The sequence below is a fragment of the Methanobrevibacter sp. genome (genome assembly GCF_030539875.1).
Taxonomy (GTDB): Archaea; Methanobacteriota; Methanobacteria; order Methanobacteriales; family Methanobacteriaceae; genus Methanocatella.
Genome location: NZ_JAUNXI010000004.1, coordinates 1 through 115,343 on the forward strand (window position 1 = coordinate 1; position 115,343 = coordinate 115,343).

Annotated in this window: 116 protein-coding genes, 1 tRNA gene, 1 rRNA gene and 1 pseudogene (1 of these 119 running past the window's edge); 88 read left to right on the forward strand and 31 right to left on the reverse strand. The window is 32.7% G+C overall.

What is annotated here, in order from left to right; genetic code table 11:
- Positions 1-114: 114 nt before the first annotated feature.
- The 3 genes from rrf to cgi121 all read left to right on the forward strand — a co-directional run bounded on the left by rrf (position 115) and on the right by cgi121 (position 2,287).
- Positions 115-232, forward strand: a 5S ribosomal RNA gene (gene rrf / locus Q4Q16_RS01990).
- A gap of 85 nt (positions 233-317) precedes the next feature.
- On the forward strand, positions 318-1,787 hold the full coding sequence (locus Q4Q16_RS01995; protein ID WP_303345837.1) for a (R)-citramalate synthase: 1,470 nt from the start codon (positions 318-320) through the stop codon (positions 1,785-1,787).
- 8 nt (positions 1,788-1,795) lie between these two features.
- Positions 1,796-2,287: a KEOPS complex subunit Cgi121 gene (cgi121, locus tag Q4Q16_RS02000; RefSeq protein WP_303345839.1), complete on the forward strand. Its 492-nt coding sequence runs from the start codon at positions 1,796-1,798 to the stop codon at positions 2,285-2,287.
- Here the strand turns inward: cgi121 and Q4Q16_RS02005 are convergent.
- From Q4Q16_RS02005 to Q4Q16_RS02025, 5 genes are read right to left on the reverse strand one after another with little or no spacing between them, the layout of a single operon-like run.
- Entirely contained in the window at positions 2,271-3,227 is a 957-nt protein-coding gene (locus tag Q4Q16_RS02005; RefSeq protein ID WP_303345841.1) for a DegT/DnrJ/EryC1/StrS family aminotransferase, read from the reverse strand. The genes cgi121 and Q4Q16_RS02005 overlap by 17 nt on opposite strands.
- 2 nt (positions 3,228-3,229) lie before the next feature.
- Entirely contained in the window at positions 3,230-4,402 is a 1,173-nt protein-coding gene (locus Q4Q16_RS02010; protein WP_303345843.1) for a hypothetical protein, read from the reverse strand.
- 53 nt (positions 4,403-4,455) lie between these two features.
- On the reverse strand, positions 4,456-5,382 hold the full coding sequence (gene guaA, locus Q4Q16_RS02015) for a glutamine-hydrolyzing GMP synthase (protein WP_303345844.1): 927 nt from the start codon (positions 5,380-5,382) through the stop codon (positions 4,456-4,458).
- A complete protein-coding gene (locus tag Q4Q16_RS02020; protein ID WP_303345846.1) occupies positions 5,382-5,639 on the reverse strand; it encodes a hypothetical protein in 258 nt (85 codons plus the stop codon). The genes guaA and Q4Q16_RS02020 overlap by 1 nt, the downstream gene beginning before the upstream one ends.
- On the reverse strand, positions 5,632-6,204 hold the full coding sequence (locus Q4Q16_RS02025; RefSeq protein WP_303345848.1) for a GMP synthase subunit A: 573 nt from the start codon (positions 6,202-6,204) through the stop codon (positions 5,632-5,634). Before Q4Q16_RS02025 ends, Q4Q16_RS02020 begins: the two co-directional genes overlap by 8 nt.
- A 1,290-nt stretch (positions 6,205-7,494) precedes the next feature.
- Here Q4Q16_RS02025 and Q4Q16_RS02030 point away from each other — a divergent pair.
- The gene (locus Q4Q16_RS02030; RefSeq protein ID WP_303345850.1) at positions 7,495-7,641 is read left to right on the forward strand and encodes a hypothetical protein; all 147 of its coding nucleotides are present in this window, start codon (positions 7,495-7,497) and stop codon (positions 7,639-7,641) included.
- Here Q4Q16_RS02030 and Q4Q16_RS02035 read toward each other — a convergent pair.
- Complete coding sequence (locus tag Q4Q16_RS02035) at positions 7,638-8,552, reverse strand: NAD(P)/FAD-dependent oxidoreductase (protein WP_303345852.1); 915 nt, start codon at positions 8,550-8,552, stop codon at positions 7,638-7,640. The two genes, Q4Q16_RS02030 and Q4Q16_RS02035, sit on opposite strands and share 4 nt — an antisense overlap.
- A gap of 464 nt (positions 8,553-9,016) precedes the next feature.
- Between Q4Q16_RS02035 and Q4Q16_RS02040 the strand changes: the two genes are divergently transcribed.
- The 3 genes from Q4Q16_RS02040 to Q4Q16_RS02050 all read left to right on the forward strand — a co-directional run bounded on the left by Q4Q16_RS02040 (position 9,017) and on the right by Q4Q16_RS02050 (position 13,463).
- The gene (locus tag Q4Q16_RS02040; RefSeq protein ID WP_303345854.1) at positions 9,017-12,178 is read left to right on the forward strand and encodes an ATP-dependent DNA helicase; all 3,162 of its coding nucleotides are present in this window, start codon (positions 9,017-9,019) and stop codon (positions 12,176-12,178) included.
- Between the two features lie 362 nt (positions 12,179-12,540).
- Entirely contained in the window at positions 12,541-13,017 is a 477-nt protein-coding gene (locus tag Q4Q16_RS02045; protein WP_303345857.1) for a hypothetical protein, read from the forward strand.
- An 8-nt stretch (positions 13,018-13,025) separates the two neighbouring features.
- Positions 13,026-13,463, forward strand: coding sequence for an SseB family protein (locus Q4Q16_RS02050; protein ID WP_303345858.1), 438 nt, complete (start codon positions 13,026-13,028; stop codon positions 13,461-13,463).
- Positions 13,464-13,868: 405 nt separating this feature from the next.
- Here Q4Q16_RS02050 and gatE read toward each other — a convergent pair whose 3' ends face one another.
- From gatE to Q4Q16_RS02085, 7 genes are read right to left on the reverse strand one after another with little or no spacing between them, the layout of a single operon-like run.
- Complete coding sequence (gene gatE / locus Q4Q16_RS02055) at positions 13,869-15,734, reverse strand: Glu-tRNA(Gln) amidotransferase subunit GatE (protein WP_303345859.1); 1,866 nt, start codon at positions 15,732-15,734, stop codon at positions 13,869-13,871.
- A 10-nt stretch (positions 15,735-15,744) separates the two neighbouring features.
- A complete protein-coding gene (gene gatD / locus Q4Q16_RS02060) occupies positions 15,745-17,055 on the reverse strand; it encodes a Glu-tRNA(Gln) amidotransferase subunit GatD (RefSeq protein ID WP_303345861.1) in 1,311 nt (436 codons plus the stop codon).
- Positions 17,056-17,064: 9 nt separating this feature from the next.
- Positions 17,065-18,510, reverse strand: a complete 1,446-nt coding sequence (locus Q4Q16_RS02065) for a 2-oxoacid:acceptor oxidoreductase family protein (RefSeq protein ID WP_303345862.1) — start codon at positions 18,508-18,510, stop codon at positions 17,065-17,067.
- 12 nt (positions 18,511-18,522) lie between these two features.
- Positions 18,523-19,638 (reverse strand): 3-methyl-2-oxobutanoate dehydrogenase subunit VorB, encoded by a 1,116-nt coding sequence (locus Q4Q16_RS02070; protein ID WP_303345864.1) that lies wholly within the window; start codon positions 19,636-19,638, stop codon positions 18,523-18,525.
- Complete coding sequence (locus tag Q4Q16_RS02075) at positions 19,639-19,929, reverse strand: 4Fe-4S dicluster domain-containing protein (protein ID WP_303345866.1); 291 nt, start codon at positions 19,927-19,929, stop codon at positions 19,639-19,641.
- Positions 19,930-19,937: 8 nt separating this feature from the next.
- Entirely contained in the window at positions 19,938-21,611 is a 1,674-nt protein-coding gene (locus tag Q4Q16_RS02080) for an AMP-binding protein (protein WP_303345868.1), read from the reverse strand.
- Between the two features lie 20 nt (positions 21,612-21,631).
- The gene (locus Q4Q16_RS02085; protein ID WP_303345870.1) at positions 21,632-22,192 is read right to left on the reverse strand and encodes a helix-turn-helix domain-containing protein; all 561 of its coding nucleotides are present in this window, start codon (positions 22,190-22,192) and stop codon (positions 21,632-21,634) included.
- Positions 22,193-22,409: 217 nt separating this feature from the next.
- On the opposite strand from Q4Q16_RS02085, the gene Q4Q16_RS02090 reads away from it, so the two are divergent.
- Complete coding sequence (locus tag Q4Q16_RS02090) at positions 22,410-22,781, forward strand: hypothetical protein (protein WP_303345872.1); 372 nt, start codon at positions 22,410-22,412, stop codon at positions 22,779-22,781.
- Between the two features lies 1 nt (position 22,782).
- On the opposite strand, the gene Q4Q16_RS02095 is transcribed toward Q4Q16_RS02090, so the two are convergent.
- On the reverse strand, positions 22,783-23,712 hold the full coding sequence (locus tag Q4Q16_RS02095; RefSeq protein WP_303345874.1) for an NAD-dependent epimerase/dehydratase family protein: 930 nt from the start codon (positions 23,710-23,712) through the stop codon (positions 22,783-22,785).
- Positions 23,713-23,826: 114 nt separating this feature from the next.
- Here Q4Q16_RS02095 and Q4Q16_RS02100 point away from each other — a divergent pair, with 114 nt between their 5' ends.
- From Q4Q16_RS02100 to Q4Q16_RS02250, 31 genes are all read left to right on the forward strand, one after another.
- The gene (locus Q4Q16_RS02100) at positions 23,827-24,216 is read left to right on the forward strand and encodes an energy-converting hydrogenase A subunit A EhaA (RefSeq protein ID WP_303345876.1); all 390 of its coding nucleotides are present in this window, start codon (positions 23,827-23,829) and stop codon (positions 24,214-24,216) included.
- Positions 24,209-24,706, forward strand: a complete 498-nt coding sequence (locus Q4Q16_RS02105; RefSeq protein WP_303345877.1) for a hypothetical protein — start codon at positions 24,209-24,211, stop codon at positions 24,704-24,706. The genes Q4Q16_RS02100 and Q4Q16_RS02105 overlap by 8 nt, the downstream gene beginning before the upstream one ends.
- 5 nt (positions 24,707-24,711) lie before the next feature.
- Positions 24,712-24,960: a DUF2109 domain-containing protein gene (locus tag Q4Q16_RS02110; protein WP_303345879.1), complete on the forward strand. Its 249-nt coding sequence runs from the start codon at positions 24,712-24,714 to the stop codon at positions 24,958-24,960.
- 7 nt (positions 24,961-24,967) lie between these two features.
- Positions 24,968-25,237 (forward strand): EhaD family protein, encoded by a 270-nt coding sequence (locus tag Q4Q16_RS02115; protein WP_303345880.1) that lies wholly within the window; start codon positions 24,968-24,970, stop codon positions 25,235-25,237.
- Positions 25,230-25,490, forward strand: a complete 261-nt coding sequence (locus Q4Q16_RS02120) for a DUF2107 family protein (RefSeq protein ID WP_303345882.1) — start codon at positions 25,230-25,232, stop codon at positions 25,488-25,490. The genes Q4Q16_RS02115 and Q4Q16_RS02120 overlap by 8 nt, the downstream gene beginning before the upstream one ends.
- Complete coding sequence (locus Q4Q16_RS02125) at positions 25,487-26,080, forward strand: EhaF family protein (protein WP_303345884.1); 594 nt, start codon at positions 25,487-25,489, stop codon at positions 26,078-26,080. Before Q4Q16_RS02120 ends, Q4Q16_RS02125 begins: the two co-directional genes overlap by 4 nt.
- Positions 26,080-26,775, forward strand: coding sequence for an EhaG family protein (locus tag Q4Q16_RS02130; RefSeq protein ID WP_303345885.1), 696 nt, complete (start codon positions 26,080-26,082; stop codon positions 26,773-26,775). Before Q4Q16_RS02125 ends, Q4Q16_RS02130 begins: the two co-directional genes overlap by 1 nt.
- A gap of 9 nt (positions 26,776-26,784) precedes the next feature.
- Positions 26,785-27,456: a hypothetical protein gene (locus Q4Q16_RS02135; protein WP_303345886.1), complete on the forward strand. Its 672-nt coding sequence runs from the start codon at positions 26,785-26,787 to the stop codon at positions 27,454-27,456.
- Between the two features lie 8 nt (positions 27,457-27,464).
- Entirely contained in the window at positions 27,465-27,680 is a 216-nt protein-coding gene (locus Q4Q16_RS02140; protein WP_303345888.1) for a DUF788 domain-containing protein, read from the forward strand.
- Positions 27,681-27,689: 9 nt separating this feature from the next.
- Positions 27,690-28,562 carry a respiratory chain complex I subunit 1 family protein gene (locus Q4Q16_RS02145; protein ID WP_303345889.1) on the forward strand — a complete coding sequence of 291 codons (873 nt, stop codon included), beginning with the start codon at positions 27,690-27,692 and terminating at the stop codon, positions 28,560-28,562.
- Positions 28,559-28,813, forward strand: a complete 255-nt coding sequence (locus Q4Q16_RS02150) for a hypothetical protein (protein WP_303345891.1) — start codon at positions 28,559-28,561, stop codon at positions 28,811-28,813. Before Q4Q16_RS02145 ends, Q4Q16_RS02150 begins: the two co-directional genes overlap by 4 nt.
- An 8-nt stretch (positions 28,814-28,821) precedes the next feature.
- The gene (locus tag Q4Q16_RS02155; RefSeq protein ID WP_303345893.1) at positions 28,822-29,127 is read left to right on the forward strand and encodes an energy-converting hydrogenase subunit EhaL family protein; all 306 of its coding nucleotides are present in this window, start codon (positions 28,822-28,824) and stop codon (positions 29,125-29,127) included.
- Positions 29,128-29,132: 5 nt separating this feature from the next.
- Complete coding sequence (locus Q4Q16_RS02160) at positions 29,133-29,525, forward strand: DUF1959 family protein (protein ID WP_303345894.1); 393 nt, start codon at positions 29,133-29,135, stop codon at positions 29,523-29,525.
- Positions 29,526-29,563: 38 nt separating this feature from the next.
- On the forward strand, positions 29,564-30,013 hold the full coding sequence (locus Q4Q16_RS02165) for an NADH-quinone oxidoreductase subunit B family protein (RefSeq protein ID WP_303345896.1): 450 nt from the start codon (positions 29,564-29,566) through the stop codon (positions 30,011-30,013).
- Positions 30,010-31,134 (forward strand): nickel-dependent hydrogenase large subunit, encoded by a 1,125-nt coding sequence (locus tag Q4Q16_RS02170; protein ID WP_303345898.1) that lies wholly within the window; start codon positions 30,010-30,012, stop codon positions 31,132-31,134. The genes Q4Q16_RS02165 and Q4Q16_RS02170 overlap by 4 nt, the downstream gene beginning before the upstream one ends.
- Positions 31,135-32,160: a 4Fe-4S binding protein gene (locus tag Q4Q16_RS02175; RefSeq protein ID WP_303345900.1), complete on the forward strand. Its 1,026-nt coding sequence runs from the start codon at positions 31,135-31,137 to the stop codon at positions 32,158-32,160.
- Positions 32,157-33,524 carry a 4Fe-4S binding protein gene (locus Q4Q16_RS02180; protein ID WP_368660204.1) on the forward strand — a complete coding sequence of 456 codons (1,368 nt, stop codon included), beginning with the start codon at positions 32,157-32,159 and terminating at the stop codon, positions 33,522-33,524. Before Q4Q16_RS02175 ends, Q4Q16_RS02180 begins: the two co-directional genes overlap by 4 nt.
- 4 nt (positions 33,525-33,528) lie before the next feature.
- The gene (locus Q4Q16_RS02185) at positions 33,529-34,575 is read left to right on the forward strand and encodes a hypothetical protein (RefSeq protein ID WP_303345903.1); all 1,047 of its coding nucleotides are present in this window, start codon (positions 33,529-33,531) and stop codon (positions 34,573-34,575) included.
- Between the two features lie 14 nt (positions 34,576-34,589).
- Positions 34,590-35,480, forward strand: coding sequence for a formylmethanofuran--tetrahydromethanopterin N-formyltransferase (locus Q4Q16_RS02190; protein WP_303345905.1), 891 nt, complete (start codon positions 34,590-34,592; stop codon positions 35,478-35,480).
- Between the two features lie 9 nt (positions 35,481-35,489).
- Complete coding sequence (locus Q4Q16_RS02195; RefSeq protein WP_303345906.1) at positions 35,490-36,422, forward strand: carbohydrate kinase family protein; 933 nt, start codon at positions 35,490-35,492, stop codon at positions 36,420-36,422.
- Between the two features lie 63 nt (positions 36,423-36,485).
- Entirely contained in the window at positions 36,486-37,313 is an 828-nt protein-coding gene (locus Q4Q16_RS02200) for a 4Fe-4S binding protein (RefSeq protein WP_303345908.1), read from the forward strand.
- A 15-nt stretch (positions 37,314-37,328) separates the two neighbouring features.
- Positions 37,329-37,964: an HPP family protein gene (locus Q4Q16_RS02205; RefSeq protein ID WP_303345910.1), complete on the forward strand. Its 636-nt coding sequence runs from the start codon at positions 37,329-37,331 to the stop codon at positions 37,962-37,964.
- Positions 37,965-38,204: 240 nt separating this feature from the next.
- Positions 38,205-38,846 carry a queuosine precursor transporter gene (locus tag Q4Q16_RS02210; protein WP_303345912.1) on the forward strand — a complete coding sequence of 214 codons (642 nt, stop codon included), beginning with the start codon at positions 38,205-38,207 and terminating at the stop codon, positions 38,844-38,846.
- A 356-nt stretch (positions 38,847-39,202) separates the two neighbouring features.
- A complete protein-coding gene (locus Q4Q16_RS02215) occupies positions 39,203-40,489 on the forward strand; it encodes a uracil-xanthine permease family protein (RefSeq protein ID WP_303345914.1) in 1,287 nt (428 codons plus the stop codon).
- The gene (upp, locus tag Q4Q16_RS02220) at positions 40,486-41,112 is read left to right on the forward strand and encodes a uracil phosphoribosyltransferase (RefSeq protein ID WP_303345916.1); all 627 of its coding nucleotides are present in this window, start codon (positions 40,486-40,488) and stop codon (positions 41,110-41,112) included. Before Q4Q16_RS02215 ends, upp begins: the two co-directional genes overlap by 4 nt.
- Positions 41,113-41,311: 199 nt before the next feature.
- Positions 41,312-41,638, forward strand: coding sequence for a hypothetical protein (locus tag Q4Q16_RS02225; protein ID WP_303345918.1), 327 nt, complete (start codon positions 41,312-41,314; stop codon positions 41,636-41,638).
- Positions 41,568-42,266, forward strand: coding sequence for a diacylglycerol/polyprenol kinase family protein (locus Q4Q16_RS02230; protein WP_303345920.1), 699 nt, complete (start codon positions 41,568-41,570; stop codon positions 42,264-42,266). Before Q4Q16_RS02225 ends, Q4Q16_RS02230 begins: the two co-directional genes overlap by 71 nt.
- Before the next feature lie 126 nt (positions 42,267-42,392).
- On the forward strand, positions 42,393-42,644 hold the full coding sequence (locus tag Q4Q16_RS02235; RefSeq protein WP_303345922.1) for a 2TM domain-containing protein: 252 nt from the start codon (positions 42,393-42,395) through the stop codon (positions 42,642-42,644).
- On the forward strand, positions 42,645-42,920 hold the full coding sequence (locus Q4Q16_RS02240; RefSeq protein ID WP_303345924.1) for a 2TM domain-containing protein: 276 nt from the start codon (positions 42,645-42,647) through the stop codon (positions 42,918-42,920).
- A 3-nt stretch (positions 42,921-42,923) separates the two neighbouring features.
- Positions 42,924-43,364 (forward strand): LytTR family DNA-binding domain-containing protein, encoded by a 441-nt coding sequence (locus Q4Q16_RS02245; RefSeq protein ID WP_303345925.1) that lies wholly within the window; start codon positions 42,924-42,926, stop codon positions 43,362-43,364.
- A gap of 9 nt (positions 43,365-43,373) precedes the next feature.
- Positions 43,374-43,796 (forward strand): DUF3021 domain-containing protein, encoded by a 423-nt coding sequence (locus tag Q4Q16_RS02250; RefSeq protein WP_303345927.1) that lies wholly within the window; start codon positions 43,374-43,376, stop codon positions 43,794-43,796.
- A gap of 10 nt (positions 43,797-43,806) precedes the next feature.
- Here Q4Q16_RS02250 and Q4Q16_RS02255 read toward each other — a convergent pair whose 3' ends face one another.
- A complete protein-coding gene (locus tag Q4Q16_RS02255; RefSeq protein WP_303345929.1) occupies positions 43,807-44,208 on the reverse strand; it encodes a DUF3795 domain-containing protein in 402 nt (133 codons plus the stop codon).
- 78 nt (positions 44,209-44,286) lie between these two features.
- On the opposite strand from Q4Q16_RS02255, the gene Q4Q16_RS02260 reads away from it, so the two are divergent.
- From Q4Q16_RS02260 to Q4Q16_RS02285, 6 genes are all read left to right on the forward strand, one after another.
- Complete coding sequence (locus tag Q4Q16_RS02260) at positions 44,287-45,030, forward strand: J domain-containing protein (RefSeq protein ID WP_303345931.1); 744 nt, start codon at positions 44,287-44,289, stop codon at positions 45,028-45,030.
- Positions 45,031-45,432, forward strand: coding sequence for an HIRAN domain-containing protein (locus Q4Q16_RS02265; protein ID WP_303345932.1), 402 nt, complete (start codon positions 45,031-45,033; stop codon positions 45,430-45,432).
- Between the two features lie 148 nt (positions 45,433-45,580).
- Positions 45,581-46,138, forward strand: coding sequence for a 50S ribosomal protein L15e (locus Q4Q16_RS02270; protein ID WP_303345934.1), 558 nt, complete (start codon positions 45,581-45,583; stop codon positions 46,136-46,138).
- Between the two features lie 27 nt (positions 46,139-46,165).
- On the forward strand, positions 46,166-46,588 hold the full coding sequence (locus tag Q4Q16_RS02275; protein WP_303345936.1) for an RNA-binding protein: 423 nt from the start codon (positions 46,166-46,168) through the stop codon (positions 46,586-46,588).
- Complete coding sequence (locus Q4Q16_RS02280; protein ID WP_303345938.1) at positions 46,589-46,978, forward strand: hypothetical protein; 390 nt, start codon at positions 46,589-46,591, stop codon at positions 46,976-46,978.
- 641 nt (positions 46,979-47,619) lie between these two features.
- A complete protein-coding gene (locus Q4Q16_RS02285; RefSeq protein WP_303345940.1) occupies positions 47,620-50,631 on the forward strand; it encodes a hypothetical protein in 3,012 nt (1,003 codons plus the stop codon).
- 597 nt (positions 50,632-51,228) lie between these two features.
- On the opposite strand, the gene Q4Q16_RS02290 is transcribed toward Q4Q16_RS02285, so the two are convergent.
- Both Q4Q16_RS02290 and Q4Q16_RS02295 read right to left on the reverse strand, forming a co-directional pair.
- Positions 51,229-52,269: a hypothetical protein gene (locus tag Q4Q16_RS02290; RefSeq protein ID WP_303345941.1), complete on the reverse strand. Its 1,041-nt coding sequence runs from the start codon at positions 52,267-52,269 to the stop codon at positions 51,229-51,231.
- 234 nt (positions 52,270-52,503) lie between these two features.
- Complete coding sequence (locus Q4Q16_RS02295; protein ID WP_303345942.1) at positions 52,504-52,959, reverse strand: zinc-ribbon domain-containing protein; 456 nt, start codon at positions 52,957-52,959, stop codon at positions 52,504-52,506.
- A 553-nt stretch (positions 52,960-53,512) separates the two neighbouring features.
- Between Q4Q16_RS02295 and Q4Q16_RS02300 the strand changes: the two genes are divergently transcribed.
- On the forward strand, positions 53,513-54,703 hold the full coding sequence (locus Q4Q16_RS02300) for an ATP-binding protein (RefSeq protein ID WP_303345944.1): 1,191 nt from the start codon (positions 53,513-53,515) through the stop codon (positions 54,701-54,703).
- A gap of 677 nt (positions 54,704-55,380) precedes the next feature.
- Here Q4Q16_RS02300 and Q4Q16_RS02305 read toward each other — a convergent pair.
- Positions 55,381-56,349 carry an arsenic resistance protein gene (locus tag Q4Q16_RS02305; protein WP_303345946.1) on the reverse strand — a complete coding sequence of 323 codons (969 nt, stop codon included), beginning with the start codon at positions 56,347-56,349 and terminating at the stop codon, positions 55,381-55,383.
- A gap of 301 nt (positions 56,350-56,650) precedes the next feature.
- Positions 56,651-57,145: a CDP-alcohol phosphatidyltransferase family protein gene (locus tag Q4Q16_RS02310; protein WP_303345948.1), complete on the reverse strand. Its 495-nt coding sequence runs from the start codon at positions 57,143-57,145 to the stop codon at positions 56,651-56,653.
- A gap of 704 nt (positions 57,146-57,849) precedes the next feature.
- Between Q4Q16_RS02310 and Q4Q16_RS02315 the strand changes: the two genes are divergently transcribed.
- Positions 57,850-58,848 carry a site-specific integrase gene (locus Q4Q16_RS02315; protein ID WP_303345949.1) on the forward strand — a complete coding sequence of 333 codons (999 nt, stop codon included), beginning with the start codon at positions 57,850-57,852 and terminating at the stop codon, positions 58,846-58,848.
- Positions 58,849-58,922: 74 nt separating this feature from the next.
- On the opposite strand, the gene Q4Q16_RS02320 is transcribed toward Q4Q16_RS02315, so the two are convergent.
- Complete coding sequence (locus Q4Q16_RS02320) at positions 58,923-60,374, reverse strand: ATP-binding protein (protein WP_303345952.1); 1,452 nt, start codon at positions 60,372-60,374, stop codon at positions 58,923-58,925.
- A gap of 340 nt (positions 60,375-60,714) precedes the next feature.
- Between Q4Q16_RS02320 and Q4Q16_RS02325 the strand changes: the two genes are divergently transcribed.
- From Q4Q16_RS02325 to Q4Q16_RS02335, 4 genes and pseudogenes are all read left to right on the forward strand, one after another.
- Complete coding sequence (locus Q4Q16_RS02325) at positions 60,715-61,818, forward strand: Ig-like domain repeat protein (RefSeq protein WP_303345954.1); 1,104 nt, start codon at positions 60,715-60,717, stop codon at positions 61,816-61,818.
- An 82-nt stretch (positions 61,819-61,900) separates the two neighbouring features.
- Entirely contained in the window at positions 61,901-62,206 is a 306-nt protein-coding gene (locus Q4Q16_RS02330; RefSeq protein ID WP_303345955.1) for an antitoxin VapB family protein, read from the forward strand.
- A gap of 157 nt (positions 62,207-62,363) precedes the next feature.
- Positions 62,364-62,468 (forward strand): annotated as a pseudogene (locus tag Q4Q16_RS09275) (type II toxin-antitoxin system RelE/ParE family toxin); the annotation flags it as partial.
- Between the two features lie 346 nt (positions 62,469-62,814).
- Positions 62,815-62,937, forward strand: coding sequence for a hypothetical protein (locus Q4Q16_RS02335; protein WP_303345958.1), 123 nt, complete (start codon positions 62,815-62,817; stop codon positions 62,935-62,937).
- A 150-nt stretch (positions 62,938-63,087) separates the two neighbouring features.
- Here the strand turns inward: Q4Q16_RS02335 and Q4Q16_RS02340 are convergent, their stop codons facing one another.
- Positions 63,088-65,013, reverse strand: coding sequence for a cation-translocating P-type ATPase (locus tag Q4Q16_RS02340; protein WP_303345960.1), 1,926 nt, complete (start codon positions 65,011-65,013; stop codon positions 63,088-63,090).
- 832 nt (positions 65,014-65,845) lie between these two features.
- Between Q4Q16_RS02340 and Q4Q16_RS02345 the strand changes: the two genes are divergently transcribed.
- Both Q4Q16_RS02345 and Q4Q16_RS02350 read left to right on the forward strand, forming a co-directional pair.
- Positions 65,846-67,048, forward strand: a complete 1,203-nt coding sequence (locus tag Q4Q16_RS02345; RefSeq protein ID WP_368660205.1) for an ATP-binding protein — start codon at positions 65,846-65,848, stop codon at positions 67,046-67,048.
- 172 nt (positions 67,049-67,220) lie between these two features.
- On the forward strand, positions 67,221-67,565 hold the full coding sequence (locus tag Q4Q16_RS02350; RefSeq protein WP_303345962.1) for a carboxymuconolactone decarboxylase family protein: 345 nt from the start codon (positions 67,221-67,223) through the stop codon (positions 67,563-67,565).
- A gap of 12 nt (positions 67,566-67,577) precedes the next feature.
- On the opposite strand, the gene Q4Q16_RS02355 is transcribed toward Q4Q16_RS02350, so the two are convergent.
- Positions 67,578-68,510 carry a CPBP family intramembrane glutamic endopeptidase gene (locus Q4Q16_RS02355; protein WP_303345963.1) on the reverse strand — a complete coding sequence of 311 codons (933 nt, stop codon included), beginning with the start codon at positions 68,508-68,510 and terminating at the stop codon, positions 67,578-67,580.
- A 133-nt stretch (positions 68,511-68,643) separates the two neighbouring features.
- On the opposite strand from Q4Q16_RS02355, the gene Q4Q16_RS02360 reads away from it, so the two are divergent.
- The 5 genes from Q4Q16_RS02360 (at position 68,644) to Q4Q16_RS02380 (ending at position 73,344) form a co-directional block, all read left to right on the forward strand.
- Positions 68,644-68,919, forward strand: a complete 276-nt coding sequence (locus Q4Q16_RS02360) for a 4Fe-4S dicluster domain-containing protein (protein ID WP_303345964.1) — start codon at positions 68,644-68,646, stop codon at positions 68,917-68,919.
- Positions 68,920-69,326: 407 nt separating this feature from the next.
- A complete protein-coding gene (locus tag Q4Q16_RS02365; protein ID WP_303345965.1) occupies positions 69,327-69,593 on the forward strand; it encodes a DUF6110 family protein in 267 nt (88 codons plus the stop codon).
- 23 nt (positions 69,594-69,616) lie between these two features.
- Positions 69,617-71,746 carry a heavy metal translocating P-type ATPase gene (locus Q4Q16_RS02370; protein WP_303345967.1) on the forward strand — a complete coding sequence of 710 codons (2,130 nt, stop codon included), beginning with the start codon at positions 69,617-69,619 and terminating at the stop codon, positions 71,744-71,746.
- An 86-nt stretch (positions 71,747-71,832) separates the two neighbouring features.
- Positions 71,833-72,582 carry an ABC transporter permease gene (locus Q4Q16_RS02375; RefSeq protein ID WP_303345968.1) on the forward strand — a complete coding sequence of 250 codons (750 nt, stop codon included), beginning with the start codon at positions 71,833-71,835 and terminating at the stop codon, positions 72,580-72,582.
- Between the two features lie 9 nt (positions 72,583-72,591).
- On the forward strand, positions 72,592-73,344 hold the full coding sequence (locus Q4Q16_RS02380; RefSeq protein ID WP_303345969.1) for an ABC transporter ATP-binding protein: 753 nt from the start codon (positions 72,592-72,594) through the stop codon (positions 73,342-73,344).
- A 3-nt stretch (positions 73,345-73,347) separates the two neighbouring features.
- Here Q4Q16_RS02380 and thiD read toward each other — a convergent pair whose 3' ends face one another.
- The 3 genes from thiD to proS are packed head-to-tail and all read right to left on the reverse strand — an operon-like array spanning position 73,348 to position 76,169.
- A complete protein-coding gene (gene thiD / locus Q4Q16_RS02385; RefSeq protein WP_303345971.1) occupies positions 73,348-74,082 on the reverse strand; it encodes a bifunctional hydroxymethylpyrimidine kinase/phosphomethylpyrimidine kinase in 735 nt (244 codons plus the stop codon).
- Entirely contained in the window at positions 74,083-74,757 is a 675-nt protein-coding gene (gene cofC / locus Q4Q16_RS02390; RefSeq protein WP_303345974.1) for a 2-phospho-L-lactate guanylyltransferase, read from the reverse strand.
- Between the two features lie 8 nt (positions 74,758-74,765).
- On the reverse strand, positions 74,766-76,169 hold the full coding sequence (gene proS / locus Q4Q16_RS02395) for a proline--tRNA ligase (protein WP_303345976.1): 1,404 nt from the start codon (positions 76,167-76,169) through the stop codon (positions 74,766-74,768).
- Between the two features lie 213 nt (positions 76,170-76,382).
- On the opposite strand from proS, the gene Q4Q16_RS02400 reads away from it, so the two are divergent.
- The 3 genes from Q4Q16_RS02400 to rpiA are packed head-to-tail and all read left to right on the forward strand — an operon-like array spanning position 76,383 to position 78,550.
- Positions 76,383-77,426: an NAD(P)-dependent glycerol-1-phosphate dehydrogenase gene (locus Q4Q16_RS02400; RefSeq protein ID WP_303345977.1), complete on the forward strand. Its 1,044-nt coding sequence runs from the start codon at positions 76,383-76,385 to the stop codon at positions 77,424-77,426.
- Complete coding sequence (locus tag Q4Q16_RS02405) at positions 77,427-77,864, forward strand: UPF0179 family protein (protein WP_303345978.1); 438 nt, start codon at positions 77,427-77,429, stop codon at positions 77,862-77,864. It abuts the gene before it with no gap.
- Positions 77,864-78,550, forward strand: coding sequence for a ribose-5-phosphate isomerase RpiA (gene rpiA / locus Q4Q16_RS02410; RefSeq protein ID WP_303345979.1), 687 nt, complete (start codon positions 77,864-77,866; stop codon positions 78,548-78,550). The genes Q4Q16_RS02405 and rpiA overlap by 1 nt, the downstream gene beginning before the upstream one ends.
- 155 nt (positions 78,551-78,705) lie before the next feature.
- Here the strand turns inward: rpiA and Q4Q16_RS02415 are convergent, their stop codons facing one another.
- On the reverse strand, positions 78,706-81,903 hold the full coding sequence (locus Q4Q16_RS02415) for a right-handed parallel beta-helix repeat-containing protein (RefSeq protein ID WP_303345981.1): 3,198 nt from the start codon (positions 81,901-81,903) through the stop codon (positions 78,706-78,708).
- 372 nt (positions 81,904-82,275) lie between these two features.
- Between Q4Q16_RS02415 and Q4Q16_RS02420 the strand changes: the two genes are divergently transcribed.
- Positions 82,276-84,033, forward strand: coding sequence for a right-handed parallel beta-helix repeat-containing protein (locus tag Q4Q16_RS02420; protein WP_303345982.1), 1,758 nt, complete (start codon positions 82,276-82,278; stop codon positions 84,031-84,033).
- A gap of 365 nt (positions 84,034-84,398) precedes the next feature.
- Here Q4Q16_RS02420 and Q4Q16_RS02425 read toward each other — a convergent pair whose 3' ends face one another.
- Positions 84,399-84,797, reverse strand: coding sequence for a DUF4405 domain-containing protein (locus Q4Q16_RS02425; protein ID WP_303345983.1), 399 nt, complete (start codon positions 84,795-84,797; stop codon positions 84,399-84,401).
- A 287-nt stretch (positions 84,798-85,084) separates the two neighbouring features.
- Here Q4Q16_RS02425 and Q4Q16_RS02430 point away from each other — a divergent pair, with 287 nt between their 5' ends.
- From Q4Q16_RS02430 to Q4Q16_RS02465, 8 genes are all read left to right on the forward strand, one after another.
- Positions 85,085-86,035 carry an AraC family transcriptional regulator gene (locus tag Q4Q16_RS02430; RefSeq protein WP_303345985.1) on the forward strand — a complete coding sequence of 317 codons (951 nt, stop codon included), beginning with the start codon at positions 85,085-85,087 and terminating at the stop codon, positions 86,033-86,035.
- Between the two features lie 220 nt (positions 86,036-86,255).
- Positions 86,256-88,046 (forward strand): ABC transporter ATP-binding protein, encoded by a 1,791-nt coding sequence (locus tag Q4Q16_RS02435; RefSeq protein WP_303345987.1) that lies wholly within the window; start codon positions 86,256-86,258, stop codon positions 88,044-88,046.
- Positions 88,047-89,792: an ABC transporter ATP-binding protein gene (locus Q4Q16_RS02440; protein WP_303345989.1), complete on the forward strand. Its 1,746-nt coding sequence runs from the start codon at positions 88,047-88,049 to the stop codon at positions 89,790-89,792.
- Between the two features lie 29 nt (positions 89,793-89,821).
- Positions 89,822-90,403: an MptD family putative ECF transporter S component gene (locus Q4Q16_RS02445; protein WP_303345991.1), complete on the forward strand. Its 582-nt coding sequence runs from the start codon at positions 89,822-89,824 to the stop codon at positions 90,401-90,403.
- Between the two features lie 8 nt (positions 90,404-90,411).
- Positions 90,412-91,131 carry an energy-coupling factor transporter transmembrane component T gene (locus Q4Q16_RS02450; protein ID WP_303345992.1) on the forward strand — a complete coding sequence of 240 codons (720 nt, stop codon included), beginning with the start codon at positions 90,412-90,414 and terminating at the stop codon, positions 91,129-91,131.
- Positions 91,124-92,572 (forward strand): ABC transporter ATP-binding protein, encoded by a 1,449-nt coding sequence (locus Q4Q16_RS02455; RefSeq protein ID WP_368660206.1) that lies wholly within the window; start codon positions 91,124-91,126, stop codon positions 92,570-92,572. The genes Q4Q16_RS02450 and Q4Q16_RS02455 overlap by 8 nt, the downstream gene beginning before the upstream one ends.
- A 52-nt stretch (positions 92,573-92,624) precedes the next feature.
- Positions 92,625-93,101, forward strand: coding sequence for an isoprenylcysteine carboxylmethyltransferase family protein (locus tag Q4Q16_RS02460; RefSeq protein ID WP_303345993.1), 477 nt, complete (start codon positions 92,625-92,627; stop codon positions 93,099-93,101).
- Complete coding sequence (locus tag Q4Q16_RS02465) at positions 93,101-93,796, forward strand: class I SAM-dependent methyltransferase (RefSeq protein WP_303345995.1); 696 nt, start codon at positions 93,101-93,103, stop codon at positions 93,794-93,796. Before Q4Q16_RS02460 ends, Q4Q16_RS02465 begins: the two co-directional genes overlap by 1 nt.
- 149 nt (positions 93,797-93,945) lie before the next feature.
- On the opposite strand, the gene pheT is transcribed toward Q4Q16_RS02465, so the two are convergent.
- Entirely contained in the window at positions 93,946-95,604 is a 1,659-nt protein-coding gene (gene pheT / locus Q4Q16_RS02470) for a phenylalanine--tRNA ligase subunit beta (protein ID WP_303345997.1), read from the reverse strand.
- A 22-nt stretch (positions 95,605-95,626) separates the two neighbouring features.
- Positions 95,627-95,983 (reverse strand): hypothetical protein, encoded by a 357-nt coding sequence (locus tag Q4Q16_RS02475; RefSeq protein WP_303345998.1) that lies wholly within the window; start codon positions 95,981-95,983, stop codon positions 95,627-95,629.
- 198 nt (positions 95,984-96,181) lie between these two features.
- Between Q4Q16_RS02475 and Q4Q16_RS02480 the strand changes: the two genes are divergently transcribed.
- Positions 96,182-98,893, forward strand: coding sequence for a valine--tRNA ligase (locus Q4Q16_RS02480; RefSeq protein ID WP_303346000.1), 2,712 nt, complete (start codon positions 96,182-96,184; stop codon positions 98,891-98,893).
- Positions 98,894-98,948: 55 nt separating this feature from the next.
- On the opposite strand, the gene Q4Q16_RS02485 is transcribed toward Q4Q16_RS02480, so the two are convergent.
- Positions 98,949-99,353: a PH domain-containing protein gene (locus tag Q4Q16_RS02485; RefSeq protein WP_303346002.1), complete on the reverse strand. Its 405-nt coding sequence runs from the start codon at positions 99,351-99,353 to the stop codon at positions 98,949-98,951.
- A 196-nt stretch (positions 99,354-99,549) separates the two neighbouring features.
- Between Q4Q16_RS02485 and aroA the strand changes: the two genes are divergently transcribed.
- The 15 genes from aroA to Q4Q16_RS02560 all read left to right on the forward strand — a co-directional run bounded on the left by aroA (position 99,550) and on the right by Q4Q16_RS02560 (position 113,587).
- A complete protein-coding gene (gene aroA, locus Q4Q16_RS02490; protein ID WP_303346004.1) occupies positions 99,550-100,869 on the forward strand; it encodes a 3-phosphoshikimate 1-carboxyvinyltransferase in 1,320 nt (439 codons plus the stop codon).
- Entirely contained in the window at positions 100,866-101,495 is a 630-nt protein-coding gene (gene nth, locus Q4Q16_RS02495; protein WP_303346006.1) for an endonuclease III, read from the forward strand. The genes aroA and nth overlap by 4 nt, the downstream gene beginning before the upstream one ends.
- A gap of 131 nt (positions 101,496-101,626) precedes the next feature.
- Entirely contained in the window at positions 101,627-102,574 is a 948-nt protein-coding gene (gene cysK / locus Q4Q16_RS02500; protein ID WP_303346007.1) for a cysteine synthase A, read from the forward strand.
- A 66-nt stretch (positions 102,575-102,640) separates the two neighbouring features.
- Positions 102,641-103,348 carry a serine O-acetyltransferase gene (gene cysE / locus Q4Q16_RS02505; RefSeq protein WP_303346008.1) on the forward strand — a complete coding sequence of 236 codons (708 nt, stop codon included), beginning with the start codon at positions 102,641-102,643 and terminating at the stop codon, positions 103,346-103,348.
- 12 nt (positions 103,349-103,360) lie between these two features.
- The gene (locus Q4Q16_RS02510) at positions 103,361-103,735 is read left to right on the forward strand and encodes a transcriptional regulator (protein ID WP_303346009.1); all 375 of its coding nucleotides are present in this window, start codon (positions 103,361-103,363) and stop codon (positions 103,733-103,735) included.
- Positions 103,736-103,807: 72 nt separating this feature from the next.
- Positions 103,808-103,879, forward strand: a tRNA-Cys gene (locus tag Q4Q16_RS02515).
- Between the two features lie 32 nt (positions 103,880-103,911).
- On the forward strand, positions 103,912-105,258 hold the full coding sequence (gene cysS / locus Q4Q16_RS02520; RefSeq protein WP_303346010.1) for a cysteine--tRNA ligase: 1,347 nt from the start codon (positions 103,912-103,914) through the stop codon (positions 105,256-105,258).
- A gap of 202 nt (positions 105,259-105,460) precedes the next feature.
- Positions 105,461-106,759, forward strand: a complete 1,299-nt coding sequence (locus Q4Q16_RS02525) for an O-acetylhomoserine aminocarboxypropyltransferase/cysteine synthase family protein (protein ID WP_303346012.1) — start codon at positions 105,461-105,463, stop codon at positions 106,757-106,759.
- A 43-nt stretch (positions 106,760-106,802) separates the two neighbouring features.
- On the forward strand, positions 106,803-108,011 hold the full coding sequence (locus tag Q4Q16_RS02530; RefSeq protein WP_303346013.1) for a cysteine desulfurase family protein: 1,209 nt from the start codon (positions 106,803-106,805) through the stop codon (positions 108,009-108,011).
- Between the two features lie 2 nt (positions 108,012-108,013).
- Positions 108,014-108,385, forward strand: a complete 372-nt coding sequence (gene nifU / locus Q4Q16_RS02535; protein ID WP_303346015.1) for a Fe-S cluster assembly scaffold protein NifU — start codon at positions 108,014-108,016, stop codon at positions 108,383-108,385.
- A gap of 59 nt (positions 108,386-108,444) precedes the next feature.
- Positions 108,445-108,819: a desulfoferrodoxin family protein gene (locus Q4Q16_RS02540; protein ID WP_303346016.1), complete on the forward strand. Its 375-nt coding sequence runs from the start codon at positions 108,445-108,447 to the stop codon at positions 108,817-108,819.
- A gap of 85 nt (positions 108,820-108,904) precedes the next feature.
- Positions 108,905-109,420, forward strand: coding sequence for a hypothetical protein (locus tag Q4Q16_RS02545; protein ID WP_303346018.1), 516 nt, complete (start codon positions 108,905-108,907; stop codon positions 109,418-109,420).
- A 15-nt stretch (positions 109,421-109,435) separates the two neighbouring features.
- A complete protein-coding gene (locus Q4Q16_RS02550) occupies positions 109,436-111,697 on the forward strand; it encodes a DHH family phosphoesterase (protein WP_303346020.1) in 2,262 nt (753 codons plus the stop codon).
- Positions 111,698-111,710: 13 nt separating this feature from the next.
- Entirely contained in the window at positions 111,711-112,601 is an 891-nt protein-coding gene (locus tag Q4Q16_RS02555; protein ID WP_303346022.1) for a zinc ribbon domain-containing protein, read from the forward strand.
- A gap of 8 nt (positions 112,602-112,609) precedes the next feature.
- Positions 112,610-113,587, forward strand: a complete 978-nt coding sequence (locus Q4Q16_RS02560; protein ID WP_303346024.1) for a zinc ribbon domain-containing protein — start codon at positions 112,610-112,612, stop codon at positions 113,585-113,587.
- Here Q4Q16_RS02560 and Q4Q16_RS02565 read toward each other — a convergent pair.
- The gene (locus Q4Q16_RS02565; protein WP_303346026.1) at positions 113,584-113,871 is read right to left on the reverse strand and encodes a transcriptional regulator; all 288 of its coding nucleotides are present in this window, start codon (positions 113,869-113,871) and stop codon (positions 113,584-113,586) included. The two genes, Q4Q16_RS02560 and Q4Q16_RS02565, sit on opposite strands and share 4 nt — an antisense overlap.
- A 144-nt stretch (positions 113,872-114,015) precedes the next feature.
- On the opposite strand from Q4Q16_RS02565, the gene Q4Q16_RS02570 reads away from it, so the two are divergent.
- Positions 114,016-114,627, forward strand: coding sequence for a zinc ribbon domain-containing protein (locus Q4Q16_RS02570; protein ID WP_303346027.1), 612 nt, complete (start codon positions 114,016-114,018; stop codon positions 114,625-114,627).
- A gap of 32 nt (positions 114,628-114,659) precedes the next feature.
- Positions 114,660-115,343, forward strand: partial view of a ribonuclease P protein component 3 gene (gene rnp3, locus Q4Q16_RS02575; protein ID WP_303346029.1) — the 5' portion only. The gene runs 27 nt beyond the window's last position; the window shows 684 of its 711 coding nt (coding positions 1-684); it begins with the start codon at positions 114,660-114,662; its stop codon lies off the right edge, out of view.

A 115,343-nucleotide genomic window follows, 5' to 3' on the forward strand; every position in this document is an offset into this window, starting at 1 on the left:
AATATATTATATTGGTTTAATATAATTTGGTTAGGTGTTAACAGTAAGGGTGAAAGTTGTTCGGTTTATTTTTTAAATTATTATTTTTTTCATACTCATGTGTAATATAATTGGTGTTGCGGTCATAGCATGGGGGTTATACCTGGTCTCGTTTCGATCCCAGTAGTGAAGTCCTTTTGTGTTTTGTTTGTGTACTATGGTTTTCTATGGGAATTTCATTTCGCTGCAAGCCTTCTATATTACAATTATTTACTTACTATTTTTGACAGTTTTTTTTATAGCCTTATACATCTATTGCATAATTTTTGGTGATTTTTTTGAATGTTAAAGTATTGGATACTACATTGCGTGATGGAGAACAAACTCCCGGGGTTTCTTTGACTCCTTTAGAGAAACTGAGAATTGCTACTAAGCTTGATGAAATTGGTGTTGATTATATTGAAGCAGGTTCTGCAATCACCTCTGAAGGTGAGCGGGAGTCTATTAAAGGAATTACAGAACAAAGTTTTCATGCTGAGATTTTAAGTTTTTCCAGACCTTTAACTATCGATATTGATTATTGTTTGGATTGTGATGTTGATGGGGTTAATTTGGTTGTTCCAACTTCTGATTTGCATATTTTTGATAAATTGAAATATACTCGTGAAAAGTTGCTTGAATTATCTAATAATGCTGTTGATTATTGTAAAGACCATGGTTTAATTGTTGAATTATCTGCTGAAGATGCATCAAGAAGTGATTTTGACTTTTTAAAATCTGTTTTTCAAAATGGTATTGATCATGGTGCTGACAGAATTTGCGTCTGTGATACTGTAGGTATATTAACACCAGATTCTTCTTTTGATTTATTCAATAAATTAAATGATTTTAATGTTCCAATAGCTGCTCATTGCCATAATGATTTTGGACTTGCAGTTGCCAATACTTTTGCCGCTTTGAAAGGCGGTGCAACTGAGTTCCATTCGACTATTAATGGTATAGGTGAGAGAGCTGGAAATACTTCTTTTGAAGAATGTGTTGTTGGTATAGATAGACTGTTACCTGATTTTTCAACCGATGTTAAAATCCATGAGATTTATGATATTTCCAAATTGGCTGCAAGGTTAACAGGAGTATATATTCAGCCCAATAAAGCGATCGTTGGTGAAAATGCTTTTGCCCATGAATCAGGCATTCATTCTGATGGAATTATTAAAAATTCTGCAACTTACGAGCCTATGACTCCAGAACTTGTCGGTCGAAAACGCAGATTTGTCATTGGTAAACATATGGGCACTCATGGTTTGGATAATAGGCTTAAGGAATTGGGTTTAAGCGTCAATAAGAATCAACTTCAACAAATCTGCAATGATATTAAAGTTTTGGCTGATAAGGGTAAAACTGTAACTGATGTTGATTTGCAGGTAATTGCTGATAATGTTTTAGAAATCAATCAGGAAGATAGGATTAAACTTGATGAGTTAACTATTGTTTCAGGAAATAAAGTCATGCCTACTGCATCTGTTAAAATCACGATTGATGATGATGAAGTTTTAAATGCAGGTGTTGGTTTGGGTCCTGTTGATGCCGCAATCAATGCTTTGAAAACATTGGATGTTTTCAGTGATGTCGATTTAATTGAATACCATGTTGATGCTATTACAGGAGGTACTGACGCTTTTATTGATGTAATTATTAAATTGCAAAAGGGTGACCGTGTAGTTTCTGCCAGAGGTACTGAGCCCGACATTATTAATGCTAGTGTAAAAGCATATATTGCAGGAGTCAATAGACTGTTGAGCAGTTAGGTGTTTGTATGTATATGGAAGATATTCAAATATTGGGTTTTAAAGGAACAATCGTTTCTGTTGAAGAAACACTTAGTTTAATTGATGGTATTAAAGAAGATGGTGAAATAATACAACTTCTGAATGCGGATTCTATCGTTTCTAAAAATCATATAATTCATGGTGTCAATCAGGCACAGCTTGCTTTTAGACGTGGTGAAAATTTGGCAAATGATTTGAGTGTTGAAATTGCACTTAGGTGTTCTGCTCAAAGACAGATTTCAAAGGCCTTCGGTATTTTAGGTCTAAAAGAAGGAGAAATGAATTTATGCGCTATTTTGATAAACAGCAAGGATTATGCATCTGAGCTGTCTGAAATTTTTACTCCCGATGAAAGCGTATTTGTTCCGGATGAGGAAAATCTATTAAAAATTTATAAAATTAGTGATGCCGAAGCAAAAAATATGCCTCTTGAAAGCATCATTATTGATAGGATTACAAAACTCACTGTAGATTACTGATTTCTATCTCTTCAATTATTTTATCTAAATGCTCTTTTTCAAGACAGGAATAATCAAGATTTTTAACTTCAATTGAAACGGCTTTCTGTTTCACTCGGTTATAGTTTGGGCAAGTAGTGATGAATCCCCTTTTATCTGTTGTTAATGATTTTTTCAGATTCCAACTTATGGACTTGGCATCATCATGTGGAATAATCACATTAACGCCTCTTTTATCTTGATGCAATGAGTTATTGATATGTTTTTTTAGATACTTTGTTGCATTTAATGTAAGTTCAAGTTTTTCTCCAACATTATCAAGTTCACTACATATACCACTACATATGATTTCACTTGCTTTGCTTAATTTCTGAGGGATGGGAGTTTCTTTAAAAACTTCCGGAATATTGTATGCTATAAATCCTCCACTTCCAGCATTTATTATCTTAGGAGATCCGGTTGAGCCAAGAATAATGTCTGAATATTTTGCAAGTTTATTTTCCAGGTCTCCAATTCCTGCTGAAGCGTCTTCAATAGTTAAAATACCATTGTTTTTACAGAATTTTGCAATGGATTTAGTGTTCTGTTCTGCACAATATCCTGCAAAACTAGTATAAATCAATGCAGAACCTTCCTCAACATCCAATTCTTCAATATGATCTGGATTAATAAGGCCAGAATCTGTTTTTAACGTGATGATATTTTTATTTAAAAATTTCCCAATCTGTTTAAATCCGTGCCATCCTCCCTGATCAGGAATAATAATGTCTCCTTTGACGGATGATAATGCGATAAATATGCTGTTGTTGCCGCTTGAGGTAATTTTAACTTCTTTACAGTTAGTTAATTTTTTTATCTTTTCAATACACATTTCCTCAAAGTCAGTGTCAGTCAATTTGCCTAATGCAACTTTTGACATGATTTTTCTTGTTTCTTGTGAAGGGGTTTTGAATTTAAACATAATTATTCACTTTTAAAGTACATATCCAATGTGGTCTGCTTTGTGTGAAGCATTTCATTTAATAATGTTCCCTGTTTTACATATCGGCTAATAGGTATTCTAAGTTTTGTACCTGCATATTTCAGGCATGCATCTAATGTTTCAAACTCTTGAAATGGGGTTTGCATGGCTTCTTTAATGTTTTCCCTTACATTGAAAACGCCTAATGGAACATATCCGTCGTAAGCTTCCCTTAAAATTATAAGTCCTGACTGTTTTTTGATTTCTTGCAGATAATCTAAAACTGCCATTTTAGCAGTATAGTAACATCCTCCAACAATGGAGTATTCTTTTTTACCCCCATTGGTTTCATAATCTGAAAATATTAATTCCTCGTTTTTCATTAATTTAATAAATGCTTCATACCACTCGTACTGCCATTCGGTTGGTGTTAATATAATTATATAGTAATTGTTTAGGGCACCAAATTCAAAAACTCTGTAAGTGTCCAGTATGTCGAATTTCCTAACAACTCTTAAAAATTCATCGGCAAGTGTTGAATCACAGGCTGTTATGGACCAACGGGTTGGAACAAGTCTTCTTTTATTTTTGGTTCCAATAGCACCAACAGAAAATGCTTTTTGCATTGCTGAGAACGGCACATCTTTGTCATGAAGGTTAACAATAGCTTGATTTGACTTTAAATCAGTATCATAAAAGGTTTTTTCAAGATGCTTATCCCATTTGACTGCGTCAATGTCGAATTTTTCAATAACTGCGCTGGGGCCGTGAGGCATACTATCTTCTGTAAGCATTGAACCGGTAGGTCTTCTGCCAAATGTTGCTTCACTGTCAATAGATTTAGATGCAAGGGATATGTCTTGAAGTTTTTCAATAAAAGGATTTTCCAAATCATCAATTTTAATTAATTGTTTTCCCCTTACAAGATTCATCCTATAGTTAATAATCTCCTCTTGTGTTTTATTTTGACCAATCCACTCTTCTGGAGTGTCCATTATGGATGTATCTCCCATTTGAGAACTCATCATCGGCCCGGCATAAACTTTAGGATAGGACCATCTTCCAATAAAAACGGAAGGGGGTGTCGTTCCTTCGAGATTTTTTCCGACTTTAACAGACTTCATTTGAATTTGCTCTGTTAATTTGGCAAGATAAGCATTCTTAGTTGTTTTCATTTTATCTTAAGTAAAAAAAGTTAAAAGAAAAATACTATTGATTAAAATAGTATTTAACAGAATTCGATGGTTGCAGGTGGTTTATCACTAACTGATAAAGCGACATGTGTAACTTCAGAAATTTCTGAAGTGATTCTTTTTGAAATAGTTTGGACAACATTCCAAGGAAGTTCAGCAACAGATGCAGTCATCGCATCAATTGAGTTAACTATTCTAACCACTACCAAGTATCCGAAGTCTCTTTGATCCCCTTTAACGCCGGTAACTTTAGTGTCAGTTAAAACAGCAAAGTATTGCCATACTTCTTTGTCAAGGCCTGCTGCTTCAACCTCATCACAAACGATTTTGTTTGCTTTTCTACAAATTTCAACATTGTCTCTTGTAAGCGCTCCAACAACACGCACTCCAAGACCCGGCCCTGGGAAAGGTTGTCTGTAAACTGTAGTTGTTGGCAAGTCGAGTTCATCCCCTATTTCCCTTACTTCGTCTTTGTATAAGTCGCGGATTGGTTCACATAGTTCCAATTCCATTCCACTTGGAAGAGCTAAGTTGTGGTGAGATTTGATTTCACCTTTGGTTTCAATCCAATCAGGAGCGATAGTTCCCTGTACTAAGAATTTAGCCCCGGATTTAATGGCTTCTCTTTCAAACACGTCGATAAATACCTTTCCTATGATTTTTCTTTTTTCTTCAGGGTCTTCAACGCCGGCAAGCGCATCCATAAATTCATCTGAAGCGTCAACAAATTTGAAATTTAACCTGTCTTTAAAAGTATTGGTTACTTGTTCAACTTCTCCTTCTCTTAAAAGACCGTGGTCTACAAAAACTGCAGTTAAATTATCGCCGATAGCTTCCTGAACAAGAACTGAACAAACTGAACTGTCCACTCCTCCGGACAATGCGATAATTGCTTTTTCATCACCAATCTGATCTTTAATCTTTTGAATGGATTCTTCAATAAATTCGTTTGGACTTAACATTATTCCTCATCCTCTTCCTCATAATCTTCAATAAACTGTTTGATTATAGCTTCTAGACCATTGTCATTTCCGGATTCAATGGCTTCAAAGATATCCTCATATTTAATGTATTTTTCTATTTTTACAGATTTTGCTCCTATTCCGGATATTTTAAATCCATATTCTTCATCACCAATTGGCAGATTTATGAACTGTTTTTTTAATCCCGGTTTAAATTCATTCGCTTTGTCTCTTAAATCATCAGCATTATCAATCATTGTTACACCTGTTTTTGCAAATTTCATAAAAATTATTAAAAATTACTTCTCCTTTTGGAGTATGATGTACTTCGGGGTGGAATTGGATTCCATATACATCTTTATCTTTATGTTTAAATGATTCAACATCACATAATTTAGAACTGGCTAAAATTTCAAATTCCTCTGGAATTGTTTTTACCTCATCTTTGTGGGATGACCAAACATCAATTTCAGGAGCCAGTCCTTTAAATAAGTTTTCATCATTATTAATATTTATTTTAACTTGAGCATAACTTTCAGTATCGGAAGTTGTAACTTCTCCTCCGTAAGCTTTAGCAATTAATTGATGGCCAAGGCAAATCCCTAAAATGGGAATGTCAAAATGTTTAATATATTCTTCACTTAAACCGGCACCTTCAATTGAAGGCCCTCCACCTAAAATCAATCCAATCGGATTTTCCGCTTTAATTTCTTCAATGGATAATTCATTTGAAACTAATTTGGCAGGAATTTTTAAGTATTGCAAGCTTCTAGCGATTCTATGATTATATTGGCCTTTATTGTTAACTACTAAAATTGTCATATTACACTCCATTAAAATATAATAATATTATTTTTAGTTTTTTTATTTATTATAGTTTATTAAAAATCGGAGCACTTTAAAAACTTGTGTGATTTTTTTTCTTTTTCATTATAATATTCAAATGACTTAGTTTTAGCAGGATTTTTTTTAAAATATGCTGTTCTATTGGGATCATCTTTTTGGAAAATATTTTCGATTTTATTGCTTGAGGGGTGAATAGGATTATTTTTCTATTGTATTGTTAATTTTTGGAAGTAAGAAATCGTAAATTTTGAATAAATCTGCTTGCAATGTTTTTTTTTCTCATGTTTAATTCATTTCCTAATTTGGTTTTCATGATTGTCACCATTATAAAATATTAACAGGAGGAATTGTTTTAGATTTAATTTGTAGATTTCATCAGTTGTTTTATGGTATGATGTTTTTTGATTTCGGTTCATATTTTTGATTTAAGTGTATTGATGTTTGACATGCAATATATTCATCGATTCTCAATATTCTTATTTTAAATCTTGCTATTTTCATATTTAAAGACAAAATCTTCTAAATAATCTTTTTCCCTTGCAAAATATGGTTGCAGCAACAGTCAATAAACAACATAAATACTTACCAATAATGTATAGGGCTCCAAAATCCAATTGGCACATTATATTCGGGGGTAATGTAATAATCATATGAAAGAAACAGAGAGGATATGCTGTTATTGCAATGATTGATTGAATAAATATTTTCCAATCAGAGTTCTCACCATACCCAAATTTGAGTAAAAATTTATTAATGTCCATATCATTCATTAATATTAAATTAATTTATTATTTATTTGATATTGTTATAGTTAATTGTTATGAATAATGTTACATTTTAATTCATCATCAGATAATTATATGCTTCTTCAACTGGGGCACTTTAAAAAAACTTGCGTGATTTTGGATATTCCAATAAACTGATTTTTGTATGGTTTTTTTTTAAAGTCCTATTGATTGCGGTGTTTTTTATGTGTTTTTGAAAATATCTTCGATGTTATTGTATGTGGCGGAATATTTTTATTATTCATGGCGCTGTTTAAGTTAAATAAACAATAAGCAGATTAAGTTCAATTTTAAACTCTGATTCTTTATCCGAATTTAATAATATAATTTTCCAGTGCTTTAAACAGGAAAGTTATATAATTTCAAATCCGAAATTATCCAAAACTCAAAGTGAAATCAGTTTAAAGGAGCATGGGGTATGTTTATTTTTCGATGAGTTCACTTAAAAGTTTATATATTAAATTAAATAAACCAATGTTACATGGAACTTAAAGATTTAGTATTTATAATCGTCGCTATTTTAATTGCTGTAGCGTTACTCAAAATATTTATTTGGCTATTGCCTGTTATTGTAGTATTAATCATTGCATTCTTTATTTATATCTTCTTAGACGAACGTTATAATTAATTTTGCATGTCTGTGAATGCTGAAGTTGCCGCAATTGCACCTTCACCACAGGCTACAACCCACTGCTTTAAACCAACACAAACATCACCAACTGCATATACAAAATCAGTATTGGTTTTTTGATTTTTATCAGTTATGATGTGTCCTGATTCATCTAAACTGACGCCTAACTGTTTTGCAAGTTTAGTGTGAGGAATATATCCAGCACTGATAAAAACTCCGTTAGTTGGAATCTCCCTTAATTCGCTAGTCTCAGTGTCTTTTAATATAATTGATTCAACAAGCATATCTCCTTTTATTTCTTCAACAGTTGCATTAAGGATAGTGTTTATATTTGCTTCTTTAATCTGGTTTTGCAAGTGTTTTTGAGCTCTAAATTCATTTCTTCTGTGAACAACAGTAACGTTGGCTCCAAGATTTTTAAGATACAACGCTTCTTGAAGAGCACTATTTCCCCCTCCGATCATGACAATGTCGCGTCCAGCAAAGAAAAATCCATCGCAAGTTGCACAATAGCTTACTCCTTTTCCTTTAAATTCTTCTTCTCCTTTTACATCTAAATGCCTATGTGAACTTCCAGTTGCAAGAATGATGCTTTTGGATTGGTAGGTGTCTTTATTTGTTTTAACTTCAAATCTCCATTCTTTATCTGTTTTTATAATTTCAAGCACTTCTTCCATTTCGTGCAATTCACAGTTCTTAATGGCCTGCGCTTTTATTTTGTCAATTAGTTCCAGGCCGGAAATATTGTCAAACCCCGGATAATTTTCCATTTCCGGAACTTCACGGCCTAATCCTCCGGCCAAATCTTTATCTATAATTAAATTCTTTGTTCCCTGACGGCCGGCATAAATTCCGGCAGTTAGACCACCAGGTCCTGCTCCGATAATTATAATGTCATATTGATTCATTTTAAAACCTCTAGATTTTATTTATTAAATTATATTAATTAAAATTATGTATGGTGTCGGAGGAATACATTGCTTTTTTTAATCTTTGTTTAAAATGTAATAATTTGGCTGTTAATTGCTTATAAAAAACATGAAACGAATGTTTGGAAAATTCACAGGTTATTTTTTAAAATCTAAACAGTCCTCATATTTTCATTTTCTCAATGACTTTTTTTATTTAAGTAGTTATTTTAATTAAAATTTTAGACTTCCATTACTGGACTGATTTTTTTCTTTATTTGCATGTTTTTCGCCAACTCTCAAAAATTAATTTCTGTTAACGGTTGATAATGCTTTAATTTAAAAATAAAGAAAATTTCACAAGAAAAAATTTATTTTTTGCAGACACTCTGCTAATACTTATTTAAATAAAATTTTTATTTGATTGCTAACAAAGTATTATTAATTAAAAATGGGGTTAAATTATGTCCATTGAGTTAAATGCTGAACAAAATACAATTGTTAGATATGATGGTGATAAATTTTTAAGTGTTCAGGCAGGACCTGGTTCTGGAAAAACACGCGTTATTGTTGAAAAAGTAAAGTATATGGTAAAGGAATTAGGCATTAAGCCGGAAACATTTTTGATAATTACCTTTTCTACAAAAGCCGCCGATGAACTAAAAGACAGGTTAATTGAAGGGGATATTCCTGCAAGTGATGTTCAAAAAATGCAAATCTCAACAATTCACTCATTCTGTTTGAAAATCCTTGAAAAGACAGGAACAGTAGGTTTGGATGTTGTTGCTGATGGGCAAAAATTATATCTGTTCATTAAAAAACATTTAAATGATCTCGGATTTGAAAAGGAATCTTATATTAGAGGATATGAGATTGACAATATAATTAGAAAATACGATGAATACGCTACTTTCAATGTTGATACTGAAGGTTTGGTGGAGTATCTTGAAGAATTTTTCCCTGTTGAATCTGAATTTGTTGAATTTGTCCATAACTACATGGAAGAAAATGATGGTGCATTTCCGATTGATGAGATAAAAGAAATAGATAAAGAAAATGGCAATAAGTTATTTAAAGAAGCATACACCAATGCAAAATACATTCAGATGGCCAAATCATTCCCGTTATACTTGGACTTATTAAAAAAAGAAAATGCAATTGATTATAATCAGATGCAGATTAAAGCCTTAGAAAAAATGAACGGAGGATACATGCCTGAATACACTAACGTTTTAATTGATGAGTTTCAAGACACAGACCCTGTTCAAATGGAAATATTCAAAAAATTTATAGAAAGCCCTAAAACCGATTCATTTACTGTAGTTGGAGATATTAACCAAAGTATTTATGGATTCAGAGGTTCTAATAAAAATTATTTCAAAGAATTAACTGAGTTATATCCTGATAAATTTTTAGAAGTCTGCTTATCGACTAATTATCGTTCGACTGAAGAAATTATAGATTTGTCACAGGATTTTATTTTGCCTCATTACGAATCTCAGGATGATTTAATGCCTGCCAAATGTGGCAGCGGCAAGTCCAATGATGTTTACTTTATGGTAAATGAAGATAAAAAAACCGAAGCGGAAAATATCCTGGAAGTTATTAAACATATAAATGCTGATGGGAGAATGAAATTATCTGATATTGGAATATTATTGCGTTCAGTAACAACATCTTCGACCTGTTTTAACACATTGGCGGAATTATTGGAGGAAAACGGCATTAACTATCATGTAAGTGGAACTGGAGATTTGGGAGATAATGAGGAGCTGAAATATATTTTAACTTTAATGTATCATTTAATTCAGGATGATGACCCGTACTATACCTTTGTGCCTCGTGATGCTGGGGACTGGTTAAATTTGAAAACATTAACAGGTGCAAATGGAAATAAAGTGCTGTTTGAACTGTCAGAGGATACGAAAGAAATTTTAAATAACTTACATAATCAATTTGAAAAAGATGTAATTGATATGGACAAAATAGTATGCTCTGAAAATGAGGGATGGGGAAATGGAATTAAAAAGTTCCATGGAATATTTACAAAACTTCTAAAACGTCAAAATGAAGTATTCAGCCGTGTTGAAAAGCCGGTGCTTTCTGATGAAAACTTAATTCGATATGGCATTACAAACAAAAGGGATTTGGATTTTTTCCATGATTTAAACGATTTGAAAAGAAGGGTCAATGCTGAAAAATATTATGATAGACCTACTGTTTCTGAAGTTTATCTGGAAATATTATGTTATATAACAGGTTATTTAACTCCAGATTTGGTGAATAATGATGAAGAAATTATTATTAACCTAGCAGCCCTCATACCTTCAATATCAATTTATGGTGAAGTAATGTATGATAGAAGCCTCAGGGGTGCATTCTGGTTTATCAAAAATTCGATTAAAAAAATCGATGCATATAAATCACAAGAAGATGCAGTGCAGATAATGACAGTTCATAAATCGAAAGGTCTGGAATTTCCAGTAGTAATTCTTGCATCATTGCGCGATAATGGTTTTCCTCATGAATTTAAAGGGTCAGATGAAGAATCGGTAACACACACTCCTGATGAATTTTTAGCATATCCGAGATATGACGGTGATGCTGAAACATCATATATTCAGGAAGAAGAACGGATAATATATGTTGCAAAAACAAGGGCGGAAGATGAATTGATACTGTCAAGTATTGTTAAAGAAAGTTTTGAAGGTGTTGAAAAGGCTTTAAATGAAAATACTCCTGATAATATTAAAGCCATCAATAAAGCTCCAAAACGTATTAATGATGTGCTTGATGGAAATTTACATTATTCAAAGCTAATTAATCCCGATGATATTGACATCAACATACTTGACCCCAAACATGAAGATGATGATGAGGAAATTGTTAATTTAAGTTTCACGGCACTTGAAAACTATAATGAATGTCCATTCAAATATAAATTGTCAAATAAATTAGGTTTTAAAGTAGCATATAAAAAGGAAATCGATGACGGAATATTCATACACTCTGCTTTAGAAATCATTAACAAAAAAATAAAAGCAAATAATAATCAATATGTCGGTGATGATGAAGTAAGCAGAACAGTTGAAATATTATTTGAAAGGGCTAATTTAAAGTTCAAGGAAGAACAGCCTGAAAAATATGCTCTAAAACTGGAAACTATCACAAAAGATGTGATTAGATACTATAATGAAGTCGGCAATGCACTTACAATAATCGATAGTGAATATCCGTTTTACATTAAAGGTGATAATTATTCCTTTTCAGGAATTGTTGATTTAATCTATGAAAAAGATGGTAAATTAGGAATAATTGATTATAAAAACACATCTCTTGTTGGAAAAGAATTTTTAGCAAAATACAGAAAACAGCTTCACTTTTATATAATGGCATTGCGTGATGAAAATAAAGAATTTGAAGGGCGTGAAATTGATGAAATTCAGATATATGCAATTAAATACAAAAAAGATGACAGATTATTCTCATTTGATATAGACGAGAAGTATATTGAAGAGCTAAAAGAAGAACTGAAAACAACTGCTAAAAAAATCAAGGACTGCAAATTCGAACCGAATTCTGATGATTGCACAGGTTGTCCTTATAGAATGATTTGTAAAAAGTGATTATTTCATGTTTTTCACCTGATATATCTGGATTTTTAGAAATTACCATCTTTGATAGAATACTAAGAAATCGATATTAATGTGTTAACATAAACATTTCATTAAGGTGAGTTCTATGGAATTTTTAAATGAAACAATGGATTTGTTGAATTCAGGAAAATTTCAAGAAGCAATAATCAATATTGAGGATTTTCTAGATAAAAACCCCCTCATATAAGAATATCAATTATTATCATTTTGCAAATCCTCTTGAAGAAACTTTATTTGATGTATATATTGGGAAAATTGAATCAGTTAAAACACTAAGACTGGATGAGCCGTTAGAAGAGATTTATACACTATATGCAATATCATATATGAATATGGGTAAATTGGATGAAGCAGAAAAGTATTTAAAAATTGCAAATCAGATTAATCCGGTATCCGCACCTATATTAATGAGATTATGTGAACTTTATCAAGAAAAACACGAAGAAGAAAAATTAAAAGATTTAACCTCAGATATTTTCAAATACACTTATGATGTTGAAATATTGACTTCTAATTATTTCAAGCTTGCAGATTATTTGTTTCATACAAATCAAAATATTGAGTTATATAATCATCTGCTTAATTTCTATCTTTTTTTAAGGTCTGGTGAAGAGGAAAAACCAGTAAAAGAGGATATTGAATATTTCAAAGAAAATGACATTCAAGTTGGATTTAATTTTGAAGTAATTCAAATACTAATCTATTTAATGGATGTCTACACCCAGCAAAACATGTTTAATGTGGTGGAATACTTTGAAAATATTTTTAAAGAAGTTGCGGAATTCCATGGTTATTTAAATCATTTATAGGTGGTAAAATGGAGAGAATTGACAATACTGATTTGGAAGAATTGATGAAACAAGACATAACGGCTGAAATGCAAATAATGTTTTTAGAAAAATTTAAAGAATCTCAATTGCTTATGCCGGTAACATTTAGCGAGAACATTTTTGAAGGAATTGAAGATGCTGAAGTAGGTGATGTAATCAAACCAGATGGTAGAGTTGGATTTGACATTAATTATTTAACTGACGGTGATGACAACAAGGCAGTGCCCTTATTTACAAGTTCTGAAATTATGGAGTCAGTTGGTGTTAGATGTTCGGTAATTGGAATATTTATGAGCGATTTAGCAGACATGTTAAAACAAACTGACAAATATGCGGTAATTTCAATTAATCCTTTTACAGAATTTGATTTAAATATGTCAGTAGAATCGTTTTTAATTCAATTTAAAAATGAAAATGATTTTTAAGTTTAAGATATAAACAATGATAAATTAGGCAATGTTCACATTTTAATATTGTTTTGAAAGCATTTTTTAATAAAGAGAGATATAGGTGTTTAACCACTACATTAAACACCTCGTGTTTTTTTTTTAAGGAAAATTATTTTTGGCAGATTAATTTTCCACGACTTGTGATAAATTAGAAAAAATTGTGAAAAATCTAATTTAACACCTAATTCCAATAATGGAGATTTCTTAAATATGGGGGTTGTATTTATATGTTTGACTAATAACATAAGAGAATTATTTAGGTTTACCTAAATTTCATCTCTATTAATTAGTTGGATCTCATACTATATAAATGTATCTATTTTTTTAGGTATGCCTAAATTTTTTAAATTTCCAAAAAAAGAGAAATTTAGGATAATGTTCCTAAATTAATTTTTGAATTTCCTCACGCAGGGTTTTGTTAACCATACTTCCGTCAGCTTTTCCTTTAAGTTGTTTCATACACATTCCCATTAAAGGACCCATAGCTCCCATCTGACGTTCTTTTACCATTCCTTCATTTTTAGCTACTACTTCAGAAATGATTTTAACAATATCTTCTTCGCTAAGCATGGTCAGGTTGTTTTCTTGAGCAATTTCAGCAACATCTGCATCAGGTGCTTTAATTGTTTCAACTGCAAGTTTACGTAAGCTGTCTTTTGCAATTTTACCTTCGCTAAGTAAAGTAAATATTTCTTTAAAGTGATCTAAGCCTAAAACAGTAATGTCATGACCTTCCCTTCTGATTTCACGTAAATCATATGCAAGAAGTGACGCTACAGATGTTGCATCCACATCAACATCAGTTAAAACAGCTTCAAAAATATCTGCTTCCTGCCTTTTAACAAGTTGTGTTGCCAGATCTTCACTTAAGCCATATTCTTCAATAATTCTTGTCTGTTTAACATCAGGCAATTCAGGTAAGTTATTTGCAATAGGATCTATTCTATCTTGGGTAATTTTAAATAATGGAATGTCTGTTTCAAGATACATTCTATTTGCAGTTGGAAGAGGTCGCATATATTCTGTATTGCCGTCTTCTAATGCTTTACGGGTTTCTTCAACCACTCCCTCAAGACCGAGTGCAGCTCTTCTTTTAACTTCTTCCAATGCAGATATTGCAATATCTTCGTCGTGCGCCACAATAATAAATCCATCATCTTCGCCGATATTTAAGAATTCCGCTACTTTATCTGTTTCCTCTTGTGAAATTCCATAAGCAGGCAATTCATCAGAGTGGAAAATACCTGACACTCCACGTTTTTTAGCATAACTTGCAATTTCAGTACCAAATCTTCTTCCCGGTTGTACTTCACAACCAATTAAACCCTTAAAACCTTTTAAAACAACAGCTTTAATGGTTTCAGCTGATTTTAAGATTTTGGATTCGGTGTCTTTAAATAATTCGTCTAAATCATGAATTTCATCCAATACTTCAGCGTTTCTTGAGGCAAGTTCTTTTTTAATATCAATTAAAACCAATTGCCTTTGGATTTCACGGTTTACAATTTCACCCATCAAATCCAAGTCCTGCACACCTTTAATTTCCACACGTGCACCTTCAGCAATAGAAATGTTTAAATCTTGTCTGATTGTTCCAAGACCTCTTTTAACGTTTGTGCTTCTTAATATCTGACCGAGCATATATGCAACTTCACGAACTTGATCAGGATGGTGCATTGAAGGGTCTGTTGTAACTTCAGCAAGAGGAATTCCTAATCTGTCTAATCTGAATTCTGTAAATCCGTCTTTGGTTTCAATTCTTCTTGCAGCATCTTCCTCAAGACCTAAACTTTCGATTACGACTTTTCCGTATGGGGTTTCCAGATATCCGTCAGTTGCAACCATACCGGTTCTTTGAAAACCTCCAGTGTTACTTCCATCAATAACCTGTTTTCTCATTGTATGGAATTCATCAACAATATGCATGTTCATCAAACATGCAATTGTAATACAAATGTCAAGTGCCTCTTCATTCAGGCTGTGAGGTGGTTCGTCATCGTTTTCAACAAGGCAGGTATGGTCTGCAAAGTTTTCGTATCTGAAGTTTAAACCCCTTAATGATTCTTGAAGTGCTGCTCTGTCGATTTCTCCAAGTTCTGATTGAGTAGGTCTTAATTTTCTTTCAATAAGTTCATCAAAATCATCGTCAACAAGTTCTGTTCTGCATTGACAGAATAATTTATGGGCGCTGTTTAGTTGTTGGTGAATTTCAAGTCCCATTTTTAATCCTAATTTTTCATAATCCATCTAAATCACCCTAGTTTAAAAAATCCTTAATTGAAGATTTTTCACTAAATTCACCAGCAATGTTTTTATGCATAATATCTTTTACTTCACTGTAGTTATCACTTTGACCCAATGCCCAGCATAATTTAACATAAGCTGTCTCAGGGGTCATATCAATGCCTGAAATTACACCGGCGTCAATAATATTTCTTCCGGTTGAGTAAACATTCATGTTCACCCTTCCGTAAAGACATTGTGAGGTCATAATAACAGGAATGTTTTCATCTCTTGCCCTTTTAAATGAGTCGATTAGGTCATTTGGAACATGTCCAAGACCTGTTCCTTCAATAACAAGGCCTTTATATCCATTATCAATATGATATTCAATGTAATCTTTAGAAATGCCTGGAAAACTTTTGATAAATCCAACCTTTTCTTCAATAGCAGTATTTAATTCTAGCTCATTATCTCCACGTTTGGTGTATGCATAGTCAGGATTGATGTCAATCTTTTCGTTTTCAATCTTAGCTATTGGCTGTGCGTTAATGCTTCTGAAAGTATCTCTTCTTGAAGTGTGCATTTTCCTAACCTTGGTTCCTTTATGCAGGTAAGTATACTTGTCATTTAAGCTTCCGTGCATACACACACAGACTTCTGCAAGGTCAGATTTGGCGGCAACAACAGAATCAATCAAATTAATGTTGGCATCGCTTGAAGGCCTGTCTGAACTTCTTTGAGCACCTGTAAGTATAATCGGCACAGGGGTTTTCAACATGAAACTTAATGCTGCTGCAGTATAGTGCATTGTGTCAGTACCATGGGCTATTACAACACCGTCTGAGCCGTTTGAAATATCATTGGCTATTTCTTCAGCTGCTTTTACCCAGTATTCAGGCTTCATATCCTCACTTAAAATATTATATAATGCTTTAACATTGTAGTTGGCATGATCTAATAATTCAGGATTGGCCTTTACCAAATCTGATGCGGTAAATGCAGGGTGCACAGCTCCAGTTCTATAGTCAATAACAGAAGATACTGTTCCTCCGGTTGAAACAATTGAAATATTTTTCTTATTTGGATCTGTTGGAATTTCACTTTCTCCAAATCCGATTTTTGGCTTTTCGCCTTTTTCAATTAATTCTGCAGTGGTATTTTCAATAGCAACTCCGATATTGTATCCGCTTGATAGCTTTAAAACCAGGTATCCGTCATCTGCATCCTCAGGCCTATCAAGTAAAATACCTGTATAGGAAATGTCTTCTTTGTTGACTTTGATTTTATCTCCTGTACTTAAACCATAGGTTTCTATAAATTTCTCAGCATTTTCTTTGTAAGTCATTAAATCACACTATGAATTGTTTTTTAACCATTCTGCCCCTGCTTTTAAAACATCAATGTTTACATCAATCACTTTTGGTTTGGATGAAAACATTTCATGGATGGCATTTTCGTAAGATTCACGTTTTAAAACATCAGTTAATTCAGTTAATGCACCAAGCAGTGCAGTGTTTGCAGTTCTTGCATTTCCATGCTCTTCTGCAATATCCACACAAGGCATTGCAATAACATTAATATCTCTGTCAGTTTCAAATTCACCTATTTTAGAATCGTAGAGTATTGTCCCTCCATTTTTCACATCCTGTGAGAACTGTTCTAAGGAAGGTTTGTTTAAAGCAATAAGGATGTCAATATCATCAACTACAGGTGTTCCAATAGTTTCATTGGAAATTACAACTGAACAATTGGATTTTCCACCTCTTTGTTCCGGTCCGTAACTAGGATACCATGAAACATGTTTTCCTTCAGCACAGGCAGCCTGAGCAATAGTAAGGCCCGCACTTAAAACCCCTTGACCTCCAAATCCAGAAACCTTAATGCTTGTAGGTGCAATTTCTTCATTATCAACATAACCTGACGCATCATCCCTATTAACATTGAATATTTTATCTAATGATTCGGTAGTGAAGTCACTATCTGGTCTTTGGACAGGATCTCTTTTATATAACTCATTTCTGAAGTTTTTAACAGGGAATTCTTTTTCCATTTGTTCTTCAATGAATTTTTGAGCACCTTTAACGTCCTGTTTTAAGTTGGTGGGACAAGGAGATAAAATTTCAACAAATGAATATCCTTTTCCTTCTTTTTGAACGGTTAATGCCTGTTTTATTGCAAATTTGGCAAGCCTAATTTTCAAAGGGTTTGCAAGAGACACTCTTTCAATAAATACTGGTGCTTTTAAAGTGTTGATTAATTCACACATATGGGTAGGGTGTCCTGCATAATTTGGATCTCTTCCAGTTTGACATGTAACTGTTTTTTCTCCGATTAAAGTTGTTGGAGCCATTTGTCCGCCTGTCATTCCATAAACTGTGTTGTTTACAAAGAACACTGCAATTTTTTCTCCTCTGTTTGCAGCTTGCAGGGTTTCATTTAAACCGATGGAAGCCAAATCTCCATCTCCCTGATAGCTCATAACAATAGCGTCATTTTCTGATCTTGAAATACCGGTAGCTACTGCTGGCGCTCTTCCGTGAGCAGTTTGGAAGTTTCCGCAGTTAAAGTAGAAGTATGCATACACTGAACATCCAACAGGAGAAATCATAACACATCTCTCTTGGATTCCAAGTTCATCCATACACTCTGCAATTAATTTATGTATTATTCCATGTCCACAACCGGCACAGTAGTGAGTTGATTCAATATTTGTTCCTTTTCTCGGATATTCTTCTAAAAGGGATTGTGGATTTCTACGTACTTTTAATTCATAATCTTTATTATTTTCTTCATTGCTCATTTTTCCACATCCTTAATCAATAATGTTTTGGCTGGCTTTCTCTTGACTTTTTTTAGACAAGTCCAAGTCTTCATCTTCAATGCCAGCTATTTCATAAATTTTAGCAAGAACCTGTTTTAATTCAATTAAGTTTCCACCCATTCTGCTTACAATGTGAGTTTTTTCTCTTTTAAGTGCTGCAAATTGCACATCCGCCAACAATTGACCATTACTCATTTCAACTGAGATAAATTCAACACCTTTGTTGGACAACTCTTTAATTCTTTCAGTTGGGAATGGGGATAATGTAATCGGTCTTAAAAGTCCGACTTTCACGCCTTTTTCACGACCTTTATCAACGGCAGACCTTGCGATTCTGCTGCTGATACCATATGACACTAAAACAATATCTGCGTCTTCAACTTGGTACTCTTCAAAAACAACTTCTTCAGCATTGATTTTCTCATATTTTTCCTGAAGGCTGTAGTTGAAATCTTCAAGTTCATCAAAATCATTAAAGATTGATGTAATGAGATTTTCCATAGTTTCTTTGTTTCCCCTGACTGCCCATGATTCATCAATTTCAGGATTAATGGCTTCGGTTGGGAATTCTAATGGTTCTGCCATCTGGCCTAAGGTACCGTCAGCCAAAACAACAACAGGGTTTCTCCATTTATCCGCAAGTTCAAATGCTTTCATTGTTAAATCACACATTTCCTGAACGCTGTTTGGAGCTAAAACTATGTTTTTATAGTTTCCATGACCTCCTCCTTTAACGATTTGATTGTAATCTCCTTGTTCTGGGCCGATATTTCCAAGTCCCGGTCCTGCTCTCATAATGTCTACAATAACTGCAGGCAATTCCGCACCTGCAAGAAATGTAAATCCCTCTTGCATTAAGCTAATGCCGGGTCCTGATGATGCGGTCATAACTCTGTGACCAGTTCCGGATGCTCCGTAAACCATATTGATTGATGCTTCTTCACTTTCAGCCTGAACAAATTTTCTTCCAACCATAGGGAAGTATTTTGATGCTTCGTGTAGGATTTCACTTGCAGGTGTAATTGGGTATCCAAAAAAGCAGTCGCAACCGGCATACATTGCACCAATAATAACTGCAGTATTTCCTTTTACCATTTGATTACTCATTTATTTACCTCCCTTTTGGCTAGCTACTTTGGATTTAATCATTTTTGCAATTGAGTTATTGGCAATATTTTTTATTTGATGCACCTCTAGGGCTAATGGTTCAGGACAGGTAAAATAACAGTCTTTGCATCCTGTACAACCATTTCCACTATAATAAGCAAATTGATATCCTGCATTATTCATATCTTCACTAAGCAATATTGCATTCTGAGGACATCCAATTATGCATCTCATACATCCTTTGCAAATCTCTTTATTAATAACGGGGTAAGATATTTCTTCGTCTATCATTATATCATCTAATTAAATTCTTTGTGATCTTTTTCTCTGATTTCAACTCTTCTTGTTTTACCGCTGATGGTTTCCGGAATTTCATCAACATATTCAACCATTCTAGGGTATTTATAAGGAGCTGTAACTTTTTTAACATGATTTTGAATGTCTTTTGTGAGTTTGTCTGATGGTTCAAATTCAGGCTGCAACACAATTGTCGCTTTAACGATTTGACCTCTTACTTCATCAGGATAAGCAGTAATTGCACAGTGCAAGACCGCTTCGTGGGATAGTACTGCACTTTCTACTTCATAGGGTCCAATACGGTAACCTGAAGATTTGATAATGTCATCATTTCTTCCGATAAAGTGAACGTATCCGTCTTCATCCACCCATGCAGTATCTCCGCAGTGGTAGTATCCTCCATAGCATTGAGCTGCCTGCTTTACAGGATCTTTATAGTATTCTTTGAATAATCCTGGTGTCGCTCCATCTGATATATCAAAACAGAGTTCTCCTTCTTCACCAATGTCAACAGGATTATTGTTTTCATCTAATAACTTTAAGTTGTAAAGTGGAGACGGTTTACCGATTGAACCGATTTTTGCATCCAACCAGATAAATGTTCCGATAGATAATGTTGTTTCAGTTTGTCCAAATCCTTCTTTAATTCTTAAACCTGAAATCTCATAGAATTTTTCAGATACTTCTGGAGGAAGTGGTTCGCCTGCTGTTGTAACATAACTTAAATTTGAAAAGTCATATCCCTTGATATTTTCTTTAATTAAGAATCTGTAAACAGTCGGAGGTGCACAGAAAGTATTTACTTTGTTTTCAATAATCTTTTCAAGCAATTTTATTCCGTTAAATCTTTCATAATCATAAATAAAGATTGAAGTTCCGGAAATCCATTGTCCGTAAATATTTCCCCATACCGCTTTGCCCCATCCTGTATCGGCTGCGCTGTGATGGATTCCGTCCTCTACAACGTTATGCCAGTATTTTGCAGTTGGAATGTGTCCTAAACAGTAAGTATGTCTATGTGAAACCATTTTAGGAAGTCCGCTAGTTCCTGATGTAAAGTAGATTAGGAATACTTCATCAGCCATAGGGTTTTCATCACCGATTGGTCTTTCATAAACAGGACTTTCCTTTGCAAGCTCTTTGTTAAAATTAATCCATCCTTCTCTGTCGGTTTCAATAACGAGTTTTTTTAATTCCCAGTTTAATTCTTTTTCAGCTTCTTCATAATCCGGAAGTAAAGAATCCTCTTCAACTGTAATAACTGCTTTTACTTCGGCCTGCTTTAATCTAAAATCGATATCATGAAGTTTTAACATGTGGGTTGCAGGAATGGCTACTGCGCCAAGCTTGTGCAATGCAACCATGCAGAACCACCATTCGTATCTGTTTTTTAAGGTAAGCATTACTTTGTCGCCTTTTTCAATGCCTATTTTTTTAAGTAAATTAACAGTCCTGTTGGAATATTCTTTCATATCCTTAAAAGTGAATGTGCGGTCTTCTCCATTGTCGTTAGTCCAGATTAAAGCAACTTTGTCCGGATCTATTTCGGCATATCTGTCGACCACATCAAATCCGAAGTTGAAATCTGGTTCAAATTTAAGCTTAAAATTTTTATAAAAGTCTTCATAAGAGTTAAAATCAACTCTTTCAACAAAATTTCTTATTAATGATGTCATTAAAATTACCTCTAATGTGATTATATGATTACTGCTAAAAATTTAGCGGGTTTATCGTTTAGCGCTACCATTGCATGTCTATGGGCTGAGTCGAAGAATATACAATCTCCTTCGTTGAGTATTATCTCATTATTGTGGATGTATATTTTTAATGTACCTTCAAGGACGTAGTTAAATTCTTGTCCTGGGTGTGAGTTAAGTGAAGGGATAGGGTTTTCTTCAGGATCCACAACAACAAGGAACGTTTCAGCTTTTTTATGAATAAATTTGGAACATAAGTTTTCGTGAGTGTATTCTTTTCGTCTGTTAACTGAAACTCCTTTATTTGCACGAGTAACATCAAAAATACTCATCCTACTTTCATTACCGGTTAATAATAATCCTAAATCAACTTTAAAAATATGTGCAAGTTCGTATAAGAAGCTTGCAGGGATGTCTACTTCTCCGTTTTCATATTGAATGTAAGTTTCCTGTTTAATATTCAATTCAGATGTAATTTCACTAATTGTAATGTCTGATAACTCTCTCAATTCTCTAATTCTGTTTCCAATATCTTTGTTGTATTCATTCAAAATAAACACCTGATTTTTTTTAATTGATTTGTAAAACGATTATATAATAATATATATAACATATAATAATTATGATTTTATGCTTATATAAAGTTTATTCAAAATCATGACAATTCATTATAAATTTTTCGAACAATCGATTTTTTAAATAAAAAGTTTTAATGAAAGTATTTAAATACTTAAACTGTTATAAGTTTAATTTATTATATCGGAGGAGATTTTTAAAATGTCATCTAATGAGATTGGAACTACAGTTCTTTTCAAAAAGCAATTAGGTTTGAATTATGAAATAGACCAGAAATATGTTGGTTTAAAAATGAAAGAGAATAATATTTTATCTTTTAATTTCAGAGTTCCTGGAGATTTAAAGGATGAGCTTGAAGCATATTTTAAAAGATTTAAATTAGGTGAACCAATTTTAGTTGATATAGGTGGAACTGGAGATATTAAATGTGATTTTAAAGGAATTTCACCTGTTTTAAAAAATAATGATGAATTTGACCAGTATTTCCTCTCAGCTACTCTTCAGGAAGACAAAAAATATAATCCTGTAGAAGAGGAAAAATGTGAAACTTGCAGCGGCTGCGGTTTTCACTGATTTAATTTTTTTTATACCATTCGATGGTCTTAATCAAATTCTCTTTTAAATCATCCTGACTTGCTTTTAAATTAATTTTTTTCATTTTATTAATGTCTGCAACTGATCTTTCAATATCATTTTCTCTTTTTGCAAGATATTTAGGTTCTAAATCACTGTTTAAAAGGTCTTTGATTGTTGCATATATTTCATTAATGCTTAATTCCCGACCGGATGCAACATTTACTATTCCATTAAACTCAGATTCACAAACTTTTATATTGGCTTTAACAACATCATCTATGAAAATAAAATCTCTTGTCTGATTTCCATCACCATGGATTTCAACCTGTTTGTTATTTAAAAGATTTAAAATAAAATTAGGAATTGCTGCGGAATATTCTCCGTTCAAGCATTGTTTTTGACCAAAGATATTAAAATATCTCAATGATGCATAGTTTAGACCGTAAACATTGTGGAAAAATTTCAAATATAATTCGCAGTTTGCTTTTGATAGTCCATATGGAGATATGGGGTTTGTCTTTTCTGTTTCTTTTAAAGGCAAGTTAGCATTATTTCCATAAACTGCTGATGAAGACGAAAACACGACTTTTTTAACATTATTTTTAGCAGCTGATTCTAAAAGCCTTATGGTTGCATTGAGATTTATATCATTGCATCTTGCAGGATCTTCATTGCACTGAAAAACGTTTGCCATTGCAGCAACATGAAAAATGTAGTGTACATCTTTTGTTATCTCATCAAAATCCACTTTAGTGAGGTCTTCATGTATTATTTCTAATTTTGAATCGTTTATATTATCTATATTTTTGATATTTCCCGTTGATAAATCATCAATTATTCTAACTTTATTGTGTTTTAGTAATTCGTTTGAAAGGTGTGAGCCAATAAACCCAAGTCCTCCGGTTATTAAAACGCGTTTATTTCTCATTAAAACACCAGATATTAATTTAAATTTTTTAATTACGTCATATATTTTTTTAAGTAACAATATTTATATATTTTTATTATACATACTTATTAATATAAGAGGAGTCTTAATAACATGTTTAATTTGATAGATAATACACTAGTCTTTGCTTCTTATGGCAACATATTTGGACTTAGTAATATTACTATTAGCCCTATGGATATTGTTTTAGCATATCTTGTGGCCATTTTAATTTCAATAATTGTGGCTTTTGCTTTAAAAATTCCATTATTGCCAAGCAAACCATATAGGTATTCTTTTGATGTTAGTGCGATATATCCAACTCCGATTATTTCCATGGGCGTTTTTTCAATTTTTTTAGTTTTAAATTATACGTTCATGTATAATGGACTGGTTTTAGCAGTCATAATTGGAATTTTATCTGCATTATTTGTGAAATATTTATTTGATTTTGTATTTCCAAAACCTCTAAATGAAGATGAAAGGGATGAGATTAATGAATGAGGTAATTGGAATAATAATTGCTGCAATTCTCTGCTGGTTGAATTTTGTCATTGTGGATACATACTTCGGACTTCCCGAACAACCTGGAGTTGAAGGAGCAAAAACGATTGGAGAAGATGTTGAGAGAAGAGGGGGGGATATTGCTGGTGGATTTTTCCAAGGAAACATTTTATGTTCTCCAGACGCATCTGCCGGTACGTTGTTGTCCTCCATTGGATATTTGCTGTTGGGCATTCCTGGCGGTATCATAGCTGCCTTTTTTGTATTGATGGGAAATAGATTATGTGCAGATCCTGGTTATGCTGGAACCTGCGGAAGTTTAACCGCAACAGTTATCATTTTTATTTGTTCATTTATAGGCATGACTCCTGAAATGTTTATTGTTGGAATGGTTATTGCAATTTTTACAATAATGGGTATAAATCAGGCCAAGGCTTCTGTAGTTTTGGGTAAAATTGCGAAAAAATTCAACAGGCATGCTGGAGAGTGATTAATATGTATGTTGAAATTATTGGCATTATTGTTCTATTTGCAGCATTGAGGGCTTTGGTAACAAGAAATAGGGCAGAAAGACTTTTATATTTAAATGTTATAGGATTTGGAGTATCTGCGATTATTGCATTGGTGATTAATACTCCATTTGCTCTTGTTGTTGCTGCTGCATTCTTTATATGTTCTACAATTAGTGCAAATGCGATTGCTTATACCTTAAAAAGGTTAGATGAGGAGATACTTTTGGAGTAGGATAAAAATGGAATTTTTCGTATCAATAATTGCAATCGCTTTAATACTTATCGGAACATTTGGTATTGTGCTTCTTGAAAAGCCATTGGATAAAGTTATAATGTTTTCAATACTTGATGCAGGATTCGTACTGGTGATTGTGCTGTTTAAATATCTGGATGTTGCGATGTTTGCATCATTGGCAGGACCATTATCTACTTTGGTATTCATCTTGTCTATTGTTAAAATTAATGAGATTAGAAAAAAGAAACTTGTAAGTGGTGATGCAGATGATTAGTGTTCCGTTATTCTTTTACTTTGGAATTTTTCTTGCAATTGTAGGAAGTATTGCTACTGCATGGGGTCCCGGTGTTAATGACCCGATTGTTAGAACATTCAATACTGAAGTAGCAGCTATTGGTGTATGTTTGGTGCTATTGTGCTATAATCATGTTTTGGCATTGTTGACATTGCTTGCGACTACTGTTATTATTAGTTTAATTTTATTTAGAGCCATCATTCGTTTAGAAGAAATGGGGGCAGATGTATGAGAATTGGAGTTTTATGGAACAAACTGGCTGAACCTAAAAATATTCCCAGATTATTTGCTTTTAGTTTAGGGATTATTTTGATTATAGGCCTTATTGTCCCAATGGCTTTGAATCCGGATCAGATTTATGTCAGACCTGCTCCCCAAGAGCAAATCGATGAGGGTCTGGCTATTGCTCCTTATGATAGGGGCGGTGAAGTCTTAGTGCAGCCTGGAATTATCAATCCCCAATATCCGGATAATTCTGTTAAATTGGGAATGATAACTGCATACTTATCTCCAATTGCACAATGGGTGTCTTCAATATCTCCGTATTTTGGAACATCAATTTATTCATCTCCTGGCGGTCTTATTGATGAGATTTTATATTATACAAGAGGATTCGATACCATTTTAGAATCTTCCATACTGATGATGTCATTTATCATTGCTTCATGGTTATCAGTTAACTATACTATGAATAGGAAAAATGACAAAGCCGAGATTAAAAAAGATGTTGAGAAGGCAATTAACAATTCGGCAAAAATAGCCAATGAAGTTAGCAATAGCGATGCTAAAGCCAGATTGAAACAATTGAGGAGGGATAATTAATGGTGGTCATACCTGCTTTTGTTCCCGCTGAGTTTTTAAGTATGTATCTGCCTGCAATCTATGCAGGATTAATTGTTGGTTTTATTGGAACAATGGCAATAGCAATGAAAAGGGAAGAGATTCATATTCTTATCCTAACCGACATTGTGGGTCTTGCTATGATATTTGTCGTGTCTGCTGTTGGAACAGATTTGGCGGAGGCATTGATTTTGCCTGGTTTGGTAGTTGAGCTTGCAGAAACTCTGGCTATTTCAGAAATTTTAATTACAAGAGAAATGCGTATAATTGAGGCCAATCCTAGAAAAAATTTATCTAGATCCGCTTCTTTATTCCCTCAACCATTTGCATTGAACATGGAAGTTTTAAATACTGCTCCAAATTTCATTGCACTGATATTAATTGGTTATGGTATTTTCTTAACAGGTTTTACTGGAGGTGCAGTAGCTGGTGGTGGAATTGTATTGTATGCACTGTCTAAAAAAGCAAGAGGACTTCCTGTACTCATTTTAGATGGTATTGCGGGAGTTTCTGGTATTGCATGGTGTTTGTGGATAATAGGATTTTTATTATTCTTCGTAACTCCTCAATATTGGTTATTGAGTTTATTCTTGGCAGCATGCGGATTATTATTAAAAGTAGCTTCAAAAGTTGGTTTGATTGGACTGCTTATGAGAGAGGACATAGACAAGGAGTAAGTGATGGGTATGGATTTTGTTACACTTGGAGGAAATTTACTTGGAACAATTCCGCTTGGAGATATTGTATTGTACTTAACTCCGTTTAATTTGTTTTTATTTGCGGTTTTGCTTGGGTTTACAGTTATGATTGGTTTAAGCAAGCCTGAAACTCAAATTGAAGCTACAATGAATCATTTGTATAATACTGAAGTTAAAGTAGGTCCGAAGGAATTTAAACAAAGAAGATTTTTATCTGTGCTCTGTGGTATTGCATCTGCAGGGGCAATGATTACCGGAGATTTATTTAACTTCACATTATTCATGGCACTGGTTGGAATTTTGAATATTGGTATTGTATCTGCTGTAAAACAAACCAGCGTGTTAAATTCTGCATTTAATTATGGTCTGATAGCTATGATGTGTAGTTTACCGTTGTTTGGTGGTGCAGCTATTATTCTTGCATCAACTGGAACTCTGTCACTTGCAGTGCTGTCTCAAATCTCTGCAAGTCCGATGGTCATTTTTGGTGCAGTATTGATGTTAATTGGTATTTTAGGTGAATGCGGGGTGGCACCTTTCTTTGCAAGCAAAGCAGAAATGTTTAGGACTGCCGGATCTCCGTTTATTGTTATCATTCATTTAAGTTCATTATTTATTATTGTAAGAGCTGTTGAAATTTTATTATTGGTATTGGGGTAAGTGATAGTATGGATGGTCAAAAAAGTTTATGTATTATTTTATTGGTATTATCAACAATAGCTATTCTTGCGTGTTTGGTTATAAACTTTGAATCATGGATTGTTTATACTGTAGCTATCTTTGGTATACCTGTATGGGTGTTATCTTTAGGTCTGCTGACAATGGCTAAACCAAGACCTGAAGACGTAGAAGAAAGGGTGAAAGAACCATTTACTGGATATTAGTGTGGTATTATGAATTTAATGGCAAATATTTTAATTCAAGTGATTATTGCGTTTCTGGCCGGAAGCTTGCTTCTGGGTTTGCATAGAAAAGTTATGGCACGTGTTCAAAAACGTCCTGGACCACCTATTGTCCAACAGCTGCTGCACTCTTTGAAATTTTTCTTTAAAGAAACTGCAATTCCTAAAACTGTTTCAAAGATATTTTACATAGGTATTGTATTTACATTGGCTTTGATTTGGATTGTTGGTGTTATTGCAGGTCCTGTGGCTCATGATTCTCTATTAATCATTTTTGCTGTTTATGCAGTTTATAAGATTGTTGAACATAATGCGGGGTCAAGTTCAGGTTCCCCATACGGTAAATTAAGTTGTGTCAGGGCAGTATTGTCTGCGGCAACTGAGCTTCCGTTGTTTGCAGCTATCATATTTGTTTATTTGATAACCGGTTCAATGAATATAGGAGAAATCATTAACTACCAGTCTGTTCATGGTCCGTTAATATTTTCAATTCCTCTTGCAGCTTTAATGTTCTTTATGCTGATTATTACAAAATCACCATATTCTCCATTTGCAATAACAAAAGATAAGGCTTTGGTTTCAGGTTTTGAAACTGAACACTTTGGATTTTTAAGAGGATTTATGTTATTTTCAGAATCTATTGCATGGTATGTGCTGTTGTGGGTATTTTTAACAATATTTTTCGGTCCGTTAAATGCAGTGGGATATTTAATCGGAATGATTGCAATCACATTCATTACAGGTTTCATTAATGCTACAACTCCTGTTTTAAGTCCGAACCATTCAGTTATGGCTCTAATTACAGTTGGAGCAATATGTTTCTTTGGAACAATAATTATGATATTTGGAGGGGTGGTGTTATGAATAGTGAAGATGTAATAGTTTATTTCACCGCATTAGTTGCTATTGGTATAATTGTTATTGGTTTGCTGACAACTGCATTGCATTCAATTGTCATTGCTCCGATAGTGATTATTGGAGTTATCTTGGCAATTTTCGCATTGCTGTCTAAAGGTAATTTTTCACATAAGATAGAAAGTATTGAGAAATTATGTTTTATTATAACATTGATGGCAATTATTTGTTCATTTATATTGCTTTATAAACCGATGTAGGGGATATTATGTTAGACTATATGATTTATATACTAGTATTTGCTGTAGGGCTTATTCTTGGTTTACTTTACAGTTATAAACTGCATGGGGAACCTTATGTTGCAGATTCAGGATTTAATGTGCCTTTGGCTATAGGTTCTGTTGTAGGTTGGTGTTTAGGTTTTAACTCAGGAAATGTAATTCTCTCCTCTGTTGGTTTTCTCTTATCAGGGTTTGTAATGGGTGGAAGACCTGGATATGGTAGAAAAGAAACTGTATTGGGTTTAATAATTGCAATTATTTTATATTTCTTATTGAATAGCGGTATGATGTGATTGGAATGGATGAGGAAGCTAAATTAAGAGTAATGCAAGAAAGAATAATAAAAAGTTATGCTTGGCAAAGAGATATTGTAGTTCCGCTTTCCAGGGAATTTGAATGTACCGTTGAAGAATTGGAGGAATTGTTCTATAATTTATTTGATATGGACTCTCTTGAAGGATTGCATGGAACATTTATGTCAGCAAGTGATATTGGTTTGTATGAAAAATTTAACGCTGATTTGAGATTATGCTGGTTTGTTGATTCATTAAATGCAATACCTTACGAAGAAGGCAAAAAATTAAGAATAAAACTAATGAAAGAAGTTAAAAACGGCAAATCTTATGATGATGCATTAAAAGAAGGTAAATTAGAATTATTTGAATTATTAAAAAAAGAAGTTAAATACTGAGGTTTATTTATTGTTTATAAAATAGAAGAGTGAGTACAATGTTAGATGCTGTTAAAGATGCTGTGAGGAAAAGCTCAATTCATGTTTGTGTTGTAAATTGTGGAGGATGCAATGGGTGTGATGTGGAAGTTGTTGCATTATTGTCTCCAAGATATGATTTAGAGCAATATGGTATTTATGTTCAAAATAATCCTCGTGAAGCTGATGTCTTATTGTTAACCGGTGCAGTCACTGAACAATGGACTGATAATTTAAAAAGGATTTATGATAAAGCTCCAGAACCGAAAATTGTTGTAGCGGTTGGGAACTGTCCTCAATCCGGAGATGTATTTAATCAGGAAGGAGGTCATGTTCATGCCCCTGCATCTAATTTTATTCCAGTTGATGCAGCTATTCCTGGATGTCCGCCTAGGCCTAGTGAAATTTTAGAAGCCATTCTTGCTGTAGGTCCACAAGCTATTGCAGATAGGGGGAGGGAAGAAAAATGATAGTGCCTATTGGTCCAATTCATCCTGCTTTAAAAGAACCTATCAGACTCAAGCTCCAAACTGAAGGGGAGAGGGTTGTTAGTGCCGAAATCGAATTCGGTTATGTTCACAGAGGTATTGAAAAGATTATTGAAGGCAAAACTTGGCAGAAAGGGATTTATCTTTCTGAAAGAGTATGTGGTATTTGTTCATATGAACACACTCAAACTTTCGCTGAAACAATTGAGCGAATTTCTGATGTTGATGTTCCTGTAAGGGCTCAATTTTTAAGAACAATTACAAATGAGCTTGACAGGATTCAAAGTCATTTGCTTGCCAATTCAACATTTTTCAAATCAATGGATCATGAAACATTATTTATGCATTCCCTGGAACTCAGGGAATATGCAATGGATTCGATTGAATTGTTGACTGGAAACAGGGTAAATATGGGTTGGAATGTTGTTGGAGGAGTTAGAATGGATGCCGATGAACGCCACTTCGAACCAATATTGGAAAACCTTAAGAAAATTGAAGAACGTTTTGATACCGTTAGAGCATTATTTGCAGAAGGTCCGGCTTTAGCATTAAGATGCAAAGGAATTGGACACATGAGTAAAAAAGAAGCCATTAAAGGCCGTGCTGTAGGTCCTATTGGAAGGGCTTCCGGTGTCAAAGAGGATTATAGGGTTGGTCATTACACTTATGATGATTATTTTGACTTTAACATAATCAGGAGAAAAGAAGGAGATAATTACGCAAGAACATTAACAAGGCTGGATGAAATTCCAGAATCCATAAGTTTAATTAGACAAGCAATTGACAATATTCCTAAAGGGGAAATCAGAACTCCTGCTGATTTAAAGTCAGGATATGCAATGTCTAGAAACGAAGCTCCTCGTGGTGAAGTTATCTACATGATTGAAACCAATGGCAATCTGATTAAACATATTTCCATCAGAACTCCAAGTATTTCAAACATGAATTCCTGTGCAAAATACATGATTCCTGATGTTCCGACAGTTGCCGATGCAGTTTCAACTTATGCTTCTTGTGATCCTTGTGTTGCATGTGCTGAAAGAGTGGCAGTTACTGATGAGCATGGAAAAACAAGATTTAAAAACATTTATGAGGGGATATAAATGTCATCTTTAATGTGGTATATTTTTGATTTTGCAAGAAAGGCATGGGCTGATGCATTTGCCAATGCGAAAACCAATCCTGAAATTGCTGAAAAACCTGAAAGATTCAGAGATTTTCCTAAAGTTAATAAGGAGTATTGTATAGGTTGCGGAGCATGTACTGTTTCATGCCCGTCTCCAAATGCTATTAAAATTGTTAGGGAAGAAGATGATGAAACAGGTGAAGGTTTAACCTATCCTATAATTTTCCCTGAAGCATGTATTCGTTGCGGTTTCTGTGCTGAAGTTTGTCCTACTGATCCAAAAACATTGGAATGTGGTTTAAATCATTATATTTTGCCGGAATTTAATCTTATCCCGTCAAAAAGAAAATATGTTGTTGATGACTTTTTATGCATTAAATGTAAAAAATGTATGAAAAAGTGTCCTGTTGAAGCAATAAGTGTTGTTGATGGCAAACTTGTTGTAGATCAACTTAAATGCATATCCTGCGGGGAATGTTTGGGGGTATGTCCTGTTAATGGTGCAATGAAAGGCGTATTTGTTGATAATCTACAAGATCAAAAAGAATTAATCTTATCATGTGTAAATTTCCTTGAAGAGTTTATTGAAGGCAAGGAAGAAGATTTGAGGCTGCTTGAGCAAAATGACCTTTTACAGTATGATGTACCGGTCTCTGAAATTTGGGATGATGCTTTAAAAATAATGCCTGATGAAGAAATTGCTTTAGAAATCATAACTAATGCAGTAAATAGGCTTAAAATTAGAATTATTGACTGGGATGAATCAAAATGTGAAAAATGTCAGTTATGTATTCCTGACTGTCCGACTGAATGCATTTCATTTGATGATGATAAAGATACTATTGTAAGGGATAAAAATAGATGTTTGCGCTGTAGCATTTGTTACCAAACCTGTCCATTTTCTGTAATTAAATATTTCATTGCTAAGTTTTCACTTGATGACGGTGAAAATATTCACATTATAGTTAATGCATCTAATTTAAATGAAGGTATTGTGGAGTGAGTATTATGATTGATAGTTATACCAAAACACCAAGACCATTAAGACATGTTGATGTTGATTATCTGATTGACCAAACACAATGTGCAAAATGTAAAGATAAACCCTGCCTGAATTCTTGTCCTATTGATGCCATTTATATGGATGATGATGAAGGCCTTATTAAAATAAAAAGCACATGTTTTGGTTGTGTATTATGTCGTAATGCTTGTCCCTTTGATGCCATTTCTCTTGATGTACATATGGATTCTCCTATAAAAGAAAATGTTCCAAACATCAATACAAAATTATGTGTGGCTTGTGGAGCATGTGTTCAGGCCTGTAAAAAAGGTTCAATCCATATTGTTTCTGACGGAAAGGAACCTCCTCACAGTGAGATTGATAAGGATACCTGTGTACGTTGCGGATATTGTTTTAGAGTATGTCCGACCGATGCGATTAAATATGGTCAATTGCTTCCTAAAACTGTTAAGGGGGGTAAGGCAATTGTTGTTAACCAGGACAAATGTATCGGTTGTATGACCTGTACAAGAGTTTGCCCATCAATGGGTGCTCTTAATGTTGCAAGAACAAACAAACTGCCTTATATTAATCCGGGATATTGTGCAAGATGTGAAGAATGTATGCATTCATGTCCTTCTGGAGCCATCAAGTACTCTTCACGTAAAAAAGCTTACAAGATATACAGTGAAATAAAATCATTTGATATAGTCTCCGGAATAATTGATCATGATATTAAGGTACTTTCACTTGATTTAATTAGTTTAAATAAGGTTTTACAAAAAGTAGCCAAGTCAATAGCTTTGGAATTCAACGACCAGCAGTTTGAAAACTTCATTGAATACAAAGTCAATGATTTAATGGAAAAGGAGTTGAGTTTAAGTCTGAATTCAAATATTGAAGTCTGGAAGTTTACAAAGCTATTCGGGTCTTATTTGATGGATAGGAACATCGAGGTTTATGATAATAAATGTATTGCTTGCGGAGACTGTTTTAATGTATGTCCTGTAAATGCAATCCAGTTAAACGGCCCTAATCCAATTACTATTTCAGATAACTGTGTTTATTGTGGAAAATGTGTTGAACAATGTAAATTCGATGCAATCGGAGCATATGATGATTATTTCTACAGTAAAAACACTGACTTATACTATGCAAGGTCCTATTTGAAAAATCAAAGATTTGCCGACTTTTCACTTTCAGATGCTAAGTGTCAGGCATGTGCAGTCTGTGCAAAAAATTGTCCGACTGGAGCATTAACCTTAAATGACGATAAGATAGACTTTGATATTGAAAAATGCATTTATTGCAGAACCTGTGAGGCAATTTGTCCTCTTGATGCAATAAGGATGGTTAACTTTAGGTGATGTCATGTTTGAAAAATCATTTATTACTGACTGTGAAGGGCCATTGACTTTAAATGACAATGCTTTTGAATTATCTGATAGTTTCATTGAGAATGGTGGCGAATTATTTAAAATTCTTAGTTTATATGATGATTATTTAACAGATGTTGTTAAAAAAGAAGGTTATGTGGCTGGAAATACTTTAAAGTTAATTTTACCATTTTTTATAATTGAAAATCTTAAAAATGAAGATTTCACCGATTTTTCAAAAAAACATGTTTATGCAGTTGAGGATTCGAAATTCCTTTTAAGCTACTTGAAAAACGTTATGAATACCTACATAGTCAGCACCAGTTATGGCCAATATATTGAAGCAGTATCTGATTATATGAATGTTCCTTTTGAAAATACATTTTACACTAAGGTTAATCTAGATAACCTCAAGCCAACTGGCGATGAAATCACAAAAATCAGGGAATTTAAAAAATTAATTTTAGAAAATCCTCAAGATTATGAACTGTTTGATGATATTTTCTTTTCCCAAATCGCAAAAATGGAAATTTATGAAAATATTAAGGATATTGAAGTAGTTGGAGGACAAGGAAAAAAATTGGCTATTGATGAAATCATTAAAAGAGATAAAATCAATAAGGAGGGGATTTTCTACATTGGAGATAGCATTACCGATGTGGAACCTCTTGATTTTGCTTGCAAAAACAATGGAATCAGTGTTTCGTTTAATGGTAATGAATACCCTTTAAGAGTTGCAGAAATCGCAATTGTATCTTCAAGTGCTGTTGCAACTGGATTAATAGCTAATGTTTATGTAAATAATGATAAAAATAAAGTAATTGAATTTATTAATGATTATAATATTTGTAATGATTATGAAAAACTATTTAATGACTATGGTATTGATGAGGATATTAAAATTAAGTTTTTATCAGTTTTTAATAACAAAGAATATCCAATAATTAAAATAATAGATGAGGATAACTTTGACGAAATTTTAAAGGCAAGTAAAGAAATGAGAAACGGTATCCGCGGTCATGATATAGGTGAATTAGGTTAAATCGGTGTATTAAAATGAGTTATGAAAAAGTAAAAGACACATTTTTCGAAGCTTTCAGAGGAAAATATGTAAGGGCTTTAATTACAGGACCTACTGAGAAAATAGTTAGAAGAGCTGCTTATGATTCAACTTCAACTCCAAGCGCAGTCATTGGAAGGGTTGAAGGTGGTGTTGAAGGATTTTTAGATGAATCTCAAACTCCCGATGGGAGATTTGGAGCTGTTGTTCAATATTGGTTAGGTGGAGAAGATACTGAAAAATTTGCATTTGAATTATCATACAGATTAAGGCAGGATGTTTTAGTCAAACCATTTACACGTATTTTTGATTACTCTACAAGTGACAGTGGCGAATACATAGAAATGATGGATATTGTAGGTCACTGCGGTGATGGATATGAATGGATTGTAGAAGAATACGGCAGAAAAATGATTAATGTTCCTATTGCAGTACCTGATTTCCAAATTGAAGAAAAATTTAAAATCAATGAGGGGATTATGGGTGGAAACTTCTGGTATTTATGCTCCACACAGCAGGCAGTACTGGATGCAGGGGATGCAATTATTGATGCAATAATGAATGTTGAAGGAGCTACTGCTCCATTTGATGTTTGTTCAGCTGCTTCAAAACCAGAAACAAACTATCCTGAAATAGGACCAACTACAAATCACATATATTGCCCTTCACTAAAAGAGTCTTTGGGAGAAATTTCTAAAGTTTCTGATGGGGTTAATTACATTCCCGAAATTGTAGTAAATGCAATCAGTGAAAAATCTATGAATGAAGCCATTAAGGCAGGTATTGATGCCGCTTTAGAATTTGACGGCGTAATTGGAATATCTGCAGGTAATTTTGATGGCAAACTTGGAGATAAAAATATAAATTTATTGGATATTTTAAAGTAAGGTTTTAAAATGGAAATTCTAGACAATGATCTTAATGCAGAAGTAATAGGATTCGGAGCATTGAATGTTGATAAACTTTATTCTGTTGGAAATATCGCAGGTAAAGATGAAGAAAGCTTTATAAAAAGTGAAACCGACACTCCTGGAGGGTCAGCGGCAAATACTATTGTTGGTCTTTCAAGGCTGGGTTGCTCTGCATCCATTATCGGCAAGATAGCAGAAGATGATGACGGAGAGTTAATCGAGTATAATCTGGCTATTAACGGTGTTTACTCAAATAATTTAATTTATTCCGAAACAGGGTCAACTGGAAAATGTTTAGGTTTTGTTGATGATGAAGGCGAAAGGTGTCTTTATATTGATCCAGGTGTTAATGATGAGATTCAACTGGGTGAAATAAATCCATTAAACATCATGAGATGTAAAATAATGCATTACACCTCTTTTGTTGGAGATTCGTTCAATACTCAAATTGAACTATTGGATTTGTTAAACGAGCAGACAGTGCTGAGTTTTGATCCTGGAATGTTGTATGTTCAAAAAGGATTTGAAGAATTAAAACCTATACTTGATAGAACTAATATATTGCTCATTAATGAGTCAGAATTAAGATTATTATGTAATAATAATGAAGATTCCTTAAAAGAATTGGCTATAAGATTTCTTGATTTGGGAATAGAAACTGTTGTTGTAAAACAAGGTTCAAAAGGCGTATTTGCAATGAATAATTCAACAGAATGTTTTGTTGAGTCCTACAAATGTGATGTCGTTGATACGACCGGCGCAGGGGATAGTTTCAATAGCGGATTTTTATATTCTTTCTTAAAAGGATATGATTTGGAGAAATCTTGCAAAATCGGAAATTGGGTTGCCAGCAAATCAATAGAAGGATTTGGAATGGATAAATTCCCTTCTCTTAAAGATTTGAAAGATTTCTTTTAAGTGAATTTATGTATGATGATGGATAAATATTTATATAACAAAGATTAATTAGTTGGTATTAAAATGAATGTGTCTTTTATAAAACAGATGAAAGATTTGGAACGTGAGGTTCTATTGAAATCTGTTGAATTAGATGATGATGGTGAAGATTTCCATTTTGAACTAAAGGAGTTTAGTGCAGAAGATGAAATCATTGCAATTGCACCCAGATGTGTAAGATGTAATACTTGTGTTGGTGAATGCCCTGTTAATGCAATCGAACCAGCTAATATTTTCAGAATAGCTAAAATAACGGATAAATGTGTCAAATGCGAGGTATGCCTTCAGACATGTCCAGTATCTGCAATTAAATTAATCAATAATTCAATTGTTCATGATAATGATAATGAAGATGATGTAATCGAATACAAATTATCTAATGTCAGCACCCATCATCGGGTGGTGCGCATGAATAATATTTCAGTTGATTATTCAGTTGATAACAATTGGGCTGATTGCGCAAAATTATGTCCGACTAACGCATTTACTTTGGAGTTTAAGGAATTTTTCGAAAGTAAGGATATTGATTGCGGCATTGATTTAATTGAAGATGAATTGTATCCTCATATTAATGAAAAAATGTGCATTGGATGCGGGGCTTGTGTTGAAATTTCCCTCAATGACTTTGCAGTAGAATTGGATCGTTATATCGGACCGATTATTCACAGTCGTTTTATTGAAGTCAATCACGATTTGTGCGTAAACTGCTTTTTATGTGAAGAAAATTGTCCAACAGGAGCTATTGAATTGGTCGATGGTGAAGTTGTTTTGGATGATGATAAATGTATTAGATGTATTGAATGCACTAATCATTGTCCGGTAATGGCTTTAAGAAGAGTGGTAATTGAATAAAAATGAGGTCTGTTTATGAGAGCTAAAGAGTTAATGGATAAAAATTTTGTATATTTAAATGCAAATGATGATGTTGTTGAAGTTTCAAAAGTAATGGAAGAAATTAGACGTTTTACTTGTCCAGTTGTAAATGACAATAAACAATTAGTTGGATGGATAACTTCATTCGATATTACTAGAGGTTTGAGGGAAGGCAACAAAAAGATTTCAGAAATAATGAATGATCCCAAAGATGTGATTACTGTCTATGAACGGGATCCTGCAAGAAAAGCAGTTATACTTACAGCAAACAATAAATTCGTAACCGTGCCTGTAGTAAATGAGGATGAACAGGTAACTGGAATGATTCGTGCCTGCGATATTGTTGAACTGTTATCTGAATTGTATGACATTAAAGTTTCAAAATTATATGAAGCAATGCAAAACCAACTTAAAGGTGTCTCCTGGGATGAATTGATGTCTGCATCTGCTCTTGTTTCTCAAAAGACTACAGGGGTTAAAATCACCGCTGAGGAATATGAGGACAACATCATGAACTCCACTTTTGGAGAAGCTATTTGGGCTACTGGAGGTTTAGAAAAATTCTTTGCAGGTTTAATATCTGTTGGAGAATTGGTCATTGCCCGTAAAGTCGGAAAAGCAAGAAGATAATGCCTACAATCTCATTACAGACAATCCTTTAATTTATAATGCATTGATGGATTTTTTTAATTCCATTTAATGCAATCTATTTTTATTCAATTAATGGACATTTTAATCAGCTAATATGTATTGCAGTTCATTTTCAAATCTTATTTTATCTTTCCAATAAATCTTATTTGTTTAAGCTAGTTTTTACTTGAATTTTGTACTGTCATATTTAAATACTCTTAAAAACTAATATTTCCTTGTATGAATTTGAATTTTGACTTTACTGAAAAACGTGTAATAATTACTGCATTTTTCTGTATGGCATTTACAATTGCAAATCTAATCACTGTTAAAATTATTGATATTGGATTTTTAGGCATGGAAACTCCTGCAGGAGTTTTAATCTATCCGTTGGTATACATTTTAACAAATGTGATTGCAGATGTTTACGGTGAAAAAGTAGCGCAGAGAACAATTATTTTAGGTCTTGCTGTAGATATTTTATTTGTTTTCATGACAACTTTAATATTATTCTTACCTTCTCCGGCATTCTTTACTGGAGATTCAAGTCTGGCATTTGTATTTACTCAAACTCCGAGAATCCTTATTGCATCTTATATTAGTTACCTGATTGGTAATTTTGTAAATGCAAGGATTACTTCTATTGTAAACAAAGGCAAGGAATATTCTGCTGTTAAAAACTTGGGAGTAATTGCATTCAGTGAACTGGTCGATAACTTTATATTCATCGGTCTTGCATTCATTGGTGTATTTGCAGTTACTGATATTTTGATAATGATTATTTCTCACTGGATTTTGAGTTTAATTTGGAGTGCAATTGCCCAACCATTTACAAATATGACTGTTAAATGGGCTGAGAAAGGAAAACCTGCAGAAGCTTAAACTTTTTTTTGGGAAACTTTTTTTCCCCATTTTTTTTTTAAAGGGCATTTGCCAAAGCTAAAAAAAGATTTTTAGCAAAAATGCCGGTAAGAGTTTTATAAAGAAATTTTGCAATAAATAAATTTGCTTTTTGCCTGTTTCTATGATAGGTAAAACTGCAATTTCTTTTTTTAGAACCAAAGTATTTTATTATTTCATTCAGATATATATTATTAATCAAAAATTGTTAAGATTATATTTTAAAAGTTTATTTATATATTTTAGATATTTTTAAGTTATATTTTATAATATTCAATAGAATTTTTTTAAAATAATTACTCAATTTATGATAATACTAGGAAAATTTTGTGATATATATGGTTGAAGAAAATAGTAATATGCTACTTGGTGTTAAGGATAAACCGCCTGCTCTCAGATGGTTTTTACTTGCTATACAGCATGTATGTGCAATGTTTGGAGCCACAATTTTAGTGCCTATTGTTGTAAACGCTACTGCAGGTGCAGATGTTTTATCAATTCCCGTAGCATTAGTCACATCTGGTCTGGGTACATTGATTTATATTGTCTGTACCCGCGGTAGGAGCCCGGTATATCTGGGAAGTTCATTTGCATTTATTGCACCTATGGTTGCAGGATTTGCAATAGCAGGCAAAGCTAGTGTTTTTACTGCTTTAATGATTGTCGGTTTGGTATATGTTGCTGTTTCATGTATAATTCGTGTTTCTGGGAAGGATTGGATTAATAAACTCCTGCCTCCAGTAATTGTCGGGCCTATGATTATGGTCATCGGTTTATCTCTTGCACCAACAGCAATTAGTGAAATTGGTTTGAATTTGGATGTAGTTCCGTGGAATAATCTGGTTGTTGCGTTAATTGCATTTTTAACTACTGCATTTTTAGCAGTTCGTGGAAAAGGTATTTTAAGGGTAATTCCATTTTTAGTAGGAATCCTTGTAGGTTATATTGCAGCAGCTGCACTGGGCATGGTTGATTTTACCCAGGCATTAACTGCAAACGTGATTGAAATTCCTAAATTCTATTTGCCGTTTATGAATTATGATTTGAATTTTGCAGCAGTCCTTACTATTGTTCCTATTGCATTAGTGACAATGGTGGAACATATTGGAGACCACAAAGTATTAAGTGAAATCATCGGACGCGATTTAATTGAAGATCCGGGACTTGACAGAACTTTGCTGGGTGATGGTATTGCAACATTTTTAGCAGCAGTACTGGGCGGTCCGGCAAACACCACTTATGGTGAAAACACCTCTGTTGTTGGTATGACTCGTGTTGCATCTGTTTATGTAATTGCTCTTGCAGCCATTATTGCAATAGTATTTGCATTTTCAGGACACCTAACAGCATTTTTAACTGCAATTCCCGCACCGGTTTTAGGAGGAATATCTGTACTTCTGTATGGTTTCATTTGTGTAAACGGTCTTAAAATTTTAATTCACAATCAGGTTGATTTTAACAACACTAAAAACGTCGTCGTAGCCGCAACCATGCTTGTTTTAGGATTAGGTGGTGCAACATTATCTGTTGTATCAGGCAACTTGTCTATTGCAATTTCAGGAATGTCACTTGCAGCTATTGTCGGTGTAATTTTAAATCTTGTCATGCCGGAGGAAAAGACATGAATGAATTTGTTTTAAATCATCCGCTTATAACTCATAAGCTTGCACTTCTGAGAGATATTAATACTGGAACAAAGGAATTCAGAGAACTGGTAACAGAAATTTCCACAATGCTCGTTTATGAAGCAATGAGAGATGCTAAACTTGAAAAAACCACTATTGAAACTCCCCTTGAAAAAATGGAAACCGGTATGTTGGATGAAGATAAATATGCTATTGTCCCAATCCTAAGGGCAGGAATGGGTATGGTTGATGGAATATTAAACTTAATTCCAAATGCGAAAATAGGTCATATAGGACTTTATAGAAATGAAGAAACATTTGAACCGGTTGAATATTACTATAAAATGCCTGATGGAATTGATAAAAGGGAAGTTCTTGTAATTGACCCTATGCTTGCAACTGGAGGAAGTGCATCAGCAACAATATCCAGACTTAAGCAGGATGGGGTATGCAAAATCAAGTTACTCTGTATTGTAGCCGCTCCGCAGGGTATTAAAACAATTGAAGATAATCATCCTGATGTTGAGATATTCTGTGCAACTGTTGATAGGGAATTAAACGATAATGCATATATTCTTCCAGGTCTTGGAGATGCCGGTGATAGGGTATATGGAACAAAATAGTGAAGTTTAACTTCACTTTATTTTCTTTTTTTTAATTATACTGTCGAGATTTGATTATTTTTGTAAAAAATTTTTTAAAAACTTAATAAGAAATGGTTTTTAATCTTTTCCAGTTTTCTTTTGGTTTTACTTTTTTTTATTAAATAATAAATTATTTAAAATATTTTTAACAAAACCAATATTGTATCAGAGTTTATCAATGAATAAAAGTGATTTGAAGAAAGCCATATGTGCTCAATGGACTGCTTGTGGAATGGGGCATGATTGTGGCGCTGATAAACAATTCACTTTTAATATGGGTTATGGTGCTGATAATCTTTTTAAAAAATTAAATTCATTTGAAATGTTTTTGGATGCTAAAAACCGAGGTGAAACGGATTGTGCAGAAATATCAGAATTTTCATTGGTTATATGGAAACTGAAAGTGAAGGATGTGAATATGGAGGGTATTGTTGATGATATTTTCAGATATTCTTGTATTGATTGTAGTTTATATTTATGTTGCAGCCATTTTTGTAGTGGCTGAATTGGTTTTAAAGGCAAAGCCTGAAGTTTCACGTAAATTTTTACATATTATGGTGGGCAACATGATATTTGTCATGCCTCTGTTTTCAAATCCCTGGAATATGGTTTGGTTTTTAACATTGCCGATTACATTTGTCTTGTTCTTATTGTCTGAATACTCACCAATTAAAATTGAAAATAGGGTAACTGAATCAGGTCATGCATTAGGATTATTTTTCTATGCAGGAATCTGGACAGTGCTAATTGCCATATTTAGTTTAATCGCACCTGCAAATGATCCCAAATTTTATATTTGGATTGTAGCATTGGCTGTTGTTCCTATGGTTTATGGTGACGGTTTTGCAGCATTAATTGGTCAGAAATTCGGTAGAGTCAAATATACTGTATTTGGAGGTGTAAAATCTCTTGAAGGTTCACTTACAATGTTTGTCATCACCTCTGTAATGAGCGTATTTGTATGGATGGTTTTCACTTCAATTGGATGTGTCATGCCTGAATTTGATATTGTTAAAATTTTTGTGATTTCTGCTGTTGCAACAGTCTGTGAAGCATTCAGTTATGGGGGAATTGACAATTTGACAGTTCCAGGCTTAACTTCTATTTTATATTACCTGGTGGCTGTATTATAAGCTTCCATGATTTTCATTTTCAGTCCTGATTTTTCGCACTTTGGTTTCAGTTTTATGCATCTTGGATGTGCTGCCAATTAGCCATTTATATATGGTTTTACTAATCATATAATTGAAGGTGATATGATGGATTTAAGACAAAAGGCAGAAAAAAGAGTTGATAGAAAAATCAAATTCAAAGAAAATCTATATAAGTATTTGATGGTAAATACAATAATAGCAATTATCTGTTTTCTAATCCTGCAAAGCTTTTGGTTATTGGCATTTGTAATGCTTTTCTGGGGAATTGAACTTGCAGATGATTATTTTAAAGCTTATCCTCTTAATGATTATCGGGAAAGAATGATTGATAGGGAACTTTCTAAAATGGGTGATTGAATGGACGACAGTTTAAGGGTTACAGCAGAAAAAAGAGCCGATGCCAAAATCAAATTTTATAAGGATTTTATTATTTATATAATTGTCAACCTATTGTTGGCGGCTGTCAACTTCACTTTCACTCCTGAATTCTGGTGGGTGTTATTTCCAGCATTTTTCTGGGGTATTGCAGTGTTTGATGGCTTTTTAAAAGCATTTGTATTTAGTGCTAAATTTGACACAGCAGAATATAGGGAACAAAAGATTCAAGAAGAAATGGAAAAGTTAAGGAAATAAATCATGAAGGTAAATTTATTTGTTTCAAGAGATATTGAAGAGCCCCATGCAGATATTCACACCGATGAATTAACTGATAACATCACAAAGGCAATGTCAATTTTAGAAAGTGATGAATCAAGTGAAATGCTGGCGGTAAGAAAGGGTCTTGATATTGCCCTTTTAGAGTTTAATGAAGTTTACATGCTTAAAGTTGAAAATAAACAGGTTAATGTCTATACTGAAAGTGGCGAATACTTTATTAAAAAACCATTATATCAGGTTGAAGAGACACTAACGGGCGATTTTGTCCGCATATCTAAAACTACAATTATTAATTTAAAAAAGATAGGGAGAGTTGCTCCTTCACTTAAAGGAATGATGTTTATAGAACTTAAAAATGGCTTAAAGGATAATATCTCAAGAAAATACCTGCCCGGATTTAAACAGGCTTTAGATTTATAGGTGGTTTTTATGAAAATAAAATTAATTGAAATGCTAACATTAGGTGCTTTTATAGGCTGTTTTATTGTAATGTGTGTCATGGTTATAATTTCTTTAACAAACGGACCTCATAACATTCAATTCAGTGGTGTTGATATAATAAATTCGTTTCTTGGATCAATAGTTGCAGGTTGGGGATTTTCCTTAAGCGGGCTGATTTACCATAAAGAAGATTTGCCTTTTCCGCTTCAGGTTATTTTTCAAATGACAATCGGAATGACAGTATTGTTCCTGATTGCAATTTATCTTCATTGGATGCCTATCAACCTCGGAATCGGTCCGGTAATAACCTGGATTGCAATAGCCTGCATATCTGCAATTATTTTCTGGATGGGATTTTATATTTATTATTATCTGGTTGCACGTGATTTGAATAAAAAGTTAAATAGATAATGTATGTTTTCTATCTGATGTCATATCCGCATTCACTGCACTTACAGGTTTGGAATTTTATGACTCCTCCGCATTTAGGACACAACCATTTTTCACGGTCTTGAATCATCATACGTCCAATTCCTGTGGTTTTAATTCTTTTTGCACTTTCAAGTGTGTTTAAATCATGTCTTTTAATATATTTTTTTGAATGTTTTTTCATTAAAGGACAGGGAAACTCACTGCATCGGGCGCAATAGCTGAAATTCTTAGAATCAAAGCATGTTTTAATTTTACATTTTAAGCTGGCCTTGCTTTTGCCGGTACTGCCGATTAAACAGCCCGCACAGGGGCTTTGATATTTATCACAGCTAATGCAGTTGATTCCGCAAGGAGCTAATAATTTTGAATTGAGTTCATCAGGCATTTTCATGGGAGCACCATTTAAGAAAGTTATATATTTAATTTAATGCTAAACTTATCTTATAGTTATCGTAATGTTTGTGGTAATGTGCCGATTATTATTCATCCTGAATTAAAAAAGTTAAAACATAAATTATCTGATTTGATACTGGAGCATCAGGAACTCGAATTCCAGATTTGTCCATGTCTTGAAAGAGAATATATTTTCAGTTTTGGTTTTATTGAATATAATCTTTATGAGAAGGATGTAAGGTTATCTATACTTAAAAGAAAGCTTAGGCTGATTCAAATCCAAATAAACAACAATGAACCTATTGATATGGACTTGATTAATGAAATTTTAAAAGAAGAATGCTCACAATACCGCAGGAATATTAAACTGCAGATGGACGAATTGGAAAATGCAATGAAAGACAAATTAAAAAAGACTCTCTCAAAAGAGGACACAAAAAGGCTTAAATTAATCTATAAGCAATGTGTTTTGAAACTGCACCCCGATTTGAACAAGAATTTGTCTGAGGGTGAAAAAAATTTATTTATACGGATTACGGAAGCATTTAAAAATGCCGATTTAAAAGCATTGGAATCGCTGTATTATCTGATTCCTCATGGTGAAGTGGAATCCATGTTGGAAATGGACAGGTTGCAGGAATTAATTGATTATAAGAAAAGAGAAATAGCTGAAATCAAAAATGAATATCCTTATAATAAAAAAGAGCTTGTATGTGATGATGAGAAAAAACAAGCATACATAACCGAACTTAGAAATCTGATTAGTCAGTTTGACAGTGAAATTCAAAGGTATAATGAAAAAATTAATGATCTGATTTAAATGGCCAATATTCAAAAGAGCAATTCTGAAGTTACCAAATTCATTGAATTTTTGCATAAAAGCGAAATAGTCCCTTTTCTGGAAGATATTTACTTAATTACTGTTGATGTTGCCGGTTTGCATTATATTGAAAATATCGATGAGATAATTCCTAAAATTAAGGAAAAATCAAATCTTGAACTGGTTCGCGAAAAAAATAATAAATTTGATGCAAATGCAATACTGGTTCTGTTTAACGGTGAAAAAATAGGATATGTTCCAAGAGAGCATAATCTCATTCTGGCTAATTTAATGGATGCAGGAAAAGAGATTTACGGTGTTGTAAAAACAGTATCTGCAGAATCGGTTTATGAAAATGATGACTCTAAAATAATCAGTTTTAAAATTTTTTTAAAAGAGTAAATGATAATCTGCTTATTTTACGATACATTTATAAATAGACAAAACAAATATTTCATTACTGTTATTTTTAACAGTAAGTAATTTACTTTTTTTGGGATAATTTCCCATATGGATGTGGCCTTCGTGGCTGAACAAAAAGGTGTTATTAATGTATAAATATATTAGAGACGCATGGAAAAACCCAGATGAGTCTTACGTACGTGAACTCATGTGGCAAAGAGCTCCTAAATGGAGAAGAGAAAAAGCAGTTCAAAGAATTGAAAGACCAACCAGATTGGACAGAGCTAGAAGCTTAGGTTACAGAGCTAAAAAAGGTTTTGTTTTAGTAAGAACTAGAGTAAGACGTGGTGGAAGAAGAAAATCCCGTCGTTTCAACGGCCGTAAACCTAAAAGAATGGGTGTAAACAAAATTACCCAAGCAAAATCTATTCAAAGAATTGCTGAAGAACGTGTAGCTAAAAAATACCCTAACTTAGAAGTATTAAACTCTTACTGGGTATGGGCTGACGGCAAATACAAATATTTCGAAGTCATTTTAGTTGATCCACAAAGTCCTTCCATCGTTAACGATGAAAAAATCAACTGGATTTGTTCTAAAAAACACACTAACAGAGCTCTCAGAGGCTTAACTAGTGCAGGTAATAAAGGACGTGGAATCAAATCCAAAGGAAAAGGCTCCGAACAAGCTAGAAGAAGAAAATTATAATATTTTCTTCATCCTTTTTTGATTTAAATGATTCATAATATTAAATTTAGAGCTTTCGTTTATGAGGATGAAAGCGTTGATGAAATTTCTCAAGCCATTTTAAATTTACTTCCCGACGCTGAAATAGAAGCAGAGGAAGCCGAAGGATTGCTTGAAGATAAAATTATAATTTTATCAGGAATATTATCTAAAAAACGATATACAAAGACTTTTTTTAATACACTTTTAGAAAGTGTGGATTTGGATAAATTAAATAATGATTTAGAGCGTAAAATTGATGAAAAGGGAAATTGGTTTTTAAGATTTGATAAAACCGATGCTTTAGATGAAAAATTAACTATTTTGGATAAAGGAGATGCAATTCATATAAAAGTTAAGATTGCTGCATTTCCTGCTAAAAAACAAATTGCTGTTGACAAAGTGCGTGAAGCTATTTTAAAATGTGATTAAATGGAAAAACAAAGTAAAATGTTAATTGTTTTATTAGTTGCTTTTGTAATTTGTATTGGTGTATTTTTGTTTCAGTTCAACAATAACGTTTCAACATTCATAATCATTAATGAAACTGAGGTTGTTGAAAACGAGTCATTTTCAGCCATGTTGGTTGATGCTTATGGTTTTGGTGTTGCAAATCAGACAATCATATTCCATAAACCTGGATATGAGTTGGGAACCCTCGTAACTGCCACTACTGATGATAATGGTGAATTTACAATTGAAAATGCCGAGTATCTGCCGGATGCAGGTGAGGATAATTACTATGGAAACTTTGCATTTGCAGGGCATGGCAAATATCAGGGCTGCAGCTATGAAGGTAATGTCACAGTAATTCCTAAATGAAAGCAATCCTTTCAATGAACGCCGGATAATTAATTTTGAAGGGATGAAAACTCACATAGTAGCTACGGCTTTATTTATACCTATTTTTATTCGCCGGCCATGGCGATAATATCTCATTTTTTTTATAATAAGTTTTTTTTGCCCATTAGAGCATTTTTTTTAAATTATATTTTCATTAGTTAAACAAGAGAATGTCTGATGCAAAAAATGTGTTGTAATTTATATTAATTTTATGAAATTAGTTCCACATGTGATGGCCATATTTATCAAAGTGTTTGTTTTACAATGAATTTAATCTAGATTGGATGGTGTTGCTTTTCCACCATTGCACCGTTTTAAAAGTCATGTAAATTATGAAGGGATTTTAAGATTTAATTTGATTGAAGGAGGAAGGCAATGTGTTTTACTAAAAATCACACAAGTTTTTTGAAAGTGCCTTGTTCGCAAAGATTATATTTAATTGATAATATAAATTAATATGATAAAATTAATTTTAAATTTATTCATTTAATATTAACTTAATGCAGTTTAATAAAAAATCATAGGTAAATGAATAAAATTATTTTATCAAAATTTGTATTAAGTTAGATGATGCATCTAATTTAACCGTGTTTCATAAATTAATATAGGAGATAAAAGTTATGAAGTTAAAAACAAGTTTATTTATAGCAGCATTGTTAATCTTCATATGTTGTATCGGATCTGCAAGTGCAACGGATACTTTTGATGATAACTCCCAGCTTATGGAGGATACTGATGAAGTGAAGGATACCATATCTGAAGTTAATAATGAAAAAACAAATACTTTCGAAACTGATGATAATGCAAAAGACCTGCAAAGTTTAAGTTATAGTGGGACTGAAGTTAATGCAAGCAATTGGAATGCAATACACAATCATGCTAAACGGACAGATAAAAATTTTATTATCAAATTGACTGGAACCAGTTATCATCCGACAAAACAAATTACCTTTGGAAATAATGCCACTATTATAGGTACTGCAAATAGTTATATAACAGCCGGATCTTATACTTTAATTCCATTCTTAAATAATAATTCTGCATTGACAATTAATTTTATTAATGTTACATTTAAGGATATGAGTGTAACTTATCTTTTAGAATTAGCAGGGACTAAAACTTTGGAAAATTGTAATTTTTATAATATAACTGCAGGAACTGGACAGAATGCAGTGATTTATAATACTTTAGGGACTATGAATTTAATTAATTGTAATATTGTTGATTCATCTGCAGGTTATGGTGTTGTCAGCAATTATAACTCCGGAACTGTTACTGGGGTTGTGATGAATGTAAATGATTGTACATTTGTTCGTAATTCAGCTAATGTGGAGCCAGGTGCAATTAACAATTGTGGAATTTTAAACGTGGACAATTCTCAATTTATTAATAATACTGCTGCTTGGTGGGCAGGAGCAATTCACACTCATTACAATGCAAGAACCATGATAAATAACAGTCTCTTTGAAGGAAATGTAGCAGGATGGAATGGTGGAGCATTATATACCTACAGTACATTAAAAACATACAATACTGTATTTAAAAAGAATAAATGTCATACTAACATTGGTGGTGGAGCTATTGGAGCTTCCAGATGGTGGGCAGGTAACTACAACATCACAATAGAAAACTGTACATTTGAAGAAAATGAAAATTGCCACGCTGATGGAAATGGGGGTGCAATTACTGCATTGAACAGTGGAGCGCTAAATGTGCATGATTCCACATTTATTAATAATGCTGCTGCTAATGGACAGGCGATTGCTGCTTTCAGTCAAGCATTTGAAAACATAACTGCAGGAATTCCAAACTTAAAAGTATACAACAACACATTTTACAACCATACATTAACATCATCCGATACAGTTGAAATAAGTGGAAATTATACTTTTGAAAACAATACATTCAACAATTGCTATCAACAAAATTTGGGAACAAACAATATATTTATTAATCCGGTAACTCCTAACAACAAAAATTTAAGCACCATTCTCAACCAACCGCTTCTTAAAGCTACTGCACCAGACATTCTTAAAGATTGGGAGGAACACGACATAATTTATATAAATAGTAGTTCTGAAAATGATCCTTATTCTGATGATGTTGATGGGCAAAGTTGGGAAAATGCCTATGGGGGAATAGAAGATGGATTTTCCATTGCTGCAGGCAATATCAAAAATAATGGGATTATTTATTTAGCTGATGGATATTATGAAACATTATTTACTGATGAAAAAAATATTACATTCATTGGACAAGGAGTTAATACCCGAGTTAAATTAAAAACAAATTATGGTACAGAGATAGGTGAGAAATTTACTTTTATTAATCTAACTGTTGAGGGTAATGATTATCAGAGGCCATGTCATTTTATTAATTGTACAATTGCAGGTTCATTTTCTGTATGTTCAGGATTTAATCATTATGCTCCTGGTTTGGAACATGCTGAGCAAGATGGGTGTGCTTTCACACGTAATATAATTTTTGATAATTGTACTTTTATTCAAAATGCAAGGGTTAATGTTTATATGTATGGTTTAGTTAACTTTACCAATTGTACTTTTAAAGATATAACTGCCGATTCAATTGTAACTAAAAAAGGTACTTTTTATGTTGATGATGGAATATACTTCTACAATTGTAAATTCAGCAACTGTGATGTAAAAGGTATTGTCGATATTCCTGGAAATATAGCTATAGAAACTTATTGTGAAATTGAAGACTGTGATTATGATTTCGATGCAACAACTGACATTGAAACTGTAGGGGATTATGAACACAATTATTTAAATGCCACCAAACTTAAAATTGTTGCTGTTGAAACATCCACTTCCATTAAAACTGAAAATGGTAATGTGATTGTCACTGTTAAAGATGCTGAAGGAAATCCCGTTTCTAACGTTAATGTGATTTATACTGTTAATGGCGTTGGCAATAATAAAACCACTGATGCAAACGGAACTATTGCGGTTTCAAACTTAAAAGGAAATATTGAATTTAAAGCTTTCTTTGAAGGAAATGATGCATTATTGCCATCAAATGCTTCCAGTAACTTTACATTCAAATATAGTACTAAATTATCTGCATCTAAAGTATCTGCCACTTATAATGCTGCTAAAAACTTGGTCATAACTTTAAAAGATGAAAAAGGAATTGCCATATCAGGTAAAAAGATTAATGTTAAAGTCGGTACAATCAACAAGGCTTTCACCACTGATAAAAATGGTCAAGTCAAAATAAATGTTGCAACTTTGGTTCCTAAAACCTACACAGCTACATTCTCCTTTGCAGGTGCTGGTCTATACGCAGCATCAAGTAATAAGGCTAGTGTTGTTGTATCTAAGGCAACTCCGAAGTTGACTACTCAAAAGTTAACAACCAAAGTTAAGGTAAAAACCAAGATGGTTAAAGCAACCTTAAAGGACAACAAAGGTAAAGTTCTCAAGAACACTAAAGTTACTTTAAAAATAAACGGCAAAACCTACAAGGCAACCACTAACAAGAAAGGTGTTGCAACATTTAAAGTAACCAAACTAAACAAGAAAGGAACTTTCAAGGGAACTGTCATGTTTGCAGGAAGCAAATACTTCAAGGCAGTCAACAAAAAGGTAACTGTTGTTGTGAAAAAATAGATTCATATTCTATTTTTTCTTTATTTTTTTTCCTTAAATCCATCATTGGTAATGTTAATGAATATTGGCCATTGCATGCATAATCCTTAAATGCAGATAAAGATTAAATAAAAAGCAAGTTCTTAAATTCTATTTTCATGCATGTATTATATAATGAGTTATCTTATCAGGTATTTTCTTGGCTCATATTTTTCTTTCATAACGCAATCTTTTTTTTTTACCAAATCTATTATGGGATGGCTGCTGATTCTTGTTTTTGATTATTATGCTTTAGAATTGCTCATCATACAAATGGTGGCAAATATTCGAATTTTTTGTTGCATATTTTTTGTGATTTTGTTTGGCCAATTCCGGATTGTTTGGTGATATATCTGTATTCAAAGGTTATAAACTAAAGCCATAACTTTCAAAACACCTAATCATTAAAACCAAAACATTTAAGTATTGCAGAATACGTAAAATGGATTATAGGATGTATTTTAGTTTTGTTACCTTGGATAACTGCCTATATTCTAACATATTTGCTTTTTAAATAATTATAACTAAAATCAACACTGAATCAGACGAAAATTAATAAAAAAATTAGATTAGGCAGTCTCAATATTCACAATAATTGTACTGATTATTTTTCTTAAATTTAACAGAATATAACATTAACTTTTCCATATCCTGAGGGTTATTGATAAACTCCTCCAAATTGCTTGTAAGCATTAATTGCATTGATTTGGAAAAACGTTGCCAATCAAAAACCTCAGAAGTTTCATATTTCAGTTCAGAATATTTTGGCATATCATTAATCTTTGAAAATTCTTTTTTTATGTCCATTCTTAGATTCTCATCTATATATGGCTCAATAATTGATTTTATATAATCAGCAAAGGTATTCCCTATCCCGTTTGCAACTTCAACATGGTCTTCTGAATAGTATTGCAAAAATTCTGATAAACGGTGTTTATATGAACCATAATCCTGATACCCCAATAGTGCAAATCTCCCTTCAACAGTATGGGCGCAGTACTCATCAACCAAATAATTTAATTCATTATTTATTAAAGCATAACAAACAAAAGCTTCAACTGCTTCAGTTTTTTCAGTTTTAAGAATTTCTGAAACGACCTGTTCTAATATTTCGGATAATAAAAAATGTGAAAGTTCATGAATCAATGTGGTGATTTGTATTGCATCACTTGCTCTATCGTCAATATAAATTTCATTAAATTCAAAATGCCCCAAATTTCCTCCGCCTTCCTTATAATCTGTTTTAACAAATGATTTTGAAAATAACATGATTTTGTCTAGTGTAGAAATTGAATAAAAATTTATATGGTGTTTATCAATTAGTTCATTAAGAATTTTCTCAGATGTCTTTTTAATGTTAGTTATTATTTCATTAAATTGCAATTGGCTTAAATTAAAATCAGTTAATTTATCAATATTTGGCTGTGAAAGCAAGTCTTTAACTTCACTAAACTTATTGGGATATTCATTAAAATTATAATGGTTATTCGGATTAGTTTTAATATCTTTAATCTTGGGTGTTTTAACAAAATAAACTAATGAACCATCGGAAGGGCATCTTATACAATGATTGTACTCCTCAGGATACTTGGCTCCGCATGCACTGCATATTTTAACCAAATCACCTATATTAATAAGTTCGATTAAATCTGAATGTTGTGAGCAAAAATTATCCTCTTTTTTATATTTTTTTCCACATTTTGGGCAAATTTTAACTAGATCTCTTGAGTAAACTAATTTAATGACTTCTTCATGATGGGAACAAAAATTATGGGAACTGCCATAAATTTCACCACATAAAGGACATTCTTTTTGATCATTTAACTGAATTTAAACCACCTAATAAAGAAAAAATTAAGGATTGCATACGCTACATGGTTTTTTACCATCTGATATTGCATCCTCCCGGGAAGTATAAACTATTTTGTTATGGTCACTAATTTTTTGAGCCCATTCACATGATGAGAGATGGAATTTATCTGTTTTTGCACTGGCCCAATATTCTGTACCGGTAGCAGGACTTGAATCATCACTAGAACCTGATTGGGATTGTGAATTAGTAGTTTTATTTTCATTAACTGGACTAACTGCATTAGAAGAGGAATCTTTTGAGATATCGCCTGTTTCATTGCTGTTGAAAACACCGCCAGCTAAAGCCCCTACAACCGCTAAAATAACAATGATGACAATTATTCCAATCAGCAATTTTGAAGAATTATTTGATTTTTCTTTATCTAATTTAGCACCGCATTTACTGCAGCGTTTATCTGATGCATTTAAATCATTTCCACAACTAGGACATTTTGCCATTGATACGCACCTCGAACAATATTGTTTAGATATTATAACTTTGTCATATGTTAGTAATATATTGTTTGTATGAATAATTATGAAATTTTTACAATTTGCATGTGGAAATCTCTTTTTTCGCTTTTCTAAACTCTGCGGTTGCTAAAAATTCTCTGTTAGACAGAACAATGGCAAAATTTGAAAAATGATTAAGAAGAATAAAAACAAAGAGGGCATGAAAATTTCTAATGAATGCAGAAGTTAAACGTTTCATTTTTTTAACTCAAAATGCAATGACTTTATAGTTTCTAATTAATTTAAAAATGAAATCATTAATTAAAAGATTAAAAATATTGGAGAAGATTTATGAAAACTCATGTGATAGTTGTGCTACTTATGTTCTCTTTAGCTTATTTTTAGTGAACTTATATTAATTAAAGATTTTCATTCGTTTAATATGTACTAAATTTTTTAGTACATGTTCTATATACTATATTTTATAATATGTACTAAAATTTATATTATATTAGGTACATACTATAATTTGTAGTACATTTTTTAGGAGGATTCTGTAATGACAGATTTGCCTTGGGGAAATAACCAGAATTTGACTGATGAAGAATTTTACAACAGAGAAAGCGAATTAGTAAATATTAAAAATATTTTGCATTCAACCAGTCAGGGTCATGCCCCAGATTTATTATTGACTGGCATAAGGGGAGTAGGTAAAACTGTTTTTCTTAAAAAGCTAAAAAGAGAACTGGATGATGAATATCTGGTAGTATATATGGATTTTTCAAAATCCAAATGCTATCAGAAAAACCAGATGAGCATAATCGGATTGATGGAACATTTCTTCAAAGAGTTAATTCTCGAATCAAAAAACAAAGGATTGAACACGTTAGACAAGCAAATAGAAAAATATTTCAAATCCAATGATTTTAAAATCAGGGAGTTCATACAGCTTGATAAAATACCTGTACCAGTTTTTTCAAGTAAAACAAATGAAGAAAAACTTATGGATTTTACATTGAATCTGCCTGAAAAAATATATGATGAAAATAATGACAAAATTAAAGGTGTTTTAATATTCATTGATGAATTTCAAATTATTAAAGAACTGAACAATTACAAGGAATCCTTTTTATGGAAAATTAGAAGCTACATTCAAAACCAAAGAAACATAGCATACATATTTTCAGGTTCAATGAGCCTGCAGGACAAATTAATATCTGAAATTGCAAGCCAGAATGGAGCATTTGGCGGAAGAATGATTTCAATAAACATTAATCCATTTGAGAAAGAAACTGTCAAAAATTATCTGTCTGAAAAAACCCCATATATCTTATTCACTAATGATGGTTTTGACAGATTTTACAAATGCACCTCTGGAGTTCCGTCATATGTCAATATATTTGCATCCCTGCTTCCAATCAATGAGCAGCTGGATGATGATGCAATAAAAATGTATTTTGATAAAAAAATCCAGGCAATAAGTTCTCATTTAATAAATATATGGGCTAGACTGTCTTTTAGAGAACAGACCATAATCATAATTCTGCTCGAAAAACCCCTGAGAAGAATAGACATAGCGAATGAATTTGGAATATCTACGGGGTCATTAAGCAATTACTTAAACAATCTTCAAAATCAAGGATTAATAAGTTTAAATAATGGATTATATGAGATTTCAGAACCTATTCTTAAAAGATGGTTGGAATTGGAATTTAAAGAAAAGGGAATATATCCCTACAGAAATATATAACTACTAAATATCAAGTTCAATTAATTACTTCATTTGTCTGAAGTTACACTATTAACTTTAGTAATTTGAAGTACTTTAAATTGTTAAAGTATATGTGTTTGTGATTTTTTTGTAATGGAATTCAGATAAAAAATTGTCTTGGATACTAAAATAATTCATTAAATTAAATTCAATAAAAATTGATATAAATAATTTTTTTTTGATTTAAGAATAATTTTATAGTTTAATATCAATATTAAATTTTGACAGTAATTCTATCACGTCCTAACGATTAGATATTATGAAGATAGTTTAACAATAGGTTCTAATTTTGTTGTACTCAAAACTAGAAATGTATATAGTAATGATATATAACTTGAAATTTAAAATATTAATTAATTATTAATTTGGAGAGATTTGTATGAGACTCATGTGATAGTTGTGCTACTTTTCTCTATATGCTTATTTTAATGACATGGTTATTAAATATTATTTCACTCATTTTTTTACTCTATAATCTAGGACAAATTATTCCTTAAATTCATACAAACGAATCTTGTTATGTAAATTCAAATTTAGATTGTAAAAACAATTTCAAACTTCACAATCTGGATTTTCGCCATTGGTTGGAATTTTAATGATAATGATTTTATATAGGAAATTATGGGGTCCAGCTATTGATGTACAGCAAAACGATTTCAAAATAAGTTATTGCAAACAAAGAATAGTCTAGAATTCTTAATCAATAAGCAGAATTTTGAAACGATATAAAGTACAGGCAATTCTATTAAAGGTCCTATTATTAGTCCAATTGCTATTAATTCATGTCCTGGGAAAGAATTTATTGCAATAGCTAGTGCTATTGGAGAATTACGTGCTAATGTTGTCATTGTCAGGCTTGCATATTCAGGATAGGTAAAATTAATTTTTTCAGATAATAATAAATCTATAATGACATTAACACCAAAGAAAATGATTAATGGTATAAATATTGAAATTATGGAGTTCAAATTATCAAGTAATAGGGAGCCTTGGCTTGAAAAAATGCAGATTACTGCAAGTGCTAAAAACCAGATCTGTAAATTTGAAAATAATTCTGTTGCTTTTTCATTTAGATTTTCATTTAATACAAATTTTGTAATCTGTGAAGCTATAAATGGAATTACAATAACGATTAAAAGTGAATAGATGATTTGCGAGTAATTTAATGTAATCTTACTTGAAAAGAATAATATTAAATAAATTGGAAGTAAAATAATTTGCAATACCAAATTAATTGGCAATATTGATAAACTTAGTTTAATGTCTCCTTTTGCTATTTTGGTAAATACCAGATACCAATCTGTACATGGTGTTACTATTAACATGAAAAATCCAATTAAAATATCCAGATTGCCTTTTAAAAATATTGACCCTAGAAAATATCCGAATAAGGGTGTCCATATGAAATTAATAATTAAACTTGCGAATGTGAATTTAAGATTTTTAAAACTGTTTTTCAACTCATTTAATTCTGTTTCTAAAAATAATCCATAAATCATTAAGCATAAAAATATGGTTATAAAATACTCACTATTTTGGGCAATAAACAAAATATTGCTAAATATCAGTCCAATAATGATTGAAAAAATAATTATAAACGGTTCTATTTTTTCTATTAATTTCATGACAACACCTTAGAATAACTATTTTTTTTTAAAATGTAACTAGCTCATTTGTCTTTGTCTATTAATTGCATTAATCTCCATATTGATTTTCTGTTCATCTTGGAAATTGCCCGTTGTGTTGGAATTTTCATGGGACAGACATCTTCACATGATAATGTTTTCAGACAATGTGGATAAAATTTTTCTTTATATAACAATGTATTCATAAATGCATGATATGCCGGCATCAACACTACAATAATTATTAGAATACTATTTATTTTTCTAAGAGAAATCATTTTTATCCCATCATATACGTGCTTTATTTATCATTCATATTTTTGATTCTTAAAATTGAGGATGTAACTGCACATAGGGTTATAGCAATTGTCAATAGGAATATGATATTTTTGGAGTTTATCAATATTGCAATAATGGGAAATGCATAGAACATATATGCAACGAATGTTCCGAATCTATCATATTTTAACCCGCCCTTTCCGGATGTTATGAAAAACTCAATCAATTTCAATGATATTATAAATATGAACCAAAAAGGCACTAAATCAATTAAAACAAGTGACAATGTTGATAGGATTATAAATAAAAAATCACAGATAACATCGATTTCAGAGCCATTTGCGGATATCAAATCATATTTGCGAGTTAAATGACCATCTAAGATATCGCTAATTATCGTCAATGTAAATATCCAAGTTAGGTAAATGATATTGAAATCAAAAAGAACAGCATATAGGAATAATAGTCCAAGAATTATTCTTGAAAAAGATAGTGAATTAATTATTAATCTATTCATAGTTGTCGTTGTAATTTATAGCTAATCAATTTATATGTCTTTAAGTTAAGAATTGAGCTTAATGAATGATTATGACTATTGCAAATATAATTTCCATTAATCAAACTTTAAATATGAGATTATACGATTCAAGTTGTTGACTTTATAATATTATTAATCAAGTTTTAGAATAATGATTGAATAATTGCGTTTTCATGTGCTTGATATATTTTCACCTCATTAATATATTTTTTAGCAAACATATATAAATTTTAGGTTTACCAAAATTTAGTATATTTTGTAGATATATCTTCGATAATGCTGTGATAATATGGTTAATAATGGAGAGCGAATTGATTAATAGTTTATTGATAATATTGGTTTCGTAAGTGTTGGACAATTCCAATAGTGCTATTTGGAACAACTTTTATGGCTGTTGATATATGCTAGAATATCAATCAAATAGAAAAACATGAAGTTAATGCCAAAACCGTTAAATTAAATGAAAAAATAGATATTAATTATATCACTTTCAAATTATTATATACTTATCCCAAATTTGTTTTTTTATGGCTCTTTGAAATTTTTTTTACAACCGAAAATTAGAGGTGTAACTATGAAAAATAATGAGCTTTTAAAAAATATATTTGTAACATACAACCATTCCCCCTGCTACTCAGAAGGCATATGTCTATGCTCTTAAGCAGTACTCAAACTATTTTGGCATGGATCTTCATGAGTTTTTAAGGGAAGCGGAAGACGAGGAAAACAAGGGAATAAAATGGAAGCACAGGAAAATCAAAAGCAGACTTCTGGAATTCAGGCAATATTATCTGAGCAACTATGCATTGAACATTACAAGATCTGTGATGATGTGTATCACTAAGTTCTACAAGTTCTATGACATTGAAATCTATTCCTTGCCGAAAATCAACCAGAAATCCATACAGAAACCGCAACCTATTTATTTCACTGATTTGCCTGATAAGGAGATAATCCGTGAGGCGATTAGTATTGCAACACCTGTCATGAAGGCGGCGATAATTTTCATCTGCTCCAGTGGATGTGCAAGGGCAGAGACCTTGAGCCTTAAAATACAGGATTATATCGATGCGCTGTCCGAATACCTGCCCCGCAAGGATATGGATATCTTTGAGATAATCGATTTGATTGAGGGCGACGACACGATTGTTCCCACATTCAATATCTGCCGTAAAAAGACCAACAAGTACTATACGACACACTGCAGTCCCGAAGCCGTCAAGGCAATCAATGCACATATTCTGTATCGTACGGACAATGCAACCAATGATTTAAAGCTATTTAAGATGGATTTGAGTTATTTTTCTCTTAATTTCCAAAAGATAAATGATGCTTTGGGACTGGGCAAAGTTGGAAACTACAACCGTTTCAGAAGCCATATGCTACATAAATTTCATGCATCAGCACTTTACAATGACGGCATGAGCCTTGATGATGTCAACGACCTGCAAGGAAAATCCAAAAGCAGGACGGATCAGGCATACTTTATGATTAACCCTGAAGATTTGAAATACGAATACATCGAGCATTTACCTGCCGTTACCATCAGTACTGATGTTAAAAAATTGCATGTCAAATCACCGGAGTTTGTTAAAATTGAAAATGAGAAAAATGAACTTAAAAGTGAACTTGACAGGCTCCGGGCTGATATTGACATTATTAAAGGTATGATTGGGAAATAAGTATTTTTCCCAATCTCAATATTTAACTCCTTAAAAGTGTTAAATTGCTATTTATCATCTTAAAATACTCATTTTTATAAAAATGAGAATGTTTTCGGAGGCAGATAAATAATATTATCTTTTTTTGTTATAGTTTTAGTGGTATTTGAAATTATTATTCCATAATCAGCATTGTAACGCTCAATTGCAGGAGCAAGTTGTCTTTTCTTCTTTTTGCCCATACTCACTTCAATAGGTATTGCCTTTTGGAATTCACTCTGAATTACAAAATCGACATTGGTCTTGTCTTCCGGATCATAGTATAATGTGAAATAGTTTCCCTCCTCATTGCTCAGGTAGAATAATGTTGATGCAACCAGATTTTCCAAAAGAACGCCGAGATATGCCTTTTTATTTGAATTTAAATTGCCTATTGATGATGTCATGATATGTTTTATGCTTGATGTTGCAAAGAAATACTCCCATGACTTGATGGACCTTTTAGGTGATGCGATATGTGGTTCGCAATGAAATATCAGCTGAGTTTTTTCAAGAATGTCAAGGATGTTTCTTACATTGCCTTTGGATGTTCCAAGGTATGTTCCCATTTTTTCCTGGGAAATGTCTCCCGGCTTTTGCAGTGCAAGAAATCTCAACAGACGGTTAGCATGTGTTTGACTGGTGGAGGTTATTGAGGATATTGCTCCCATATCATGTGATATTACTTTCTTTATCATTCCGGTTATGTTTTTGCAGATTATATGATGGTTGGTTTCAAACAGTGATGTTGGAAATCCACCATATTTTAAAAATTCATCCCAATCAGTTGTTGAATAACCGTTGATGTTGATTAAATCCTGATTTATCTGTTGCTCACAAGCTGCTGCATCAGTTATGTCTCCTTCGAAAATTAATTTTTTAAGGGATGCTGAAGCATTGGCGGCATTGTAGTTGTATTTCAGTTTCAGGTGCTGATTGTAGTTTAGTGGAGTGATGTTTTCTTTTAGAAGTCTTCTTGCTGAATCGGCATCGTATTCAAGGTTCAGTGCTGATGAACCTGTAAAAATCATGAATATGTTTTTGGTTCTGTCATATATCCTCTTTCCGGACAATGCCCAGTTTTTGTCATACTGTGATTCGTCGATGAGCAGGAATATTTTTTTGTCCAGTCTCCTTAAAGTGGTGTTGTGGTAGGTTTCTAAAAATTGTGTTACAACATCTATGATTTTAAAATCCACAATGTCATTTAGGTTTTCGCATGAAATGAACAGTATCTGATTGGGATTGATATTTTTGGATTTGAACAGGTATTCATAGGTCTGGTATAGTAGTGTTGTTTTCCCAATACCTCTTAAGCCTGGAAGTGCAAAATAACGGTTGTTGGTTGTTTTTTCTAAAAACTCATCAATATGATGTTTAATAAATTCAAACTCTTTTCTATGTTCAAAATTTCTGCCATCCAATGTTAATTCATTATCTAAAATGTTTGGAACATCAGATAATTCTTCTTTAATATAATCACTGATAATTTCTTCTTTTTCATACATTTTAAACCTCATCCTGGAAAAAATATTTAATTTACTGGTTAAATATTTGACCACATAATATATAAATCTGTGGTCAGATAACTGACCAGTATATGCTTGCTATGATAAATAATATCAACTTCCAAAACAATAAACATTTGTCAAGTGTGCATCCGCACAAAAACACAAATGTGATTGCAAAAAACAGTTGAGTAATCTAGATTAATGTCAGCTACATTGATAATCTGGGTCCGAAAGTTGTAGATTTGCAGAATTTGCCTGTTATCAGTCTGCAGAAGGCATCCAGTTTCATTCAAATTATCAACAACACTTTCATTGTTAAGACGATAATTTATTAATCTTGTCTGAAGCTGAAAACACTGCTCACGGTTTTGCATCTGTAATCGGCGGAATAAACATCACAGGAAACACCGTTAAAAAAGCAGACTCAAGTGTTGACGGTGCCGGCGTAACATTCTATTATATCAAGGTGCTTGAAACTCTTGGTATCAGTCCGGTTGAAGCAATAAGTGTTAAGGACAATGATTTTTCAGATATTCCTGATATTGAAAGCTTTAAGATTGAATTTGCACAGATGCATATTGACAACGGTACTGTCTATATCCCGCAGGCTAAAACCGCTACAAAAATGGCAGTTACATATGTAAAAGACGGCCGTGTGGTAATCGAACTTGCAGGCATTGATGACAGAGTTATTGAAAATGCTAAAATCACATATGCCATAAACGGCGGCGCTAAGATAATTGACACTACCGATCAGTTCGGACACATCTACATTAACGGTCTTGCAGGTGTGTGTGATATTGAGGCGAAGTATGCCGGAAGCAACATCTACGGTGACAGCAGCATTGAAACCACCATACAGATGGGATCCGTGCAGAGTGCAACTAAAATCACTGCAGGCACTTTAACTGTTTATGCGGCAAATGCCAAAGGCACAAAATATCGGTTCACACTAAAAGACGGTCAAGGCAATGTCATCGCAAATCAGGACGTCAGCATAACCTTCAACGGCAAGGTTTATAATCTTAAAACTGATGGAAACGGAGCTGCAAGCTTCATTCTTCCGACAAATGCTTCCGGAAAATATGATGTCGCAATGGCATTTACAGGTACAGCCAGCTATAAAGGAAGCGTTGCCGCATCCACAATTACAGTCCAGAAGCAAGCAACCAAACTGACAGTAGCCAAAAAGACATTCAAGAAAAAAACCACCAAAAAGATTACAGCCACACTAAAAGACAATAACGGTAAAGCATTAAGCGGCAAGAAAGTGACTTTGAAAGTTAACGGTAAAACATACAAGGCAACCACCAACAAGAAAGGCGTTGCAACATTCACCGTTAAAATCACCAAGAAAGGCACCTTCACCGCTACTACAAGCTTCAGTGGAGATTTGCTGTACTCTGCAAAAACAGTCAAATCCAAAATTAAAGTAAAATAGCTCAAATGCTATTTTACAATTTTTTCTTATTTTTAAAGCATATCCTGAAAATCCATAAAGTATAAATTATAAAAGATCCATGATGTATACTCAGTATACAATAGATTATGGCGGATGTGAAAAAACAATGTTAAATAAAACAATCAGAGTTTCAGAAGAAGTCCATGAAATGCTATCCAGACTGGCAGCAAAAAACGACAGTTACAATGATGTTATAAAAAGATTAATCGAAGATAATGAGGAATTTACAGACGAACAGGTGGAATTCTACAATCAGGAAATCGAAAGAGTGGAAAATGACCTATATGAAAACGTCACTGAAATAACATTATCCGAACTCGAAGCAAGAGTAGCCAAACTCGAACAGGAAATCAAACATGGCCTATAAAATCCTAGAACACGACAAAGCCAAAAAGTTCAAAAGAAAACACAAAACCGACAAACAGCTGTTCTGCGCATCGAAAAGAAATATATTGAAATAATAAAAATCCATATAAACCTAGCTTTTTGGAAATGAAAGTGACTAATGCCAAAAATGCCGAAGAGCAAGAGTCGGAGACTACCGAATCGTATATTACATCTCAAAAAAGAAAAACCTGATTGAAATCATTGATATCATTCCCCGCAGTAACGACTACAGACTATTTTAAATTTATAAGCCATCATCATTAAAAATTACATTCTCGCCCAAAGATTAATTAAGATTATCGAAAACAAATCTAACATGAAAAAAGATTTCAAAGATCAGGTAAGTATCAGATAATTTGAAATTTAAAATGTTAATTAATTATTTAATTTGGAGAGTTTATAATATGAAAACTCACGATAGAGTGTACTGCTTACGTTCTCTCTACACTACTTTTTTTAGAACTTACGATAATTAAAGATTTTCATTCGTATAAAACGAAACTTATTCTCAAAACTTTGATTTGCTGTTGTGTTGTTGACATTAACACTAATGATATAGAAAATCAAATTTAATTCAACTTTGATATCATGAGCCTTTTCAAACTAATCTTTGAATCTCAAATGGGTGATGTTAATGTTAAAAAAGTTAGTTGTGATGAAGTTCACAACTTTGTCTTGTTATTAAGTGCTTGTGAGCATGCATATGCTTAATTCCATTATCTGTAATGATTTCATCAATGATTCTAATGCCTTCATGGGAATGGGTATGCTCACCATCATTGTGGAAATGGCATTGAAATCATTCCATACTTTTTGAAAAACATAATTTTTCAAAGGCTCTTGAGCTAAATATGGAATGAATTAAATAGCACCATGGAAGTGATAATGTGAATGTTCGGTATGCTCAGTATCGATTTTTTTAATTGAATCATCGAAATGCCTGTCATAGAGCAATGCTGCATTTAAAACCACTAAACAGGATCCTGCATTGTGAACAATTGCTCCAGTTACTGGATTTAAAAGTCCCAATACAGAGCAGACGATAGCAGCCGCATTGATTGTCATGGACATTGCAATATTTGCTTTGATTGTAAACAATGTGGAATTAGACAGTTTTTTCAGATAGGGTATCTTGCCGATATCATCTCCGAGAAGTGCAATGTCTGCAGCTTCGATTGCAACATCACTTCCAACTGATCCCATTGCCACACTGACATCAGCTGTTTTAAGTGCTGGTGCATCATTCACACCGTCTCCAATCATACATACCTTTTTGCCTTCATTTTTAAGCTTTTCAATCCATGAAAGTTTTTCTTCAGGAAGTAAATTGCCAAATACTTTACCGATTCCGACTTGGCCGGCAAAGTAATTAGCAGTTTCTGAGTTATCTCCAGTTAGCAATAGGGTTTCAGTTCCAAGGTCATGTAATCTTTCAATCATTTCTTTGGAATCTTCACGAATCACATCAGACAATCCGATCAGTCCGATGACTTCACCGTTCAATGCAACAATTATTGAAGCTTTTCCTTCATGTTTGAACTTGTCTAAATGACAATTAACATCAACGTCAATATTATATTCTGATAGAAATTTGGAGTTTCCTGCATATACCTGACCATAAGAATTTGTAGATGTAACACCTTTTCCAGGATACATTTTAAAGTCCTGTGGATCTTCAATATCAATATTAGCTTCTTTTGCATTTTTAACAATTGCTTTGGCTAAAGGATGTTCACTTAGTTTCTCACATGAGGCAACAATTTTAAGCAGTTCCTCACTAGGCAAATCTTCCCTAAGGGAAATAACATCAGAAACTTCTAAATTACCGTAAGTTAAAGTACCAGTTTTATCGAATACCAGAGTATTTAAACCGCCCAATGTTTCCAGCGCTTCACCGGATTTGATGAGTACTCCGTACTTTGTGGCCTGACCGATTGCAGCCATTATTGCAGTTGGTGTTGCAAGTATCAATGCGCATGGACAGAATACTACTAAAACAGTAACACCTCTTTCGATGTTTCCTGTCACAAGCCACGCGGCAATTGCAATTGCCAGTGCAACCGGAACGAGCCATGTAGCCCATTTGTCTGCAATTCTCTGTGTCGGAGCCTGCTTTTCATCAGTGGCTTTTACAAGGTCAATCAATTTTTGAAGTGAAGAGTTTTCACCTAAACTGGTTGCTTTAATGTCAATGGCACCATACAGGTTCATAGTTCCGCAGAATACTTCATCGCCAACTTCCTTGTCGATTGGAAGTGATTCTCCAGTCATGATGGACTGGTCAAGTGATGAAGTACCGTTTATGATTTCACCGTCAACAGGTACACTTTCACCCGGAAGAATCCTTAATGTATCACCAATTTCTATTTCATCTACTGGGATTACTTCTTCAATTCCATCGGTTATTCTTCTTCCAGTTTCTGGAGTTAGATTAATTAAATTTCTTAAGCCTTTTTTAGCTCTTTCAACGGTCCAATCTTCTAAAAGCGCTCCCAATGCCATAATCCATGCGACTTCGCCTGCTGCGAATACCTCTCCTATCAGAAGTGATGCCACCATGGCTATTGCAATCAGTAGTGCAGATGAAATCCATTTTTCACGGAGTAATCTAGTCATTGCTAGAAGAAGCATAGGAATACCACTTATTATTACTGTTCCCAATGCTGGATTTAAATAGATTGGAGTTTTTATTCCAAATATCATGAAAATAACTGCTATCAATAGGAATATTCCGGAAATAATAGTCATTTTTAATCCGAATAGGAAATCAGTTATTTCATTAATCATATAAAACACCTCAAAGTATTACTTTTTTTAAGTTCATTTAAATACTTAGTATTACTCAAAAATTTTTTCAAGAGCTTACCCCAATTTTGAAATGTCTTGAAAAATCAAATTCAGTAACTACCAAACAGCCAAAAAGTATTACTTTTTTTGAGTTCATTTATATACTCAGTATTACTAATTATAATTTTGCAATTTGAAGTATATAAAAGTATTACTTTTTTTGAGTTCATTTATATACTATGTATTACTAATTTAATATCAACATTAATTCCAAAAATAAATTCCCGCCCAATATTAGAATCCAATATTGAAAAATCATTGTTGTTAATGTAAAACCAACTGTTAAATGAAAAGAAAAAATAGCTATTAATATATATCTTAAAATTAAAAATATTAATTAACTAATAAAATTATTTGGAGAGATTTGTATGAAAACTCATGCGATAGTTGTATCACTTATGTTCTCTCTACACTTATTTTTATTGATTTTACATATTTAAATGTTTTAAACTTAAACTAGATGAAAATAATTTTCAGGTTTCTGATAAATAAGTCCTTTTTGGATTAGGGTTGGTAAAAGTTGACTAACTATAGTTTCATTAATACTATATTTTCCACTCATATTGGAAATATAATACATTAATTTTTTTGCTCCGTTATATGCATAGGTCAAAGACATTTCCATATATGAATTAGTGATGAAGAAGTATTTAAAAAGTTAATTTCATAAACCTAAAATTTTTAAAAAATCTAAAAAGTTAGTCTTATAAACCTAAATTTTTAATAAAATAAAAAAGTTAGTCTTATATACCTAAAAAAATATACTATTACTATGGTTCAAAGAGATTTATATATGAAAGAAATACTTCCATTAATTGATAATGAGTTAATTAAGGTAATTACAGGCATTAGAAGATGTGGTAAATCTTACATGTTGGGTTTAATTAAAGAGGAACTCATTAAAAAAGGAGTAAAATCACATAATATTATATTGATAAACTTCGACAGTAAGAAATATAAAAATGTCACAAATAACAATGAATTGGATAAAATAGTTTCAAAATTAGTTAAAAATAAAAAAGGAAAAGTATATTTATTTTTTGATGAAATTCAAAATGTTAAAAAATGGGAACGCTCAATTGCAGGATATAAAATAGATTATGATTGTGATATTTATATCACTGGTTCAAACTCAAATCTATTGTCTGGTGAATTAGCAACCCATTTGACTGGCAGATATTATGAAATCAAAATGTACCCATTTTCCTATCAGGAATTTTTAGAGTATAAAGAAAAATCAAACAGTTTGGAATTATTTAATGAATATTTGCAATATGGTGGAATGCCACAGACATTTCCACTTGATGAACATCAGAAAATCAACTATTTGGATGATTTATTTAACTCAATATTTTACAAAGACATTGTTAAACGATATCAAATCAGAGATATTGATATATTGGAGAGATTAACAACCTTTATTTTTGATAATATTGGAAATATATTCTCAGCATCAAGCATTGCTGAATATTACAAAGAAGAAATGAATATTAAAATTTCAAATAAAACAATAACTAACTATCTTAAATACTTGGAAAATGCCTGTTTTATTAAAAAAGTTAAAAGAGAGGATGTTGAGGGTAAAAACATCTTAAAGTATAATGAAAAATACTATGTAACGGACCATGGATTTTGCGAAGCAAAAGCTAAAGGCAATGTTGATAATATTGGTAGAGTAATGGAGAATATTGTTTATTTTGAATTTTTAAGAAGAGGTTGGAAAGTAACTATTGGAAAAGCCAATGATTATGAAGTAGATTTTGTGTGCAGAAAACATAAGCAAACAATTTATGTTCAAGTCAGTTATCTGCTTGAAAATGAAGATACTATTGAAAGAGAATTCAGACCATTTACAAAAATTAAAGATAATTATCCAAAATATGTTATCTCAATGGATCAATTTGATAGGTCTCGTGATGGAATAATGAATGTAAATTTATTGGACTTTTTAACTGATTATGATTTGGTAAACTAATTAAGTTAATATTTATAGATTTGTTTATATATTATATTTTAGTCCAAATCCAATAGAAAATCATGCAGTTAATGTCTAAACCAATTGTTTAATGAAAAGAAAAATAGCTATTAATATATATCTTGAAATTTAAAATAATAATTAACTATATAATTTTTGGAGAGGAGAAAATATGAAAGGCAATGTATATTATGGAAAAGGAATTAGGGAATTGGAAGATGAATATCCTGACTTGTATAATCTTGTAGCTGATATTAATGAAACTGTCTGGGATGGAAAAACAATTGATTATAAAACTCAAAAATTAATTGCAATCGGCATTACTGCATCTCGTGCAGATCCAAGGGCTATCAAAAAGCAGATGAAAAGTGCCATTGAAGTATTGGGAATTACCAAGGATGAAATTGTTGATGTTTTAAGGGTTGTTTTATTAACTTCTGGAATGCCTGCATTTTCTAAATCACTTCAAATATTAAATAGTATTACTGCAGCTATTGAAGAAGAAAAAGAAGAATGATCTTCTTTTTTTTCATGTTATTGCTTGGTATGCTATTTTAACTATAAAAAATACTATAAAACAAACCATCCCATAATTTAAAAACATTGTTCCAAGAGGGTTTTTTAAACTTATTTCGGTCAGTTTTCCATTAAATCTTTCCTGTTTGTACTTTAAAAGACTGGTTATACCAATATATAATGCAATTACAATCACCATTAAATATATTAACATTGCAACTATGTTGAAAGGGTCAATGGCACCTGCAGCAATTGTTTGAACCGTATCTGAAACAAATATGCTTACAACTGATCCCATTAAATTAATGATGATGTGTAAAACTATAGTATAGATTATTTTCCCAGTTTTTAGATACACATATGCAAAAAAACCGCCAATCAGGAATGCATAGCAGAATTGATTTAAATTTCCATGGATTAATCCAAAAGTAACTGCAGACAATATGATTGAAACTTTAGCGCCGTATCTGTTTGTTCTATCTATTAATAACTTTCTAAAGATGATTTCTTCAAAAATTGGTCCAATCAAACTTATTATTAAAATATTTAACCATATTCCTGTTGAGCTTATTAAGTTCTGAATGGGATTGGATATTTCGCTCTGAAGCGCACCGCCAAGCAGGCTAGTTATGATGATGCCTGTGACATTTCCAAACCACATCAATGTAAATGTAATACATAAATACTTTAAAAATGTCTTAATATCTAATTTATGGATTTCAATCGGTTTTGATTCTATTTTTCTCATTAAATATACTAAAATCGGAAACGGCAAAATATAATTGCAGATAGCTGTTATTATTGTAGCTATATTTATGTCGTTGAGAATTTCTGGTTTTATGATTACAATAATGTTTGCAACTATTATTGTAATTATTATTGAAAGGATTGTATAAATTAAATAATTAAATCCTATCTTTGAGAAAATTTTTTTATTTGAATTCATTTTATCATCCTATTGTAAGATATATTCTTTCTTATACTATTTAGGTATATCCCTAAAAATTTAGGTATGCCAAAATATTTATATTATATTTTTATAATATGATAATTAAATAAAATAGATTTTGAGGGATTAAATGAGGCATAGACATGGAAATTCATCATTGGGATTAGAAATTGTTAAGCTGTTTTTTTCAGAGTTTTTAAGTACATCCTATAAACCGAAATGGCGTATAAGCAATAATATTGAAAGATGTACTTTATGCGGCCGGTGTGAATCGGTTTGTTGTTCCCAGGCGATTAGTGTAAGTACAGACAACCGAACATGGACACTAAATAATAGAAGATGCAATAAATGTTTGAAATGTGTCATGTCATGTCCGGCTAGGTGCTTGGCGCAGGTTGATTTATAATGGGCCATTAATGCTTTAATTAGATGTTTGTTATTGTATATGGGAGGGTGGTTTATCTAATATTGTCATAGTAATCAACTCGTGAGGTCATTTTAAAAAATTCATAAAATTATTAAAGTGTTTTTTTTTTTTAACTGAACTGTATTCTGTTGCATTGTACGCTAACTCTTTTTAAAACCCTTCATTTAAATATAGTTTATTTGATAGTGGGGGATGCTGATTTTGCTTGTCAGATTTTTAGGTTCATGCAAGTTTTTGTTCCGGAAAGTTTTCCTGCTGCCGGTTTAAATGAACAAAGAAATTATTAGGTTTACCTAAAAATTTATATAATATTATGATAAGATATAAAGTCATAATTGAAATAATCTACTTTCAATTAAATTAATAAAATAAAGGATGGTATTAAAATGACTTATAGAAAATTGTTAAACAATTGTATAGAACATAAACACGCATTACTTTTTGCAGGAGGTATTGCAACTGCTATTGTAGGTAAAAAGGTAATTGAATCAAAAACTGTAAAAGATGCTGCAACTAAAGGTATGGCAACCATAATGTCTGTAAAAAAAGATGCTGAAGAATGTTTTCAGGATATGAAAGAAAATGCTGAAGACATTGTTGTTGATGCTCATGAAGAGGATAAAAAAGAAATTTACGTCGAATCCAAAAAATAAATTATTTTTAAGGGCATACAATAATGAAATACAAAGTAATGCATGATAGCAGATCCCGTTTAAGGGTTCGTTCTGGCAAGTGGGCCTTCACTAAAAAAGAAGGTTATGGTCTTGCATCTGTACTTTTACAACAGGATTTTATTCATGATGTTTTTACTTCCCATAGAAACGGCAGTATTATAATATACTATGATGAAGGTAACGAGAACAAAGAAAGCATATTCGATATTTTAAATAATATTACATTAGATGATCTTTTTGAAGGAAAACCAACACAAATTCAGGTTTCTAAAGAAATAACTGATGATTTTTATTTAAAATTATCAAAAATGATAGGTTATAGGATATTTAGAAGAATATTTGTTCCAATTCCTGTCAGAATAATTCTTACAATATTTGATGCATCCAAATATATTCTTGAAGGTTTGGACAGCTTAACTAGTTTCCGTGCGGATGTTGCATTACTGGATGGTGTAGCAGTTGCCGGAGCATTAACTCAAAGGCAATTTAAACCTGCCAGTTCTATGATGTTCTTATTATCAATTTCCGATGCCTTAGAAGGATATACTGTACAAAAAGCAAAAAGCACGTTAAAGGATAGCTTAGCTTTAAATATAGATACTGTTTGGGTAATTGGAGAAAACGGTGAAGAAAAACAAATTTCCACTATTGAAATTAATAAAGGTGATAAAATCAAAGTCCACATGGGCGATGTAATACCTGTGGATGGTAAGGTAGTTGAAGGCGATGGAATGGTTAATGAAGCATCAATGACTGGAGAGCCATTGGCGGTTCATAAATCTGAAGGCAAAACGGTTCATGCTGGAACAGTAATGGAAGAGGGAAATATTGTGGTTGAAGTTTACTCAATGAATAAAGAGACAAGATTAAATAAAATCATGGACTTGATTGAAAATTCCGAAGATTTAAAAGCTGAAACTCAAAGCAAAGCTGAAAGACTGGCTGATTCTATTGTTCCATTCAGTTTCGTTGCAACTGCAGTTACTTATTTGCTCACTAGAAATGCTTCAAAAGCATTGTCCGTTTTGATGGTTGACTTTTCATGTGCAATAAAACTGACTACTCCATTATCAGTTATCTCTGCAATGCGCGAAGCGTCCGATAATAAGATGATGATTAAAGGCGGAAAATTCCTTGAAAATTATGCAAATGCCGACACTATTGTATTTGATAAAACCGGAACCTTAACTAATGCAACTCCAAAAGTTGTTGATGTGATTCCGATGTCTGGGAGATACAAACGCGATGAAATCTTAAGAATGGCCGCCTGCATTGAAGAACACTTTGCCCATAGTATTGCTGCTGCTATTGTTAAACAAGCTGAAAAAGAAGGCTTGAAACATGAAGAAGATCATAGTGAAGTTGAATACATTGTAGCACATGGTATTGTAACGGAATATGATGGTAAACGTGCAGTAATTGGTTCAAGGCACTTTTTATTTGATGATGAAAAGGTTAAAGTAACTAAAACTCAAGAGAAGAAAATTGATGAGAAAATAAATAAACATTCTGTTGTTTATCTGGCTGTTGATGGAAAACTTGAAGGCATTATCTGCATTGATGATCCTATACGTGAAGAAGCAAAATATGTTATTGAGGAACTTAAATCTTTAGGAATTGAAAATGTAATAATGCTTACTGGAGACAGTGAAAGCGCTGCTCGTGCAAGCGCCAGTGCATTGAACATAACTGAATATAAATCACAAGTTCTTCCAGAAGACAAATCCAGAATTGTCAGTGAATTAAAAACAAAAGGAAGGACTGTGATAATGGTGGGTGATGGAATTAATGATTCTCCTGCTCTTGCAGCTGCTGATGTGTCTGTTTCTATGAAAAATTCATCTGATATTGCCCGTGAAGTTGCAGATATTTCATTATTGTCTGATGATTTATATGACCTTGTAACTCTTAGAAAACTCAGTACTGGAATGTTGGATAAAATTAATAATAACTATCGCAATATTGTAGCAGTAAATGGTTCTCTTCTAGTTTTAGGTGTTTTGGGAGCAATTCCTCCATCAACTTCTTCAGTTGTACATAATCTATCCACCATGTTATTCGGACTTTTAAGCACAAGGTCTGTTTTAACTGATGAGGATTATATAAAAGATATGGGATTGGAAGCTATTTGAATAGCGGAAAATTCCTAATTTTTTTTAATGTTTTTATATTATGAACATTATAGTAATTATTGTATTGAATTTTAATTAGTGATGTAATGTTAGATAATTATAAAAATAAATTTGTTCCGTTAATTTTACCCATAATTTTAATATTGTTTTGGTATGGTATTACTGATGGTTTAGAGTTATTTTCTTCCTATATTCTGCCAAGCCCTGTTGATGTGGTAAATTCTGCAATTGTGGTAATAGAAAATGGCAAACTCTTAACAAATACTATTGCTACATTATATAAAGTATTCGCAGGTCTAATTTTATCATCAATTGTTGCTATTCCTCTTGGAATTATGCTTGGGTGGTACAAATCTTTAGAAGATTTATGCACTTTGATTATCAGTGTTTTAAGACCGATTCCTCCGATTGCATGGATTCCATTTTCAATTTTATGGTTTGGTATTGGTACTTTCCCGGCAATATTCATTATTTTCATGGGTTGCGTATTCCCGATTTTGGTATATACCATTGACGGTGTTAAAAGAACTGATAAGGTTTTGGTCGAATCTGCTCAGACACTTGGAGCTGATGACTTGCATATTCTAAAACGTGTTATTGTGCCTTCTACAGTACCGTATATTGCTTCCGGTTTAAAAGTGGGTATTGGAATTGCTTTAATGTGTACAATTTCAGCAGAAATGATTGGATCTAGTAATGGTTTAGGTTATATGATTTTAACTGCAACAAACCTTTTTGATACAGGTACAACAGTTGTTGGTATGGTTGTAATTGGTTTGATTGGACTTGTATTTGACTTTGTATTCGGCAAAGTTCAAGAGAGGATATTTTGGTAGGTGTTTTACATGTCAATTGAAGTTAAAAATATTTATAAAACATTTTATTCTAAAAAATCTGATAAATTAACCGTTTTGGAAAATATTAATTTAACCATTAATGATGGTGAATTAGTTTGTCTTTTAGGACCTTCCGGATGCGGTAAAACAACTCTTTTAAGATTGATTGCAGGTCTTGATCAGCCCACTTCCGGCGAGATTGTTGCTAATGGTGATGTTGTTAAAAAACCATCAGGAGACCGGGCTGTTATTTTCCAACAATATTCACTGTTTCCATGGCTAACTGTTCTTCAAAATGTAACTTTTGGTTTGGAGATGACAAAACCGGGAGCTAAAGAAGAAAATCTGAAAGCAGCTGAGAGATATTTGAAAAGTGTTGGTTTAATAGAATTTAAAGATAGCTATCCTCATGAACTTTCAGGTGGTATGAAACAAAGGGTTGCAATTATCAGATCCTTGCTTAATCATTCACCTATTTTGCTTATGGATGAGCCATTTTCTGCAGTGGATATGCAAAATAGGCACAGTCTTCAAGAACAGCTAATAGGCGTTTGGAAAAGATTTAAAAATACGATTGTTTTTGTAACACACGATGTGACCGAAGCGATTTATCTGGCAGACCGGATTGTTATTTTAGATAAAAATCCCGGCAGAATTTCAGATATTGTCGAAGTCAATATGGAAAGGCCAAGAAAAAGAGAGTCACTTGAGTTTGTCAATCTTCAAGAGGAACTTCTTAAAAAATTAAATGTGGAAGACTAATAGTTACAGTTTAGCTATTAATGTTCCATAATTCCCATTTTTTATTCCTTCATATACATAATCAAGGGATTTTAAGACTGATGTGTGAAGGTCGTTATTTTTAGCAAGATAAGCAGCAATGGCTGAAGATAAATTGCAGCCGGTACCATGCAAATTGTCTGTTTTAATCAATTCCTGTTTTTTAACTGTAATTTCACCATTGATATTGATGGTATTTATCCCATCCAAATGACCTCCGGTAATTATATTGTTGCAAATGAGTTTACTAGAAGCTTTTATGGCATCTTCGCCAGTTTTAATTTCTATTCCAGTTAATTTTTCAGCTTCAGTGATATTTGGAGTAGTCAATATGGATTTTGGAAGCAAATACTTGTTAAATGCCTTTGCGATATCCTCTTTTGTCAAATCTCCTCCTGAAGTTGCAACCATTACAGGGTCAACTACTGCCTTTAGATTGTATTCGGATATCTTTTTTGAAACTAATTTAATGATTTCAGGAGAGTACAACATTCCGGTCTTTATAAATTCGATTTCATAGGAGTCTAAAACAGCATCAATCTCTTCTGCAATATAATCTTCACTAATCGGCAATGTTGAAAAGAATTTGTAGGGGTTTTGTGCCGTAAGTGCTGTAACAATGCCTGTTCCATACACTCCAACAGCTTGAAAGGTTTTCAAATCGGCATATATGCCGGCACCTGCCGACGGGTCAACACCTGCAATGGACATTACAATCATCTAATCAGCTCTTGTAACTTTTAACCGTTCATTTCCTCGGAAGGGCTCCACATTCACTTTAAGTTCTTTTAAATATTTTCTAGTGTGTGTGCTTTTTCCATGAATCATTATTTCCCCTAAATCCTGAGCAGTATTGACGTCCAGCGCCATGAAAAACGAATCATGAACTTGCGGATTCAATTTCTTTCTCTCGGCGGCATTTACATGCTCTTTATAACTAAACCCTTCAAACCTGGTATGTATGGCCATAGGTTTCATGAGTATCATGTTTGTTCCGCCGCCCTTTGATGGAACAATAATGAAATCTAACTTTTTAGATGCATCAATCAGCATTGAAATATTTGTTTTGCTGATTAGAGGAACATCAGAAGGAACAATAAGGACTTTTTTAGCTTTTCCTTTACAGTATTTCATTGCCTGTTTTAATGCTTTGTTTAAATTTGAATTTTCATCCTCAAGAATAGTGTCCAAGCTTAAACTTTCAGCATAATTGAGCACATCCTCGTCCCTGCTTATTATAAAGATTTTATCGACGTGTTTTCTTAAGGCATCAGTAACGTCCTGAAGCATTACTTTTAGGAGCTTTTCACGTTCTTCTTCAGATAGAAATGGGGATAATCTGGTTTTAGCATTTTTGAACTTGCTAACTGGAATTATTGCATATATATTATCCATAAAACCACTTAGTATGTTTTAGCAATCAGGGCTGTGTATCTGGCATCCCCTTTACCTGAAATACATTTTCCTTCGCTGATTTCTTCTTGAATGCCTAAAATATCATAACCTGTCTGTTCTTCAATTTCTTTACCTATTTTTTCATCTCCGCACCAGTTGAATTTAACGACATTGCCTGCTTCAACAAGTTCGGAAACTTCATTTAAGTCTTCGCAAAATATGACATGGTCTTTTTGGAAAGCCCAAGCACTTTTTGAGAGATTGTCTTCTGTTTTGTTTAATAAATCAGATACATTATCTCCAAGAGAATCATCAAGTGAAAGTTCTATTTTTTCTCCTTCATCCCTTCTCATTGCAATAGTGATGTTGTTTTCCAAATCCCTAGGTCCAAGCTCAAGCTTTAGAGGAGTTCCCTTTAACTCCCAGTCATTGAATTTCTTACCTGGCCTGATATCTCTGTTGTCAATGTTTACTCTTAAACCTGCTGATTCCAGTTGTTCTTTGATTTCTCCGCATTTTGCTAAAACTTCCTCTTTTCCTTTCTTAAACAAAATTGGAATTATTGTGACTTGATTAGGTGATACTTTTGGAGGTAGGCGCAAACCTGTTTCATCTCCGTGAATTCCAATTACGGAAGCTATTACCCTATCGGATACTCCTGCACATGTCTGATATACATATTTATGTTCTCCGTCCTTATCTTCAAAGGTAATGTCGAATGTTTTTGCAAAAGTCTGGCCTAAGTTGTGAATAGTGCCTATCTGTAATGTTTTGCCGTTAGGCATTATTACATCAAAAGCCATGGTGTAATCTGCACCGGGGAATTTGTCCCATTCAGGTCTTTTAGAAATTAAATATGGAATTTTTAATTCATCGAAGAATTCCTTATAGATTTCAATGAATTCTCTGATTTGTTCATCAGATTCTTCTTTAGTTGCATGAGCAGTATGAGCTTCTTTAAATGTTGTAATTTCTCTTACACGAATTAAAGGTCTTGTATGTTTTGTTTCATATCTAAATGTGTTTACAATTTGATAATATTTGATTGGAAGATCAATGTGGGTTCTAATCCATAATGCATACATAGGATAAATTGCAGTTTCACTAGTAGGTCTTAAAGCTAATTGTTCGTTTAATTCTCTTTTGCCCCCTCTTGTAACCCAGTAAACTTCATCTTCAAATCCTTTTACATGAATTCCTTCTTTTGCAAGTTCGCTTTCAGGAACAAGCATTGGGAAGAGCACTTCATCATGGTCTTTATCTAATAATTTTTTAATTATATTCATTGAGTGTTTTCTTATCTGAAAACCATATGGCATCCAAATAGCCATTCCTTTAATAGGATATCTTGAATCAGTAATATTCGCATTTTCTAAAATATCATGAAACCATTCATCAAAATTTTCCACCATATCACCTAAAATAATTTATAACATTAGATTATCTGTTTTTAATTAGTATTAAAGTTTTTTTTAAAATAGGATTATTTGAATGAAGGGAGTTTATCTGCAATAAAATAATTTTATCATATGGGTAAATCTCTCAAAAATCTTTTTAAATAAGAAAGTTATTTATAATTATTTTATACATACATAATAGTGTATAATTTTATTTTAGGAGATATCATGACTAATAGGAAAATACAAATGCCTCGTGAGGTTTACATCGATCCAGGTATTATAAAAGATACTGCGGAAATTTGTAAGTCCTTGCATTTAAATAAAAAGTTTTTAATCGTCACTGGTTCAACTACTTATGATATAGGTGCAAAACTGGTTATTGAAAGTTTAGAAAAAGACAACTTGGATTATGATGTAATTAAAGTTGACGGGGCTTCTGATGAATCAATTTTTGAAGTTGAAGAATTAATCACTCCGGAAACTACTGTGTTAGGTGTTGGAGGAGGAAAAGTTATTGATATAGCTAAATTATCTTCATTCAATAAAGGCGTATATTTTGTATCCATGCCAACAACTGCTTCTCATGATGGTATTGTATCTCCTATGGCATCAATAAAAAACCCCAATACTTCCATATCTGTTACTGCACACTCACCGATAGCGGTTATTGCAGATTCTGAAGTTATTGCGCAGTCTCCATTCAGACTGCTTTCAGCAGGATGTGCTGATTTAATATCTAATTTTACAGCTATTAAAGATTGGGAATTGGCTCATCGTTTAAAAAACGAACCATTCAGCGAATCTGCAGCAGCATTATCAATAATGTCTGCTCATTTAATAACTGACAATATTGATAATATTAAGCCTAATCTTGAACCCAGCGCACGTATTGTCATGAAATCATTGTTTAGTGGAGGAATGGCAATCAGTATTGCAGGTTCATCACGTCCGGCAAGTGGTTCTGAACACCTGTTTTCACATGCTCTTGATAAGATTCTTGATAAATCAGCACTCCATGGTGAACAGTGCGGTATCGGCACTATAATGATGATGTATTTGCATGGTGGGAATTGGAGTGCAATTAAAGATGCTTTATCTGCGCTTAAGGCGCCAACAACCGCTGCTGAGGTGGGCATTTGTGATGATGATATTATTGATGCATTGGTAATGGCTCACAAAATCAGGCCGGATAGGTATACGATTTTAGGTGATAAGGGAATCTCTCGTGAAGCCGCATATGAGCTTGCTTATAAAACAGGAGTGATTTAAATGATTACATTGATAGGTAAAGATTTAGCTAAAAAAGGTCAGGAATTTGTTTTTTTAGGTCCAACTGATGAATGCGAAAACTGCAGATTTAAATCATCTTGTCTTGGAAGTTTGGAAGTAAACAGGAAATATGTTGTTTTGGATGTTAAAGACAATGAGCAAAAATGTCCGGTTCATGCAGAGGGGATTGTGGTTCCTGTTGAAATTGACCGTGCTGAAATCGAGTTATTAACTCCTTCAAAAAATATTTTTGAAGGTTCAACATTCACATTCAGCGCTCCTGACTGTGATGAAAAATGCGATTATCATGATTTTTGTTTTCCTGAGGGATTAAAAGAAAATGACAAATGCATTGTTTTGAACAATGAAGGTAAACATGAAGGGGAATGTAGAAAAGGTTTAAGTCTTAATAAACTTACTTTGGGATTTGTGATATAATGAAAGATGCTGGCAGTAATAATTCTAGTAAAAAGAATGCAGGATATAAGGCTGCAGAATATGTGGAAGATGGAATGGTTTTAGGATTGGGTACAGGTTCAACAACTCACTTTTTCATTGAAAAGGTGGGAATGAGAATCAAAGAGGAAGGAATAAGCGTTAAAGGAATTCCAACTTCATTTCAATCATTATTAATAGCTAAGGAATGGAATATTCCAATTACAACTTTAGAAGAAAATGACATTGATTTGTCTGTTGATGGAGCAGATGAGGTTGATTTGCAGTTTAATTTAATTAAAGGAGGGGGAGCAGCCCATACTAAAGAAAAAATTGTTGATTATGCTGCAGAAAAATTCATTGTTATTGTGGATGAATCAAAGGTTGTAGAGGAATTAGGTAATTTTCCAGTTCCTGTTGAAGTATTGCCGGATGCATCCCGTATGGTCATAAGGGAATTGGAAGATATGGGTGCTGAATGCCAAATCAGAATGGCTCAAAGAAAAGACGGTCCTGTAATAACTGACAATGGAAATTTTGTAATTGATGCTAAATTTGATAAAATAGAATCTCCTGAACACTTTGAAATAGATTTAAATACAATTCCGGGTGTAGTTGAAAACGGAATATTTTCACAAATGGTTGATAAGGTCATTGTTGGTACTGAGAACGGAACTAAAGAATTATAGGTTTAACCTGGTTATGGTTATTTGCCGTCGTATAATTCCAACTGATATATTATTTCCGTAAATTATCTGATTTTTATTATTTGCGTCGTTGCGGACGTAAAATGGAATATAATTATTTTTTAAAAAAAGAAAAGAAAAGAGATTTTACATCTCTTTTATTTTTTAACAACTATATTATTTGATTTGCTGCAAGGTTTGTATGCGCCGTCTCCTGCAAATTTAACTGTATATTTGTAAGTTCCTTTTTTAGTTAATTTTGTAATTTTAAAAAGAGCAACACCTTTGTTGTTTGTTTTAGCAGTGTATGTTTTACCGTTAACTTTTAAAGTAACTTTTTTGTTTTTAAGTACAGTTTTTCCGGTTTTAAGTGTAATCTGCACATTCTTGGTTTTCACGGAAGCCTTGAAAGTCTTTTTAGCAAGAGTTAAAGCAGTAGCTTTTTTGTTTACAGTAATTTTTGCAGTATCTAAGGATGATTTGGTAGCATCATCACCTGCAAAGTATGCAACAATATTGTGTGATCCTGCAGAGGAATATTTTAAAGATAAGTATGCCACACCCTTTTCATCGGTTTTGACATCTTTTTTAGTGGTGCCGTCAATAATTACTGTTATGGCTTTGTTTGCTAATGGCTTGCCGTTACTATCTTTTAATGTAATGGCTAATTTTCCTGTATTTCCAGCATAAACAACCAGATCTTTTGCATAAATAGTTGAAGCAACAGGTGCAGGGGAAACGTTAGTTAATGTAATGTCTGCGGAGGTTCCTGCAATAGTTTTGCTTCCAGCATATTTCATTTCGACTTTTCCATTAACATTGCTGATAGTGAATTTACCCTCTGAATTGGTTTTTACAGTTGCATTTCCATTATTGGAAGAATATGAAATAACTGCTTTGGCAATTGCATTTCCATTACTGTCTTTTAAAACACCAACAATATTTCCATTTCCATTAACTTCGATAATGCTAATAGCTGAGGTAATTGAAGCTTCTTTAACAGTAATTGAGGTTTTTCCACTTGTTTTAGCATAATTTTCAAAACCAGCATAACTCATTGAAACAGCATGTTTTCCATAGTCCAATGCTAGTGAAAATCTAACTTTTCCATTTTCATCGGTAGTTTCATTGTACTGGACATTGTCGATGGTGATGGTCACTTTTTGATTTTCAAGTGATTCGCCATCTGATGTGGTTAAGGTTACTTCTAAGATGACATTTTTAGCAGTAGTTTCAATAGGTTCGGCATTTAATACAGTATCTTTGTAATTGCTATAAATTCCAATCGCTTTTTCGTAACTTTGATATTTGCCTTCAGCTTTTGCAAGGTAAGTTGCGAATGTAGGTGGGAATTGCAATGAATCTAATTTGTATGTATTGGTGCCGATGGTTACATTATAATAACCTCCGCCAAGCATAATACCTATTCTGCTTCCGCTTATTGTGTTGTTGAAGATGTTTTCATTACCTGATCCATATGCGGTAATACCGCTGATTTTTGCATCAATAATGGTATTGTTGTAAACATTGTGTCCTTGTGAGTGCATGAGGTAAATTCCCTCTTTTGCACCGATAACTGTGTTGTTAAATACAGTCACATTTGGTCCGGTTCCGTGTCTTACATCAATACCGTGGTTTGCAGCATTTTTAATGGTATTTCTGGTAATGATGCTGTTAGGGGTTCCGAAGTTTAGTATTCCTGTAGTGTACTGGTTTGAAATGTAGTTATTTGCAACAATAGCTTTTCCACAGTATTCTAAGTAAATACCCCATGATGCGCCATCAATATTACAGTTAATGATGGCTATGTTCGGACTGTTTTGTGTACGAATTCCTACAGTTTTGTATTCACTAGGATTTGAAAGAACTGTATTTGGATTGTATTTGGGATATTTTGACACAATGTTCAAGTTTGCAATAACAACGTTTGTGTTGTTGATGGAGTATAATACGGCAGGGTTTGAAATACCATATCCTCCGTTAGCGGTTTTATTTTTAATTTTTTCAGGAATATTTTCTATATTTGCATTGTCATATCCGATTAAAGTAGCATTGTTACCGATGATTTTAATATTTTTATCAGTATATATGGAAATATCATTGTATACTGCGTTTTTAGCAAATATTAAACTGTCTCCATTCTGCATTGAATTGATGATTGATTGGATTTCTGCAGATGAAGCGCCTTCACTAATGACATATGTATTTCCGGTTATAGCTAATAGGGAATCATAATCAATATTAATATCGTCTGGAGTTGCTATTTCGCTGTAAGGAATATAAGGTTGGTTATTAGAACTGCTGTCACTGTGTGTACCCATTATATTTGTTGCACTTTGATATGCAGACTGGGATTCTGCAATGTAGTATACAAATGTAGGAGGGTAGGGCAGTTGGTCTAATTTATACTCATTTTCACTAATATTGATGTTTGAGTGGCCTCCACCTAATAAAACACCAATTCTTGATTTGGACATGGTGTTGTTATAAATTTTAATATTGCTTGATCCATAACATGAAATTGAACTAATGGTACAGTTAATGAGTTTATTATATGCAGCTGTGTGATTTTTAGAATGCATAAGGTAAATACCTTCTTTTGAACCGATTACGGTATTATTAATCACCTGCACATTTGGTCCGGTTCCGTGTCTTACATCAATACCGTGGTTTTTAGCATTGATGAATTTATTTCTTTCAATTACAGTTGCTTTTGATCCAAAGTTTAAAAGACCAGTAACAGCCTGGTTTTGGATTGTATTATTTTTAATAATTCCTTTATTTGAGGATTGTAAGTTAATACCCCAGGAAGACCCGTCAAGTGTGTTTTCCATAAAAGTTAAATTATCTGATGATTTAACATAAACTAAAGCATTTTGATAATTTGAAGCACTATTTGCCCCGCCGATAATTGTCAATCCTTTAATGGTTACATTTGCTGCATTGATAACATATAATGTTGCAAAATTGGAGATTCCATATCCTCCATCAGCAGTCTTGTTTGTAATGATGCTTGGAGTATTATTGGTTGAAGGAGTGTCGTAACCAACTAATGTGGCTCCGTTTCCCTTAATGCTTATGCTCTTGTTGACATAAATACAAACATCATTATATGTGCCTTTTTCAAAGTTTAAAACATCTCCTTCTTTCATACTATCAATTGTATTTTGAATGTCCTTGCTTGAAGCGCCAGGTAAAATAGTATGTTCTGCATATGTTAAAACATCGTCATTTCCAATAGCTAAGTTATCATTATTATCTTCTATGTTGCTTGCATCTTCTGCGAATACTGCGCTTGAACTTAAACATAGAAAGAATACTAATAAAATAGCCAATATAAATTTCCTATTTATCATAATCTCACTTTAATATTAATATTCATAAATCCTTGCTTATCTAATCCATACTGAATTTAATCGATATGCAATTATATTATATTTGTATTTTTCATATTATTTAAATTCTAATATCTTGATTATTGGCTATGCTGCTGACAATATTGTCATTTCTTTCTAAATTTCATTGATAAAATATATATTGTTGAAAAATGAAATATTATACTAATAATCGATATCAATATTTACTCAATTCGGTAATATTTTGCCGTTAAAATTGGGTTAATTTAATGATTATTCAAATCAATATTACATTAAGTTTATATGGATTGCTTATGCGATATTGATTTGTGCATTGAAATGATTATAAGAATAATGTCGTGAGGTTGGATTATGAATAAAAAAGTTTTAAATCTTTTTTTCATATGTTTTATAAGCTTATTTCTTATTTCAGCTGTTGGTGCGGTAGAGGACAATTCAAGCAATAAAACTTCTACTTATCAAATCACATCAGCAATTTCAAATGATGAAATTCAATCTATGTTTGACAATGCAAATGATGGAGATACCTTTAAATTTACCAATTACACTTATAAGGGCATTTCTTTAGTTGTAGATAAAAGAATCAATATTGTTTCAAATAAAACTGCAACCATTTATGCATCAAATAGTGTAAGTGATAAGGCTAAAAGTTTAGGGATAAGCGAAACCTTCGGATTTTACTTTACATCAAATGCCGCTGGAAGTGTTTTATCCGGAATTAGGATTATTGCAGATTCTTGTGACCATGCTGTTGTTGTTAATGGTGCTGATAATATCACTATTAAAGACAGCAGGATTGTTAAAGGTGAAAATTCTGTTTTAATTAAAAATTCCCAAAATATTAATTTAAGCAATAATGATATTTCGGGAGCTGCAAAAAATGGTGTTCAACTTCAGAATGTAAAGAACTGCAGTATCTCAAATAACAATATTCACAATAACAAGAGGTCAGGTGTTGAAACTTCCCATATATATGATTCTAATATTTTAAGGAATAATATACATCACAACGGTTTCAACGGAATTTCAATGTATGATGTTTCAAGTGGAAATGTGATTAAATATAATACAGTTCACAATAATACAAATGGTATTTACATTGACTGTACAACTATAAATGACATAATCATGGCAAATACTTTTTCATATAACCGCAATGATCCGTCATGTGAACTGGGAGGTTCTGAAACAGGTAACGGTCTTTTGTTCGGAGAGCATTTTAAAACTCCAAAAAAAGACGGAAGATTGCTTGTTAAAAATAATGCCCTGATTCATAATGAAAATTTCCAAGCTAAAAACAATCCGTTTAATGAAGTTTTTAAACTTGACCAGAATTATTTTGATTCAACAGATGGTGAAGACACTTTTATATGCCCAATGCTTCTTGCAAAAATTTTAAAACTTAATGCTATTACAATACAGGATGGTATTGGTATTCAATTAGAAGATGAGGATGGAAATATAATCAGTGATGCTCCTGCCTTTGATTTAGGTGAGGTTGAAGTAGACGGCAATAAGTATACTGTCAAAATGGACAATGACGGCATTGCTAAAATTCAATCAAAAGATATTGAACCTAATACTGAGCACAATGTTAAAATAACCATTGGAGATAGGATAAAAAAAGTCATTGAACAAATTGTTAAATCAGGACCTGAAAGATATGTTGAAACTGAAAAACCCGCCAAACCTAATGATGAAAATTACAGGGATGATGACGGTAGTACACAACAGCCTTCTCCTGACCACAATACTGATGGAACAAACCCTGGCGGCAAAGACAATGGCAGGGGAAACTATATAAATGGAACCTCTTCCAGTTCACATATTTCCAACAGCGGAAATTCCGGTAAGTATGGAACTAACGGTTCAGATATTTTCTCCCATGACTCTTCAGATATGGGTGAAAATGCAATATCTAAAGGTGATGTAAATGCAGGTTCATCAAGTCAGGGTTCTGGTGAGGAATCTAAAGCTTATGAAGTAGTTCCTGAAACTCCAATATCCAAATCTATTGTTAATACTTCAGGTATTGTTATTTTAAGTATTATTGTGTTACTGGGATGTTTTATTATTGGGTATCGGCGTAAATTAAAATTCGATGAATAAAATTTTCTTTTCTTTTTTTTCTTTTATTTATTAACATGTTTCTACAAAGTATATTTAATGGCTGTAAAATCTTGTTCTTTAAAAATAAACACACATAAACTTTGAAATAATCGATATTGCTTCAATCAATTATTTAATTGGTATTGATGAAGGAATTATTTCTGTTTTTTTAAAAACATTCCACATCATCTATTGTTATGTAAATTCGAATTTAAATTGGTTAAAAGCCGATTACCTACTATTGATTGGTAATGTTAATAATGATGTAAATGAAGTTAAGGATCCCTGCTGTATTGACATACAGAAAGGCTAATTAAATAATCTAGTTCATATTTCAAGAGAAATATCCAAAACAAAAAATAATATTATTTCTTAATTTCTCTTAATAATTTTTTACGAGTAGTTATCAAATGTAATCCTAAAAATATTATGCTGAAAACTGAAAAGGATTTATGAATATGTGAAATTTTATGATTTCCAATTTTTAAGCTTTTTAATGATTGTTGGCTGTAAAGAATACCTGAAATGATTGTTATTAATAAAGAGATAAGTAATCCGATATTTATGATAAGGTCTACGGTTCTTTTAAGATCATATTTTCCCTTATTTATTGCTTTAAAATATTTTTTATTATATTTTAAATGTAATATTACTAAAAACAATAATCCTATTCCAATAATTTCATGAATTAAAACAGGAAGGCTAAGAAATTCTAATATAATTGCAACGCCCATTAAAATATCCACAGTAATTTTTTTATTCATCAAACCATTCCTGATTTTATTATTTGTTTTTTTTTCTTATTTAAATTTTTAGTTATGCCTAAATTTTTTTATTATTCTCTGGTTAGTGTGGCTATAAAAAGAGGTATAATAATGTTTACAATAATTATAATTTTACAGTTACATTTTTTTTATTTGATTTTGGATTAATTGGAAATGTTATTTTAGACATGGGGCAATTGGATGCCTCATATTGGGCATAATTTTCAATCAAAAATATTTCTTAACCAATTCAAAATTTAAATAAAATAGATTTCAAATTTAAGCATATGAATGAAAATCTTTATGGAATTTTAGATAAGGTTTTAAAATCTGAATTTTCAATTGAAGGCGATGGTTCTAAAAAGACTATTAAGTTGGGAAAGGATGCCGAACACGGAAAAATGGAAACTCATTCCATATTTGATGGAATTGTCATTGCTTTTATTGACATTAACATTAACAACTTTGATAATGTTTTTTTTGAAGATAAGATTTCTTCTCGTTTACTTCAAATCAACCATTGTGCTGAAGGCAGATATTCATATGCCCTAAACGATGATAAGATTGTTTATTTTGGAAAAGGGGATCTGTGTGTTAACATTTATGATCTGACAAAAACGGTTTCCGATTTTCCTTTAGGATATTATGAAGGATTGGAGATTTTCATTGATGTTGATGCTGCAAATGAACCGATTAAAGAGGTCATCCCTGATTTTGATTTAATTGAATTATATGAGAGTTTAGAAAAATCTAAGGGTTATAGGTTAGTCAGAGCAAATGAAAAAATCGACCATGTAATCGGTGAGTTATATTGTATTGATGAGCGAATTAAAGAACCTTATTTTAAATTAAAATGTTTGGAACTATTGCTGTTTGTATCCATAGCCAGTGAATCCAAAACGGAATCAATTTCACTTTCTAAAAAACATGTTAATATAGTGGAAAGTGTCAAAGATGATTTGATTAAGGATTTGGGAAGTAAAATCACAATCGGGGAGTTGGCCAATAAACATGATGTAAGCAAAACAACCTTGAAAAACTCTTTTAAGGAAGTTTATGGAAAACCTATTTTCAAATGGAGAAAAGAGTACAAACTTGATTATGCTTGTCGTTTGATTGAAAAAGGACAGTTATCTATTTCAGAGATATCTAAAAAAGTCGGATATTCTTCTCCTTCAAAATTTAGTCAGGCATTTAAGGGACATGTTGGCTGCACTCCATCGGAGTATAAAAAATAATTTTTGTCTTTTTGGTATACTTTTGTCTTTTTAGTTCAAATAAATATATATACTTATTTTAAAAATAGTTAATAATGAAAATAAGGTATTCCTAATTATTTTTTTATAAATTCTTTTAAATTTGTTCTTTTATTTATTTTTAAGATATTTTAAAGGACTGTCCTTTTAGGACCATTTTAAATTTTTAGGCATACCTAAATTAAATTATAAGGAGTTTATCATGTCAAATACTCAAAATAAAAATAAATTTATACGATTATTGAATTATTCGGGTAATTATAAATATTTGTCAATCTTAGGTATGATATTATCTGCTTTAAGTGCCATATGTTTACTGCTTCCATTTGTATACATATGGGATGTTGTCAATGCACTTTTGACTGTTGCTCCAAACTTCAGTCAGGCGCAGAACTTGGATACATATGCTTTTAATGCATTCGCATTTGCAGTTGCAGGAATAGTCTTAAACTTTTTCGGTTTAATGGGCACTCACTTATCTGCATTTAAAAATGAGAAGAACATGAAAGATGCAGCTATAAGTCATCTGCTTAAGCTGCCTTTGGGATATTTTTCAAATCATACCAGCGGCGGGCTTAGAAAAGTAATTGATTTTAGCACTGCAAAAACCGAAACATTTTTAGCTCATCAGTTATTTGATTTGACTGGAGCTATTGTAACACCAATAGCTTTTTTAATATTGTTATTCAGTTTTAACTGGATTTTAGGTTTAATCTGTTTGATTCCAATCGTTTTATGTTTCCTATTCATGTATCCTATGTTTTCTTCTGAATCTCAGAATTTTATGGTTCAGTATCAGACATATCTTGAAAGAATGAACGGTGAAGCGGTGGAATATGTTAGAGGAATTCCGGTTACAAAAGCATTCCAGCAAAGTGTTTATTCATTTAAAAACTTCATTGGTGCAATCAGGAATTATGCAAAATTCTCAGCTAACTATTCATTGTCTACCCAGTTTCCAATGACTGCATTTACAGTATCCATCAATGGATTTTTTGCTCTATTGATTCCTGCAGGAATATTGCTTGCAGGATCTCTAGTCGATAAAAAATTCTTAGCGGATTTCATGTTTTATGTAATATTCACACCAATATGTGCTGTGATGATGAATAGGATAATGACAGTTTCACAGGATTGGATGTTGGCAAGCCATGCTTTGGAAGGCATTGAAGAAATTTTAGCCGAAAAGCCTTTAGTTGAAGCGGTTAATCCTCAAAAACCTAAAAATCATTCAATCGAATTTGAAGAGGTCTATTTTGACTATGAAAAAACTGATGGTGATGAGCATATATTAAATGATGTTAATTTAAGAATTGATGAAAATGAAACTGTTGCATTAGTTGGACCGTCCGGCAGCGGTAAAACAACTATAGCATCACTGATACCAAGATTCTGGGATGTTGATGAAGGTTCTATAAGGGTTGGTGATGTTGATGTAAGGGATATTTCAACAAAAGATTTGATGGAAAACATTTCATTCGTATTTCAGAATACCACTTTATTCAAAGATTCAATTTACAATAATGTAGCTATTGGTTGTAAAGGAGCTTCAAGAGAAGATGTTAAAAAAGCATTAAGTTTGGCTCAATGTGATGATATAATTGATGAGCTTCCTGATGGAATCGATACAGTGATTGGAACTGAAGGAACGTATCTTTCAGGAGGTCAGCAACAAAGGATAGCGCTTGCAAGAGCAATACTTAAAGATGCTCCAATAATCATTTTAGATGAAGCCACCGCTCTGGCGGACCCGGAAAACGAATATATGATTCAAAAGGCAATTTCTGAAATTACAAAAGATAAGACTGTAATAATGATTGCACATAGATTATCCACAGTCAAGAATGTAGATAAGATTTATGTTGTTGAAAATGGACGAATTGTTGAAAAAGGCAATCATGATGCATTAGTTGAAAACAAAGGGATTTATTCAAGAATGTGGGATGAGTTTAACCAGTCCATTCAATGGAAAGTAAAAAGTGAGGCGGTATGAATGATATCAGAATATTTCACTGAAAGATTTGGACTTACAAAAGAGGGTTCCGATAATTTGATTAAAGGAATCATCTACACGTCACTTTTAAACATTGCGTTCATGCTTCCAGTCGGTTTATATGCATTGCTCATTAATATGTGGGTAGAACCATTGACTGGAGGTAAGGTCATCGAGCCGAACCTTGGCATGTTTATCGTATTGATATTAATCGTTTTAGGAATTATCTTTGCATTGGCATGGAAACAATATCACTTTGTATTCAACACAACTTACACAGAAAGTGAAAACAGAAGAATCAATCTGGGTGAAAATTTAAGAAAACTTCCGCTGTCATTCTTTGAGAACAGAGACTTGGCAGACTTGACATCAACAATCATGAATGACTGCACTGATTTGGAACATGTCTTTTCACATGCGATTCCACAATTGCTCGGTTCAATTATCTCATTGGTTCTTGTTGCAATTGGAATGTTTGTCTTTGATTGGAGACTTGCCCTTGCACTATTATGGCCAGTTCCTGTAGCATTTGCAATTTTATATGCATCAAAAATTCTCATCTATAAAGGTGGTGAAATTGTCATGGAAGATTTGCTTGATTGCGGAGATACAATGCAGGAATGTATAGAATCCATCAGAGATTTGAAATCATACAGTTATCATGATGAATACTTTGGAAAGATTTCTGGATTAACTTCCAAAATTGAAAAATCAAGAATCAAAGCAGAATTAATGGCTGCTTCCGGAGTAATCACTGGCAAAGTTGTCTTGAATTTAGGAATAGTTTCTGTAATTCTTCTAGGTTCATACTTAATAATGAATTCACAGGTGTCACTCTTTACACTTTTAATATTTCTGATAGCCTCCGCAACGATTTATGCACCAGTTGAAAACGGGTTAATGTTTTTATCTGAAATATTGATGATGGATATAAAAATTGAAAGGACCAAAGAAATTGAATCATTAGTTGTTGAAGAGGGATTAACTGAATATTCCTTAAATGGTTATGATATTGAATTTAAAGGTGTTGATTTCAATTATGATGATTTAAAAAATGTTTTAACTGATATTAATTTTACAGCAAAACAGGGTGAGGTTACAGCGCTTGTTGGACCTTCAGGTGGTGGAAAATCCACGGTTTCCAAACTGGCTGCCAGATTCTGGGATCCAGTTTCTGGTGAAGTGATTCTGGGAGGGCATGATTTGTCAAAACTGGATAGTGAAAAACTCTTGGAAAACTTCTCAATTGTTTTTCAGGATGTGATGCTGTTTAATACTTCAATTCTGGAAAATATTCGGGTCGGTAAAAAGGATGCAACTGATGAAGAAGTTGTTGAGGCTGCAAAACTTGCAGAATGTGAAGATTTTGTCCAAAAACTTCCTGATGGCTATGATGAGGTCATTGGTGAAAATGGTGAGTTGTTATCTGGGGGTCAAAGACAAAGAATTTCAATTGCAAGGGCATTGCTTAAGGATGCTAATGTCATTCTTCTGGATGAAGCTACATCATTTTTGGATGTTGAAAATGAATCTAAGATTCAAAAAGCGTTATCTCAGTTAATTAAAAACAAGACTGTGATAATTATTGCTCATAGGATGCGTACAATAGCAAATGCCGATAAAATTATTGTTCTCGATGAAGGTAGAATCGCTGAGCAAGGTTCACCTGAGGAATTATTAGCTCAAAATGGACTGTTTAAGAAAATGGTCGACTTACAAAATTTAAGTGGGGAATGGGTAATCTGATTTCCTTAAAAAAATTTAGGAGAAAAATTATGTCTGAAAGATTAAATGTGAAGGATTTAATCACTGTAGGTGTTTTTGCAGTGATATTAATAGTATTAATATTTGTATTTGGAATGCTAGGTTATATTCCTATTCTAATGTTGGCATTACCAATTTTGGCTGCATTGATTTGTGGAATTCCATATATGCTGTTTTTAACAAGAGTTTCTAAATTTGGAATGGTTACATTACTGGGGTTAATTCTGGGTATAATAATGTTTTTAAGCGGTCACACATGGATACCAATAATTGTATTCACTTTATTTGCATTCATTGCTGATTGTATCTTAAAAATGGGTAATTATTCCTCAATCAAAAACTCAATTATTAGTCATGGTGTTTTTATAATGGGGATTATGGGTAATATGTTGCCATTTTTCATTTTAAGAGATTATTTCATGGAAGCAATGCGTGTTTCAATGGGAAATGATTATGTTAATGTTATCACCCCATTTCTTAACAGTGGAGTTTTAATAATCTTAGTTATTTTAACATTCATTGTAGGTGTTGCAAGTGCATATCTTGGAAAAATCGTATTGAAAAAACACTTTGAAAAAGCAGGTATAGCTTAGGTGTGATTATGGGATTAGAACTAAATTTTAATCTAGATCCAAGAACTAAAATTCTTATTCTAGTTATTTTAAGTTTTATGGTTTTCAATGATGTGTCATTATATGTCAGTGGAATTTTAGTTTTAATTCCATTTATTTGTTTATTCTTCACAAATCATAAAAAGGCTTCTTTAATCTATATTGCAGCTTATATTCTTGCAAAATATGTCCAGATTTATATTCTCCCAGTTGCAACTGGTTTTCTGGCTATACTGTTGATAACTTTTAGTTATACAGTTTCTAGAATGTTGCCGATTATTATGATGGGATATTATACTATAACAACAACAAAAGTAAGTGAATTTATTTCATCTATGGAAAAAAGCAGTATTCCACGAGACATTATCATACCTGTCTCAGTTGTGTTTAGATATGTTCCATCAGTTTTTGAAGAGATAAAATCAATAACCAATGCAATGAAAATGAGGGGATTTGGCCTATCAGTTAAATCTTTGAAAAACCCTTTAAAATTAATAGAATTTTATATGGTTCCTATCTTGATTAGTGCCATTAAAACTGCAGATGAACTATCTGCTGCATCTCTAACAAGAGGTCTCAGCAATCCAGAGCATAGAACTCATTTATTTGAAGTAAAACTAACTAAACTGGATTACGCCCTTTTAACAATAACATTCATAGGCTTCGGAATATATGTATATAATTTTTTGAGAGGTGTTTTAATTGCTTAAAATGGATGATGTTTCATTTACATATACGAACAATGACGATACTCAAAATTTAACTGATATTAATTTAAACATTGAAAAAGGTGAGGTGATTCTGCTTTGTGGCGAGTCAGGTTGTGGAAAAACAACCCTCACACGTTTTTTAAATGGGCTTATTCCAAATTTCTTTGAGGGTAAAGGACAGGGAAATGTTTATTTGAAAAATGATTTAATCAGTGAAATGCCTATATATGAAATTTCAAAGCATATAGGTTCTGTTTTTCAAAACCCAAAAACACAATTTTTCAATGTCGATACAACTTCAGAGCTGGTTTTCGGATGTGAAAACATATCAATGGATGTTGATGAGATTAAAAAAAGGTTAGTTAATGTAGTTAATGATTTTAACATTAACAACTTAGTTGATAAGAATATTTTCAAGTTATCTGGCGGTGAAAAGCAGAAAATTGCCTGTGCATCAGTATCAGCTGTTTGTCCGGATATCCTGGTTTTAGATGAACCATCCTCCAATTTGGATTCAAAGTCAAGCTGGGATTTTGAAAAAATAATTAAAAAATGGAAAGATCAGGGAAAAACAGTGATTATTGCCGAACATAAACTGTTCTTTTTAAATGATGTTGTTGACAGAGCCATATTTCTTAAAGAAGGAAAAATAACTAATGAATGGTCAATTGATGAATTTAAAAATATAACTCATCAGGATTTTGGATTACGGCAATTAAATTTGAATAATTTGGAATTGAAAAGAGAAGAATACTACTCTGAGAATCGGGAATTTTTAGAACTTAAAAACTTCAAATTCAGCTATGGTGGATCACAGGTTTTAGATATTGGCAATGTTAAAATTCCAAAAAATGAAATTATTGCCATTATTGGTAAAAACGGTGCTGGAAAATCAACGTTTGCTAATTGTTTATGCGGTCTTAAAAAATCATGTAAAGGTGAGTTAATTTTTAATGGAAGTGCTTTGAAAAGAAATGATAGACTTAAAAAATCTTATATGGTAATGCAGGATGTAAATCACCAATTGTTTACAGAAAGTGTTCTTGATGAGGTCCTGTTAAGTATGGATGAAGAAGATATTGAATCGGCTGAAAATATTCTTGGAAATTTAAACCTGATGCATTTAAAAGATGCTCATCCAATGGCTTTGTCTGGTGGTGAAAAGCAAAGAGTGGCTATTGCATCAGCTATTGCATCTAAAAAAGAAATATTGATTTTTGATGAGCCTACAAGTGGGCTTGATTTAAAAAACATGAGACAGGTTTCAGAAAACTTAAGGTATTTGCAGAGCCGGGGAATTACTTCTTTCATCATAACACACGATTTTGAACTGATTTGTGAGGTTTGCTCTCATATATTGCATTTTGATGATGGTCAAATTATAGGCAATTATAAAATCGATGAAGATAAACTGAAGGACTTCTTTTTAAGGGAGCAATAAGTTAAATTTAGGTATACCTAAATTATTTATAGTATAAAAACATATTAATATTATGGATGAAAATCATTTGCCAGTTTTTGGTATAGGACCATATTTAATTTCAATAATTGGAATCATAACAATAATTTCCTCCATTTTATCATACTATTATTTAATCCCAATTTACAAAATAAACGAATTAAATATGGTCTTTCTAATTTTAGGGACAATATTAATAATTTTTGGTATTGCTTTTTGGATTCCAACAGTTCTAATCTCAAAGATTGATAAGGAAGTTGAAAACAATAACTTGGTTACAACTGGAATATGTGATTATCTAAGGCATCCAATCTATGCCTTATTTTTCTATATTGCTGTAGGGTTAATATTAATCTCTCAAAATATCTTTTTTGTCTTGCCGGTAATTATCTGGGCATTTTTAACAGTTGTAATTTTAAAAACCGAAGAAACATGGTTAATTGATAAATGGGGTCAAGATTATTTAAATTATTCTAAAAAAGTTAACGGATTCATCTCGAAGGTGATATAATGGGATTTTTTGACAATATGAGAAAACCAGAAGGAAAATTAGGTAATTTTCAATTAAAATCAATGAACAAGGGACACACTCCAGTTTCACTATGGGGATTAAAGCATTTGAACATAAAACCAGATGATATTATTCTAGATGTGGGCTGTGGTGGTGGAATTAACATTAATAGGATGGCAAAAAAGGCAAAAATGGTATATGGTATTGATTACAGTATTGAAAGTGTGAATTTGTCACGAGAAGTAAACCGTCAGGAAATATATGATGGCAAGGTAAAGGTTATTGAGGGCAATGTTGCAAGTCTGCCCTTTGAAGATAACACTTTTGATATAGTGACAGCATTTGAAACAGTCTATTTCTGGCCGGATATTGAAAAATGCTTTGGCGAAGTGAAAAGAGTTCTCAAACCCGGCGGAATATTTTTGATTGGAATGGAATCAAGCGGATCAGATAACCTAATCATGAAAGTATTTGAAAAATTAATTGACATGACTGTATATAATGCTGAGGAAATCACTGAATTTTTACAGAATAATGATTATTCACAAATTACAGTTTATTTGAGGGACGGTAAAAATAAAAAGGAAATAATAAAAGAAATTGATGGCGAAACAAAAACTGTTGTTGATGATTATGACCATAGTTCTTTTTTGGATAAGTTTGTCCAATGGATGGCAATTGTAGCGACAAAATAATTTAATCAATGTTTACCAATTAAAAATGGAAAACTTGATTTAGGCACCTGACAATCCGTGTTTTTCATTGAACTGGAGGGTTCAAGAAATAATAGGGCGATAACTTTGACAATGGCTGGCGAATAATTAAAAAAGAAAAAGTAATGAATTTATTTATTAATAAACTCAATTTCGAATGCAATTACAGGATACTCTAAAGTAAAGTTTGTAATTACTTCAGGTGAAACCTCACCAAAGAATCCTTTAATTGTGCCTTTTTGGGCTTCACCGGTTACATCGGAAGCCCTTCCCTCAATAAAAGTTTTGTTTTCACTATCACTAATTTCCATGGTGTAACCTAAGTTTGCTAAAACGCTTGTCATGATGGATTTGATTTCAGTAAAGTTGGCTGTTGAGTGACATACTAATGCAGCTAATTTTTTAGAAGAAACAGTTTTGTTTTCTTTTGTATCATCAAGATATAAGACATCTCCGATTTCAAATATTTTCTGCGGCAAATCTTCATGTTTATTGTCTTCTAAAAATTCCATTAATGAGTTGATTAAACTGGTTCTAATCATAGTTCTATCGATTGTAATAGGTTTTGCAACTTGAACATGAGGTTTTTCCTCCTGGTTCATTTTTTCATAGTGAGCCTCTTCGTTTGTAAGCATTAAACTCATTACTTCTTGGAATCCTAAACCGACCATTACTTCACGGATGGTGCTTTCTGCTTTAAACCAGTTGTTTTCATAAGCAACAGTGTTGATGTCCGGAAGTTTGGATACTACATCATTAATGTGATATTGTATGGCAATGTTTTCAACAATATCCACTTCATGCAATATGTCTATTCTGTAAGAAGGAATAATTGCCTTGATTTCATTATCATCAATTATTTCAGCATCAAAACGTGCTTTTAATAGCAATTCTTTAATGTCTTGTGCAGTTAAAGTAGTTCCTCCAATCAGTTCATTGGCAGTATCTACATGAACATTCATTTCTTGTGGAGTTAAGTCTGGTGTTGAAATAGTTTTATCTTCGTATTTAACTTCCATGGATCTGATTTGACCACCAACTTCTGCAAATGATGAGCAGATAATGTTTAATGCATGGTTAACTGCTCTTTCATCAGTTCCGGTTACATCAACAATAATGTTGTGTGTGTCTTCTGTAAGTTTGGTTAATTCTCCGTTAATGATTGGAGGCATAGATAAAACCTGGTCATCTTTATCAAGAATTAATGGATATTTGTCAAAATCCTGGATTAGGTGAGCGTAATCTTTACCTTTGTCATGTTCAGTTAGGATTTCATTTGGAGTCATTTCACAATCTTTTTCTAATGGAACAAATTTATTTTCATCTACTGGTGTTGCAATGTATTTAAATGGTCCGTTAACAACATCTGCATTATGAATACCTATAGCTACTTTTTTTCTGTCTCTTCCAATTACCCAATGGAGGTTTTCCTGGAAATCCATAATGTATTTGAGTTTATCGCCAGCAAAGTCAACATCATCAATCTTAGCAAATCCAATATAGGGCCTAATTTCTGCAACATCTCTGTCTACAGTAACATAATCATCGGATTTTTTAACTTCGTAATCTGGAAAACCGACTTCCTGACCGATGAATCCTTTAAATGATCTAGCCACTCCTTCAACAGACAGGTTATCCGGTCTGTTCGGGAAAAATTCCACTTTGATTTCCTCATCGTCAAAATCTTCAATATCACTAGACATCATTGGTAAGGTGTCAATCAGTTCCTCTTTTTCCATATCGATTCCTAAATCTTTTAAATCTTGATATTTAAATGTTATAACTGGCATTTAATAACTCCGTTAATTATTTCTATAATCCATAGATTAACATGAAAAATAGAGATTCAATAACAAAATGAAGAGCTCTATGTTCTAATTCTCCCATACCTGGTAAAAACAGTGTATGAGTTATATCTATTACAAAATGAATTAGGCCTGCTAGAATTCCAATAATCGGATTTAAGAAAACTACTGACACTACAATAAAATGAAATCCTGCTTCCATTATTTCATGTATTGCCCAAGTTTGCCATGTGGAATGTGTGGATTGTTGAATCAAACCACCCAACAGAATATAAAAGTTATTAAAAACTTTCCACATGAGTGTGGTGTGCAATACATCGCTTATAGCTAAAACAATAGCAACATAAAACCATATCATTTGCATTTTTTCACAGTCCTTTTATTATTGATAATATTAATAATTTTAATTTTATTATATAATATAGTTAACTATTATAGTTTTTATTTTTGAAAATTTTGTTTAATTTTCCTGAAATTATGCAAGTTTCATGATACTTTTTTAAATAAGAAAATACATATTTAATAATATTATTATTATCTATTATTTATTAGGAGAAAATATATGGCAAATGAAGAAATCCCAAAAGACTATGATTTTAAAAAAGAGAAGGTATGGGAGAAAAAATGGGAAGATGAGGACATCTACAAATACATTGGAGATGGATCCCGTCCCAGATACATAATTGATACTCCCCCACCATACCCAACAGGACTTATTCACTTAGGGCATGTTTTAAATTGGGTTTATATTGATATGAACGCAAGATACAGAAGATTAAAAGGACATGATGTATTGTTCCCACAGGGATGGGATTGTCACGGCCTTCCAACCGAAGTAAAAGTTGAAGAAACTCATGGAATTAAGAAAAATGATGTTTCAAGAGCAGTATTCAGACAATATTGTGTTGATTTGACTACTGAAAATATTGCAAGCATGAAATCACAAATGAAGGCTATGGGTTTTTCACAGGACTGGAATCGTGAATTTGTTACAATGACTCCTGAATATATGAGAAGAACTCAATATTCATTTTTAAAAATGTATGATGAAGGGCTGATTTATCAGGGCATTCACCCTGTAAACTGGTGTCCTCGTTGTGAGACAGCTATTGCATTTGCAGAAGTCGAATACAGTGATAATACCACATTCTTAAATTATGTAAACTTCCCTCCAGCTGTTGAAGATTCTTATGATGATATTGTATCTTCACAAACATCAGGAAAGCAGGCGGACTCTAAAACTGAAGGTATTTTAATTGCCACTACAAGACCGGAATTGATGTCTGCTTGTGTGGCTGTTGTAATTCACCCGGAAGATGAAAGATACGCCCACCTTTTAGGCAAATATGTGGAAGTTCCTCTTTCTCATCAAAAAGTAAAAATCATTGCAGATGAAGAAGTGGACCCTGAATTTGGTACAGGTGCAGTAATGATTTGTACTTTTGGGGATAAAACTGACGTAAGTTGGGTAAATAAATATGACCTTGAAATCATTGATGCAATTGATGAAACCGGTACATTGACATCTGCAGCCGGAAGATATGAAGGAATGGATTTGCAGTCTTGTAAAAAACAGACTATTGAAGATTTGGATGCTGAAGGCTACTTATTAAAACAAGAACAAGTAGAGCAAAATGTAGGTCAATGCTGGAGATGCAAAACTCCTATTGAAATTCTTGTTAAAAAACAATGGTTTGTAGCTGTAAGGGATTTGATTGAAAAGACTAAGGACGCGGCAGATGAAATGAACTGGGTGCCTGAACACATGAAATCCCGTATGTTAAACTGGGCAGATTCAATGGAATGGGACTGGTGTATTTCAAGACAAAGAATATTTGCAACTCCGATTCCAGTATGGTATTGTAAAGACTGTGGAAAAGTAATATTGCCTGATGCTGAAGATTTGCCGATTGACCCAACACAGGATAAACCAAAACACCCTTGTGAATGCGGATGTGAGGAATTTATACCTGAAGAAGATGTTTTAGACACCTGGATGGATTCATCCATTTCCCCATTGTCTATTGCAGGATGGCCTGATGAAGATTATGTCAACCACTTTCCTTCCAATATACGTCCACAAGGACACGATATTATCCGTACATGGGCATTTTACACAACCCTCAGATGTTTGGCATTAACAAATCAAAAACCATTCAGCGATATTGTAATTAATGGTATGGTATTTGGTGAAGACGGATATAAAATGAGTAAGTCCAGAGGAAATGTAATCGGACCGGAAGAGGTAATTGAGAAATACGGTGCTGATGCTCTTAGAACATGGGCTGCAAACAGCGTACCTGGATCTGATGTAATCTTTGACTGGAAAGAAATAAAACACGGATACAGATTCTTGAGAAAATTCTGGAATGCATTCAGATTCATCAGTATGCATATTTTTGATGAAGAGGTATCTTACGGAGACGTTAAAGGCAACTTGGACCCGTTAGATTTATGGATTTTATCTAAACTTAACAACTTAAATAAGATTGTTGATGAGGCATTTTCTGAATACAACTATGCAGAAACTATCAGTTCTATTGAAAAGTTCTTCTGGCATGATTTCTGTGACGAATACATAGAATCTGTAAAATATAGATTGTATACTGATGTTCCAGATGAATCTAGAAGGGCTGCAAAATACACTCTAAGATGCGTTGTTGAAACCTCTTTAAAATTACTCTCTCCTATTGTTCCATTCTTTGTGGAGGAAGTATATCAATACTTCGACAACCAATCTATTCATGCTGCTTCATGGCCTGAAGTAAATGAAGAATTAATCAATGAAGATATGGAAACTAAAGGTGAAACTACAGTTGAATTGATTGATGAAGTAAGAAGATTTAAATCAGCTTCGAAAATACCGTTAAATGCTGAACTTAGCGAAGTAAATGTATATACTTCCGATGAGGATTTAGTTGATGTATTTAATCAATTTGAAGATGATATTAAAGGTACTTTAAAAATCAACAATCTGGAAATTAGTTCCGGAAAACCGGAAGTTCATGAAAAAATCATTGAAATAGAACCTGACATGTCTCAAATAGGACCTAAATTCAAAGGGGATGCTGGTAAAATTATTGGTTATTTAAAATCTAACAGTATTGATGAAATTGCCGCTGTTTTAGATGAATCTCATGAACTTTCAATTGGTGAAATTGTAGTGCCTGAAAGCATGTTGAATATCAAAAGAGAGGTTGTAGGTGCATCCGGTAAGAAAGTTGATATCCTACAGTCTGATAATTTGGATATGATTGTTGAAGTAATTAGATAATTGCTTCTCAATTTATATTTTTTATTAAAAAATAAGTGTAAGCTATAAAAATAGCTCATAATAAATAATGTTCTTTTACTAAATGAATAACTTGTTTTGCTTCTTCTGTTTGGGCTCTTGGAACTTTAAATGAAATCGGCACGTTCATTGATCCGCCTTCAATCAATACTACTGGATTGTTGCTCACACCAATTTTAATATCTACATCAAAGTCAAGTGTTCCTGCAGTTTCAAAAGAAATAGTTCTAATTGTATTTTTTGGGAAAAATTTAACTTCTACCTTTTTGCCACTAATGCCTTGAACATCTATAGTATATATTCCATAATTGGTTAAGATGATGGCATCTCTTACAAAATGGAATGACTGAATGATTTCTTCGCCTGGAGCGAGGTATTCTTCTACATATGAGGTGTCTCCACCTACTTCGGCATGGCCAACTACTTTATCTAAAAATCCCATAATATCACATCATTATCTTTTTAATTACTGCATATTATACTTATGTATTTTTTTAAAGCGATTATCATGTTTTATCAGTCATAGATTTATTTATCATGATTATGATTCTACAATTGTATGTTTGCTTTCAAAGACGCATCCTTATAATTTCGGTAACTATTTATTGAATCTAATCAAAAGATATTAATGATAAACAATGATTCTTAGGGTAAAGAATATTTCAGATATAGGTGGTGAGGTTAAAGCACCTCCATCTAAAAGTTACTCACACAGAGCAGTGATTTTAGCCAGTCTGGCCAGAGGAACTTCAAGATTGTATGACATGTTATATTCTGAAGATACTTTTGCATCAATTAGGATTTGCAAAGCATTAGGGGCTAAAATAACTAAAAATGAAGGTTATCTGGAAGTTACTGGAACTGGAGGTAAACTCCACAATTCCTGTGATGGGCCAATTGATTTGGCAAATTCGGGAACTACGTTAAGGCTAATGACATCGGTATCTGCATTAAGTGATAATGAAGTTATTTTAACAGGTGATGAATCTCTTCAAACAAGGCCTATGGGACTTTTGATTGATGCTTTAAAACCTTTGGGGATTGAAGTGAATTCTTTAAAAAATAATGAAAAAGCACCAATATTGATTAAACCCGGATTTTATGGTGGCGAAACTAATATTATGGGCAATGTTAGTTCACAGTTTATTTCATCAATTTTAATTTCCTCTCCATTGTCTAAACATGGTGTTGGATTATATGTTTTGCAGGAATTTAAATCAAAACCTTATGTTGATATGACATTGGAGATTATGGGCAAATTCGGAGTTAAATTAAATAAATCCCGCCATTTAAAACATGAAACATGTAATAAGGAATATCAGACTTGCAGAATTGATGAGTTTAAAATTACCAAACAAGATTATGTCGCTTGTGACTACACTGTTGAAGGAGACTATTCCTCAGCATCTTATTTACTTGCATTAATCGCAATTCATGGCGGAAAAGCTAAAATTAAAAATTTATTTAGAAATTCTAAACAAGGTGATAAATATATTCTGAATATTCTTCAAAAGATGGGTGCAACTGTTATTTATGGTGAGGACTATGTTGAAATCGCATCAAACGGAAATTTGAAAGCTATTGATGTTGATTTGTCAAATGCTCCTGATTTATTAATTACTGTTGCAGTTTTAGCAGCACTGGCTGAAGGAACAACAAACATTACAGGTGTTGCTCATGCAAGAGTGAAAGAAACAGACAGAATCGATACAACTTGCCGTGAATTGGAAAAATTGGGTTGCAGATTAGAAGAGCATGAAGACGGAATGAGCATAACCGGAGGGGTTTCCTCAGGTATTGTTGATTCACATGGGGACCACAGGCTTGCAATGGCGTTTTCATTGATTGGGCTAAAACATGATATTGAAATTACTGATGGGGAAGTATTTGATGTTTCATTTCCCAATTTCATTGAGTCAATGGCAAAACTCGGTTTTGAACTGGAGTTGGTTGAATGAATAAGGAAGAACGTGTAATTAAATTAATTGAGAATCTGGAAGGTATTTTTGAGATAAGAACATTTCTTAATCATGACCCCTATAAAGTATTAGTCAGAACTATTCTTTCTCAAAGAACCCGTGATGAGAATACTGATCAGGCTACCAATAATCTGTTTGACAAATATAAAGACATTTATGAAGTTGTTGAAGCTCCAATTGATGATATAAAAGGATTAATAAGGCCTGCGGGTTTTTATAATGTAAAAGCTTCAAGAATTCAAGAAGTATCTCAAATCCTAATTGACCAATATGGCGGGGAAGTTCCAGACACGGTAAACGAGCTGGTAAAACTTCCGGGTGTTGGCAGAAAAACTGCAAACTGCGTTATGGTTTTTGCTTTTGAGCTTCCGGCAATTCCTGTAGATACTCATGTTCACAGAATTTCAAATAGATTGGGTTTAGTGGATACTAAAAATCCTGATGATACTGAAGTTGAACTTACTAAAATCACTCCTAAAGAATTATGGATTAAATTGAATGATTTGATGGTTCAGTTTGGCCAGAATATCTGTAAACCCATCTCACCTGATTGCGAAATCTGTCCGTGCAGTGAAATCTGCGATTATTTTAGAGAAAATATTTAATTTCTTTTCTTTAGATTTTTTTCCAAAACATTTATAAGGTAAATAATTATAATATAACAATAGTTATACAATTTTAAGATAACTTTTCAGATTTACTTGTATAATTCAATTTAAAAAATTGGTGAATAAAAATGGTAAATATTCCAGAATTAAAAAGAGGAGTGCTTGATAGCGTAATTGATGCTATTGGAAACACTCCAATTATAAAATTAAACAATTTAACAAAAGATTTAGATGCAGAAATTGATGTAAAAATGGAGTCATTCAACCCGACAGGCAGTGTTAAAGACCGTGTTGCTGTTTCAATGATTGAGGATGCAGAAGAGAAAGGACTGCTAAAGAAAGGCTCTGTCATCATCGAACCTACCAGTGGAAACACAGGTATTGGTTTAGGATTTGCTGCTGCTGCAAAAGGTTATAAATTAATACTGACAATGCCTGAAACAATGTCTATTGAAAGAAGAAAACTCTTGGCTATTTTTGGCGCTGAAATTGTATTAACACCAGGTTCTGAAGGTATGGGCGGAGCCATCAAAAAGGCTGAAGAATTGCATAAAGAAAACCCTAATTCAATAATTTTGGGCCAATTTGACAACGAAGCTAATGTAGCCATCCATTATAAAACAACCGGTCAGGAAATTTTAAGGGATACTGATGGAGAAGTTGATTATGTTGTTGCAGGAGTAGGGACTGGCGGAACCATAACAGGAATAGGTAAAGCTTTAAAAGAGGCGCTTCCTCATGTTAAAATTGTTGCTGTTGAGCCGGAAGAGTCACAGACTTTATCCAAAGGTATTAAAGGACCTCATAAAATCCAGGGAATCGGTGCAGGGTTTGTTCCATCAATTTATGATTCTGGTGTAATTGATGAGGTTATTCCCGTACCTAGCGAGGAAGCCGGAAAAACATTAATTGAACTTGCTAAGCATGAGGGTATTTTTACAGGCATTTCTTCTGGAGCAGCAACCTGGGCTGCTTTGCAATTGGCTAAAAGAAAAGAAAATGAGGGCAAAAGAATAATAGCTATTTTACCGGATAACGGTGAGAGATACCTATCTGAAGAATGGTTATTTAAATAAGATAAATTATATATACTATATGTTATATAGATAAACAGAATAACATTAATATATAGAGGTTTATCAATGTTTAAAAATTTAAGGGATGAAATTAAAGCTATCAAAGATAAGGATCCGGCTGCAAGGTCAACATTGGAAATTTTCTTATGTTATCCTGGTTTTTATGCTTTATTAATGCATAGAGTGAGCCATTGGCTGTGGAATCATTCTTTCAAACTTTTGGCACGTATCAATTCCAATATAGCCAGATCTGTTACTGGTATTGAAATTCACCCCGGTGCAACATTTGGTAAACGAGTATTTATTGATCATGGTATGGGTGTTGTTGTTGGAGAAACAACAATTGTTGGCGATGATGTGCTAATTTATCAGGGTGTGGTTCTTGGAGGAACCAGTACTGAAAAGACTAAAAGACACCCGACTATTGAAAAAGGAGTTATTGTTGGTGCCGGTGCTAAAGTAATGGGTAATATTACTATTGGAGAGTATTCTAAAATTGGTACTGGTGCTGTTGTTTTAAAAGACGTTCCTCCTGAATCAACATGTGTAGGCATTCCAGGCCGTATTGTAAAACGTAAAGGTGTGCCTCATGAAAGAGTTGATTTAGACCATGATAAACTTCCGGACCCTGTTGCCGACGCATTTAGAACTATAGTAAAGCATCTTCAGGAAAATGATGAGCAAATCAAAATTTTATTTGATAAAAATGAGATATGCTTGGCTGATGATTCTAATGATGAACAGGAAGATTTGGAAAATTTGTTTAAGAAATAGAAGTGATTAGATATGAAGCCGCCTTGTGAAATTGTTGTATGGTATGTTATACCGGCTATTAGATCTGAATTAGCTAAAGAACTTTTAAATTTGGGAATGAAGCAAAAGGATGTTTCTGAACTTATGGATATTACTCAGCCTGCTGTGTCTCAATATATTACTGATAAGCGAGGTAGTGGAATTAGACTTGATGAAGATGTAAGGGAAATGATTCAAACATTTGCTAATCAGCTTTTTGAAGGTGAAGCTACTAAAGCAGATTTAATTCCGAGAACTTGTAAAATTTGTAATAATGTGAATATATCTGATGTATTAAAACAACTTGACATTGACAAATCACACATTAGTGAGGATTGCCAATCTTGTTTGGGTTCTGAGATAAATTAGGTAAATGTTGGAAATAATAGTAAAGTATTTAAACTATTATTTACTAATATTTTAATATCCTTTAATTTTAATGGCAAGTTTACCGAGTGGCTTAGGTGTGTGGCTGCAGACCATAATACGGGGGTTCAAATCCCTCACTTGCCTTTCTTAATTACTATTTTTTGAGGTTATTTTTTATGGACGTCTATTCAACTTTAACTCGCAGTAAAGAGAATTTTGTGACTATTAATAAAAATAGAGTTAACTTATTTGTATGCGGTCCTACTGTTTATGATGATGCTCATATTGGGCACGGTAGAACTTACATTTCATTTGATACAATAAAAAGATATTTGGAATACAGGGGTTATGCCGTATTTTATATTCAAAATATTACTGATATTGATGATAAAATCATTAACAGGTCAAAAGAAAGCGGCATTCCGGCAGACCAGTTGGCTCGCAAATATGAAAAGAGATACATTGAAGACATGAATAAATTAAATGTAAATAATGTTAATTTATTTGCAAGGGCAACTGATCATGTTGATGAAATTTTAGACCAAATTCAAAGATTGATTGACAAGGGATTTGCCTATGAAACTGAAGACGGAGTCTACTTTGAAATTGATAAGTTTCCGGAATTCGGCAAGCTCTCAAATAGGAATGTTGAAGAATTAGAATCCCATAGGGATATTGCAGAATCTGCCAAAAAGAATCCTCAGGACTTTGCACTTTGGAAAAAACGTAGTGGAGTGGATGAACCTACCTGGCAGTCTCCATGGGGCGACGGAAGGCCTGGATGGCACATTGAAGATACTGCAATAACAGAATATTACTTCGGACCCCAGTATGATGCTCACGGAGGAGGACTTGACTTAATATTTCCTCATCACGAAGCGGAAATTACTCAAATGGAGGCAGTTTCAGGAAAAGCTCCTATGGTGCAGTTCTGGTTACATACCGGATTTTTAAATGTTAATGGGGAAAAAATGTCAAAATCATTAAATAACTTCATTACAATCCGTGAATTGCTTAAAGATTACGAACCTGACACTTTCAGATTCTTTGTACTTTCAACTCACTACAGAAGTCCGATTGACTTTTCAAAAGATTCGCTTCACCAGTCTGAAAGAAGTTTGGAGAGGATTAGAAAATATTATGAACTTTTGGATGTTGAAGCTGACGGAAATGATTATGAATGTGATGTTTTAACTTCCCATAAAGATGAATTCTTCAATAGTATGGATGATGACTTTAACACTCCAAAGGCAATTGCAGCCATCTTTGGATTGATAAACGATACTAAAAATCAGTTATCTGCATTATCTGATGAAGATAAAATAGCCATTAAAACATTTTTAGATGATGCGGCACATATCTTCGGCGTCAGCTTTGAAGCTGAAGAGGTTAATGCCGGTTCAGATGATTTACTTAAATTGATTACTGATGTCAGGTCTGAGTTAAGAGCGAATAAGCAATATGAATTATCTGATAAGATTAGAGATGATTTAATAGCATTAAATTATGAAATTGAGGATTAGGAAAATATTTTCCTATTCTTTTTTTTACTTCTGTTTTTCAACTTTTTATTTTACTGATTACTTTTTTCCATTAATTTTTATCTTCAGTTTTCAATATTTTTTTAGGTTTATCAAAACATTTATATATAAAAAATAACTATTGTTATATGTGAATATAACACGTGACATATTCACAAAAATCAGATTATAAAGGTGATAATTAATGACAAATAAAAATTACGGATTAGCAACATTAGGTGTACGTGCAGGCCAACAGCCTGATTCTGCAACTGGAGCTCAAGCGGTTCCGATTTATCAGACAACTTCATATGTATTTAAAGATGCGGATGAAGCTGCTAGGAGATTCGCCCTTCAAGAGTTTGGTCAAATTTATTCCAGACTTACCAATCCTACCAGCGATGTATTCGAAGCAAGAATTGCCGCTATCGAAGGAGGTAATTCTGCTATTTCAACATCAAGTGGTCTTGCAGCAATTTCATATGCAATTTTAAACGTAACTAGTCCTGGTGACAACATTGTTTCTGCTGACAACCTTTACGGTGGTACTTATCAATTATTTAACTACACTTTTAAAGATTTGGCCCGTGAAGTTAAATTTGTAAACTCACAGAACCTGCAAGCATTTGAAGAGGCAATTGATGAAAAAACCAAAGCAATATATGTGGAATCAATTGGAAACCCAAAATTGGATGTTCCGGACTTTGAAGCATTGGCAGAAATTGCACATTCACATGATATTCCGTTAATCGTAGACAATACTGTTGGTGTTGGATTGGTCAGGCCATTATTGCATGGAGCTGATGTGATTGCAGCATCTGCAACTAAATATGTTGGCGGTCACGGAACTGCCGTTGGAGGATATATTGTGGATTCAGGTAAATTTAACTGGGGTAACGGCAAGTTTGATAACTTCACAAAACCTGATCCAAGTTATCACGGACTTGTATTCTGGGATGCGTTTGGTGATGTTCCTGAACTTGGAAACATTGCTTTTACTGTAAGGGCAAGAGCAAGACTATTGAGGGATTTAGGAGCAACCCAGGCACCTGTACACAGTTTCATATTCTTGCAGGGACTTGAAAGCCTGGATGTGCGTGTAAAAAGACACTCTGAAAATGCACTTAAAGTTGCAAAATTTTTAGAAAGTCATCCTAAAGTGGCTTGGGTTAACTATCCTGGACTTAAATCACATCCAACTTATGAAAATAATAAAAAATACCTTAAAGATAACTTTGCAGGAGTCTTGGGATTCGGTGTTAAAGGAGGTGAGGAAGCAGGCAGGAAATTAATTGAAAAATTGGAATTATTCTCAATTCTTGCAAATATTGGAGATGCAAAAAGTCTTGCAATACACCCTGCAAGTACAACACATCAGCAATTGTCTCCAGAAGAACAAGAAGCAACAGGAGTTACACCGGACTTTATTAGGCTTTCAATAGGTCTTGAAGATGCTGATGATTTAATTGATGATTTAAGTCATGCACTTGACAATATTGACTAGTGAATGAAATCTATTTAAAAAAAAGATAATCGGAGGATGGCAAATGTATTTAGATAACTCAGCAACAACACAGGTTAGTAAAGAAGTTTTTGAAGAAATGAAACCCTATTTCACAGAGGAGTTTGGAAATCCTTCCACTCTTTATGGCATAGGTCGCGAGTCTAAAAAAGCATTAAATCTTGCTCGTCAGAGAGTAGCTGACGCAATTAATGCTAAACCGGATGAAATTATTTTCACAAGCGGAGGATCGGAATCTGATAACCTGGCCATTAAGGGTATTGCTTTTAAATTAGCTAAAAAAGGCAGACATATAATCACTACTGGCATTGAACATCCTGCAGTTGTTGAGACATTGAAATTTTTAGAATCATTTGATTTTAAAATTACTTATTTGCCGGTATATGAAAATGGAATTATTAAGGTTGAAGATTTAATGGAAGCAATAACTGATGAAACAATTTTAATTACTGTTATGCACGGCAATAATGAAATAGGCACTATTCAGCCAATTGAAGAAATCGGGAAAATTGCACGTGAAAGAGGCATTAAATTCCACTGTGATGCTGTTCAAACTTTCGGCAAAATTGAAGTGGATGTTGAGAAATTGAATGTGGATTTGCTGTCTTTATCTTCACATAAAATTAATGGTCCGAAAGGTGTTGGAGCATTGTATATTAAAAAAGGAACTCCGATTGAACCTTTGATTCATGGTGGAGGTCAGGAAAGGGGACTTAGGTCAGGTACTGAAAATGTTTCAGGAATTGTTGGTTTTGGAAAAGCATGCGAATTAGCAAACAATCAACTTGAGGAACACTATGAAAAGTTAATAGCCATTAGAGATGATCTGATTGATAAAGTGCTAACTACAATCCCTGAATCTTATCTAAATGGGGATGTTGAAAAAAGATTGCCTAATTTAGTCAATTTCAGATTTAAAGCAATTGAAGGTGAATCTTTAATTTTGCTGCTTGATGCGGAAGGTTATCAAACTTCAACTGGATCTGCCTGTTCTTCTAATAAGTTAATGGCATCTCCGGTTTTAACAGCATTGGGATTGAATCCTGTTGATGTGCACGGGTCACTTAGGATTTCCCTTGCTCCTGAAAGTGATAATTTTGATGTTGATGAATTTGTAAATGCGGTTGCAAAAGCAGTTGAAAGATTAAGGGAAATGTCCCCTTTATGGAATCAGAAAATTGATTATGAAGATGTAATGTGTAAAAAACATAAAAATGCATGTGGGAGATGTTGATTATGGATTATTCAGAAAAAGTGATGGATCATTTTACAAATCCAAGAAACTGTAGAAAAATGGAAGATGCAGACGGTGTGGGAACTGTGGGAAACCCAACCTGTGGTGACTTAATGACAATTTATATCAAGGTGGAGGATGATGTAATTCAGGATATCTCATTTCAAACCTTCGGATGCGGAGCAGCAATTGCAACCAGCAGTATGATTACTGAAATTGCTATTGGAAAAACTCTAGATGAGGCATATAAAATCTCAAGAAATGATGTTGCAAACAATCTGGATGGTCTTCCACCAGTTAAAATGCATTGTTCAAATCTTGCTGCAGACGGTCTTCAGGCAGCCATTGAAAATTATTATGAAAACTATCAATAAGAATAAATACAATATGAAATATAAATATTAGTACTGAATAATTATCGGAGATGATTATAATGGCAAATTTTATAAAATGTGAAGTATGCGGAAGTATTTTAGGAATGTTTGTTAAAGGAGAAGGTGAAGTCTGCAGTCCGGATCTCATTAAAATCCCTGTTCAAACCGAAGGAGACAAAGCTCCTAAACACAAACCAGTTTTAGAAACTGACGGAGATAATGTAACTGTAAAAGTCGGTGAAGTTGCCCATCCAATGGATGATGACCATTTCATTCAATTTTTAGTTGTTGAAGCCGGCTCAGAACAATACGCAAAATCCTTCAAACCAGGAGATGTTGCAGAGGCGACCTTCACTATCGGCGCAGACAAAATTGCTGATGGTGTCGTGGCATATGCATTCTGTAATTTGCATGGACTCTGGTCCAGCGAATAAGTTTAAAATTTATTTTTAAACTTCTTTTTTTATTATATTTTTTCATGAAAAATTTTAATAACTTGTTTTTATATAACTTAAAATCGTGTCGAGTTATAGTAAATTAATAATTTTTATTTTAGTTTTACTAATTATTCCAGCAGCTATTTTCTTTATTGATAGTTCAATAGACAACATTAATAAAACCATGCCTGAGATTAGCGACGCTATTGTTAATGGAGATAAGGACTATAATGAAGCAGTTCAATTAGTTAATGGTAAAAGTTTTGACAAGTCAAAGGATAAGGCAATATCTGCAGGAAATAATTATAATAACAGTCTAAATAAATTAAAAGATATTCAAAGGGATTTTTCTCCCGATATAAATGATGTTCAAAAAGAGTATATTGACACGGTCATTAGGGAATTGGAGTTAAAAATTAGTGCTGTTGATAATTTGATAGATGCTATTGATAATTTTAAAGTAAATTCAAATTATACGGGAACTAATTATGCTTCACAAGCCAATAACTTGATTTATGAAGCGGTAAAGTACCAGGATGAACGTAATGCAATAGTTGAAAACAATTCAAATTTATTCAAACAAAATTTTATCATATAATTAAGAGGTTTTAAATTGAAAACTAAATGTCCAAAATGTAAAGGAATAGGTTCAATAGTTGTGGACTATAAGGAATGTGATGCCTGTGGAGGAACAGGCTTTGAAGAAGATGCTTTTAATGTAGGCAGCCATTTTAAAGGCATCACAAGCAATGCAAAAGCAAAATTTGACTTAGGTGGGGAAGAAGATATTCCATGTGAAGCATGTAATGGAAAGGGTCAGGTTGAAGTTTATCAGGAATGTCCTCACTGTCATGGAACCGGTCAGATTAATGTTTGCAGAGATTGCGGCAAATCAATCGGCAATCAGCATGATTTATGTGCCAGTTGTGAAGAAAAAAGGAAACTGGAGAAAACTAAACATGATGAATTTGAAGCCCGTAGAAATGCGGCCAGGGATGTTTATGTCTTGGATTCCATATGTGAAATGAGGGATATGGATAAGGATAAATTATACAAGGGAAGAATTACCCGAACTGAAAAATACGGCGCTTTTGTCAGCTTGAATAATAATGTTTGGGGACTTATGAGAGGTGACGTATCAGAGTATAATGTCGGTGATGATGTAATTGTATTTATTACATCCATTAAATCTCGAGAGAGAAAAATTGATTTGGCGCCGGCTCATGTTGAAAATTACAATATTAAAAAATTAACTAAGTCATTCCCAAGAACTTTAATCGATAAACTTGAAGAGAATAAAGGTCGTATGGTTAGAATAGACGGTGAGGTCCAACAAATTCAGCAAACTTCAGGGCCTACCATTTTCATTATCCGTGATGAGAGCGCTACCGCTGAAATTGCTGCATTCGATAAGGCTGGTGAGAGGTCATATGCAGAAATCGAACTTGGCGATTTTGTACAGGTTGTAGGGGAAGTCAATGAACATGGCGGAAAAACACAAATTGAATCATCTTCAATGGTAAAACTTGATGCGAAAAATGCCAATAAGTTACATAATTTAATCGACGATGCATTAAACAAGAAGGCCGAACCGAAACATGTCGATTTCTTAGTCAAAAGTGATGTTTTAAACAGACTTAAACCGAAGATGAGGGAAGCGGCCAGAAGAATTAGAAGGGCAATACTTGATGGCAGAACAATTTTAATAAGGCACCACAATGATGCTGACGGTATTTGTTCTGGTGTTGCAATGGAAAAAGCTGTCATTCCGTTGATAGAAGAAATAAATCCGAGCAATGATGCTCAATATTATTATTTCAAAAGATCTCCAAGTAAGGCACCATTTTACGAACTTGAGGATGTTGTTAAAGATTTGTCTTTTGCCCTTGAAGACCAGGAAAGGCATGGTCAAAAGTTACCGTTAATAGTTCTTTTAGACAACGGATCAACTGAAGAGGATATTGTTGCCTTAATGCAGGCTAAAATCTATGATATTGAAGTTGTGGTTATTGACCACCACTCTCCAGGTGAACTATTAACTAAGGAGGTTAAGGACGGGGAAATATTTGGCGCTACAGTTGCAGTAGATGAATATGTGGACTGTCATGTAAATCCGTATTTGGTTGGCGGAGATTCACAATTAACTGCAGGAGCCATATCAGCAGAAGTTGCCCATTTAATTAATCCCGACGTTAAAGATCAGATTAAACATTTGCCTGCTGTTGCTGCATTAGGTGATAGGGCTGACTGTGGTGAGGTCTGTCAGTATTTGGAAATAGCCAATGAAAAAGGATTTACTAAAGATCACCTGGCTAAAATTGCGGAATGTGTTGATTTTGAAGCATATTTCCTAAGATTTATGAATGGTAGGGGAATAATGGACACTATTTTGGCTGTTGATAATCTTGATAAGCATGAAAAAATGATTGAGGCATTATATAAAGAATATCAAAAAAGGGTTGATACTCAACTTAAAGCAGCTCTTCCAAATATTAAGAGAACCAAGTTTGATAACGGAATATACTTTAATATTATCGATGTTGAAAAATACGCACACAAGTTTACATTCCCTGCTCCAGGTAAAACTTGCGGATTTGTCCATGACAAAGTAATAAATGAATTGGGTATTGATAAACCTATTGTAACATTAGGCCATGGTCCTGATTTCGGAGTATTTAGAGCTACTGATGCAGTTAATGAACAATACGGGTTCAATGTCAATGAAATTGTATCTGAAATGATGGAAAAGGTGCCTCAGGCAGGTATTGATGGTGGAGGCCATGAGTGTGCAGGTTCTATTAAATACATTGAAGGGTTAGGACAAGAGGTTTTATATAAAGTAGTCGAAGAAATCCAATCTTTATCTAAAAAATAAAATAAGATGTAAAATGACTTTAGGAAATTACTGTAAAAAATGCGGCCACAGAATTCTTCCAAATAACATATATTGTCCCGGTTGTGGTTTTAAAACTGGATATTATGAAACAGAAGAGTCTACTGTATTTGCACCTCCAATACACAATATTGGCTTTTTTAATTTTCCTATTGACTTTTCTCCATTTATTTTAAGCGGCCGTCGCGATTTTCAATATGAAATCTGCCGTTGCGGATACCTAAATGATGTTAATAATGAATTTTGCTATATGTGCGGAGCAAAAAGAACTCCCAGTAAACTGGCTAAAATTTTAAAAAAGAAATCTAAGCCAAAATTTAATTTGGATAGTGTTTTATGTGAATGCGGTGCAGTTAATTCTAAAGAAGATTTATTTTGTGAAATGTGTGGCAAACAGCTTCAAGAAGAGGAGACATTTGAGGATAACAATAACTACAGTAATTTCAATATAATGTATAAAGATTCTGTTTTTTGCTTTTGCGGAGAGGAAAACGAAAAATCCACACAATTTTGTAAAAATTGCGGTTTGCCCCTTATTAATTATTCCCAACTAAATGATGTCATGTTGTTATGTGCTTGTTCCACTTTAAATGATGTTAATTCTTCTTTCTGTATAGAGTGTGGAGAAAATTTAACAAAAGAAAATTCCCTTATTGTTTGTGTTTGTGGTCAGAAGAATCCAATGAATTTTAAATTCTGTCAGAATTGCGAAAGGCCATTAAATCCCCAAAGAATAATTAAATCAAAAATTGTTTGTTCATGTGGTGAAATTCTTGACTGGAATACTGAATTTTGCTCTAACTGCGGTAAAAATATTAAAAACATGATAAAGATTAGGAGATCCACTATTAAGATAGTAAAAAGCCTTAAAAGCAAGTTTAGGTAGTGATTTTTTTGAAAATTTGTGATGTTTGCGGAACTTTTAACTTTAAAGAAAATAATTATTGCACCCATTGCGGTAATTGCTTTATTGATGAGCATATCTGTCCTTATTGCGGGTCAGTTAATTTGGATTATGCAGACAAGTGTATTAAATGCGATAAACAGATAAATCCGATTTATATCAGTGATTTTGATGTGTTGTTTAGTGAATTTAATGAAGAATTATTATCTAATGCCAGTATAAGTGATGAGAAATACAATGAGTTGTTATCGGATATTTTTATAAGGGCCAATTTTACAGAAATCTATGACGATACAATAAAAAATAAAATTTTAAAGCTGGCCAGTATTTTTACTCCATGCGAGCCTAAATCAAGGGGATATGAGCGGGGATTCATATTTTTAGGTAATCGAATTTATTATGATGATAGATTGGATGAATCAATTCAAATAGCAACTATTGTTCATGAATTGGCTCATTATCTTTTATTTACTATAATAGAGTCTTTACTGTGTGATATATTTAAAGTCAGAACCTCATCAACATTGCAAAGCTTTATATGGTATTTTTTAACTCTTCCCGAGTTTAAAATCATGAATGAATACTGTGCACACACTGTTGAAGGCAGATTCATCCCATTCGGATATCAGAATTACGGATCATTTAATTCATTAGTTGAAAATACTTCTTTGGATGATGAATCTGTTAGAACTATGATGGTGTTTGGAAATTCATTTGCTAATGAAATTATTGTCTATCTTGAAAGATATATTGGACATGATTTAAGGCATGAAATAAAATTACAGTATAAAATGGACTTAAATGAACCAAATTATGATTCGATATTTGCAGAGACAAATGATTGTCTTCCGTTAAATGTTAAAAATAGTATGCTAATAAAAATTTTGTATGATATTTTTAAAGAAACATCAAAACCGGAGACCCGTATGGAATTGGAAAGTATTAAGGAAGGAATTGACATTTCCTAATATTTTTTTTCTTTGATTTCGATGTTTTTCAATACATCTTTTCCGGTATCGGTTAATCTGTATAACCTTCCTTTACGGGCTTCTTCATTGATACACTCAACAATTTCTTTACTCTTCAATTCACTTAAAACTTTTGAAATATGATTAGTTCTAATACCACTATCTTTTGCAATGTTGGTTGGAATTTTAACTTCATCTCCAATAGACTTTAATGTTTTTTCTCTATATTTGGAAATCTGAACATAGGAAGTTAACTTTAAGAGTTCATCATTTTGTTTTGACATAATAGAATATTATCTATTTCATGTTATAAAATAGTTTATAACATTATACACACCAATTTGATTATTATAGAATATTTTTCGATTAATTTATAAATTAATAATATCAAATTTAATATCAATTGACTTTAATTATATGGGGATTATATGGAATGTGACAATTGCGGTTTTAAAAATAAAAGTAACGCTAGATACTGCACAAAATGCGGAAGTCCTCTAAATGAGGTTGAAGCATATGATTCAAATACTGCTTCTAAAAGCAACTCTAAGATTATAATAATATCTTTAATTGTTATTATTTTTATTCTTCTTGGGTGCATTGGATTTTTTGCTTTAAATAATAATACAAATACCCAGGAAGTTCCAAAAAATGCTGTTATACAAGAGGATTCATCACAAAATATAAATCAGAATAATGATTTGGAATCTGCATCTATTTCATCAAAACAGGCAGTTGAATCAAAATCATGGAAGTCAATCGGTAAATTTTCAGGATCAGGTTCAGGATTTGAGACAGTTTCTGTTCCTGAAGGAAAAATAATGGTGAAACTTTCAGCTTATCCGATTAAAAATTATGCAACTAATCATTTGTATGTTTCAGGGTCCAATGGCGAGTCTGGCGGTGTTGACTGGAACTCAAAAAGCGCTGTTAAAACAAAATCAGATTCATTTACCTACACTTCATCTTCACCGGTGGAATTTACCATTGATTATGATGAGACTGTAAGTTGGAATGTTGAATTCTTCAAATATCAATAAATTATTTAATTGATAAAATTAAACAGATTATTATGTTTTATGATTTAAATATTAAAGGAAGTAGCTTGGAAAACAATCTTAAACTGGCTAATGAGGCTTCTCTTTATGGTTGGAATCATATTAATTTTTCATACAGTCCTGATGAATTTTTAAATGCTTTTGAGTTTAAAAATGATTTGGAGGAATTGTTGAGTGATAAGATAGGTTTTGATTACACTTTGGAGATTAATTCCTCAAACGTTAATGAAATTAGGAAATATGCTAACAGATTTAGAGATAAATCTTCCTGTATTTCTGTTATCGGAGGGGATTTGAAGGTAAATAGGGCAGTATTGGAAAACATAAAAATCGATGTTTTATCAAGGCCTTACTTTAGAAGATATGATTCCGGCTTAAATCATGTACTTGCAAAAGAGGCTCTAAAAAATAATGTGGCTATTGAATTATGCTTTAAAGATGTTTTAAGAAGTTATCTGTCTCCCAGGTCAAAAATCATTTCTAATTTTAAAGATATTTATAGATTATATAGGAAATTTGATTTCCCTTTGATACTCTCTTCAAGAGCCGAATCAGTATTTGATATTAAAACCACCCATGATTTTGCAGCTGTTTTTAAACAGACCGGTTTGACAGATTCAGAGATTAATAAGTCATTTGAAAATGCGGCAGGTATACTGGAATTTAATCGGAATAGGAAAAACATGATTTTAAAGGGA

What these genes read in the sequence shown, in the direction of transcription:
- Q4Q16_RS02475 (WP_303345998.1), bottom strand. Translation starts at nt 95,983, where the DNA reads ATGCAAATGATATGGTTTTATGTTGCTATTGTTTTAGCTATAAGCGAT.
- cysS (WP_303346010.1), top strand. Translation starts at nt 103,912, where the DNA reads ATGGACGTCTATTCAACTTTAACTCGCAGTAAAGAGAATTTTGTGACT.
- cysK (WP_303346007.1), top strand. Translation starts at nt 101,627, where the DNA reads ATGGTAAATATTCCAGAATTAAAAAGAGGAGTGCTTGATAGCGTAATT.
- Q4Q16_RS02255 (WP_303345929.1), bottom strand. Translation starts at nt 44,208, where the DNA reads ATGAAAATGCCTGATGAACTCAATTCAAAATTATTAGCTCCTTGCGGA.
- Q4Q16_RS02285 (WP_303345940.1), top strand. Translation starts at nt 47,620, where the DNA reads ATGAAGTTAAAAACAAGTTTATTTATAGCAGCATTGTTAATCTTCATA.
- cgi121 (WP_303345839.1), top strand. Translation starts at nt 1,796, where the DNA reads ATGTATATGGAAGATATTCAAATATTGGGTTTTAAAGGAACAATCGTT.
- Q4Q16_RS02430 (WP_303345985.1), top strand. Translation starts at nt 85,085, where the DNA reads ATGAATGAAAATCTTTATGGAATTTTAGATAAGGTTTTAAAATCTGAA.
- Q4Q16_RS02010 (WP_303345843.1), bottom strand. Translation starts at nt 4,402, where the DNA reads ATGAAAACAACTAAGAATGCTTATCTTGCCAAATTAACAGAGCAAATT.
- Q4Q16_RS02460 (WP_303345993.1), top strand. Translation starts at nt 92,625, where the DNA reads ATGGATGAAAATCATTTGCCAGTTTTTGGTATAGGACCATATTTAATT.
- Q4Q16_RS02295 (WP_303345942.1), bottom strand. Translation starts at nt 52,959, where the DNA reads ATGGCAAAATGTCCTAGTTGTGGAAATGATTTAAATGCATCAGATAAA.
- Q4Q16_RS02130 (WP_303345885.1), top strand. Translation starts at nt 26,080, where the DNA reads ATGGTGGTCATACCTGCTTTTGTTCCCGCTGAGTTTTTAAGTATGTAT.
- Q4Q16_RS02365 (WP_303345965.1), top strand. Translation starts at nt 69,327, where the DNA reads ATGACTTATAGAAAATTGTTAAACAATTGTATAGAACATAAACACGCA.
- Q4Q16_RS02420 (WP_303345982.1), top strand. Translation starts at nt 82,276, where the DNA reads ATGAATAAAAAAGTTTTAAATCTTTTTTTCATATGTTTTATAAGCTTA.
- gatE (WP_303345859.1), bottom strand. Translation starts at nt 15,734, where the DNA reads ATGGATTATGAAAAATTAGGATTAAAAATGGGACTTGAAATTCACCAA.
- Q4Q16_RS02440 (WP_303345989.1), top strand. Translation starts at nt 88,047, where the DNA reads ATGATATCAGAATATTTCACTGAAAGATTTGGACTTACAAAAGAGGGT.
- Q4Q16_RS02200 (WP_303345908.1), top strand. Translation starts at nt 36,486, where the DNA reads ATGAATGTGTCTTTTATAAAACAGATGAAAGATTTGGAACGTGAGGTT.
- Q4Q16_RS02375 (WP_303345968.1), top strand. Translation starts at nt 71,833, where the DNA reads ATGTTAGATAATTATAAAAATAAATTTGTTCCGTTAATTTTACCCATA.
- gatD (WP_303345861.1), bottom strand. Translation starts at nt 17,055, where the DNA reads ATGACTTACAAAGAAAATGCTGAGAAATTTATAGAAACCTATGGTTTA.
- Q4Q16_RS02045 (WP_303345857.1), top strand. Translation starts at nt 12,541, where the DNA reads ATGGGTAAATTGGATGAAGCAGAAAAGTATTTAAAAATTGCAAATCAG.
- Q4Q16_RS02565 (WP_303346026.1), bottom strand. Translation starts at nt 113,871, where the DNA reads ATGTCAAAACAAAATGATGAACTCTTAAAGTTAACTTCCTATGTTCAG.
- Q4Q16_RS02150 (WP_303345891.1), top strand. Translation starts at nt 28,559, where the DNA reads ATGAATAGTGAAGATGTAATAGTTTATTTCACCGCATTAGTTGCTATT.
- Q4Q16_RS02250 (WP_303345927.1), top strand. Translation starts at nt 43,374, where the DNA reads ATGAAAATAAAATTAATTGAAATGCTAACATTAGGTGCTTTTATAGGC.
- Q4Q16_RS02205 (WP_303345910.1), top strand. Translation starts at nt 37,329, where the DNA reads ATGAGAGCTAAAGAGTTAATGGATAAAAATTTTGTATATTTAAATGCA.
- Q4Q16_RS02305 (WP_303345946.1), bottom strand. Translation starts at nt 56,349, where the DNA reads ATGAAATTAATAGAAAAAATAGAACCGTTTATAATTATTTTTTCAATC.
- Q4Q16_RS02070 (WP_303345864.1), bottom strand. Translation starts at nt 19,638, where the DNA reads ATGAGTAATCAAATGGTAAAAGGAAATACTGCAGTTATTATTGGTGCA.
- Q4Q16_RS02210 (WP_303345912.1), top strand. Translation starts at nt 38,205, where the DNA reads ATGAATTTGAATTTTGACTTTACTGAAAAACGTGTAATAATTACTGCA.
- Q4Q16_RS02355 (WP_303345963.1), bottom strand. Translation starts at nt 68,510, where the DNA reads ATGAATTCAAATAAAAAAATTTTCTCAAAGATAGGATTTAATTATTTA.
- Q4Q16_RS02075 (WP_303345866.1), bottom strand. Translation starts at nt 19,929, where the DNA reads ATGATAGACGAAGAAATATCTTACCCCGTTATTAATAAAGAGATTTGC.
- Q4Q16_RS02485 (WP_303346002.1), bottom strand. Translation starts at nt 99,353, where the DNA reads ATGGGATTTTTAGATAAAGTAGTTGGCCATGCCGAAGTAGGTGGAGAC.
- Q4Q16_RS02465 (WP_303345995.1), top strand. Translation starts at nt 93,101, where the DNA reads ATGGGATTTTTTGACAATATGAGAAAACCAGAAGGAAAATTAGGTAAT.
- Q4Q16_RS02360 (WP_303345964.1), top strand. Translation starts at nt 68,644, where the DNA reads ATGAGGCATAGACATGGAAATTCATCATTGGGATTAGAAATTGTTAAG.
- proS (WP_303345976.1), bottom strand. Translation starts at nt 76,169, where the DNA reads ATGGTGGAAAATTTTGATGAATGGTTTCATGATATTTTAGAAAATGCG.
- Q4Q16_RS02445 (WP_303345991.1), top strand. Translation starts at nt 89,822, where the DNA reads ATGTCTGAAAGATTAAATGTGAAGGATTTAATCACTGTAGGTGTTTTT.
- Q4Q16_RS02425 (WP_303345983.1), bottom strand. Translation starts at nt 84,797, where the DNA reads ATGAATAAAAAAATTACTGTGGATATTTTAATGGGCGTTGCAATTATA.
- Q4Q16_RS02400 (WP_303345977.1), top strand. Translation starts at nt 76,383, where the DNA reads ATGACTAATAGGAAAATACAAATGCCTCGTGAGGTTTACATCGATCCA.
- Q4Q16_RS02275 (WP_303345936.1), top strand. Translation starts at nt 46,166, where the DNA reads ATGATTCATAATATTAAATTTAGAGCTTTCGTTTATGAGGATGAAAGC.
- Q4Q16_RS02320 (WP_303345952.1), bottom strand. Translation starts at nt 60,374, where the DNA reads ATGTATGAAAAAGAAGAAATTATCAGTGATTATATTAAAGAAGAATTA.
- Q4Q16_RS02350 (WP_303345962.1), top strand. Translation starts at nt 67,221, where the DNA reads ATGAAAGGCAATGTATATTATGGAAAAGGAATTAGGGAATTGGAAGAT.
- Q4Q16_RS02245 (WP_303345925.1), top strand. Translation starts at nt 42,924, where the DNA reads ATGAAGGTAAATTTATTTGTTTCAAGAGATATTGAAGAGCCCCATGCA.
- Q4Q16_RS02005 (WP_303345841.1), bottom strand. Translation starts at nt 3,227, where the DNA reads ATGTTTAAATTCAAAACCCCTTCACAAGAAACAAGAAAAATCATGTCA.
- nifU (WP_303346015.1), top strand. Translation starts at nt 108,014, where the DNA reads ATGGATTATTCAGAAAAAGTGATGGATCATTTTACAAATCCAAGAAAC.
- Q4Q16_RS02280 (WP_303345938.1), top strand. Translation starts at nt 46,589, where the DNA reads ATGGAAAAACAAAGTAAAATGTTAATTGTTTTATTAGTTGCTTTTGTA.
- Q4Q16_RS02165 (WP_303345896.1), top strand. Translation starts at nt 29,564, where the DNA reads ATGTTAGATGCTGTTAAAGATGCTGTGAGGAAAAGCTCAATTCATGTT.
- thiD (WP_303345971.1), bottom strand. Translation starts at nt 74,082, where the DNA reads ATGATTGTAATGTCCATTGCAGGTGTTGACCCGTCGGCAGGTGCCGGC.
- Q4Q16_RS02300 (WP_303345944.1), top strand. Translation starts at nt 53,513, where the DNA reads ATGACAGATTTGCCTTGGGGAAATAACCAGAATTTGACTGATGAAGAA.
- Q4Q16_RS02510 (WP_303346009.1), top strand. Translation starts at nt 103,361, where the DNA reads ATGAAGCCGCCTTGTGAAATTGTTGTATGGTATGTTATACCGGCTATT.
- Q4Q16_RS02170 (WP_303345898.1), top strand. Translation starts at nt 30,010, where the DNA reads ATGATAGTGCCTATTGGTCCAATTCATCCTGCTTTAAAAGAACCTATC.
- Q4Q16_RS02450 (WP_303345992.1), top strand. Translation starts at nt 90,412, where the DNA reads ATGGGATTAGAACTAAATTTTAATCTAGATCCAAGAACTAAAATTCTT.
- Q4Q16_RS02330 (WP_303345955.1), top strand. Translation starts at nt 61,901, where the DNA reads ATGTATACTCAGTATACAATAGATTATGGCGGATGTGAAAAAACAATG.
- Q4Q16_RS02110 (WP_303345879.1), top strand. Translation starts at nt 24,712, where the DNA reads ATGTATGTTGAAATTATTGGCATTATTGTTCTATTTGCAGCATTGAGG.
- Q4Q16_RS02480 (WP_303346000.1), top strand. Translation starts at nt 96,182, where the DNA reads ATGGCAAATGAAGAAATCCCAAAAGACTATGATTTTAAAAAAGAGAAG.
- Q4Q16_RS02020 (WP_303345846.1), bottom strand. Translation starts at nt 5,639, where the DNA reads ATGATTGATAATGCTGATGATTTAAGAGACAAAGCGAATGAATTTAAA.
- Q4Q16_RS02265 (WP_303345932.1), top strand. Translation starts at nt 45,031, where the DNA reads ATGGCCAATATTCAAAAGAGCAATTCTGAAGTTACCAAATTCATTGAA.
- pheT (WP_303345997.1), bottom strand. Translation starts at nt 95,604, where the DNA reads ATGCCAGTTATAACATTTAAATATCAAGATTTAAAAGATTTAGGAATC.
- Q4Q16_RS02105 (WP_303345877.1), top strand. Translation starts at nt 24,209, where the DNA reads ATGAATGAGGTAATTGGAATAATAATTGCTGCAATTCTCTGCTGGTTG.
- Q4Q16_RS02135 (WP_303345886.1), top strand. Translation starts at nt 26,785, where the DNA reads ATGGATTTTGTTACACTTGGAGGAAATTTACTTGGAACAATTCCGCTT.
- rpiA (WP_303345979.1), top strand. Translation starts at nt 77,864, where the DNA reads ATGAAAGATGCTGGCAGTAATAATTCTAGTAAAAAGAATGCAGGATAT.
- Q4Q16_RS02100 (WP_303345876.1), top strand. Translation starts at nt 23,827, where the DNA reads ATGTTTAATTTGATAGATAATACACTAGTCTTTGCTTCTTATGGCAAC.
- Q4Q16_RS02380 (WP_303345969.1), top strand. Translation starts at nt 72,592, where the DNA reads ATGTCAATTGAAGTTAAAAATATTTATAAAACATTTTATTCTAAAAAA.
- Q4Q16_RS02405 (WP_303345978.1), top strand. Translation starts at nt 77,427, where the DNA reads ATGATTACATTGATAGGTAAAGATTTAGCTAAAAAAGGTCAGGAATTT.
- Q4Q16_RS02540 (WP_303346016.1), top strand. Translation starts at nt 108,445, where the DNA reads ATGGCAAATTTTATAAAATGTGAAGTATGCGGAAGTATTTTAGGAATG.
- Q4Q16_RS02415 (WP_303345981.1), bottom strand. Translation starts at nt 81,903, where the DNA reads ATGATAAATAGGAAATTTATATTGGCTATTTTATTAGTATTCTTTCTA.
- Q4Q16_RS02555 (WP_303346022.1), top strand. Translation starts at nt 111,711, where the DNA reads ATGACTTTAGGAAATTACTGTAAAAAATGCGGCCACAGAATTCTTCCA.
- Q4Q16_RS02190 (WP_303345905.1), top strand. Translation starts at nt 34,590, where the DNA reads ATGAGTTATGAAAAAGTAAAAGACACATTTTTCGAAGCTTTCAGAGGA.
- Q4Q16_RS02125 (WP_303345884.1), top strand. Translation starts at nt 25,487, where the DNA reads ATGAGAATTGGAGTTTTATGGAACAAACTGGCTGAACCTAAAAATATT.
- Q4Q16_RS02335 (WP_303345958.1), top strand. Translation starts at nt 62,815, where the DNA reads ATGAGCCTTTTCAAACTAATCTTTGAATCTCAAATGGGTGATGTTAAT.
- Q4Q16_RS02310 (WP_303345948.1), bottom strand. Translation starts at nt 57,145, where the DNA reads ATGAATAGATTAATAATTAATTCACTATCTTTTTCAAGAATAATTCTT.
- Q4Q16_RS02035 (WP_303345852.1), bottom strand. Translation starts at nt 8,552, where the DNA reads ATGAATCAATATGACATTATAATTATCGGAGCAGGACCTGGTGGTCTA.
- upp (WP_303345916.1), top strand. Translation starts at nt 40,486, where the DNA reads ATGAATGAATTTGTTTTAAATCATCCGCTTATAACTCATAAGCTTGCA.
- guaA (WP_303345844.1), bottom strand. Translation starts at nt 5,382, where the DNA reads ATGTTAAGTCCAAACGAATTTATTGAAGAATCCATTCAAAAGATTAAA.
- Q4Q16_RS02345 (WP_368660205.1), top strand. Translation starts at nt 65,846, where the DNA reads ATGGTTCAAAGAGATTTATATATGAAAGAAATACTTCCATTAATTGAT.
- Q4Q16_RS02095 (WP_303345874.1), bottom strand. Translation starts at nt 23,712, where the DNA reads ATGAGAAATAAACGCGTTTTAATAACCGGAGGACTTGGGTTTATTGGC.
- Q4Q16_RS02435 (WP_303345987.1), top strand. Translation starts at nt 86,256, where the DNA reads ATGTCAAATACTCAAAATAAAAATAAATTTATACGATTATTGAATTAT.
- Q4Q16_RS02195 (WP_303345906.1), top strand. Translation starts at nt 35,490, where the DNA reads ATGGAAATTCTAGACAATGATCTTAATGCAGAAGTAATAGGATTCGGA.
- Q4Q16_RS02025 (WP_303345848.1), bottom strand. Translation starts at nt 6,204, where the DNA reads ATGACAATTTTAGTAGTTAACAATAAAGGCCAATATAATCATAGAATC.
- Q4Q16_RS02030 (WP_303345850.1), top strand. Translation starts at nt 7,495, where the DNA reads ATGGAACTTAAAGATTTAGTATTTATAATCGTCGCTATTTTAATTGCT.
- Q4Q16_RS02530 (WP_303346013.1), top strand. Translation starts at nt 106,803, where the DNA reads ATGTATTTAGATAACTCAGCAACAACACAGGTTAGTAAAGAAGTTTTT.
- Q4Q16_RS02270 (WP_303345934.1), top strand. Translation starts at nt 45,581, where the DNA reads ATGTATAAATATATTAGAGACGCATGGAAAAACCCAGATGAGTCTTAC.
- aroA (WP_303346004.1), top strand. Translation starts at nt 99,550, where the DNA reads ATGATTCTTAGGGTAAAGAATATTTCAGATATAGGTGGTGAGGTTAAA.
- Q4Q16_RS02065 (WP_303345862.1), bottom strand. Translation starts at nt 18,510, where the DNA reads ATGAGCAATGAAGAAAATAATAAAGATTATGAATTAAAAGTACGTAGA.
- Q4Q16_RS02160 (WP_303345894.1), top strand. Translation starts at nt 29,133, where the DNA reads ATGGATGAGGAAGCTAAATTAAGAGTAATGCAAGAAAGAATAATAAAA.
- Q4Q16_RS02315 (WP_303345949.1), top strand. Translation starts at nt 57,850, where the DNA reads ATGGATCTTCATGAGTTTTTAAGGGAAGCGGAAGACGAGGAAAACAAG.
- Q4Q16_RS02215 (WP_303345914.1), top strand. Translation starts at nt 39,203, where the DNA reads ATGGTTGAAGAAAATAGTAATATGCTACTTGGTGTTAAGGATAAACCG.
- cofC (WP_303345974.1), bottom strand. Translation starts at nt 74,757, where the DNA reads ATGGATAATATATATGCAATAATTCCAGTTAGCAAGTTCAAAAATGCT.
- Q4Q16_RS02140 (WP_303345888.1), top strand. Translation starts at nt 27,465, where the DNA reads ATGGATGGTCAAAAAAGTTTATGTATTATTTTATTGGTATTATCAACA.
- cysE (WP_303346008.1), top strand. Translation starts at nt 102,641, where the DNA reads ATGTTTAAAAATTTAAGGGATGAAATTAAAGCTATCAAAGATAAGGAT.
- Q4Q16_RS02240 (WP_303345924.1), top strand. Translation starts at nt 42,645, where the DNA reads ATGGACGACAGTTTAAGGGTTACAGCAGAAAAAAGAGCCGATGCCAAA.
- Q4Q16_RS02090 (WP_303345872.1), top strand. Translation starts at nt 22,410, where the DNA reads ATGTCATCTAATGAGATTGGAACTACAGTTCTTTTCAAAAAGCAATTA.
- Q4Q16_RS02230 (WP_303345920.1), top strand. Translation starts at nt 41,568, where the DNA reads ATGATATTTTCAGATATTCTTGTATTGATTGTAGTTTATATTTATGTT.
- Q4Q16_RS02080 (WP_303345868.1), bottom strand. Translation starts at nt 21,611, where the DNA reads ATGACATCATTAATAAGAAATTTTGTTGAAAGAGTTGATTTTAACTCT.
- Q4Q16_RS02340 (WP_303345960.1), bottom strand. Translation starts at nt 65,013, where the DNA reads ATGATTAATGAAATAACTGATTTCCTATTCGGATTAAAAATGACTATT.
- Q4Q16_RS02225 (WP_303345918.1), top strand. Translation starts at nt 41,312, where the DNA reads ATGAATAAAAGTGATTTGAAGAAAGCCATATGTGCTCAATGGACTGCT.
- Q4Q16_RS02120 (WP_303345882.1), top strand. Translation starts at nt 25,230, where the DNA reads ATGATTAGTGTTCCGTTATTCTTTTACTTTGGAATTTTTCTTGCAATT.
- Q4Q16_RS02145 (WP_303345889.1), top strand. Translation starts at nt 27,690, where the DNA reads ATGAATTTAATGGCAAATATTTTAATTCAAGTGATTATTGCGTTTCTG.
- Q4Q16_RS02155 (WP_303345893.1), top strand. Translation starts at nt 28,822, where the DNA reads ATGTTAGACTATATGATTTATATACTAGTATTTGCTGTAGGGCTTATT.
- Q4Q16_RS02040 (WP_303345854.1), top strand. Translation starts at nt 9,017, where the DNA reads ATGTCCATTGAGTTAAATGCTGAACAAAATACAATTGTTAGATATGAT.
- Q4Q16_RS02175 (WP_303345900.1), top strand. Translation starts at nt 31,135, where the DNA reads ATGTCATCTTTAATGTGGTATATTTTTGATTTTGCAAGAAAGGCATGG.
- nth (WP_303346006.1), top strand. Translation starts at nt 100,866, where the DNA reads ATGAATAAGGAAGAACGTGTAATTAAATTAATTGAGAATCTGGAAGGT.
- Q4Q16_RS02185 (WP_303345903.1), top strand. Translation starts at nt 33,529, where the DNA reads ATGTTTGAAAAATCATTTATTACTGACTGTGAAGGGCCATTGACTTTA.
- Q4Q16_RS02525 (WP_303346012.1), top strand. Translation starts at nt 105,461, where the DNA reads ATGACAAATAAAAATTACGGATTAGCAACATTAGGTGTACGTGCAGGC.
- Q4Q16_RS02115 (WP_303345880.1), top strand. Translation starts at nt 24,968, where the DNA reads ATGGAATTTTTCGTATCAATAATTGCAATCGCTTTAATACTTATCGGA.
- Q4Q16_RS02570 (WP_303346027.1), top strand. Translation starts at nt 114,016, where the DNA reads ATGGAATGTGACAATTGCGGTTTTAAAAATAAAAGTAACGCTAGATAC.
- Q4Q16_RS02050 (WP_303345858.1), top strand. Translation starts at nt 13,026, where the DNA reads ATGGAGAGAATTGACAATACTGATTTGGAAGAATTGATGAAACAAGAC.
- Q4Q16_RS02235 (WP_303345922.1), top strand. Translation starts at nt 42,393, where the DNA reads ATGGATTTAAGACAAAAGGCAGAAAAAAGAGTTGATAGAAAAATCAAA.
- Q4Q16_RS02370 (WP_303345967.1), top strand. Translation starts at nt 69,617, where the DNA reads ATGAAATACAAAGTAATGCATGATAGCAGATCCCGTTTAAGGGTTCGT.